Source organism: Novosphingobium sp. CCH12-A3, assembly GCF_001556015.1.
GTDB classification, from domain to species: domain Bacteria; phylum Pseudomonadota; class Alphaproteobacteria; order Sphingomonadales; family Sphingomonadaceae; genus Novosphingobium; species Novosphingobium subterraneum.
In genome coordinates this window covers 1-102,061 of record NZ_LSIA01000198.1, presented here as the reverse complement: position 1 = coordinate 102,061, position 102,061 = coordinate 1, and the positions used below count along the sequence as shown (strand labels likewise).

Annotated in this window: 82 protein-coding genes and 2 pseudogenes; 38 read left to right on the top strand and 46 right to left on the bottom strand. The window is 63.3% G+C overall.

Annotated elements, in window-relative coordinates:
* Positions 1 to 698 (top strand): annotated as a pseudogene (locus AX703_RS15215) (alkene reductase); the annotation flags it as partial.
* 11 nt (positions 699 to 709) lie between these two features.
* A complete protein-coding gene (locus AX703_RS15210) occupies positions 710 to 1,510 on the top strand; it encodes an SDR family NAD(P)-dependent oxidoreductase (protein ID WP_062345240.1) in 801 nt (266 codons plus the stop codon).
* A 58-nt stretch (positions 1,511 to 1,568) separates the two neighbouring features.
* Here AX703_RS15210 and AX703_RS15205 read toward each other — a convergent pair whose 3' ends face one another.
* Positions 1,569 to 1,760, bottom strand: coding sequence for a hypothetical protein (locus AX703_RS15205; RefSeq protein ID WP_062345238.1), 192 nt, complete (start codon positions 1,758 to 1,760; stop codon positions 1,569 to 1,571).
* A 272-nt stretch (positions 1,761 to 2,032) separates the two neighbouring features.
* On the opposite strand from AX703_RS15205, the gene AX703_RS15200 reads away from it, so the two are divergent.
* The 4 genes from AX703_RS15200 (at position 2,033) to AX703_RS15185 (ending at position 5,084) form a co-directional block, all read left to right on the top strand.
* The gene (locus tag AX703_RS15200) at positions 2,033 to 2,818 is read left to right on the top strand and encodes an SDR family NAD(P)-dependent oxidoreductase (RefSeq protein WP_082734623.1); all 786 of its coding nucleotides are present in this window, start codon (positions 2,033 to 2,035) and stop codon (positions 2,816 to 2,818) included.
* A gap of 11 nt (positions 2,819 to 2,829) precedes the next feature.
* Positions 2,830 to 4,002: an acyl-CoA dehydrogenase family protein gene (locus AX703_RS15195; RefSeq protein ID WP_062345236.1), complete on the top strand. Its 1,173-nt coding sequence runs from the start codon at positions 2,830 to 2,832 to the stop codon at positions 4,000 to 4,002.
* 78 nt (positions 4,003 to 4,080) lie between these two features.
* On the top strand, positions 4,081 to 4,572 hold the full coding sequence (locus AX703_RS15190) for an Lrp/AsnC family transcriptional regulator (protein WP_052242557.1): 492 nt from the start codon (positions 4,081 to 4,083) through the stop codon (positions 4,570 to 4,572).
* The gene (locus AX703_RS15185) at positions 4,569 to 5,084 is read left to right on the top strand and encodes an Lrp/AsnC family transcriptional regulator (protein WP_062345233.1); all 516 of its coding nucleotides are present in this window, start codon (positions 4,569 to 4,571) and stop codon (positions 5,082 to 5,084) included. Before AX703_RS15190 ends, AX703_RS15185 begins: the two co-directional genes overlap by 4 nt.
* 63 nt (positions 5,085 to 5,147) lie before the next feature.
* On the opposite strand, the gene AX703_RS15180 is transcribed toward AX703_RS15185, so the two are convergent.
* The 7 genes from AX703_RS15180 to AX703_RS15150 form a co-directional block, all read right to left on the bottom strand.
* Positions 5,148 to 6,653 (bottom strand): amidase, encoded by a 1,506-nt coding sequence (locus AX703_RS15180; RefSeq protein WP_082734622.1) that lies wholly within the window; start codon positions 6,651 to 6,653, stop codon positions 5,148 to 5,150.
* Entirely contained in the window at positions 6,650 to 7,723 is a 1,074-nt protein-coding gene (locus AX703_RS15175) for a Rieske 2Fe-2S domain-containing protein (protein ID WP_062345231.1), read from the bottom strand. The genes AX703_RS15180 and AX703_RS15175 overlap by 4 nt, the downstream gene beginning before the upstream one ends.
* Before the next feature lie 89 nt (positions 7,724 to 7,812).
* Positions 7,813 to 8,679 carry an amidohydrolase family protein gene (locus AX703_RS15170; protein ID WP_062345230.1) on the bottom strand — a complete coding sequence of 289 codons (867 nt, stop codon included), beginning with the start codon at positions 8,677 to 8,679 and terminating at the stop codon, positions 7,813 to 7,815.
* Between the two features lie 4 nt (positions 8,680 to 8,683).
* A complete protein-coding gene (locus AX703_RS15165) occupies positions 8,684 to 10,387 on the bottom strand; it encodes a class I adenylate-forming enzyme family protein (RefSeq protein ID WP_062345228.1) in 1,704 nt (567 codons plus the stop codon).
* Positions 10,388 to 10,532: 145 nt separating this feature from the next.
* Entirely contained in the window at positions 10,533 to 11,699 is a 1,167-nt protein-coding gene (locus AX703_RS15160) for a helix-turn-helix transcriptional regulator (RefSeq protein ID WP_062345226.1), read from the bottom strand.
* 39 nt (positions 11,700 to 11,738) lie between these two features.
* Complete coding sequence (locus tag AX703_RS15155; protein ID WP_039335975.1) at positions 11,739 to 12,902, bottom strand: LLM class flavin-dependent oxidoreductase; 1,164 nt, start codon at positions 12,900 to 12,902, stop codon at positions 11,739 to 11,741.
* Between the two features lie 324 nt (positions 12,903 to 13,226).
* Positions 13,227 to 16,691, bottom strand: coding sequence for an acyl-[ACP]--phospholipid O-acyltransferase (locus tag AX703_RS15150; RefSeq protein WP_231735559.1), 3,465 nt, complete (start codon positions 16,689 to 16,691; stop codon positions 13,227 to 13,229).
* 179 nt (positions 16,692 to 16,870) lie between these two features.
* Between AX703_RS15150 and AX703_RS15145 the strand changes: the two genes are divergently transcribed.
* Positions 16,871 to 17,476: a TetR/AcrR family transcriptional regulator gene (locus AX703_RS15145; protein ID WP_062345224.1), complete on the top strand. Its 606-nt coding sequence runs from the start codon at positions 16,871 to 16,873 to the stop codon at positions 17,474 to 17,476.
* 245 nt (positions 17,477 to 17,721) lie between these two features.
* Here AX703_RS15145 and AX703_RS15140 read toward each other — a convergent pair whose 3' ends face one another.
* The 26 genes and pseudogenes from AX703_RS15140 to AX703_RS15010 all read right to left on the bottom strand — a co-directional run bounded on the left by AX703_RS15140 (position 17,722) and on the right by AX703_RS15010 (position 46,626).
* Entirely contained in the window at positions 17,722 to 18,882 is a 1,161-nt protein-coding gene (locus AX703_RS15140) for a M20 aminoacylase family protein (RefSeq protein WP_039335971.1), read from the bottom strand.
* A complete protein-coding gene (locus AX703_RS15135) occupies positions 18,875 to 19,372 on the bottom strand; it encodes an Lrp/AsnC family transcriptional regulator (RefSeq protein ID WP_039335969.1) in 498 nt (165 codons plus the stop codon). The genes AX703_RS15140 and AX703_RS15135 overlap by 8 nt, the downstream gene beginning before the upstream one ends.
* A gap of 14 nt (positions 19,373 to 19,386) precedes the next feature.
* On the bottom strand, positions 19,387 to 20,787 hold the full coding sequence (locus AX703_RS15130) for an aspartate aminotransferase family protein (protein ID WP_039335967.1): 1,401 nt from the start codon (positions 20,785 to 20,787) through the stop codon (positions 19,387 to 19,389).
* Between the two features lie 172 nt (positions 20,788 to 20,959).
* Positions 20,960 to 22,162 carry a DUF1624 domain-containing protein gene (locus AX703_RS15125; protein ID WP_062345223.1) on the bottom strand — a complete coding sequence of 401 codons (1,203 nt, stop codon included), beginning with the start codon at positions 22,160 to 22,162 and terminating at the stop codon, positions 20,960 to 20,962.
* 50 nt (positions 22,163 to 22,212) lie between these two features.
* Positions 22,213 to 22,827, bottom strand: a complete 615-nt coding sequence (locus AX703_RS15120; protein WP_062345220.1) for a hypothetical protein — start codon at positions 22,825 to 22,827, stop codon at positions 22,213 to 22,215.
* On the bottom strand, positions 22,827 to 23,567 hold the full coding sequence (locus AX703_RS15115; protein WP_062345218.1) for a HupE/UreJ family protein: 741 nt from the start codon (positions 23,565 to 23,567) through the stop codon (positions 22,827 to 22,829). The genes AX703_RS15120 and AX703_RS15115 overlap by 1 nt, the downstream gene beginning before the upstream one ends.
* Positions 23,568 to 23,574: 7 nt before the next feature.
* Positions 23,575 to 23,958 (bottom strand): hypothetical protein, encoded by a 384-nt coding sequence (locus AX703_RS15110; RefSeq protein ID WP_062345216.1) that lies wholly within the window; start codon positions 23,956 to 23,958, stop codon positions 23,575 to 23,577.
* A 23-nt stretch (positions 23,959 to 23,981) separates the two neighbouring features.
* Entirely contained in the window at positions 23,982 to 24,734 is a 753-nt protein-coding gene (locus AX703_RS15105; RefSeq protein WP_039335958.1) for a DUF4198 domain-containing protein, read from the bottom strand.
* 168 nt (positions 24,735 to 24,902) lie between these two features.
* Positions 24,903 to 25,982 carry a tartrate dehydrogenase gene (locus AX703_RS15100; RefSeq protein WP_062345214.1) on the bottom strand — a complete coding sequence of 360 codons (1,080 nt, stop codon included), beginning with the start codon at positions 25,980 to 25,982 and terminating at the stop codon, positions 24,903 to 24,905.
* A 26-nt stretch (positions 25,983 to 26,008) separates the two neighbouring features.
* Positions 26,009 to 27,463: an NAD-dependent succinate-semialdehyde dehydrogenase gene (locus AX703_RS15095; RefSeq protein ID WP_062345212.1), complete on the bottom strand. Its 1,455-nt coding sequence runs from the start codon at positions 27,461 to 27,463 to the stop codon at positions 26,009 to 26,011.
* A gap of 2 nt (positions 27,464 to 27,465) precedes the next feature.
* Entirely contained in the window at positions 27,466 to 28,323 is an 858-nt protein-coding gene (locus AX703_RS15090) for a GNAT family N-acetyltransferase (protein WP_039335952.1), read from the bottom strand.
* A 143-nt stretch (positions 28,324 to 28,466) separates the two neighbouring features.
* On the bottom strand, positions 28,467 to 29,792 hold the full coding sequence (locus tag AX703_RS15085) for an FAD-binding oxidoreductase (RefSeq protein WP_062345210.1): 1,326 nt from the start codon (positions 29,790 to 29,792) through the stop codon (positions 28,467 to 28,469).
* 27 nt (positions 29,793 to 29,819) lie between these two features.
* Entirely contained in the window at positions 29,820 to 31,280 is a 1,461-nt protein-coding gene (locus tag AX703_RS15080; protein WP_062345208.1) for an aldehyde dehydrogenase family protein, read from the bottom strand.
* Entirely contained in the window at positions 31,277 to 32,557 is a 1,281-nt protein-coding gene (locus AX703_RS15075) for an FAD-binding oxidoreductase (protein ID WP_062345206.1), read from the bottom strand. Before AX703_RS15075 ends, AX703_RS15080 begins: the two co-directional genes overlap by 4 nt.
* Before the next feature lie 41 nt (positions 32,558 to 32,598).
* Entirely contained in the window at positions 32,599 to 33,780 is a 1,182-nt protein-coding gene (locus AX703_RS15070; protein ID WP_082734621.1) for an alanine racemase, read from the bottom strand.
* 19 nt (positions 33,781 to 33,799) lie between these two features.
* Entirely contained in the window at positions 33,800 to 34,657 is an 858-nt protein-coding gene (locus tag AX703_RS15065) for a GNAT family N-acetyltransferase (RefSeq protein WP_062345204.1), read from the bottom strand.
* Between the two features lie 175 nt (positions 34,658 to 34,832).
* The gene (locus AX703_RS15060) at positions 34,833 to 35,549 is read right to left on the bottom strand and encodes a cupin domain-containing protein (RefSeq protein WP_156135823.1); all 717 of its coding nucleotides are present in this window, start codon (positions 35,547 to 35,549) and stop codon (positions 34,833 to 34,835) included.
* Positions 35,546 to 36,472, bottom strand: coding sequence for an ornithine cyclodeaminase family protein (locus AX703_RS15055; protein ID WP_062345202.1), 927 nt, complete (start codon positions 36,470 to 36,472; stop codon positions 35,546 to 35,548). Before AX703_RS15055 ends, AX703_RS15060 begins: the two co-directional genes overlap by 4 nt.
* Complete coding sequence (locus tag AX703_RS15050) at positions 36,469 to 38,295, bottom strand: ABC transporter ATP-binding protein (protein WP_062345200.1); 1,827 nt, start codon at positions 38,293 to 38,295, stop codon at positions 36,469 to 36,471. Before AX703_RS15050 ends, AX703_RS15055 begins: the two co-directional genes overlap by 4 nt.
* Positions 38,292 to 39,113, bottom strand: a complete 822-nt coding sequence (locus AX703_RS15045; protein ID WP_039336042.1) for an ABC transporter permease — start codon at positions 39,111 to 39,113, stop codon at positions 38,292 to 38,294. Before AX703_RS15045 ends, AX703_RS15050 begins: the two co-directional genes overlap by 4 nt.
* A gap of 2 nt (positions 39,114 to 39,115) precedes the next feature.
* Positions 39,116 to 40,096 (bottom strand): ABC transporter permease, encoded by a 981-nt coding sequence (locus AX703_RS15040; RefSeq protein ID WP_052242552.1) that lies wholly within the window; start codon positions 40,094 to 40,096, stop codon positions 39,116 to 39,118.
* Positions 40,093 to 41,610, bottom strand: a complete 1,518-nt coding sequence (locus AX703_RS15035) for an ABC transporter substrate-binding protein (RefSeq protein WP_062345198.1) — start codon at positions 41,608 to 41,610, stop codon at positions 40,093 to 40,095. The genes AX703_RS15040 and AX703_RS15035 overlap by 4 nt, the downstream gene beginning before the upstream one ends.
* Positions 41,610 to 42,284: a haloacid dehalogenase type II gene (locus AX703_RS15030; RefSeq protein WP_039335937.1), complete on the bottom strand. Its 675-nt coding sequence runs from the start codon at positions 42,282 to 42,284 to the stop codon at positions 41,610 to 41,612. The genes AX703_RS15035 and AX703_RS15030 overlap by 1 nt, the downstream gene beginning before the upstream one ends.
* A gap of 168 nt (positions 42,285 to 42,452) precedes the next feature.
* A complete protein-coding gene (locus AX703_RS15025; RefSeq protein WP_062345250.1) occupies positions 42,453 to 43,382 on the bottom strand; it encodes a glyoxylate/hydroxypyruvate reductase A in 930 nt (309 codons plus the stop codon).
* Positions 43,379 to 44,349 (bottom strand): annotated as a pseudogene (locus AX703_RS15015) (PepSY-associated TM helix domain-containing protein). Before AX703_RS15015 ends, AX703_RS15025 begins: the two are co-directional and overlap by 4 nt.
* Before the next feature lie 93 nt (positions 44,350 to 44,442).
* Positions 44,443 to 46,626, bottom strand: coding sequence for a TonB-dependent siderophore receptor (locus AX703_RS15010; protein ID WP_369821028.1), 2,184 nt, complete (start codon positions 46,624 to 46,626; stop codon positions 44,443 to 44,445).
* A 405-nt stretch (positions 46,627 to 47,031) separates the two neighbouring features.
* Between AX703_RS15010 and AX703_RS15005 the strand changes: the two genes are divergently transcribed.
* The 6 genes from AX703_RS15005 (at position 47,032) to AX703_RS14980 (ending at position 54,134) form a co-directional block, all read left to right on the top strand.
* Positions 47,032 to 47,418, top strand: coding sequence for a hypothetical protein (locus AX703_RS15005; protein WP_197423735.1), 387 nt, complete (start codon positions 47,032 to 47,034; stop codon positions 47,416 to 47,418).
* A gap of 63 nt (positions 47,419 to 47,481) precedes the next feature.
* Positions 47,482 to 48,591 (top strand): efflux RND transporter periplasmic adaptor subunit, encoded by a 1,110-nt coding sequence (locus AX703_RS15000; protein ID WP_156452075.1) that lies wholly within the window; start codon positions 47,482 to 47,484, stop codon positions 48,589 to 48,591.
* A complete protein-coding gene (locus tag AX703_RS14995; protein ID WP_062345186.1) occupies positions 48,591 to 51,698 on the top strand; it encodes an efflux RND transporter permease subunit in 3,108 nt (1,035 codons plus the stop codon). Before AX703_RS15000 ends, AX703_RS14995 begins: the two co-directional genes overlap by 1 nt.
* The gene (locus AX703_RS14990; protein WP_062345184.1) at positions 51,695 to 52,957 is read left to right on the top strand and encodes a TolC family protein; all 1,263 of its coding nucleotides are present in this window, start codon (positions 51,695 to 51,697) and stop codon (positions 52,955 to 52,957) included. Before AX703_RS14995 ends, AX703_RS14990 begins: the two co-directional genes overlap by 4 nt.
* Before the next feature lie 185 nt (positions 52,958 to 53,142).
* On the top strand, positions 53,143 to 53,646 hold the full coding sequence (locus AX703_RS14985; protein WP_052242549.1) for an Lrp/AsnC family transcriptional regulator: 504 nt from the start codon (positions 53,143 to 53,145) through the stop codon (positions 53,644 to 53,646).
* Complete coding sequence (locus AX703_RS14980; protein ID WP_039335926.1) at positions 53,646 to 54,134, top strand: Lrp/AsnC family transcriptional regulator; 489 nt, start codon at positions 53,646 to 53,648, stop codon at positions 54,132 to 54,134. The genes AX703_RS14985 and AX703_RS14980 overlap by 1 nt, the downstream gene beginning before the upstream one ends.
* 98 nt (positions 54,135 to 54,232) lie before the next feature.
* Here the strand turns inward: AX703_RS14980 and AX703_RS14975 are convergent, their stop codons facing one another.
* The gene (locus AX703_RS14975) at positions 54,233 to 55,858 is read right to left on the bottom strand and encodes an AMP-binding protein (RefSeq protein ID WP_062345248.1); all 1,626 of its coding nucleotides are present in this window, start codon (positions 55,856 to 55,858) and stop codon (positions 54,233 to 54,235) included.
* Positions 55,859 to 56,004: 146 nt separating this feature from the next.
* Here AX703_RS14975 and AX703_RS14970 point away from each other — a divergent pair, with 146 nt between their 5' ends.
* From AX703_RS14970 to AX703_RS14960, 3 genes are read left to right on the top strand one after another with little or no spacing between them, the layout of a single operon-like run.
* Positions 56,005 to 57,183: an aromatic ring-hydroxylating dioxygenase subunit alpha gene (locus AX703_RS14970; RefSeq protein ID WP_062345182.1), complete on the top strand. Its 1,179-nt coding sequence runs from the start codon at positions 56,005 to 56,007 to the stop codon at positions 57,181 to 57,183.
* A 14-nt stretch (positions 57,184 to 57,197) separates the two neighbouring features.
* The gene (locus tag AX703_RS14965) at positions 57,198 to 57,989 is read left to right on the top strand and encodes a sugar phosphate isomerase/epimerase (protein ID WP_062345181.1); all 792 of its coding nucleotides are present in this window, start codon (positions 57,198 to 57,200) and stop codon (positions 57,987 to 57,989) included.
* Complete coding sequence (locus tag AX703_RS14960; RefSeq protein ID WP_062345179.1) at positions 57,986 to 58,333, top strand: EthD domain-containing protein; 348 nt, start codon at positions 57,986 to 57,988, stop codon at positions 58,331 to 58,333. The genes AX703_RS14965 and AX703_RS14960 overlap by 4 nt, the downstream gene beginning before the upstream one ends.
* On the opposite strand, the gene AX703_RS14955 is transcribed toward AX703_RS14960, so the two are convergent.
* The 5 genes from AX703_RS14955 to AX703_RS28405 form a co-directional block, all read right to left on the bottom strand.
* On the bottom strand, positions 58,334 to 59,251 hold the full coding sequence (locus tag AX703_RS14955; protein WP_062345177.1) for an NAD(P)/FAD-dependent oxidoreductase: 918 nt from the start codon (positions 59,249 to 59,251) through the stop codon (positions 58,334 to 58,336).
* 45 nt (positions 59,252 to 59,296) lie between these two features.
* Positions 59,297 to 59,731 carry a nuclear transport factor 2 family protein gene (locus AX703_RS14950; RefSeq protein WP_039336031.1) on the bottom strand — a complete coding sequence of 145 codons (435 nt, stop codon included), beginning with the start codon at positions 59,729 to 59,731 and terminating at the stop codon, positions 59,297 to 59,299.
* A gap of 11 nt (positions 59,732 to 59,742) precedes the next feature.
* Positions 59,743 to 60,429, bottom strand: coding sequence for an SDR family oxidoreductase (locus AX703_RS14945; RefSeq protein ID WP_062345175.1), 687 nt, complete (start codon positions 60,427 to 60,429; stop codon positions 59,743 to 59,745).
* Positions 60,430 to 60,490: 61 nt separating this feature from the next.
* Positions 60,491 to 61,165 carry a TetR/AcrR family transcriptional regulator gene (locus AX703_RS14940; RefSeq protein ID WP_039336028.1) on the bottom strand — a complete coding sequence of 225 codons (675 nt, stop codon included), beginning with the start codon at positions 61,163 to 61,165 and terminating at the stop codon, positions 60,491 to 60,493.
* A 13-nt stretch (positions 61,166 to 61,178) separates the two neighbouring features.
* The gene (locus tag AX703_RS28405; protein ID WP_052242548.1) at positions 61,179 to 61,364 is read right to left on the bottom strand and encodes a hypothetical protein; all 186 of its coding nucleotides are present in this window, start codon (positions 61,362 to 61,364) and stop codon (positions 61,179 to 61,181) included.
* On the opposite strand from AX703_RS28405, the gene AX703_RS14930 reads away from it, so the two are divergent.
* From AX703_RS14930 to AX703_RS14920, 3 genes are all read left to right on the top strand, one after another.
* Complete coding sequence (locus AX703_RS14930) at positions 61,363 to 63,699, top strand: TonB-dependent receptor (protein ID WP_062345174.1); 2,337 nt, start codon at positions 61,363 to 61,365, stop codon at positions 63,697 to 63,699. The two genes, AX703_RS28405 and AX703_RS14930, sit on opposite strands and share 2 nt — an antisense overlap.
* Positions 63,700 to 63,780: 81 nt before the next feature.
* Positions 63,781 to 64,533 (top strand): SDR family oxidoreductase, encoded by a 753-nt coding sequence (locus AX703_RS14925; RefSeq protein WP_039335915.1) that lies wholly within the window; start codon positions 63,781 to 63,783, stop codon positions 64,531 to 64,533.
* Between the two features lie 158 nt (positions 64,534 to 64,691).
* Complete coding sequence (locus tag AX703_RS14920) at positions 64,692 to 65,807, top strand: endo-1,4-beta-xylanase (protein ID WP_062345172.1); 1,116 nt, start codon at positions 64,692 to 64,694, stop codon at positions 65,805 to 65,807.
* Positions 65,808 to 65,846: 39 nt separating this feature from the next.
* Here the strand turns inward: AX703_RS14920 and AX703_RS14915 are convergent, their stop codons facing one another.
* Complete coding sequence (locus tag AX703_RS14915) at positions 65,847 to 67,649, bottom strand: IlvD/Edd family dehydratase (RefSeq protein WP_062345170.1); 1,803 nt, start codon at positions 67,647 to 67,649, stop codon at positions 65,847 to 65,849.
* A 27-nt stretch (positions 67,650 to 67,676) separates the two neighbouring features.
* Complete coding sequence (locus AX703_RS14910) at positions 67,677 to 68,807, bottom strand: aldose epimerase family protein (protein WP_062345246.1); 1,131 nt, start codon at positions 68,805 to 68,807, stop codon at positions 67,677 to 67,679.
* Positions 68,808 to 68,988: 181 nt separating this feature from the next.
* Between AX703_RS14910 and AX703_RS14905 the strand changes: the two genes are divergently transcribed.
* The 14 genes from AX703_RS14905 (at position 68,989) to AX703_RS14840 (ending at position 86,162) form a co-directional block, all read left to right on the top strand.
* The gene (locus tag AX703_RS14905; protein ID WP_062345168.1) at positions 68,989 to 70,278 is read left to right on the top strand and encodes a sugar MFS transporter; all 1,290 of its coding nucleotides are present in this window, start codon (positions 68,989 to 68,991) and stop codon (positions 70,276 to 70,278) included.
* A gap of 90 nt (positions 70,279 to 70,368) precedes the next feature.
* Entirely contained in the window at positions 70,369 to 71,895 is a 1,527-nt protein-coding gene (locus tag AX703_RS14900; protein ID WP_062345166.1) for an aldehyde dehydrogenase (NADP(+)), read from the top strand.
* Between the two features lie 22 nt (positions 71,896 to 71,917).
* A complete protein-coding gene (gene araD1, locus AX703_RS14895; RefSeq protein ID WP_062345164.1) occupies positions 71,918 to 72,919 on the top strand; it encodes an AraD1 family protein in 1,002 nt (333 codons plus the stop codon).
* Between the two features lie 4 nt (positions 72,920 to 72,923).
* Positions 72,924 to 73,850, top strand: coding sequence for a Gfo/Idh/MocA family protein (locus AX703_RS14890; RefSeq protein ID WP_062345161.1), 927 nt, complete (start codon positions 72,924 to 72,926; stop codon positions 73,848 to 73,850).
* Between the two features lie 2 nt (positions 73,851 to 73,852).
* The gene (locus AX703_RS14885; protein ID WP_062345160.1) at positions 73,853 to 74,761 is read left to right on the top strand and encodes a 2-dehydro-3-deoxygalactonokinase; all 909 of its coding nucleotides are present in this window, start codon (positions 73,853 to 73,855) and stop codon (positions 74,759 to 74,761) included.
* On the top strand, positions 74,758 to 75,387 hold the full coding sequence (locus tag AX703_RS14880; protein WP_062345158.1) for a 2-dehydro-3-deoxy-6-phosphogalactonate aldolase: 630 nt from the start codon (positions 74,758 to 74,760) through the stop codon (positions 75,385 to 75,387). The genes AX703_RS14885 and AX703_RS14880 overlap by 4 nt, the downstream gene beginning before the upstream one ends.
* A 147-nt stretch (positions 75,388 to 75,534) precedes the next feature.
* Positions 75,535 to 76,647, top strand: coding sequence for a glycoside hydrolase family 43 protein (locus AX703_RS14875; RefSeq protein WP_062345244.1), 1,113 nt, complete (start codon positions 75,535 to 75,537; stop codon positions 76,645 to 76,647).
* A gap of 6 nt (positions 76,648 to 76,653) precedes the next feature.
* Positions 76,654 to 78,102, top strand: coding sequence for a xylulokinase (gene xylB, locus AX703_RS14870; RefSeq protein WP_062345156.1), 1,449 nt, complete (start codon positions 76,654 to 76,656; stop codon positions 78,100 to 78,102).
* Positions 78,103 to 78,107: 5 nt separating this feature from the next.
* Positions 78,108 to 79,415, top strand: a complete 1,308-nt coding sequence (gene xylA / locus AX703_RS14865) for a xylose isomerase (RefSeq protein ID WP_062345154.1) — start codon at positions 78,108 to 78,110, stop codon at positions 79,413 to 79,415.
* A gap of 242 nt (positions 79,416 to 79,657) precedes the next feature.
* Positions 79,658 to 80,245, top strand: coding sequence for an acetylxylan esterase (locus AX703_RS14860; protein ID WP_231735556.1), 588 nt, complete (start codon positions 79,658 to 79,660; stop codon positions 80,243 to 80,245).
* A 10-nt stretch (positions 80,246 to 80,255) separates the two neighbouring features.
* Positions 80,256 to 81,704, top strand: a complete 1,449-nt coding sequence (locus tag AX703_RS14855; RefSeq protein WP_062345150.1) for a family 43 glycosylhydrolase — start codon at positions 80,256 to 80,258, stop codon at positions 81,702 to 81,704.
* Positions 81,705 to 81,808: 104 nt separating this feature from the next.
* Positions 81,809 to 82,549: a FadR/GntR family transcriptional regulator gene (locus AX703_RS14850; protein ID WP_062345148.1), complete on the top strand. Its 741-nt coding sequence runs from the start codon at positions 81,809 to 81,811 to the stop codon at positions 82,547 to 82,549.
* Positions 82,550 to 82,701: 152 nt separating this feature from the next.
* Positions 82,702 to 85,005, top strand: a complete 2,304-nt coding sequence (locus AX703_RS14845) for a glycoside hydrolase N-terminal domain-containing protein (protein ID WP_062345147.1) — start codon at positions 82,702 to 82,704, stop codon at positions 85,003 to 85,005.
* A gap of 71 nt (positions 85,006 to 85,076) precedes the next feature.
* Positions 85,077 to 86,162 carry an AI-2E family transporter gene (locus AX703_RS14840; protein WP_062345242.1) on the top strand — a complete coding sequence of 362 codons (1,086 nt, stop codon included), beginning with the start codon at positions 85,077 to 85,079 and terminating at the stop codon, positions 86,160 to 86,162.
* 3 nt (positions 86,163 to 86,165) lie between these two features.
* On the opposite strand, the gene AX703_RS14835 is transcribed toward AX703_RS14840, so the two are convergent.
* The 3 genes from AX703_RS14835 to AX703_RS14825 form a co-directional block, all read right to left on the bottom strand.
* Positions 86,166 to 88,754, bottom strand: a complete 2,589-nt coding sequence (locus AX703_RS14835; protein ID WP_062345145.1) for a glycoside hydrolase family 3 C-terminal domain-containing protein — start codon at positions 88,752 to 88,754, stop codon at positions 86,166 to 86,168.
* Positions 88,755 to 88,886: 132 nt separating this feature from the next.
* Positions 88,887 to 90,449, bottom strand: a complete 1,563-nt coding sequence (locus AX703_RS14830; RefSeq protein WP_062345143.1) for a tryptophan halogenase family protein — start codon at positions 90,447 to 90,449, stop codon at positions 88,887 to 88,889.
* 71 nt (positions 90,450 to 90,520) lie between these two features.
* Positions 90,521 to 93,424, bottom strand: a complete 2,904-nt coding sequence (locus tag AX703_RS14825; protein ID WP_062345141.1) for a TonB-dependent receptor — start codon at positions 93,422 to 93,424, stop codon at positions 90,521 to 90,523.
* A gap of 368 nt (positions 93,425 to 93,792) precedes the next feature.
* Here AX703_RS14825 and AX703_RS14820 point away from each other — a divergent pair, with 368 nt between their 5' ends.
* From AX703_RS14820 to AX703_RS14805, 4 genes are read left to right on the top strand one after another with little or no spacing between them, the layout of a single operon-like run.
* Positions 93,793 to 94,494: a SapC family protein gene (locus AX703_RS14820; RefSeq protein WP_062345139.1), complete on the top strand. Its 702-nt coding sequence runs from the start codon at positions 93,793 to 93,795 to the stop codon at positions 94,492 to 94,494.
* A 1-nt stretch (position 94,495) separates the two neighbouring features.
* The gene (locus tag AX703_RS14815; RefSeq protein ID WP_062345138.1) at positions 94,496 to 95,524 is read left to right on the top strand and encodes a cupin-like domain-containing protein; all 1,029 of its coding nucleotides are present in this window, start codon (positions 94,496 to 94,498) and stop codon (positions 95,522 to 95,524) included.
* 33 nt (positions 95,525 to 95,557) lie between these two features.
* Positions 95,558 to 96,631: an alpha/beta hydrolase family protein gene (locus tag AX703_RS14810; protein WP_062345136.1), complete on the top strand. Its 1,074-nt coding sequence runs from the start codon at positions 95,558 to 95,560 to the stop codon at positions 96,629 to 96,631.
* Positions 96,628 to 98,526: an NPCBM/NEW2 domain-containing protein gene (locus AX703_RS14805; RefSeq protein ID WP_062345134.1), complete on the top strand. Its 1,899-nt coding sequence runs from the start codon at positions 96,628 to 96,630 to the stop codon at positions 98,524 to 98,526. Before AX703_RS14810 ends, AX703_RS14805 begins: the two co-directional genes overlap by 4 nt.
* On the opposite strand, the gene AX703_RS14800 is transcribed toward AX703_RS14805, so the two are convergent.
* Positions 98,523 to 98,831: a hypothetical protein gene (locus AX703_RS14800; protein WP_062345132.1), complete on the bottom strand. Its 309-nt coding sequence runs from the start codon at positions 98,829 to 98,831 to the stop codon at positions 98,523 to 98,525. The two genes, AX703_RS14805 and AX703_RS14800, sit on opposite strands and share 4 nt — an antisense overlap.
* Before the next feature lie 735 nt (positions 98,832 to 99,566).
* Between AX703_RS14800 and AX703_RS14795 the strand changes: the two genes are divergently transcribed.
* The gene (locus tag AX703_RS14795) at positions 99,567 to 101,942 is read left to right on the top strand and encodes a TonB-dependent receptor (RefSeq protein ID WP_082734617.1); all 2,376 of its coding nucleotides are present in this window, start codon (positions 99,567 to 99,569) and stop codon (positions 101,940 to 101,942) included.
* The last annotated feature ends 119 nt before the right edge of the window (positions 101,943 to 102,061 follow it).

Below are 102,061 nucleotides of genomic sequence, written 5' to 3'. Positions count from 1 at the left end.
GCCCCGATCCAATCCCCGGCCCCGATGGCATCCCCGTCGCCACCGAAATGCCTCGCGCATTGGCAGCGCACGAGATTCCCGGCGTGATCGCCGAATATGTCGCAGCTGCGCGCAACGCCCGCGCCGCCGGCATCGACGCGGTCGAACTGCACTGTGCCTCCGGCTACCTGCCGATGCAGTTCCTCTCGTCCAATTCAAACCAGCGCAGCGACGCCTATGGCGGCAACGCAGAGAGCCGCGTCCGCTTCGTGGTGGAAACGCTCTCCGCAATTGCCGCCGCCATTGGCGCGGGCCGCGTCGGCTTCCGCATCTGCCCAGGCGTTACCTTCAACGGCATGGCCGACGCCGATCCAGCCGAGACCTATACGACCCTGCTGAAGGCTGTGGACGGCATGGGCCTCGCATATTGCCACCTGATCCACATTCACAACGCCGGGTTCGACAGCCTCGAACTCGTCCGCGCCAACTGGCGGGGCGCGGTGATCGAGAACTGCGGGCTCACGCTCGACAAGGCCAACGCGGTGATTGCGCAAGGCAAGGCCGAGGCCGTTTCATTCGGCTACGCCTATATCGCCAACCCCGATCTCGTGGAGCGCTTCCGTTCCGGCGCCCCGCTCGCGAAGGGGGACCGCGCCACATTCTACACCGGCCACGGCGACGATGCGCGCGGCTACACCGACTACCCGCGCGCGGGTTGAGCGAGGACACCATGAACAGACTTCAAGGCAAACGCGCCGTCGTCACCGGCGGAGCGCAGGGCATTGGCGCAGCCATTGCCCGACGTCTGGCGGATGAAGGCGCGCTGGTCGCCATTCTGGACCTTTCGACGCAGAAGGCTGGCGCAGTCCTGCCCGCTCCCCACATCGGCGTTGCCTGCGACGTGTCGGACACCGCCTCGGTGGACGCCGCCTTTGCGCAAGTGGCTGACCAGCTTGGCGGGATCGACATTCTCGTCAACAACGCCGGGATCGGAAGCGCGCCGGGCGATGGCATGGCCGAATTCTATGCAGGCCAGGCTGCCCGCGCGGGAGGCGATGAAACTGCCTTTGCCGACCAGACCCTCCACTGTGCTGACGAAGGCTGGTCAAAGGTCCTGTCCATCACGCTCGACGGCGCCTTCCGCTGCAGCCGCGCCGCAGTGCGGATGATGGCTTCACAAGGCGCAGGCGGTTCGATCATCAACATCGGCTCAACCGCTGCGCTCGCCGGCAATGGCCCGGTGCCCTATGTCACCGCCAAGGCCGCCGTCCTCGGCATGACACGCGCCATGGCGCGCGAGCTTGCCCCGCGCGGAGTTCGCGTCAACGCGGTCAACCCCGGTGCGACCGAGACTCCGATCTACGCGCCCCTGCCCGAAGAGGTGAAAGCCGCCGTCGCCGCGGATAGCGTAATGAAGCGCCTTGCGCGGCCAGAGGAAGTCGCAGGCGCAGTGGCTTATCTCGCCAGCGAGGATGCCAGCTTTGCCACCGGCAGCACGATAAATGTCAACGGTGGCGCCTGGTTCAGCTAAGCGAGGGCTGCCGACGCCTTCGAACCTGGTCAACGTGCAGCCGCGCCATTGATGAAATTCAGCGATAAGACGCGGATCTTTCGGCGCTATGCGCCACATTTTCCATGACAACGGTTGGCAGGATGACGATGCAGGCCAGGACGTTGATCACGACGGCCAGTTCGAATGCGATCAGTAACCGCTCATCCGCGGCGGTAAAGCCAGTCGGGCCGACCGCCTCGGGGCTCCGCGTCTTTCGCTTCAGGACCATGAGCCACCTACACGATTAGAGACATCAGGAGCGCCATTCTACGCAAGAAGCCATTGGTTTCCAAGGAAGATTTTAACTGACGGGATGCGTCTCGGCTTGTGTCGCCTCCTCTGCATGGTCAAAATTGACCAAAATGCCGCAAAGAGCGGTGGGTTGCGGCTAGAAAGGTCGATATACGAAATGATAAAGCTGTTATTTTGCGCATTAGGTTGACATTGGCGCGGCAACAGGTGCATTTGCGTTGAGATCAAGGAATCGGGAGAAGCAAAGCAATGGCTCATGACATGACCGGCAAGATTGCCGTGGTCACTGGCGGAAGCGATGGCATAGGGCTTGCCACCGCGAAGCTTCTCGCGGCGCGCGGGGCGACCGTGGTGATCTGCGCCCGCCGCGAGGACAAGCTTGAAGCTGCTCGGACCGAGATCGCGCAATTCGGGAAGGTCGAAGCCGTCAGACTCGATGTATCGGATGATGCCGCCTTCACCGCTCTGATCGAGGATGTTGCCGCACGACATGGACGGCTCGACATGCTCGTCAACAATGCCATGTCGGTGCACTACGCACCGATTTCGAAGCTGACCCTGGAACACTGGCGCAAGGATTTTGCAGTCAATGCCGATGCCGTGTTCGTCGGCACCAAGGCGGCAATGGCGGTGATGGCGAAGCAGGATATTGATGGTCGCCAGCGCGGCTCTATCGTCAACATCGCCTCCACCTGCGGGATCAAAGCGTTGGCCAACATGGCAAGCTATTCGGCCTCGAAGGCCGCACTGGTCCACTTCACCGCAGCTGCGGCGATGGAAGGTGCCCCGCTCGGCATCCGGATCAACTCCATCGTGCCGGGGCAGGTGCAGACCGCCGCGACGCAGGACTATGAAAGCCGCGCGCCTGATTTTGCGGCCGCAACCACCCGCGCCATCCCGATGCAGCGTGGCGGCGAACCCGACGAACTGGCCGAGGCGATCGTGTTCATGCTCTCCAGCGCAGCCAGCTACATCACCGGCACTGCCCTGCCCGTCGATGGCGGCAAAGCCGCACAGCTCTACATGCCGGGTTGAGGCGCAGCGACATGAAGCTTGGATTTTCCGCCGCCGACGAAGACTTCCGCGCCGAATGCGCCGAGTGGCTGCAGGGCCAGATGGCAGGCGAATTCCGCGATATCAGGGGCGTGACCCAGCTTACCGCCATGCCCGAACGGCGGCGCGAATGGGAGCAGCAGCTCGGCGAACACCGCTGGGGCTGCATCGGCTGGCCGACGCAATGGGGCGGGCGCGATGCTACGCTGGCGCAGCAGGTGATCTTCGCCGAGGAATATGCCCGCGCCGGGGTTCCGGGACGCATCAACCACATCGGAGTGGAGCTTGCCGGCCCCACCATCCTCACATTCGGGACCGACGAGCAGAAGCGCCGCTTTCTTCCGGATATCGCCGCCGGCAAGACCATCTTCTGCCAGGGCTTTTCCGAACCAAATGCCGGGTCGGACCTTGGCAGCGTGCGCACCAAGGGGCGCTTGGAAGATGGCGAATGGATCGTGGATGGCCAGAAGATATGGACCAGCCTTGCCCATATCTCCGACTGGATCTTCGTCGTCACCCGCACCGAAGAAGGATCGCAAGGGCCAAAGGGCCTGACCTTCCTGATGATGCCGCTGGATCAGCCGGGCATCGAGGTCCGTCCCATACGCCAGATCAATGGCGACGCCGAGTTCAACGAGACCTTCTTCACCGAAGCGCGCTGCCCTGCCGACAGCCTGATCGGCGCACCAGGAGATGGCTGGAAGATCGCCATGGGCCTGCTTGCGTTCGAGCGTGGCGTGTCCACGCTTGGCCAGCAGATGGGCTTCCGCAACGAACTGGACGAAATCATCGCCGCGGCCAAGGCCACCGGCAAGGACCGTGATCCGGTAATCCGCCAGCGCATCGCCAGCGCCGAAATCGGCCTGCGGCTGATGCGCTACGGCGCGCTGCGGATGCTTTCGAACAGCGATCATTCCAGCATCGACGGCGCTGCCCTCACCTATAAGATCCAGTGGGCATCATGGCGCCGCCGCCTTGGCGAACTGGCGATGGACGTACTGGGCCAGGCGGGCGAAGTGGCCGCCGGCGGATCTTACGAATGGGACGTCCTGCCCAACCTGTTCCTGTTCAGCCGCGCCGACACGATCTACGGCGGCACCAACCAGATCCAACGCAACCTGATTGCTGAACGCGGCCTTGGTCTTCCTCGCGAACCGCGCGGCTGATCGCCACGGCCCGCCCGCTTGCCCTTGCCCCGCTGCGTAGCGCGCTCTAGGCTACCTTACGCAAACGGGGGGAACGCCTTGTCTGAAGAAAAGCCGACACGCCGCGCCAAAGGTGCAACGCTTGACGATATCGACCTGCGCATCATCGAAGTGCTGCAGCGAGATGGACGCGCGCAATCCACGGTGATCGGCGAGGAACTGGGGCTGACCGGTAATCTGGTAGCGAACCGCATCCGGGCGATGGATGCCGCCGGGCTGATGCGCGTCGTTGCCCTGGCGGACTTTCGCGTCCACGGCTATCGTCTGCTTGCCCGCATCCGCCTTCAGGTGAGCGGCCGCGCCCCGCTCGAGGTTGCGCATGAACTGGCACAGCGCGAACATGTGCTGTCAGTACACCTTACCTCGGGCCGTTACCCGGTCAGCTGCCTCTATGCCTTCCACGCCGCGCGCGAGATGATCGAGGCCGCGCGCGACGTTTCGGCCGGGATCGCAGGCGTTGAGGACGTCGACGTCGAACTGCTTAACACCGTCTACCGCTACAACACCGCCGTTGGCCCCATCGCCGCATGATCGACCAGTTCCCGCAGACCGACGAGCTAGACCGACAGATCGCCGAAGCCTTGGCCGACGATGCGCGTCTTTCTTTCCGCAAGATTGCCGCAGACCTCGGCGTCACCGAAGGGACGGTGCGCGGGCGGGTCAAGCGGCTGCAGACCGCGGGGCTGCTCAAGCTCGTCCCCATCGTCGATATCGCGCGCGGACTGGACGCTACCAACGCCGGCCAACATATGATGTTCGTGACGGTGAAATGCGCCAGCGGCAAGCTCGATGCCGTGCGCGAAGGCCTGCTCGCCCTGCCCGAGGTCCGCGCGCTCTACGACGCCAACGCCGCGCTGCGGCTGATCGCCATCTGCGTCCTGCCCAGCCTTGAAGACGCAGCTGCCGTCACCAACCGGGTGCTGGCGCTGGAAGGCATCCGCGAAGCCGAAACCGAGCTGGTCCTCCAGACGGTAAAATACAATGCCGCCATCGGACCCATCGCCACAGTGGAGGACTTGCGCGGAATGGATGCGAGTGCCTAAGATCAGCCTTGATTCTTCGTCCCCCGGGCTTGACCCGGGTGGTCAGAAAAATGGCTTACATCTTCAGACCTTCGCTCGCCGCCCTGCCCACGGCGCGGCGCGTTCCACCTGCCCAGCCAGCTGGAAGAGCACCCCTTCTTCGCCAAAGCGGCCGGTGAACATGATGCCGATCGGCAGCCCATCTTGCGACATTGCCAGTGGCAGTGACATGCTCGGCTGGCCGGTGCCGTTATAGATGCCGGTGAACGCGGTGAACGTGCCGACCTCGCGGCCCCAGTCCATCAGCGAACGGCCGGTATCCAGGCCGATCCGGCCCAGCGGCACCGGCGGCGCCGACAGCGTAGGCGAAAGAATCACGTCCCAGCGTTCCATGAACTGCGCGATGGTGACAGCGGCGGCTTGATAGGCGTTGTTCCCGCGCGCAAAGTCCATGCCGGTGTAGCTCTTGCCCATCGCAATGAAATCGAGCGTGGTGCGCTCCAGCACGTCGGGGCCCAGTTCAATGCCCAGCGCCTTGGCCCGGTCCACGCAATCGGCCGCGACCGACGACGCCATCAGCGCAAAGCTGCTCGCCCCGATCGCCGCCATGTCGATCTTCGGCGCTGCCTCCTCGACATGGTGGCCAAGGCTTTCGAGCAGCCTGGCTGCCGCCTTCGTGGCCTCCACCACTTGCGGATCGACCGGCGCGCCAGAATACGGGCTGAGCATCAGCGCGATGCGTAACTTGCCCGGATCGCGCCCGACCTCCTGAAGGAACGGCCGTTCCGGCGTCGGTGCGCTATAGCGCGAGCCCGGCTCCACCCCGTGCGTCGCATCAAGGATCGCGGCGGAATCGCGCACCGTGCGGCTGACTGCGTGGTGGACCGACATGCCGCCCCAGCCTTCGGTCCTGAGCGGCCCCATCGGCACCCGGCCGCGCGAGGGCTTGAGGCCGAACAGCCCGCAGGCCGAAGCCGGAATGCGGATAGAACCGCCGCCGTCGGTGGCGTGCGCCGCCGGAATCACACCCGCCGCCACCGCTGCCGCCGCGCCGCCCGATGATCCCCCCGCGATCCGCTCCCGATTCCAGGGATTGCGCGTCGGCCCCATGAGCACGCTTTCGGTCGTGCCGGTCAGGCCGAACTCGGGCGTGGTCGTCTTGCCGAAAATCACGAATCCGGCGCGTTCGATGCGGCGCACCAGTTCGGAGGTCACGCTGGCGCGCTGGCCCTTGTAGAGGCGGCTGCCGTTCTCGGTGACTTCGCCGGCAATATAAGTGTTGAGGTCTTTCAGCAGCCACGGCACGCCGCTGAACGGCCCTTGCGGCAGGCCTGCCGCAATCGCCTTGCGGGCGTAGTCGTAGTGCTTCTGCGCCATGAAGTTCAGCTGCGGGTTCAGGGCCTCGGCCCGCGCAATCGCCGCTTCCAACAGCTCGCTGGCCGAAACCTTGCGCATTCTCACAAGCTCGGCAAGCCCGAGAGAATCGTGGGTATCGAGGACGTCGTTCATCGCGTGCGCATTCCCCGGCAGGCCGGCGGTTGCGGCAAGCGCAATTCCGCCGGCAAGGGCTTCCCGTCTGGTCGTCTTCACTTCACGTAGTACCGCGAATAGTACTTGCGGAATTGCGCGATCGGGCCGTCGCCTTCGCAGATCAGGGCATTGGGCTCAAACTTCTGGCGATCCCAGATCACCTTGTCCTGATCGAACTGCTTGCAGATGTCGCGGATGATGGCGCGGGCAACGCCGGCCCGCTCACCCTCGGCTTGAGCCCGGGGCTGGGTAAAGCAGAAGCGCACGTGGACATGGTCCAGTTCGACCGGGGTGATGCAGGCCACCAGCAGCGTCTCGGAAATGCCGGTAAAGCGCGTCCAGCTTTGCCCCGGACCCATCGTGTCATAGCTGATCTGGCCGTCGACCTCGCCCCACGGCGTACCCATCTTGGCCTTGACGTCGGCCCCGCGGCCCCATTCGCCCCAGCGCAGATCGCCCAGCGGCACGTTGGCGGTGCCGTGGATGTACTTGAAGTGGGCCACGTCCACGCCGTTCTCGGCCATGTTTTGGATCGAACCGTAGACGTTCCATTCGTAGATGTCGTAGTCGGTCCACTCAGGATCGGTTGCCTCGGGCAGGTGGACCACGTCGAAAAGCGGCGCGGCGTCCTCGGGATGATACCACACCCAGATCCAGCGGTTCGCCTCGGTGACATGCCAGGTCCGCGTACACTTGCGCTTCACCTGCGGCGGGATCGACTTCGAATAGGGGATTTCCTTCACGGTCCCCTCTTCCCCGTCATAGCGCCATGCATGGAACGGGCACTCGAGCAGGTTGCCATGAACCTTGCCGCCATGGCCCATGTGCGCGCCGAGATGCTTGCAATAGGCATCGAGGACGCGGACCTTGCCGTCGTCGCCACGCCACATCGCCAGGTCCTGCGAAAAATAGCGCAGCGGCTTAACCTCCCCCACGGCAAGGTTTGCCGAAAGGTCGATGGGATACCAGCCGAGCGGGAAGCCGATGTCGAGATTGCGTTCTGCTACCGAAGCACGGCCCGGTACCGGCGCGGTGCGCCAGTCGGTCAGGTCCTTGCCTTTCAGCTTCTCGAGGATCTGCCACACCGCCACTGGAGCGGTGCGGGCATCTGTTGCCACTGGATCCGCCATGGTTTCACTCCTGAATTGCCGGGGCGGGGGTTGTCTCCGCATGCCGGCGATCACTGGGGGGAGCAGACTTCCCGGCTCCCTGGGATTGCTTAGAGCCCGAACACCTTCATCGCGTTTTCGCGCAGGAACTTGGGCCACACCTCGTCCTTGAATGGCACGTTCTGCATGTCGGACATGATGCGATCGAGGCTGAGGCCCATCGGGAAGTAGCCGGCGTAGATCACCTTGTCGGCGCCACGCGTGTTGGCATAGTCGATGATCGCCTTGGGGTAGTGCTTGGGCGCAAAGGCGCTGGTCGAATAATAGAGGTTCGGCCATTTCAGCATCAGCTTCACCGCCAGCGCCTCCCACGGCTCGGCTCCGTGGCGCATGACCACCTTCAGTTCCGGGAAGAACCAGCAGACCTCGTCGAGATGCTCGACCTTCTGCGTCTCCATCGGGATGCGCGGGCCGGGAATGCCGACGTTCAACAGGATCGGCAGGCCCAGTTCCTCGCACGCGGAATAGATCGGCCACATATACTTGTGGTTGATCGCCACCTGCGGGAGCGTGCCCGAGGGGAACACCGAGACGGCGGAGAGGCCGACTTCGGCGTGGATGCGCTTGATCCGGCGGACTTCCTCGGTGCCGTTGTTCGGGTTGACCGGCAGGTCGAAGAAGAAGCGGTCGGGGTAGAGCTCCTTGGCGCGGTACGAGGTTTCGTTCTCGTTCCAGCCGACGAGCGCCTTCTCGACGTTGTGCTTGTCCATCTGCGCCACGGTCCAGGCGAGGTAATCGTCCTGCTTGCCCGACTGCGGGATGTCCTTGAACATGTACTGCGCGGGCATGGCGAACTGGCCCAGCGTCTGCTTGTCCTTGATCAGCGGGCGGAACGGCGCGAACCACTCGGCGCGGTCCTCGGCATCGGGAATGCCGAGCATGCAGTCGATGATGCCGATGTTGGTGGGCATGGCCATTTCGTTATTCTCCAGAGAGTTCCGGCCACAACTTGCGCAAGGCGATCTTGTCGACCTTGCCCAGCGCGTTGCGCGGCAGTGGCGTGGTAGTGACGGCGACCCGGGTGGGCGCCTTGTAGCGGGCAAGGCGGCTGGCGACCCATTCAATCACCCCCGCCTCGTCTATGTTCGGCGCGATGACCACGGCGACCAGCCGCTCGCCCAGCCGCTCGTCAGGCAGGCCGAAGGCAGCGCACTCGGTCAGGCCGGGGATCGTGCCCAGCACGCGCTCGACCTCGGCGCAGTAGATGTTCTCGCCGCCCGAGATGACCATGTCCTTCTTGCGGTCGACGATGACGACATAGCCATCGCTATCGACCATCCCGACATCGCCGGTGCGCAGCCAGCCATCCTCGGTCAGCACGGCAGCGGTCTCCTCCGGGCGGTTCCAGTAGCCCTGCATGACCTGCGCGCCGCGCACCACGATCTCGCCGGTCTCACCTTCGCCCAGCACCTGCCCGTCCGGCCCTTCAATGCGCACTTCCACCATGGCGAGCTTGCGCCCGGCCGCCGCCGGTCGCGCCATGAACTCCGGCCCCACAGCCTGCGCGATCGCGCCCGAGCACTCGGTCATGCCATAGCCGGTGCCGATCTGCGCATGTGGGCACAGCGCGTGGACTTCCTCGACGAGGTTGACCGGCAGCGCCTGTCCGCCACAGCCGATGTTGCGCAAGGATGAAAGGCTGGTCCCGTCGATCCGCGCGCGGTGGAGGATGTCCCACAGCATCGTCGGCACGGCGCTGAACATGCTGATCTGTTCAGCAGCAATCAGCCGCGCCGCTTCCTCGGCATCCCAGCGGCGCATGATCACCACCTTGCCCCCGCCCAGGAAGGGCGAAAGGAAGCCCGAGCCGAGCCCCGAAACGTGGAACAGCGGATAGACCAGCAGCGAGGCCTGCTGCGGCATCTGCGCCATCAGCGCCTCGGGCGTGGTGCCCATCTGCGCCGCCATGTTTCCCAGCACGATCATGCCCGACATCTGCGTCGACATCAGCCCGGTGATGACATTACGATGCGAAAGCACCGCGCCCTTGACCCGGCCCGTGGTGCCCGAGGTGAACAGGATCGCGCAGGGGTCGGTAGCCTTTGCCACACTGGCATCAGGACTGGTATCGGCAGTGCGGCGCGCCAGCTCGTCGGCGTTGCATGGCTTGGTCAGGTCGAGCACCCGGCCCTCGAACCCGGCCTCGCGGATCGCGGCAGTGCGCTCGCTGTCGGCCAGCACCACTGCCGGGTCGACATCCTCGAGCATCGCCAGCACTTCCGGGCCGGAGCCACGACTGTTGACCAGCACCGCCACCCCGCCCGCCTTCATCACGGCAAGGAACGCCACCAGCCATTCGGCGCGGTTGCGCATGGCAATGGCCACGCGGTCCCCGCGGGCAATGTGCAGGATCGGCACCAGCTGGTCGCGCCAGGAAAATACCTGATCGTAGGACATGCGCCGTTCGGCGCCCGCACTGTCGAAATCGACCACGCAAGTGCGGTCTCCAAACCGACGCGCGGATTCGATCAGAAGGTTGAGATCGGGCGGCGCGGCAATGAACTGGCGCAAGCCGTCACGCTCGCCGATCTCGAACGGCGATCCCGGCCCGGTCACACGCGCCACCACGGCATCGGCAGAGGCGACCTCCTGCGGGCGAGTGCTATCGCGCAACATGTCGGACATCGCTCTCCCAAACCTCGTATCGCCTTGTCTGCCTCCTATGTATCGCGCAATTTGCGTATTTCAAGCGTCTTTTATTTGCGCATATGCCTTTCAAGGCCACACATAAGAGCCGCCCCGCGCAAACTGGCGGAATTGCGCGAGTCGCCTATCCGCCGATGGAGGCCAGCAGCGCGACTAGCTGCGCCTGGCGATGCACCCCGGTCTTGGCAAAGACCGATCGCAGCTGCACTTTCGCCGTGTTGTGGGCGATTCCCAGTCGCCGCGCCGCCTCGACCAGGCTCAGCCCCTCGCCCAGCACTGCGGCGAGACGCGCCTCGGCCATGGTCAGGCCAAGCAGGTCGCGCAGCACCTGGGGATCATTGCCGTTCTCCAGGCCCTTTTCCGGCCCCGCCTGCCGGTGCGGGCGGGCAAGGAACAGCGCCAGCGCCCCGGCCCCGCCGTGGATCGCGTTCAGCTCTACCGGCCGCGCCGTTACCACCAGATCGCCCCGCCCTGGCCGCTCGATGCGGAAGCGGGTGAGTCCAAGCTCGCCCCCTTGCGCCAGCAGCTCGCCCACCAGCTTGTGCTGCGCCGCATCGGCAAGGACCAGCTCGTCGCCCCTCCGGCGCAAGCCTTCGTCCTGGGCCAACAGCGCCTCGGCCAGGGCGTTGCTGCTGACGATGCGCCGGTTGCGATCCAGCACCAGCAGCGCAAGGCCAAGCCCTTGCGCGGTGGCATGGAACATGCCGTGTTCGGCCCCGGCAAACTGCAGCTTCTCGAACAGCGAAACGGCAATACGCAAATGCTGCGCCAGCGCCTGCAGTCGCGCCCGCTCCTCCCGCGTGAAATCGGGCAGCGAATTGTGCCGGCTGATACGGAACCGCGCTTCATAGCGCCCCTCGTCCGGCCGCCCTCCCCTGCCTCCGGCCGAATGGCCGCCGCCAAAGTGCAGGTCGATCCCAAGCACCTGGTCGAACCCGCTGCTCGCCATCGCCTGGCGATAGGCGGCAAATGCGCTGTCGGGCAGCTGCGCCATGAACTCCGCATAGGATGTCACCACCCCGTCGCTCAGTCCCTGGAACGGGTCCTCGGCAAACAGCGTCTCGGTATAGGCTGCATCGAACGCCGCATCCGATCCCGGCGTGAGGAACGTCGCGGGCTGGCGCTTGCCCGGCGCGGTGATGATCAGCGTGGCAAAGCTCGCCTCCATCCACCGCGCCAGCGCTTCCAGAAACCCGCGCCACGGCTCCGCCTCCCCGTCCCCCACCGGGCCGACCCCGGCATAAAGCCGGGCCAGCAGATCCGAAAACCCTTCATCGACAGCGCCGCCCATCCACACAGCATAGGCGGCGCGCGCGCGGACTGACAGTGCTTATTCCGCCGCTTCCATCTCTCCCGCTTCGGCCACTTCAAGCGCCCTGAAGTGCGGGATCACCTTTTCGCCGATGTTGCGGATGGTTTCCATGATCACCTCGTGCGGGATGCCGCCCATCTGGAAGATGAAGAGGATCTCGTCGGCGCCGGCGTCCTTCAGCCGCTGGACATAGCGGATGCAATCGTCGGGCGTGCCATAGGCGTCCTGCGCCACGGTGTAGTTGGAAAGGTGCTCGTCCCCCACCGGGATCGCCTCTTCGGACAGGTAAGCGATGGTCGCCTGCTTGCCCTGCTCCAGCACCTTGGCGTGATCCTCTGCGTCGAGGTCCTCGTCGACGGAGGGCTTGGCTCCGCCTTGATACCAGTAGGCGATGGACTCGGCGAAGAAGCGCTGGCCGCGCAGGCCGATCTTGCGCGCCTTCTCGCGGTCATCCAGCACGGTAGCGGCGCAGAGCGCGGCAAGATGCTCGGTCGGGCGGAAGCCGACCTGATCCTCGGCCTTGCGGGTGCGGAAAGCCTCGCGATAGATCGCGTTCTTCTTGGCAATCTCGTCCGGCCCGGAAAAGCCCAGCACCAGCGCGCCGATGCCGCGGCTGCCGGCCGCCACCAGCGTGTTCTCGCGCGTGCAGGCCATGTACATCGGCGGATGAGGGTCCTGCCACGGGCTCGGGTGGATCGGACGCTTGGGGATCTTGATGTAGGTGCCGTCGTGCTCGATCTCGTCCTGCACCATGATCTTGGGGATCAGGTACATCGATTCATCGATCATCGGCTGCAGTTCGTTCAGGTCATAACCGAAGGTCCCGGCCTCCTGCTGCGTGCCGCCCTTGCCCACGCCGAAGTGCAGGCGCCCTTTCGAAAGAATGTCGAGCGTGGCGATGCGCTCGGCCACCTTGACCGGATGGTTCATCGCCGGCGGCAGGCAGACAACGCCGTGCCCGATGTGGATGCGGCTCGTCGCCCCGGCGATGAACGCCAGCACCGTCTCGGGAGCAGACATGTGCGCGTACTGCGTCAGCGCGGTATGCTCGACGCACCAGATGCAGTCGAAGCCCATCTCCTCGGCGAACTTGGCCTGCTCGACGATCTGGAGGAACACCGCGCGCTCGTTTTCGCGACTGGCATCCACCATCTGCGCTTCATAGATGATCGAGAATTTCATGGGGCATCTCTCCGGGCAGCCCGCGGCTCTTTGGCCTGTTCCTGGGCGTGTTGACGTTCCGGATCGAAAACTATCGCACCTGACACCATCGCGCATAACCCAATAGGGTTAGGCAGTTTTGTGCTTCCACGTTTCTCGGCTGGACAGACCCTGCCCAAGGGGGCCGCCGGATCGCACCAGAATAAAGGGCGGCGATGCAACCCGGGGATGTGCAGTCGCAGCACTGATACAGTTGCGCTGAGCTGGCCGGAGTGCCCCGCAACAGCGCAGCACTCCCTGCACCGGCCTCAAGCACATGAAATTCGGCCGACATACGCCTTGCGATCAGGCGTCGTCCGCGGTCGCGAATCCTTCTGTCATATCGTCCGGCTCGTTCGCCACAGGGTTACCAGGCACAAGCAGGGCCATGTCGCTCATGGTAACGTAGTCGAGCTTGCCGGTTCCCAGCACGGGCAGTGCTTCCACCACACGGATGTCACGCGGCACCATCAGTTCGGTCACGCCATTGGCCTTGGCCCAGCCTTGCAGCGCCTTGTGCTCTGCCGCAGTTGCAGTGGTGAAGAGCACGAGTTGTTCACCCTTCTTCGGATCTGGCCGGGTCACAACGGCATGGTCGAAACCGGGCCAGCACCTGGCTGCGTAGCCCTCGACAGCAGGGAGCGAGACCATCTCGCCGCCGATCTTGGCGAAACGCTTGGCCCGGCCACGAATGGTTATGAAGCCTGCCTCGTCAATGGTGACGATATCGCCGGTATCGTGCCAGCCTTCCAGTGGCGGCTGGAGCTTGCCCGGATCGGAGGCGAGATAGTATCCTGCCATGACGTTGGGGCCGCGAATGTAAAGGCGTCCGCCTTCCTCGATCCCGGGCACGGTTTCCAGGCGGGTTTCGATTGCGGGCAAGGCGCGGCCGACACTGCCCGCCATGAAATGCATCGGCGTGTTGACCGCGATGACCGGCGCCGCCTCAGTCGCGCCATAGCCCTCGAAAATGCGCAGGCCGAACTTGTCGGCATAGGTCCTTCGCGTCTCGTCACGCACTTTCTCGGCCCCGGCAAAGATATAGCGCAGTGAATAGAAATCGTAGCTGTGGGCCATGCGGGCATAGCCTGAAAGAAAGGTATCGGTGCCGAACATGATGGTGGCATTGGCGTCATAAGCCAGTGCCGGCACGATGCGATAGTGCAGCGGGCTCGGATAGAGGACCACCCGGATCCCGCTCAACAGAGGCAGCAACGTTCCCCCCGTCAGGCCGAAGGAGTGGAACACCGGCAGCGCATTCAGCACGATGTCCGAGGCGTTGAAATCGATGCGGGCAGCAAGCTGTCCGCAGTTCGACAGGAGGTTGCGGTGCGTCAGCACGACGCCTTTCGGTACGCCCTCCGAGCCGCTTGTGAAGAGAATGACCGCAGGTGCATCGGGCGAGATTCCCAGCTTGAGATGCCGGTGTTCGGCACTGCTCGCACCCAGCAGGGCGCGCAGCTTTTCGAATGTCCCGATGGTTGCGCCGATGTCTTCGAGCCACACGATGCGCAGCCCGTCAGCCTCGAGTGCTGCAACCACGTCATGCAATTTGGCCTGATCGACAAAGGCACGGGCGGTGACAACAGTACGGATGGCCGCGGTAGCGCATGCCGAACGCATGTTGGCCGCGCCGACGGTGAAATTGAGCATGGCCGGAACGCGACCGATAGCTTGCAATGCGAAGAAGGCTGCTATCGCGCCATTCACATTGGGCATCAGCAGGCCAACCGCCTCGCCCAGCGCCGTATCGCGGGCCAGTCGTTTGCCGAGCAGGGTAGTTGCGGCGAAGAGCTTGTCGTAGCTCATCGGTTCGCGCTTCACGTCCTCCACGACAAGTGCCTTGCCGCCATGGATGGCGCGAGCCTCGGCCAGAGCGCTGAACAAGGTGCGATCGGTGTCCGAGGTCGCGAACATCATCGTGCTCATCTCGTCGTAAAGCCGTCGTCCAGCAATCGCGCGACGCTGGCGCGCGGTCATTTCTCCTTCGATGGCGAAATGGCGCGGCGGCAGGACCGTAAGTGTGATCTTCGGGAACCAACGCAGGCGCACCTTGCCCTGCATCCTCGAGAACCGCGTATATTGTGGTCCGTCGAGGCGCACCGGAATGATTGGCGCTTCGGCCTTGTCGGCAACCATGCCAGGGCCATCGAACACTTTCATCAGTGCGCCGGTGCGGGTGATCCGGCCCTCCGGAAAGATCACCAGGGTTCGTCCCTCCTTCACTGCCTTGACCATCGCCTTGGCCGCCATCGGGTTGGTGGGATCGACCGGAAAGGCCCGGAACAGCTTCAGGAAAGGCTTGATCCAGACCGATCGCGCTATCTGGGTATTGACCGCGAAAGTGGGCTTCCCGGGCAGAAATGCCCCCAGCAGCACCCCATCAAGGAAGCTCACGTGGTTTACGACCACTACAGCACGTTCGCCCGCCCGGGGCATGTGTTCCATGCCAGAAACCTCCACGCGATAGAGTACGCGCAAGGTGAGACGGATCACGTCCTTGAACAGCGTCTCTGGCAGCAGCCAGACAGAGGCAAGCGCGACGAACAACGTGGCAAAGCCGAGAGCGCCGATCAGACCAGGTATGTCCACACCGGCGGCCAGCAAGCCCGTGATGGCAAGCACCGCGAGTACCGTGAGTCCGGCATTCACGACATTGTTGGCAGCGATGATCTGCGAGCGCTTGTCCTCGGGGCTGGCTACCTGAAGGATGGCATAGAGCGGAACGATGAACATTCCGCCGGAGACTGCGATCACTGCAAGATCAAAAAGAATATGCCAGGCGCCCGGCGTGCCGAGGAATTGCGGCACCGATGCTCCGGCGGTCCGCACCTCAAACCCGCTTGTGGCGATCCACAGATCGATCAGACCCGCGGCAAGGACAAGGGCCGAGATCGGCACGTAGCGGGCCGAGACCTCACCCTTCAGCAAACGATTCACGATCAGGGAGCCGACCGCAATGGCAACCGAGAAAACCACCAGAAACAGCGTCGCCACTTCCTGCCGTGCCGCCAGCGTACCCGAGACGAGCGGCGCGAACTCGCTCACCAGGACCGCGCCCGCAGCGAAGAACCAACTGATCCCGAGAATCGAAAGCCACACGCCGCGACCTTCACGGGCTGTGGCGAGAATGGCCCGGGTTCCACGACACAGGTTGCGATCGATCGCGTGGCCGTTGCCGCTTGGCGGAGCACCGGGCACGGCAAGGCTCATCACAAAGCCAAGCAGCGCAAATCCAAAGGCGGCAAGCCCCGCTTCCCAAGGAGGGATGACGCCCGCCAGCAACTGTCCGCCAAGAATTGCAAGGAAAGTGCCGCCCTCGATCAATCCGGTCCCGCCCATCACTTCGCCAGCATGGAGGTGCTGGGGCAGGATCGAATACTTGACCGGCCCGAACAGCGTCGAGTGCACTCCCATGAGGAACAGGCTGGCAAGAAGCAGCGGAAGGGACAGGTACCAGAAACCGGCTAGCGCTATGGCCATGATGGCGACTTCGGCAGCCTTGATCCAACGGATGAGGCGCGCCTTGTCCATCGCATCGGCAAGCTGTCCGGCGAGCGAGGAGAACAGAAAGTAGGGCAGGATGAACAGGCCCGTAGCCACTGCTGCCAGCAACTTTGCCTTTTCGGGATCGGTAGAAAGGATGCCGAAATTGGCGAGGAACAGCAGCGCGAACTTCAGGAGGTTGTCGTTGAAGGCACCGAGGAACTGGACCGAGAAGATCGGGCCGAAACGGCGCTTGGCAAGCAGGCTGAAATCGGGTGCGGACATCTGGAACCCTTTGCAATTCAAAGCTGCCAATACCGGAACAAGTGTTCCGGACGGGTTAAGGGCAGAAAGCCAGGCCAATCCAGACCCTCTCCCCTTCGCGACTCGCAGGTTAGCCGACAATTATACATTGTTCAATTAAAATAATGGACAGTGTTCAATTTATGCCTTAGCCATACGCCATGGGACGCAGATCGGATCATAGCCGCGACGAGTTGCGCGAAATCATCGTTGCCGCTGGGCATAGGCACATGGAGGAAGTGGGATTTGCACACTTCTCGGCGCGCGAAGTAGCCAAACGCATCGGCTATTCGATCGGCACGATCTACAACGTCTTTGGCAGCTACGACGCGCTGATCCTTGCCATCAACGGGCGAACCTTGGCGCTGTGGCGCGACCACCTTCGGCGGCGTCTGGCAGCCATGGGAGAACCGAGCCCGCCTCACGAAAGGCTCGCGGCAGCTATTACGGCCTATTTCGAATTTGCAAAAGGCCACCGACACGCTTGGGCGGCGATCTATGATTTCCGGCTGCCGGAAGACTGCACGCCTCCTCCAGAATACCAAGACGAAGTGCGCGCTATTTTCGACGTCGTCGTTCAGGAAGTGCGCGCCGCATTGACTCCCGACAGGAAGGATCTGGCGGAACACCTCACGCGCTCGCTGCTGGCGACTGTCCATGGACATTGCGTCTTTGCCATGAACGGAACCTTCACGATACTTGCCGAGCCATCGCCGGTCGATGCGGCCCTGCAACGTGTAAAGGACGCGGTCGGGATCACTCCTTGAACCGATACCCGTGACCAAGAGGCGGATGCAGAAACTGCAACTATGAAGTAGCCGTTCGCATTTGCCAAAGAATGAAAGCTACCGCATATGCGAGGTGCCTTTCAGGCATCCTCTCCCAAACTTTTCAAGGCTGGCCTTCGGGCCGGCCTTTTTTTGACCCAATCGCCATTCTGACAGATCCCGTGGGTAAAGCTCCCCGATCAGAAACGCGTGTGTGCTTCGGGCTTCCTGCAAGTGTCCGAATGCTACTTGAGCCAGTGCCGCGCCAGCGCAACATGCAACCGCACGCCGTTTTCAAGCACAGCATCGTTGAAATCGTACTGCGGATTATGAAGCGGAGCCGTGTGCTCATGGGTACTCTGCCCAAGCCAGATATAGGCTCCTGGGCGCTGCTGCAGCATGAAGGAGAAGTCTTCCGAAGTAGGTGCGGGCTCCGGGGCAAGTTCCGCCGTTCCAACGGTCGCGGCCACTTCAAGGACGTCGGCGGCAGCCTGGGCATCGTTGATCGTTGCCGGGTAGTAACGGTCGTAATCGAGCGCGCATTCAACCTCGAACGACGTTGCGATGCCCTCCAGCATCGCCCGCATTCGGTCTTCGATCCGATCCTGCACGGCCGGGTCGAACGTGCGGACAGTACCGGCCACCATGACTTCTGCTGGGATCACATTGTGCGCGTGGCCGCCATGAATCTGCGTGATTGAAAGCACGGCTGACGCATAAGGCGGCACGGCGCGACTGACGATGGTGTTGAGTTGCTGGACAAGGCTGGCCGCAGCAAGGATCGCATCAGGACTGTCCTGCGGTATCGCTGCGTGTCCGCCCTTGCCGGTCAGCGTGATCCGGAACTTGTCTGCCGCGCCCATGATTGCGCCGGGGCGCGTGCTGATCGTCCCGGCAGGAAGACCGGGCCAGTTGTGCAAGGCATAGACCCGATCGCAAGGAAAGCGGTCAAACAGCCCTTCCTCGATCATCACGCGCGCGCCGCCAAGCCCTTCCTCGGCAGGTTGGAAGATGAGGTGGAGCGTACCGGCAAAATCGGGATCGGCAGCCAGAACCCGGGCAGCGCCCAACAGCATGGCGACATGGCCGTCATGCCCGCAGCCGTGGAAGGAGCCGGGCGTCTTGCTGGCCCAGGGCAAGTTGGTCATTTCCTGAATCGGCAGGGCGTCCATGTCTGCCCGCAGGCCAAGTGTGCGCGATCCTTCGCGCCTGCCCTTCAGGACCCCGACAACTCCAGTCGTGCCGATGCCTTCATGCACTTCGATGCCAAGTGCGCGCAGCTCATCAGCAATGCGGCCTGCTGTCCGCTGCTCGCAAAACCCGAGTTCCGGATTGGCATGGATATCCCGACGCAGTGCGACGAGATCATTCAAAAGATCCGCTTGCAACTGAACCTGGTCAGCCATGCGTCTGTCCAAACAGGTTCTGGATCGGGAGTCTGTGCTTGATGAAGGGTGATTTGATCACGATGTAGCTGAAGTACTTCTCGATGCCGTAATCACTTTCGAGCATGCCTTCCATGATCGATTGATAGTGTGAAACACCGCGCGCCACGAACTTGAGCAGATAATCATAGCCGCCTGAAACGAGGTGGCATTCGACGATCTCGTCGAGCTTGGCAATGCGGCTTTCGAAACGGCTGAAATCGCCCTGGCGATGTTCGCTGAGCGTGACTTCGGTAAATACCGTGAGGTATTCACCCAGCTTGCTGAAATTCACGTGTGCGCCATAGCCCGTGATATATCCGGCCTTTTCCAGGCGCTTGACCCGCGTCAGGCAGGGGCTCGGCGAAAGGCCGACCGCATCGGCCAGTTCCACGTTGGTGATCCGGCCCTCCTGCTGGAGCTTGGCAAGGATCTTGAGGTCTATCCTGTCGAGCTTGGGTCCGGGCAGCATGGTTTGTTCCCCCGTCAGGCGTCTTGCAGCGCGACGACCGCGCGAATGTCGGGCTGCTCAAGCAGTTGGTCAAGCGACCGTTCTACCCGTTCGAAGATCATATCCATTTCGTCGAGCGAGCAGCATAGCGCCGGTGCAAAACCAATGACTGCATTGGCAAAACAGCGCACGATCACCCCATTGCCATAGGTCAGCTTCGACAGACTTCCGCCAATGTCGAGCGATGGATCGAAAATTGCCTTCGTCGCCTTGTTCGGGGTCAGTTCGATCGCACCCAACATCCCGCGATAGCGTACGTCGCCAACCAGTGGATGTGACCTGATCCGTTCCATGTGTTGCGCGAACCGCTCACCCGTCACGCGGCCATTTTCCAGCAGGCCGCCCTCACGATAAAGGCGCAGCACTTCCAGGCCCACCGCAGCGGCCACGGGGTGGCCAGAATACGTCTGGCCATGGCCGATCGGCAGCGCGGCAGGCGCTGCGTCGGCGATGGTCTGGTAGACGTGGTCGGCCATGAACATGGCGCCCATCGGTATGTATCCAGACGTCAAGCCCTTGGCCGTGGTCATGAAATCTGGAGAGACATCTTCATCCAGACAGGCAAACAACGGCCCGGTGCGGCCAAAGCCGGTGATGACCTCGTCCACCAGCATCAGGATGCCAAGTCGGGTACATGCTTCGCGAAGAGCCTTGAGCCAGCCCTTCGGGGGCACGATCACCCCGCCCGAACCCTGGATCGGTTCGCAGCAAAATGCCGCCACGTTGTCCGCCCCGAGTTCTGCCACCTTGGCCTCAAGCGCTGCGACTGTGGAAGCGATCACGGCCGCGTCATCGTCCCCTTGAGGATGACGATACTGATATGGCGAGGCGATATGGTGCTGCCATGGCCGTGGCAGATCGAAATTGCGGTGGAAGTTGCCCAGCGCGGTTAGCCCGGCGCCAAGGCTACTAGATCCATGATATCCCCATTCCAGCGCGATGAAATGTTTCTTGTCGGGCTTCCCGGCGGCATTCCAGTAATGGACGATGTAGCGGATCGCGCTGTCCACCGCGTCAGAGCCGCCCTGGGTGAAGAACACATGGTCCAAGCCATCGGGCGCGGCGGCAGTCAATTCCCCCGCAAGGCGGATGGCCGGTTCACTGGCAAAATGGAAATAGCCCGTGGCATAAGGCAGGCGGCGCATCTGCTCTGCCGCAACCTCGACGATCGAATCCTGACCATAGCCGACATTGACGCACCACAACCCGGCAAAGGCATCGAGCAACTGGTTGCCGTCCGCATCGGTCAACCACATGCCCTTGCCGGTTTCCAGCACGATGGCGCCATGCTGCTCGTGCCCCCTGAACGACGTGACCGAGTGGATCAGATGGTCGCGGTCGATATCGATGAGGGAACGGTTTGTTGGGTTGGTCATCGCGTTTCGTCCATTCCGTAGCATTCGCTGAAGGCTATGTCAGCGCCCCAAGCGGGTTTCGCCGAATGAGCAAGCAAATGATTATCGGCGTCCTTTTGACATGAAGGCGCGCGGCATATTCTGCCGCACGCCTCCTTTGCCCCGGCCTCGCAGGCCCGGCATGACGCAAAGCTCAGAAGTACTTGAGCCAGGTGATGTCACGGCGGCGGCGCTTCAGACGAGCGTACCACACGGTCGGCAGATAAAGTGGCACGATCATCGCCACGAACCACAGCAGCACCCAGTTGTAGTTGTCGAACATGTAGGCGGTGCCGTTGTTCGGACCCCAGATGGCAAGAGCACTGTGGTAGAGGATGCGAAGAACCGTGAGGTGCAGCAGATAGAAGAACATCGGTGCGCCGCCGAAGATCGCCAATGCCGCGACCAGGCGCGAGTCATTGATCTTCTCGAACAGCACGAGCAGCAGTGCCCCGCCTCCAAGCGTCGGCAGCAGGAACAGCAGCGACGGCGGATACTTCGTCATCGAGATGAAGCTGATGACCGTGCGAACCGGATCGCCTTCGACCACGAACCACGGCTTGTCGCCGTAGACGTTGAGCAGGCGCAGCAGCACAAACGCGGCGATCATGCCGAAGCCCAGCACCAGCAGGCGCTTTTGCCGGACTGCGGGCGCGACCTCTCCGGTGAACCAGGGCCCGATGCCGAAGCCGAGCAGGATCACGCCGAGCCATGCGAGGATCGGATAGGTTGTCTTGGCCACGAAGCCGAGCGGCAAGTCGAACGCGTCACGCTGGTGCAGCAGGGCCCAGACCGGGAACAGGGCATCGTCCTTGGTCAGCACGATCGGATCAAGCAGGTTGTGGAAGCATACGATGCCAAGGCCCAGCGCAATGATCGCCGGCCGTGGCAGGCGCATGAAGGCCGCCAGCAGGATCATGCATATGCCGATTGCCCAGATCACCTGAAGCCAGAACGTCGGCTGCGGTACGATCCCCCAATAGAGCGGCGAGAGATAGACCAGCTCGATCACGATCAGCAGAAAGCCACGCTTGAGAAGGTATTCAGTGGTCTCCTCGACCGTGTGATTGACGCTGAAAAGGTAGACGCCAAGCCCGGTCAGCGCGACGAAGATCGGCGCACAGAAACTTACCGCGAACCGGGCAAAACCGACGGCAGGGATGATGGTCAGTGCATTGATCGGGTCGGTCACCGGATAGTTGACGAACCACGTCTCACGCAGGTGATCGAGCAGCATCAGCACCATCACGAAACCGCGCAGCGCGTCGATGTTGGCCAGACGGGCATGGGCCGTGGCCTTTGTCCCTCCTGCTGCAACATTTATGCCCCCGGGAGGCAATGTCATACTGGTGGCCATGATCCCTGCCCTCTTTCCTTCTTGAATACCTTGCCCTGCCGCATCTTGCATCAGCCCTCTGGCAGGAACAGATCCTTGTAGAAGCCGGTAGTCCTTACCGTGACCGTGACCGGCGTTTCGCCCTTGTTGCGGAAGTACCAGCCATGCGTGCCGTCGAACGGCGCGGTAAAGCTGCCCTTGCCACCGGTCATCTGCTTCTCTTCCCAATAGCTGGTGAACTCGCCCTCGGCGGCGTTGACCTTTTCGCCATGCATATCGGCCTTCACCGGTCCGCCCTTGGCCGACCATTCGAAGACATAGCTTTGCCCAGCCTGCATGTGGGCTTTCACTTCCTGTCCACTGTGCGGCGCAAGCGTCAGCGTCATTTCGTCGCTGCGCATGTCGCCCTCGCGGACGATCGCGGCCTTGGTTGGGGTCGCCGGCCCAGAAACACGAGACTCGACCGGAGCCTCAGCCGGGGCGGGTGTCGCCTCCTCGCCGCCCGCCCCCATGCCGACGATTCCGGTCAGCCGACCAACGCCGGTCGGGTCGATGCCGTATTCCGCTGGCATCACGAACAGAACCAATATGGCAGCTGCAGCCAGCAACGCCCCGCCGGTTGCCTTGGCAAGCGTCGATGGCGGAACCTGGATCGAATTCACCGGATTTGCGATTTCGGCCTGCATCACATCGCTCCCGTCGAGCCTTGCGTGAAAAAGCCGGTGAGCTGGAAGCCCACCAGCACGAAGCCCGCGCACATCAGCGCGGCATTGGCGGCAATGGCACTGCGGCGAAAGCTGCTGGTGGACCGCCACAGGTTCATCGCGATCAGGATTGCTCCGAGTGCGGTGAACTGGCCCAGCTCAACGCCGATGTTGAAGCTGATCAGGTTCGGCACCAGCCCATCGGCGGAGAGGGTCAGGTCCTGCAGCTTCGTGGCGAGGCCGAAGCCGTGGAAAAACCCGAAGATCAGCACTGCCGCCTTGGGATTGGGCGCCCGCCCGAACAGTGTCCGGAACCCGTCGAGGTTGTCCAGCGCCTTGTAGACCACCGAAAGCCCGATGATCGCATCGACGATGTAGGGGTTGGCGCGGATGTCGAACAGGACGCCCAGCAGCAGCGTGGTGCTGTGGCCGATGGCAAACAGCGTCACATAAGTGCCCACGTCCTTCAGCCGGTAGAGGAAGAAGATAACGCCGACCAGGAACAGCAAGTGATCGTATCCCGTCACCATATGCTTGGCGCCGAGGTACATGTAGGGGCCGATGGCCATCCCCGATGCGCCTTCTATGAAGGCACGGTCGTCCTCGCCCACGCCATGGGCGTGCGCTGCCGACTTCAGGGCAAGAATGATGAAGAGGGCGATGGCCCACCCGGCCCATCGCAGCAGTCCTTGCGGAAGCGAAAGGGCAGTGGGGCGGACCATCACTGCTTCACTTAACCGTGAAGGAAGCGAGCGTCTTGGCTCCGCTGCCCTTGGCCGTGAGTGCGACCACCACCTTGGCACCAGCCGGGATCTTGAGCCCCGGTGCCGACATGCGGTTGCCGGCTTGCGCCGCAAGCGGCGTTTCCGCCTTGGCCCCCGCTGCCGTGACAATCAACTTGCCGGAAAAGCCCGTGGCCGCCAGCGGCTCGTCCTCTTCGGTGATGTAGATATCGACGCCCTTGGGTGCGCGGACCAGTTCGACAACGGTCTCACCGACCATTGTCACAACCCCGCCATGCAGCGGCTTCATGGAACCGTGGGCCTTGGCGGATACCGCGAAAGCGATCAGCGAAAGCCCGGCAAGGGCGGCGGTGATTCTTTTCATGTTCATTGCAATTCTCCCCGAGGCAGCGGTCATTCCGGCAGGTGTGGCAACACGAACGTGAGCGAGGCGCGGTGCTCCATTTGCTTGTACTTGGCCGGATTGTCCGAAGGTGCGACGAGGATACCGACGACCACGTTCAACCCCTGATTTCGCACCGGCAAAGTGACATAGCCCTGCGCGTCGGTCATCGACGGCTTCTGGTCGGGGTCATTCACGTAATCGTGCAGGATCGCCACGTTTGCGGCAGGCTTGCCTTCGAACATCGCCCGGAGGCGGATCGGCTGGCCCATCGCTTGCGGAATGGCATTGTCCGCCGGAATCAGTTGCAGCTTGTGGCCGGGGATGAGCGGCATGGGCTTCGATGGCAACTGGTTGATGTGGACGGCATACTTGAAATTATGCTCGCTCACCGTGGCATCCTTGACCTCGTCGAGGCCCTTGTTGTGCCAGGTGCCGGCGGCATCCTTGGACCACACGCCGTAGTCCATCACGGCTGCGACCACCGCCATCGGCTCATCACTGTCGACCACCGGGATCGCCCCCGCCGCGCGCAGCGATGCCGTTACCGGCAGGCCGTCGGCATCATAGCCGGTGACCGACGTGACCAGGGGCATGCGCTTTACCGCATCAAGATCGTCCGATCCGACGCCGTAGACCATGGCGAGCTGCTTGGCCCGCTGAGCGAACCAGATCGCGTGGGCGCTTGCGGTGCTCGAGGCGAAAGCCGCACCCACTGTCGCTACTGCGATGGCGGCTGAAATGTAAGGAGAAATCCTGCGCAAGATGGTGGCCTCCGGACTGACTGGCCGGGCGTTTCCGGCAAGACAAGCTTATGACTCGCTGTCGGCATTTTTGCCCGAAAGGCCATGGCTGTCGACATGATGGCCCGTGATCTTGCAGCTTTGCGGCAGAACTTGTCGCCTGCCGCAAAACCATCCACACCCTGTCCCTTATTGAAGCGCCTCGGCGATTGCCTTGCCGCATTCTTCCGTGCCTGCCGCTCCCTTGAGGTCTCGCGTGCGTGCCGCAGGCGTTGCCAGAACCTGTTCGATCGCCCGCATTATCGCGGTGGCGGCATCGGTCTCACCCAGATGCTCCAGCATCATCGCGGCGGACCAGATCTGGCCAACCGGGTTGGCTATGCCCTGCCCGGCAATGTCCGGCGCAGAGCCGTGTACCGGTTCGAACAGCGAAGGGTGCTTGCCCTCGGGATTGATGTTGGCCGAAGGCGCCACCCCGATCGTGCCGGTGCAGGCCGGGCCGAGATCGGAAAGGATGTCGCCAAACAGGTTGGAGCCGACCACCACGTCGAAGCGGTCCGGGTTCATCACGAACTGCGCGGTCAGGATGTCGATATGGTACTTGTCGTGAGAAACGTCGGGATACTCGGTTGCGATCGCTTCCACGCGCTGATCCCAATAGGGCATGGTAATGGCAATGCCGTTGGACTTGGTCGCGCTGGTCAGGTGCTTGCGCACACGCGTTTGGGCCAGATCGAAGGCATAGCGAAGCACGCGATCCACGCCGACGCGCGTCATGACGGTGTCCTGAATCACCAACTCGCGCTCGGTGCCGGGGAACATGATCCCGCCGACAGAAGAATACTCGCCCTCGGTGTTCTCGCGCACCACCCAGAAGTCGATGTCGCCCGGTTCGCGCCCGGCCAGCGGGCAGGGCACGCCCGGCATCAGCCGCACCGGCCGAAGGTTGATGTACTGGTCGTATTCGCGGCGAAACTGGATGATCGAGCCCCAGAGCGAAATGTGATCGGGCACGGTTTCAGGCCAGCCGACTGCGCCGAAGAAGATCGCGTCGGGCCGGCCGATTTCTTCCTTCCAGTTTTCCGGCATCATCCGGCCATGGCGCGCGTAATAGTCGCACGAGGAAAAGTCGTGCCACTTCTGCTCCAGCTCGAAGCCGTATAGCGACGCAGCCTTTTCCAGCACGCGCATGCCTTCGGGCATTACCTCGTTGCCGATACCGTCACCGGGGATCACCGCGATGGTGTGCTTGCGTGTATTGCTGCTCATGTAGTCCCCCTTGAGGCCGCGCAGATTCAGATCTTCAGGCCACCAATGTGGAAGGCCTTGGTTTCCAAGTACTCCTCGATGCCCAGTGTTCCGCCCTCGCGCCCAAGACCCGATTGCTTGACACCGCCAAAGGGAGCCATTTCCATTGCTATGGATCCGGTGTTCAGCGCGATCATGCCCGCCTCCAGCGCTTCAGCTACTCGGAATGCGCGATCTAGCCCGGATGTGTAGAAATAGCTGGCAAGCCCGTATTCGGTGTCGTTGGCCAACAGAATTGCCTCGTCCTCGGTTTCGAAGCGGAACAATGGAGCCACCGGGCCGAAGGTCTCTTCGCGTGCCAGTCGCATTCCGGTATTTGCCTCGCCGATGATCACCGGGCGGGCAAAGTTGCCGCCTTGTGCGCCCTTGCCCGAGAACAGGATCTTCCCGCCCTTGCCCAGGGCATCTTCGACATGCGCCGACACCTTATCGGTCGCCGCACGATTGATCAGGGGGCCGGTTGTCGCATCGGCATCCATGCCGTTGCCGACATTGAGCGCCTCGACGGCAGCGCCCAAGCGCGCGGCAAATTCATCATAGATCGGTGCGTGAACGAGAATGCGGTTGGCACAGACACAGGTCTGACCGGCGTTGCGGAACTTGCTTGCCATCGTGGCCTTGACCGCCAGATCGAGGTCGGCATCATCGAACACGATCAGCGGCGCATTGCCACCCAGCTCAAGGCTCAGCCGTTTGATCGTGTCCGCACTCTGCCGCATCAACAGCGAACCGACGCGCGTCGATCCGGTAAAGGACAGCTTGCGCACTACCGGGCTTGCCGTGATCGCCTCGCCGATCGCGCGCGGCATTCCGGTCAGCAGGTTGATCGTACCCTTGGGGAAGCCTGCCCGGATTGCCAGTTCGATCAGGGCAAGCGCGGTGAACGGCGTCATTTCCGATGGCTTGATCACCACCGGGCACCCTGCGGCCAGCGCCGGTGCGCACTTGCGGGTAATCATCGCGGCCGGGAAGTTCCATGGCGTGATGGCAGCTGAAACACCCACCGGCTCGCTCAGCACGATGATCCGGCGATCCCGTTCGGGCGAGGCGATGTTGCGCCCGCCCACGCGACGGCCTTCTTCGGCGAACCACTTGATGAAGGTTGCGGCATAGCGGATTTCGCCCTGCGCCTCGGCCAAGGGCTTGCCCTGCTCGGCCGTCATGATCCGGGCAAGGTCATCCAGATTTGCAAGGACCAGGCCGTGCCACGCCTCCAGCAGCGCGGCACGTTCGCCCGCCGTGCGCCGCCGCCAGTCGGCCCAGGAGGCCTGCGCTGCATCGATTGCCGCATTCGCCTCGGCAGCACCACAATCGGGCACGGTGCCGATTACTTCGCCAGTGGCCGGATTGGTCACCTCAAGCGCGGGAAGACCGGCAGAGATCCAGGCACCGTCGACGAGAGCAGCCTGCCGCAGCAGGGTGGGGTCCTTCAAGTTCAGCATGTTCAACCAAGCGCCTGTGCAGCAAGACCAAAGATAGCGACATTGTCGCCGGGAACCGGTGCGGGACCGAGTGCCATTCGCGTAACATGTCCCACCTCTGGCAGACCGACTTCTTCAAGCCAGGGACCAAGCCCAGTCACCTCCGGCACGTCGATTCGACAGAAACTGCCCGTCTGTGTCCCGAGCCAGTGGGCAATCAGGGCCTTTGCGCCTGTGGCATCCGGCGCAATCACCGGACCGATGAGCCAGCCGCGGCCAAACCTTCGCATCACGGCAAAACCGGTCTGCTCGTGTTCACGGCACAGCACCACCGCGCTGCCGTCGGCAAGAAGGGCGTCGAGCACGGCCTTTCGGTCCATGCCCGTGGCCGAGGAGTAGAGCGCGTCAAGCACCTGTGCATCGGCAACTCCCATCGGTCTCACCCGTTCGCCGGGGCGGAGCTGGACGAGAGGCTGTACCGGCGCGATGCCCTGATGCTGATGGACCTTGCCCATCGCGACGAAACCGAGCTTCGAGTAAAGCGGCAAGCCTTCGTCAGTGGCATTCAGGATCACCGTAACGCCGTCCAGCCGCTTCAGCATGGCACTTGCCAGTTCGCGGCCAAGCCCACGTCCCTGCTGCGCCCTCGCCACGATGATCACGCCGATCATCGCAAAGCTTTCCCCAAATCGCCACGCCATGATCGTGCCACACGGCTTCCCATCCACCTCGGCAACCAGTCCGCTGCCAATAGCCAGCAGTTTCTCGAGGTCTTCTTCGCGGTGCGGCCATTGTTGCTCGAAGCACAAATCGGCGACATCGTGAATATCGTCTGTGGTCATGTCTCGCAGCACGATCTGCGTCGCGTCCTGAACTTTCATCCGATACTCCCGCGAAAATCACCACATCAGTTCGACCTGGGCCGCCGATCATCGCCCGTTCTATCTGGCAGTTATCAAAACTAGCTGCCGCATTTGACGGGTATTTGGAATTTTATTGCGAAATCCGGAAAAACTTGCCGCGGCTAGAATTCCGAAACGTCAATCTCTGCACCGGGATCGAAGCGTGAAAGCCGATAAGGCCGCGGGTCGACGATAGGCTCTTGCCCCGTCGCGATGTCTGCCACCAGATGCCCCGCCCCCGGCCCGATCCCAAAGCCATGTCCACTGAAGCCGGCGGCGAGGATGAAGCCTGGAACCGCCGGTATCTCACCGATGACCGGCACGCCATCAGGGGTGCTGTCGACAAAGCCCGCCCATGTTCCAACGATGGGCGCCCGTGCGACTTCCGGGATGAGGCGCGACACGCGCTCCACTGTCAGGCGGATCGTCTTTGCATCCGGAGAGGGGTCGAGGATACGGCGCGCTTCCATCGGCGTCGGCCGATCCAGCGCCCACCGTGAAAGTGTCTCGTGTCCGGCGCGCAGGCCTTGCAGCCCCCCCGGGGAAACCTTTTTCCAGCGCTGCTTGAACATCGGAATGAACTGCTTCTGGAACTGCAGAAATTGCATCGTCGGATCGACCTTTGCCCGTCCGCTGTAGGCCAGCGCATGAGCGCCATCACCGCGCCGTGTGATCGACATTGAGTCCCCGTAGAATGCATCCGGCAGGCTCATGTCGCCTGTGCCAACGGCAAGGATCGACTGGCGCACCGTCGCCTGCGGGAAGCGCACGCCCAATTGGCGCATGAACGATGATGCCCACGCACCGCCGGCATGGATGACCAGCTTCGTGGCGATCGTGCCACGCTCGGTCACCACGCCGCTCACGGCCCCGCCGGTCGTCTCGATCCCGCGCGCCGCGCAGGCCTGATGCACCGTGCCGCCAAGCGCCATGATCGCCCGCGCCACAGCAGGGACCGCAAGACCGGGGTCCGCAATGCCGTCCATCTGCGAATGCACGCCGCCCTTCCAGACCTGCTTGGTGAAGCTCCCCTTCTCGGTAGCCTCCTGGCTGTTCAACATGCGCGTCTTCACGCCGATGGACCGGGCATAATCGCCCCACTTCGCCCACGTCGCAATTTCAGACTCGTCATTGCTGACATAGAACAGGCCGCAGCGCCGAAAACCCGTTTCCTCGCCGCTCTCGATCCCGAACTGCTCCCACAGGTCAAGCGCCTTGGTCGCCAGCGGTAACTCTCTCTCGTCGCGGTTCTGTTGGCGACACCAGCCCCAGTTGCGGCTCGATTGTTCCCCGCCGACGACCCCCTTTTCGATCAGCGCGACCTTGAGGCCACGCTTGGCCAGGTAATAGGCGGTAAAGCTACCGATCACGCCAGCTCCAATGACAACGACGTCGGCCTGACTGGGCAGTTCCGGAGTGGATTCGATGAACCTCAAGGGCGCGGGCATGTCATGCTTCTCCGATGATCGCGGATTTCATGCGAAACCAAGAATGGCCTTTACCTCGAGATATTCCTCGAAGCCGAAGAGCCCGTATTCGCGGCCGTTGCCGGACCGCTTGTAGCCGCCGAATGGAGCGTGAGGATCCCACGCCGGCGAGTTGATGTGGACTTGCCCCGTGCGGATGCGCAGAGCCACGCTGCGGGCCTGATCAAGGTCGGCACCGTGGACATGGCCGCCAAGGCCGTAGTCGGTGTCATTGGCGATCGCGACCGCCTCGTCGATGTTGTCGTAAGGGATGATGACCAGCACCGGCCCGAAGATTTCCTCCTGCGCGATGCGCATCCCACTGGAAACGTCGGAGAAGATTGTCGGCTGGACGAAGAGGCCGTGATCGAGCCCTTCCGGACTGCCAAGACCTCCGCATACCAGCCTCGCGCCCTCCTCGATGCCCACCGCGATCATCGTCTGAACGCGACGATGCTGCGCTGCATTAGCGATAGGACCAAGCGTCGTTGCATCCTCGGTCGGATCGCCCACGATGATGCCTTCGACCGTTCTGCGCGCAATTGCTTCGACTTGTGCCAGGGCTGAGCGCGGCACGATCATCCGCGTTGGCGCGCTGCACGATTGGCCGACGTTGCGGAATGCGGCCATCACACCCAACGGCACGACGCGCTCGAAATCGGCATCGGGCATCAGCACGTTGGGAGATTTGCCGCCCAGCTCCTGCGTCACTCGCTTGACCGTGGGGGCCGCACCTTGTGCCACCAATACGCCAGCGCGGTTCGATCCGGTAATCGAGATCATGTCGACATCCGGGTGCGCTGCCATGCCCGCGCCCGCTTCGCTGCCGGTTCCGTTAAGCAGGTTGAACACACCTGCAGGCGCGCCGGCATCATGCACGATCTGCGCAAACATGATCGCGCTCAACGGCGAAAGCTCGCTGGGTTTCAGCACCACCGTGCATCCCGCAGCCAGCGCTGGGGCAACCTTGGCGGTGATCTGGTAGAGCGGCCAGTTCCACGGCGTGATCAGCGCGGCAACGCCGATGGGTTCGCGCACGATGGCCGTCGTGCCGCGCATCGTCAGGAACTCGTAGTCCCTCAGCACCTCGATCGCGGCCTGCACATGGCCCAGCGCGAACGGTACATGCGATGCGCGGGCAAAGCTGATCGCCGCGCCCATCTCCGTCACCAGCACCTGTGCCAGCTCTTCGGCCCGTTCGGCCATCAGCGCGTGGACGCGTTCCAGTAGCGCGATTCGTGCTGCCACGGGGCTTTGCGAGAATGCGGCAAAGGCCCCCCGCGCCGCTGCCACCGCCCGATCGAGATCGGCCGCCGTGCCCGCCGCGACTTGCGCGATACAGTTGCCATTGGCGGGATTGATCACCGGCAGCCGTTCTGCGCCGGGCAGGTCGATCCACTCGCCGTCGATATAGGCCTTGCCCGTGAGCGGAAGCACCGCCTGCAGTGCGTCCTGCGCTGGATCGCTCATCCTACCATGTCCTTGTAGCGGTAGTAGGCGCCGACGAACGGCAGGAACCATGGCGTCCCGAAGTATCCCGGGATCGCTGGCCAATCGAAATCGCGCCACGGGTTCGCATCGGCCTTGCCGTCCAGCACCTCGGCCATGATCTTGCCCATGTACGTCGCCATGTGCGTGCCGTGGCCGCTGTACCCCATTGAATAGAACAGGCCGTCCCGCTCCCCGGCACGCGGCAGGCGGTCGCTGGTCATGTCCACCATCCCGCCCCAGCAGTAATCGATGCGCGCATCGGCCAGCTCGGGGAAGAAGTCCGCCATGGACCGCCGCAGGATCATTCCGCTCTTGGCATCAGCCGCCGGATCGCTGCGGCTCGAAAAGCGCGCCCGTCCGCCGAAGAGGATGCGGTTGTCCGGGGTCGTGCGGAAATAGCTGACGAAGTTGCGCGTATCGACCGTGTTGCGCCGACGCGGCGTCAGTCGGTCAAGCAGATCCACCGGCAAAGGCTCTGTCGCGATCAGATAGGCTCCGACCGGCACCAGGCGACGGCGAAACCAACCCAGCGGCCCAACACGTGACGTGCCAGTAGCCAACAACACCTGATTGGCAATCAGGCTGCCATGCGGCGTGGTGAGTTCATGGCTTGTGCCTGAAACGCGGCGCATCTTGAGCAAGGGGTTATGCTCGAAGATCGTACCGCCCCGCCGCACCACGGCTTCGGCCAGGCCCTGCCCGTACTCGCCCATGTGCATGTTGGCGCTCTTGCCGTAGAGCATGCCTCCGTAAAAGATGTCCGAACCGATTTCCGTTGGCAGGTCCTGCGGCATGACCAGGCTCGTCTCGGGATCGACATTACGCGCCAACAGATCCTGCGACCGCTTGATCTTCTCGAAATGCTCGGGCTTTGCCGCCAGCTTCAGCTTGCCGACGCGTCCGAAATGGCACTCGATGCCTTCCTCGGTCACGATCTGCTCCACCAGATCCACCCCGGCATCGAAGGCACGGTAAAGCATGTTCGCGCGATCCAGCCCGAACTTCTCGACCATGCCGCCATAGTCCTGGGCAAAGCCGTTGTTGCACATACCGCCGTTGCGGCCCGAAGCCGCGCTTGCAACGCGATCCGCCTCGAGGACGACGACTTTCGCCCCCTTCCTGGCCAGCGCAAGCGCGGCGGAAAGACCCGTGAAACCTGCGCCAATCACGGCAACATCGGCAGTGCCACTCGGCCCGCCCGGCGCGCCCGAGGCAAAGGGCTTCGCGCTATCGAGCCAGTAGGAGGTCATCTTCATGTCGTTCTCCACCCTCGCGGGCTCCGGAAAGGAAGGCGGCGTCACCAACCCCGCATGCGTGGCCAATTGCCGATGATTGCGCGACCCGTGCCATCGACCACGTTGTAGGCCTCGTGCTGCGCGCAAGTGGCGCAGGCGTGGTTGGGCAGCACCCGCACGCGCGAACCGATGGCCAGTTTCGGCAGAACGCCACCGCTGCCCGGGCGCACCTTGATGATGCCGTGCTCCTGGCTGGCGTCGTCCACGATCACGTCAGAAAACGGATTGCCGTCGATATCGCAGACCAGGCCATAACCCTGGTCCACCGGATGGCGCTGCGTCCCCCTGTCGCGCGAAAGGGCCATCCAGCCCCCGTCAGTCAGGATCCAACCCTTTTCCGGGCGATGGCCGATCACCGTCAGCAGCACCGATGCCGCAATGTCGTCCAGCGAACAGACGCCGATCCCGTGCATTACCAGATCGAAGAAGCTGAACACGCCCGCGCGCACCTCGGTCACGCCCGTAAGATCCTGCGCAAAATGCGCCGTCGGCGTGGAGCCGACGCTGACCACGGGCGAGGCATGGCCAGCAGCCCGCAGCATTTCCGCCGCCGCCACTGCTGCCGCCCGCTCGCCCTCGGCGGCTTCCGGCAAACCAGCGCCGCCGCGCGCATTGTAGGATTCTCCCGCGTGTGTCAGCACGCCTGCCAGTTCCACCCGGCCGTTCCGCAGTACGTCGGCAATAGCGACAAGATCAGGGTCGTCCGGCAGAACTCCCCCGCGATGTCCGTCGCAATCGATCTCGATCAGCACGGCCGGCATCGGCCCGCCATCTCCCGCCGCAGCAACCAGGGCTTGAGCCTGCTCCAGCGTATCGATCAGCACCGAAAGCCGCACGCCTTTGGTGACCAGCTTGCGAGCCCGCGCAATTCGGTCAAGGCTCAGGCCGACGGCATAAGTGATGTCGTCAAACCCACCTTCTGCAAAATACTCCGCCTCGGCCAACGTCGAAACGGTGATCGGCCCTGTTCCTTCCGGAAATAGCCTGCGCGCGACCTCGATCGACTTGCTCGTTTTCACGTGCGGTCGAAACCCGGTTCCAAGCTTTGCAAGATGCGCGCGCAGACGCGCGATATTGCGATCAACCTTGGTTACGTCGAGGATCAACGCCGGCGTCGCCACTGTTTCCAGCGAAACCGGAGTTGCCAATTCGGCGTCGAGGGCTGCAGCTTCGGTCATCAACATCCTGCCTGTAAGAATGGCTTCAGCCAAGCGACTGGTTCGAAAGCGCCACCAGCATTGTCCCCGGTGCAGAAACCGGCGGTGCGCCCAGCGCCATGATCGGCGCCCGATCCACCTGTGGCAGGCCGATCTTAACCAGCCACGGCGCAAGGCCGCTCACATCGGTCACGTCGATCCGCACGAAAACGCCTTCATAAGCCGAAGCGAGTACGGCAACCATGGCCTTGGCATCCTCGGCACTGGCAGCAACCACCGGACCAATCACCACCCCGCGTCCCCAGCGCCTGACGCAGCCATAGCCCGAGATCACGCCCGCGCGCTCGACGACCACCGCGTCTGCCACCTCAAGCAGGGCGTCGAGCAGGACGCGTCGGTCCATGCCCGATGCCGCCGCATCGACCGCACCAATCGCCTCGCGGTCACTTGGCGTTGCTGCCCGCACCGGTACCGCGGTGTCGATCGCAGGAACCTTGTCCAGCACAGCCTGGTGCTGGGTAATGAAGCCGCAACGGGCAAAGCCCAGCTTGGTGTAGAGCGGTTCGCCATCCTCGGTGGTGATCAGAGTGATCCGCCGTCCCGCCGCATCGGCCAGCAGTGCCGCCATCAGCCTCCCGCCAATCCCCTGCCGCTGCGCATCGGGTGAGACGATGATCATGCCGATCGTGGCGAAATCATCGCCATAGGGCCACCACAGCGCCGTTCCCAGCAACTGGCCCTCAGCTTCGACCGCATAACCACGACCCAGCTCGAAGGCAAATTGCCAGTCTTCTAGCCGGTACGGCCACTTGAGCGCCTGCGAGAGGCCCTGCGCCTCTACGAGATGGTCCGATCGCAGCGCAGTCACGCCGTTGCTGTCGCTCCCGACCCTGGCCCCCGACATCTGCAAGATACTCCTCCACACCAACCGCCGGCAGAAATTTAGCCTACGGCGCGCTGGCCAAGGTTAAAGCGGATTCGCGCTGGTAAAATGTTCCGAAAGCCGGAAATCTTCACGGCGGTCATGCGCAAGATGCCGTCAGGCGCGGTATAATATGCCGCCCCTGACGGCTCCAAAGTCAGCCAAGCGGGCGTTGCGTCGCAAAGACCTTCTTCACGTATTCCTCGCTCAACCATGCACAGCCATCACCGCGCACGAAGAGGCACACGTCGTCCTTGCCGAACGATACGCTGCCATTCCCGTCAGTGAATGTCACCGCCCCTTCCAACAGCAGCATCAGCTCCACCTGACGATAGGGGATCTGACGGCGGTGATAGGGCGTGGAATCCCAGGTTCCGGCGCAGAATTCGGCATTGGCCGAAACGTAGTCCGAAAAGCCCCGGCAGGTCGGCACCTCGCCCAGCAGGTTTTCGATTGCGGGCGGGTTGGAAGGATTGAGCGGCGCATTCTTGTCGATCATCACCGGCGTGGTGCGGTTCCCGGCGCGATCCGTCGGCGCCGAATAGACCACCGCAAGCATATCGTCCGACGCGGTCCAGCCAAAGCCGCAGCCGAACGGCAGCGCGCAGCAGTCGTCTGCTCCTAGTGACAGCGTCGCGTCCTCAGCGGCAACCTCAAGCGAGCCTTGCAGCACCAGCACGAACTCATCGGCCGGCAGCGTTGAAACCTGCCCTTTGCCCCGCAGTGCGAAGGCAGAAACCACCGCCTTGTCATCGGCAAAGGCCGGAGCGGCACGGCCTTCAAGCCAGTCAGCCGACGGTTTGGCCACGGGCGCATAGGCGCGAATATCCATCACCGCACCTACTGCGGTCTGTCCGGCTTCCATTGTCGTCATGCGTTTTCTCTTTCCCATGCGGTAATCAGGCTGCGGGCAATGGTCAGGTCCTGCAGGGCAATGCCCGAACTGTCGAACACCGTGATCTGATCAGGCGACGTTCGCCCCTCGGCGCGCCCCAGCAGTACATCGCCCAGCGCGGTGATCCGGCTGCGATCGCCGGTGAAGTGCTGCAGGTCGCCCATCACCACCGCCTGCGCTGGATAATCGCAGAACAGCGCAGCGCGTTCGAAGAGCGCGGGCGGCAGCTCCTGCTTGCCCGCCGCATCCGATCCCATGCTGGCAATGTGCGTACCGGGTCGGACCCATTCCGCCTCGAACAGTGGCGCACGGGCGGGCGTTGCCGTCACGATGATATCGGCCCGCTCGCAGGCGCCCTGGGCATCGGCAAGCGTTGCCTTGAGGCCCTCAGCCTCGAGCGCCGCCACGAATTCGCGCCCCTTGGCCTCATCTCTCGCCGCGACCAGAACTTGCGTGATCGGACGGATGCGGGAAATGGCCAGGCATTCGAACAGCGCCTGATTGCCAGCGCCAAATACGGCCAGCAGCGAAGCATCCGGCCGTGCCAGCACATCGGCGGCAACTGCATCGGCCGCCGCCGTGCGATAGGCATTGACCTTGCCCGCCTCGATGACCCACTCGACCCGCCCGATACTCTGGTCGAACAGCAGGATCACGGAGTTATGCCGGGGCAATCCGATCTCGGGGTTACCAGGCCAGAACGAGCCGACCTTCAGCCCCGCAAAGCTCCCGGTCGAGGCCGACTTGATCGAAAAGCGGTTGGTTGGGGCAGTGCCATGGGCAAGCACCGCTGGAAAGAGAACCGCGTCTTCGACGACCGCACACAGCGCTTCTCTCGCCGCGGCATAGGCCATCTCGTGCGTTACGAGCGCAGCAGACTCTTCTTCTGTGATGAACTTCAAGACTGGTTCCCGTCCATTTGCAGCTCGCGGCCTGCCAGATCGGGCTCTGTCCGGTGACACAGCACCACATTGCCTGCATCCATCACCCGCAGCGGCGGCGGACTGGTATCGCACCGCCCCGCAATCGCTACCGGGCAGCGCGGCAGGAACCGGCAAAGCCCGGCATCGCCTTCCGCCAGGCCCAACTGTGCCTTGCCCTTTTGCCCTACGCCCGAAAGCCAATCCGTCCGCAGTTCGGGCACCGAGGAAATCAGCAGGTCGGTATAGGGATGATAGGGCGGCGCATCGTAGGTTGCGCTCTGGCCGCTTTCCACGCGTGTGCCCTTGTAGAGCACGACGATCTCGTCACACAGTGCCTTCACCGTCGCAATATCGTGGCTGATGAACAGATAGGCCACGCCAAGATCGCGGCGCAATTCTGCCAGAAGTTCAAGGATCGCCTCGCGCACCACGGTATCCAGTGCCGAGGTCACCTCGTCGCACAGAATCACGTCCGGATTGGCCGCCAGCGCGCGCGCCAGGTTCACACGCTGCTTCTGACCGCCCGAAAGCTCGTCACAACGCCGCTCCGCCACCCCGGCCGGAAGCTTGATCAGATCGAGCAGTTCGGCCACGCGTGCCTTGGCAGCAAGGCCGCTCATGCCATGATAGAAACGCAGCACGCGTCCGAGGATCTCGCCTACTGAATGCGCCGGGTTCAGCGCAACGTCCGCATTCTGAAACACGATCTGGATGCGGCGCAATTCCTCGCGGCTTCGCGCGCCGAGCGAGGCCGCCAGCGGCTGACCATCCAGCACGACCTCGCCCGCCGTAGGAGCCAGAAGCCCCGCCACTACGCGCGCCACCGTCGATTTGCCCGAGCCTGATTCCCCAATCACTCCCACGGCGCCGCCGCGCGGTACGGTCAGGCTGACATCGCTGAGCACAGGATGCGCGGGGCGTCCCTGCCGGTCGACCGGGCCGTATCCTGCATGAATGCCGTTAATCGATAGCAATGGGGCAGACCCGGCCGCACTCGGTACGGAGGCTTTGACCACGGGCTTGGCCGCTGCCAGCAGTGTGCGAGTATAATCGTCGGCAGGCGTCTCAAGCACTGCTTGCACGGTGTTCTGCTCACGCACCGTCCCGCGATTGAGCACGAGCACGCGGTCCGCCATCTGCGCCACCACCGCCAGATCGTGCGAAACATAGACGCCGGTTGCGCCCTGTTCGCGCACCACCTTGCGGAAGGCCTGCAGCACTTCCACCTGCGTGGTAACGTCCAGCGCCGTCGTCGGCTCGTCAAAGATCACCAGATCGGGCCGCGTGATCAGCGCCATCGCCGCCATCAGGCGCTGCAGCTGCCCGCCTGAAAGTTCGTGGGGATAGCGGCTGCCGATGATCTGCGGATTGGGCAGCGCCAGCGCCTCGAACAACTCGACCGCGTGCCTGCGCGCATCGGCGTCCGATGCAGTGCCATGGATCAGCGCAGGCTCGATCACCTGCTCGATCACCCGACGCGAAGGATTGAACGCAGCCGCCGCGCTTTGCGCAACATAGGTAATGCGATGCCCGCGCTGCGCGGCCAGACTGCTGGCGCCTGCACCATCGAGCGCGGCATCGCCAACCTTGATCTGGCCGGAAATCCTCGCCCCGCCGCGGGCATAGCCCATCAGCGAAAGCGCAATCGTTGTCTTGCCCGAACCCGATTCCCCGATCAGCGCCAGCACCTCGCCGCGTTGGATGGCAAACGAGACGTCATCGACGATGCGCAAAGGATAGCCGTCTGCCGCACGGACAGTCACGCACAGGCCTTCCACCTTCACATGGGGCTGCATCGTCATTCGGCCTTCCCCTGCGTGGCGGCATCGATCAGCAGGTTTACTCCAACCGTCAGGCTGGCAATCGCCACGGCGGGCGCAATGATCGCCAGCGCTCCTTCGGCAAGGCCAGAAGTGTTCTCGCGCACCAAAGACCCCAGATCTGCATCAGGCGGCTGCAGCCCGAGGCCCAGGAAGCTGAGGCCAGACAGCAGCAGCACGATGAACACGAAGCGCAGGCCGATATCGGCAAACAGCGGCTTGATCATGTTCGGCAAGACTTCCACCAGCGCCAGGTGCAGCCGCCCTTCCCCCCGCGCCCGCGCCACTTCCACGTAATCGAGTTTCGCCAGCCCCACCGCCAGCGAGCGGGCAATGCGGAAATTGCCAGGCACGTAGGTTATGGCGATGATTGTCGTCAGCAGCACCAGCGAGGATCCGAACGCCGCCACCAGCACCAGCGCAAAGATCTTGCTGGGGATCGAGATCAGCGTGTCCATGGCGCGCGAAAGCAGTTCGTCCAGCCAGCGTGGCCCCACTGCTGCGGTCAAGGCCAAGCCTGTCCCGATACTGGCGGCAATAGCCACTGCGATCGCAGAAAGCCCGACGGTAAAGCGCGCGCCTGAAAGCAGACGGCTCAAGACGTCGCGCCCGAGGAAATCGCTGCCCAGCCAGTAGGCACTGCTCGACCCGGCAAAGACTTCCTGATTTACGAAGGAGCCCGGCGGATAGGGCGCAATCCATGGCCCGATCACAGCAACCACGATCCAGAACAGCACCAGTGCAAGCCCGATCTTGCCCGATAGCGGCAGGCGCCCTGCACGGCGAATGAGATTGGCCATGGTCATCCCTGTCGCAAACGTGGATTGGCGAGGATGGCAACCGTGTCGGCGATCAGCACCAGCAGCAGGTATGCCGCGCAGAAGATCATGGCGCAGGCCTGCAGCAGCGGCATGTCGCGCGATGTCACCGCATTGACCATCAGGCTGGCCAGCCCCGGGTAGCTGAAGATCGTCTCCACGATGATCGCCCCGCCGAAAAGGTAGGAAAGGCTCAGCGCCATCGCATTGGCAATCGGCCCCACTGCATTGGGCAGGACATGGCGCACGATCAGGCGCGCTTGCGAAACGCCCTTCAAGCGCGCCATTTCCACATAGGGTCGGTCCAGTTCGGCAATGATTGCCGCCCGGATCATTCGCCCCAGCTGAGCAATCACACCCACGCCCAGAACCATCACCGGCATGGCATAGGCACGCAGGAACTCGCCCAGTGTCGGGTCCTGCGGCACAATGGTGATCGACGGGAGCCACAGCAGCTTTACCGAAAACACCAGCACGGCAATCGTCGCCACCAGGAACTCCGGCAGGGCCACCATTGCCAGCGTCATGATGTTGAGCGCGCGATCCGTAGACCTTCCCCGCGTAACGGCGGACCAGATGCCGATCAGAAAGGCGAACGGCACCGAAAACACGGTCGTCAAGCCCGCCAAAGTCAACGTGTTGGGTAGCCTTTCGGAGATGATCTCGGCAACTGGCTTGTTGGCAACGATGCTATTGCCCGGATCGCCCACGGCGATGGCCCGCAGCCATTCGAAGTAGCGGACCACGGCCGGCCGATCGAGGCCCATCTCATGCCGCAAAGCCGCAATCTGTTCGGGCGTTGCGCCTTGCCCCAGCAATTCCTGCGCCGCATCGCCCGGCAGCAGGCCGCTGATCGTGAAGACCACCGCCGAAACCAGCAGCAGGGTGATGAATGCAAGGCCGATGCGCTTGGCCACCAAGCGGGCCGGACCACGCCAGGGAGAACCAGAAGCTGCGCCGCTCATGCTTCAAGCCACACGTGTTCGCCGAAAGAATAGCCCATCAGGCCACCCAGCGGGATTGGTTGAAGCCCGCGAATGCGTCGGTCATAGCCGTCGAGCAGGCTTATGAACACCGGAATGCCCAGCCCCCCGGTGCGATGGATCATCCATTGCATCTCGCCATAGATCGCCTTGCGCAGTGCCGGGTCGCGCGATTGCCGCGCCTCGATCAACAGCTTGTCGAACTTCGCATTCTTCCACCCCGCCTCGTTCTCCGTCGCCTTGGACTGGAAGAACAGGCTGAACTGGAGGTCGGTCGTTGGCCGCTGGTTGATGTTCCCGAAGGTCAACGGGTGTTTCATCCAGTGGGTTGACCAATACCCGTCACTTGGCACGCGATTGATTGCCAGATTGAGCCCGATCTGCGCGGCGTGCTCCTGAAGGATCGACCCCATGTCCACGGATTGCGTTGCCGCCGGCGAGACATAGACCGGCAGGCGAGTGCCCAAGAGGCCAGACCGCTTGAGCAGGAACTTCGCCTTGTGCGGGTCGAACGCGCGCTGCGGAATGTCAGCGTTGAAATAGGGATCCAGCGGCGAGATTGGCTGGTCGTTGGCAATCGTCGCAAAACCCCGGAACAGCGCCCGCTTGATCAGGTCCCGGTCCATCAGGTGCTTCATCGCCAGCACGAAATCGGGATGGCCGGTCACTGGATTGTCCTGCCGCATGACCAGATCGCTATAGAGCCCTGACTTGGTCTCCATCACCAGATGCGATGACGATGCCCGCACCCGCTTCACCGATCCCGGACTGACAGAGATGCACATCTGCACGTCGCCCGAAAGCAGAGCGTTTACCCGTGAAAGCTCGTCCGGAATCGCGATCAGCTCGATCTCGTCGAGATAGGGCTGCCCCGGCTTCCAGTAGTTGGGATTGCGCTGCACGATCGTGCGGATGCCCGGCGCGAAAGCCTTGAGCGCGAACGGCCCGGTACCATTTGCCTTGCTGAATTCCCGCCGGCCGTTCTCCACGATCACGAACTGAGGCTGCGCCAGAATGATGGGAAGGTCGGGATTTGGGCCGATCAGGCGCAATTCCACTTCGTGCGCATTCACCCGGCGCGCACTGGCGAACTGCTCCGCCACTGCCTTGACCTTCGATCCCACCGCCGGATCACGGTGACGCAGCAGCGAATGGACAACATCGCCAGCATCGAGCGACTTGCCGTTGTGGAACTGCACGCCGCGGCGCAGGCGGATGGTCCATGTCACATTGTCGGTGGATTCGATCGTTTCCGCCAGACCCGGCTTCACCGCGAGCCCGCGATCGTATTGCGTCAGTCCGCTATAGAGCAGGAACATGCGCATGTAGTCGCTGGAATTGCCCGCACGCGCCGGGTCCAGGGTATCGGAAGTCGATGCGACGATTCCGGCGACGCGAATCCGGCCGCCCCTGCGGGGTTTCCCGATCAGCCTGTCGGCAGGGGCCAGCGCGACCCCCGCAGCAAGGCTTCCCAGCAAGAGACGGCGCGAAAGCATCAGAGGCCGACGACCGCGGGAAGCGCGCCGATGTGCGGAATTTCCACATCGCGATAGTTGGCGTTCGAAGGCTCATGTCCGCGGCCGATAAACACCCGGCAGCCAAAGCCGAGGTCGGTCGCGGTATTCTGGTCATAGCGGAAGCTCGACGAGACATGCATGCCCACTTCCGGTCCCATGCCGAGCTGGTCGAACATGTACTCGAATGCCTGCATGCGCGGCTTGTAGGCCTGCGCGCTCTCGGCGGTGTAGACCTTGTAGAATGTCGCGCCGAGCTTTTCGACGTTCGACATGATCTGGCTGTTCATCGCGTTGGAAAGGATCACCAGCGGGATCTTGTCGCAGATCTTCGAAAGGCCACCAGGCACGTCATCGTGCGGCCCCCAGGTCGGCACCGCTTCATAAATCGCGGTCGCCTCGGCCAGGCGGAACTCCACACCCCACTTCTTCGAACAGCGCTCCAGCGAATTGGCTAGGACTTCGCTATAGGGCTTCCAAGGACCCAGCACCTCATCGAGCCGATAGGCTGCCCAGTCATTGCAGAATTCCGGCAGAGCCTCGGCGGCAATGCGGTCAGCATAGAGTGCCGTCGCCATCTCCGTCATGCGGAAGCGGGTCAGCGTGCCGTAGCAATCGAAGCTGATGAACTTGGGCGTGAAAACAGCTGTGGTCATGATCGAAACTCGTTTCCTGTTTCTGGCCCCGTTGACTCTTGAATTCTCGAGGGCCTTGTGACCGGGAAAGATGACCACCGATCAGGCAGAACTTGCACCCGTTCGTTCAAGCCGGGCAAGGCGCGCTGCACTGTTCTGATGGGATTCCGCAGCACGTCATGCCGCACTTCAATAGCCCCGCTTGCGGTCGACTTCGCCCAGCAGCGCATCACCCGCCAGCAACCGCTCAAGATTGTCGGCCAAGACGTTACCCGCCGTCTCGTGGCGCGTCTCCGCTGCCACGTGCGGCGTCAGGAAAATGGCGGGATGGCTATAGAATGCATGGCCCTCGGGCAGTGGCTCGGGGCTGGTCACGTCAAGCATGGCTGCGCGCAACTGCCCTTGGTCCAAGGCTTCGATCAGGTCTTCGGCAACCAGATGACCGCCCCGCCCGGCATTGATGACGGCACTACCCACCGGCATCTTGGCAAAGGTCTCACGGCACAGAATTCCGCGAGTCTCGTCCGTCAGTGGGAGCAGGCAAACGAGAATGTCCGCCTGCATCAGAAATGCATCCAGTTGCTCCGTGCCGGCAAAGCACTGCACGCCCCCGATGTCGCGCGCGGTCCTGCTCCAGCCCGACAACGGAAAGCCCAGCGGCTTGAACACGTCCAACGCCGCTCGCCCCAGTTCACCCAGGCCCATCACGCCGATCCGGCTTTCCGACGCCAGCCGCGTGTGCCGATAGGTCCAGCGCCCGGCCCGCTGTTCCGAAATGAAGAACGGCAGGTCGCGATGCAGGGCAAGGCAAGCCATCGCCACGTATTCTGCCATGCCGGTAATGATGCCCTGCTCCACCATTCGCACCACCCGCACCTGTGGTGGCAGCGCGTCGATAGGCAACTGGTCGATGCCAGCACCCACGCTGAACAGGATCTCGAGGTTGGGAAACTGCGCAATGAAGTCCGGGGGTGCATTCCAAGTGGCAATATACCGGACGGCTTGCGGATCGACGCTGTCCTTGCCCCAGTGCAGAAAGGGCATTTGCGGAACGCGCGAGGCCACGATCTCGCGCCACACCCGACCGCGTTGTTCCAGACCGTGATAGAGCAGTGTCACTTGCGCATTTTCCTTTGCCGCCACCACATCATGGGGCCGGTGATCGAAAGAGCCATGATTGCCAGTGCCTCCAGAAGAAGCATGAGCATTCCGAAAATTCCCCCGCTGTCGCCAGTATGCAAAGGCAGGACCTTCATCCACAGGGCCGGACTTTGCGCGGCGGGAACGACGTGCAGCAGCCTTGCGTCCGAAAGCCTGACCGAGACGGCATGAACTGCCAATGGCCCTTCTTCCGGCGCGCGGAAGTTCACGTCGATCCGGTCAGCGGCCGGAAAGCGCACGTCCCGTATTGCCGCCGCAGGATAGGCTCGCGTTGCCGATCCCATCCCCCATCGAGTTGCATCGGACTTGCCACAAAGGCCGTGGTTGCCACCGGCGCGGCGGGTGCCAAATCGGGAGCGGCAAGCAGCACGCCAGTCGCCGCGCTGAACAGCACCAGCAGCGATGCCAACACGCCCCCGCTGCGATGCCATTGCCGCAACCGCACGCGCGCGGGCATCTTCGGATTGATCTTCAGCGATGTCTTCCAGCGCCCGGCCGCAGGCCACCAGAACCCTAGCCCGGTCCCGGAGAGCAGCAGCAGTACGATGCCATTGAGCGCAACGACGGCAAGGCCGGCCGTGCCCGACATCAGCCGATAGTGCCACTGCAGGGCAGCCTCCAGCGGAAAAGCCCCGATTGCACCTTCACGCAGGATCACGCCCGATGCCGGCTCGATTGCGGCATAGTGCATGCTACCGTCGGCGGTGACCAATTGCGCCATTGCCGGCCCGCCAGGATATGCAGGCAGGTAAAGCCGCGTAAGATGCATGCCGGTACGGGCCGCGGCCGCTGCAAGCGCCGGAACCCCGAGCACCGGACCATCGGAGCCTTGCGGTTCCAGAACGTAGGCAAGCGGCTCCCGCAGCAACAGGATTGTGCCCGTCAGCGCCTGCAGGAAAATCAGCGGCGCGAACAGCAGGGCCATACGGCGATGCCAGGTCAGAAAGCCGCTACGCGCCATGGGAGCTTTGCCGAAAAAGTCGGGTTGCCGGAGCGGGGGCTCCGGCAACCCGGTTCATCAGAACGTGAAGGTAGCGCGCACGTTGAACGCCCGCGGCGCACCCGGCGCAATCCAGAACCGCGAGTAGGATGCGGTATAGAACTCCTTGTCGAACAGGTTGGTCACGTCTGCCGTGAGCTTGATGTTGTCAGCCGGTTCATAGCTCGCCATTGCGCGTGCGATGATGTAGCCGGGCAGTTCAAACGTCGTGCCGGTCTCGCCCAGCCGCTTGCCGACATAGTTTACGCCCGCGCCCAGCGTGAAGCGCTGCTCACCCAGTGTGAAACCCTTGTTCACGATCAGGTTCGCCGCGTGCTTGGGAATGTTGATCAGCCGGTCGCCCGGATTGATGGCCAGCCCGAAGTCCTTGTCTCCCGCCGCCGTGGTCCATTCGGCATCGAGGAAGGCATATGTGGCGATGATCGAGATATCGCCCGGAAGATTGGCATTGAAGTCCACCTCGACACCGCGCGAGCGGGCCGCACCGCCGGCAATGGAGAAGCCGGCATTTGCAGGGTTCGTATCGGCGGTCAGGATGTTGTTCTTCTTCATCGTGAAGGCGGCGATCGAGCCGCTCAGCGCACCGCCGGGTTCACCCAGTCGCAAGCCCACTTCATAGGACTTGCTCATTTCCGCCGGGAACGGTCGGCTGGCGGCGTCGACCCCGCTGTTCGGACGGAAGCCTTCGCCATAGCCCGCGAAGATCGAGAGATCGTCGTTGATCTCGTAGAGCGCACCGGCCGTCGGACTGAACTGCTTGATGTGGACGCGCACGGTGTTGGTGGCAGGATTCGTGTTGTTCCGGTTCAGCACGGTCTGGCGATAATTGTCGTAGCGACCGCCAACGCGCACCTTCAGTCTTTCACCAAGGTCGATCTGGTCCTGGAAGTAGACGCCCCAGGCCTTTTGCGTCTCATAGGTATTGGTCAGCGGCGTCGTGCCGAGAGCCAGCGTCTGACCATAGACCGGGTTGAAGATGTCGACCGCGTAGTTCGCCGCAGTGACCGGCGATCCTGCGACATAGTTGTTTGCAGGGCGACCGCGCAGCTGAAGCAGGTCGATCCGGAAGCGGTCCCAGTCCGCGCCCAGCAGTACGTGGTGTGTGATCCCGCCGGTGTAGAACTTGCCCGAGATTTCGCCGCGCACGACAAGATTGTCGGTGCTGTAATCGCGCGAACGGCGCTGGCGGGCGAGGAAATTGCCGGGCTTGCCCAGCGTCTGGCGGCGGTTGGTGCCGAGCGGATCGAGTTCTGCCTCGCTCGAGAAGCCCTTGAATTCCGTCTCGCGGTAGCCCAAGCCGGCAAGGAAGTACCAGTCGCCCCCCAGCTTCTGCTGGAACTGCACCTGATGCCCAAGCACATCGACCCGCATGTCGCCATCGCCCGGCTCACCGAAGAAGGTCGAGCGGTCAACCACGCCAAGCTTGTTGTTTACCGCGATCGTGCCGCGATCGAACGGCACCCGGTTGTGCATGAATTCCAGCTCGTAGGAGATACTGGTGTCCTTGCTCGGCGCGAACAGGATCGAAGGATTGGCTGTGTAGAGCGTCTGGTGAATGGTATCGCGGAAGCTGTCGCCGTCCTGCGCCGCGCCATTCAGGCGGATCGCAACAGTGTCGCTGAGTGAAAGATTGTAGTCCGCCTCGACACGGTAGGTGTTCCAGCTGCCACCCTGAACGGCAAAGGTGCCGAACGTGTCGCCGACCTTGGCCTTCTTGGTGGTGATGCTGATCGTGCCACCGGGTTCGCCGCGGCCGAAGACGGCGCCGTTGGGACCCTTCAGGATTTCGATCTTCTCGATGTTCGATGCATCGCGCGGGCCGCCATAACCGCGGCCGCCATTGAAGCCGTTGACGAGCACGCCGCCTGCGAAGTTCTCGTCACCCGCAAAGCCGCGAATGGCAAAGCCGTCGAACAGACCGCCGAAGTTGTTCTGGCGCGAAACGCCGCTCGACAGGTCGAGCGCGGCATCGAAGCGGGTGATGTTGAGGTTCTGCAGCGTCTTGGCGTCGATCACCTGCACGCTCTGCGGAATGGAGGCGAGCGGTACGTCGCCGCGGTACTGCTGCCGCTGGCCGATGACGACCATTTCCTCGGCAGGTGCCGCCTCTTCCTCTGCGGGGGCTGCGCTTTGCGCCCAGGCAGTGATCGGCATCGCTCCCATGGCAACGCCGGCAATCAGCGCGCCCTTTAATGCGGACATTTTCTTCATCGCAACTTCACCCCTCGTCTGTGATGCGTGTCTCCGATCCCGCCGCAACCATGTAACATTGTTACATCGCCTTCAAGCGAAACCGTCGGTTTGAACCGTCCTGCGTCTTTGTTCTTATCCGTCGAGCTTATGGGTCCGCAGACGAATCTTCCGTCGAAAGGGTGCGCGGCGACGAACGATTATTGTGAAAAAGGGATGACACCGGAGTCTTTGTGCCGTCGTGCCCGTTTCCAGTCGACGCAAGGCCCGCGCAGCGCGCCCTTTCGTCGTGCGGGGCATTCTCCGCTGCGCCGGCGCCCCCAATCGGTGATTTCTGCTGAAAGCGCTTTGCTTTCCGCTCAATCCGTTCGCCAACGGCCAATATAAGGTCTCCAGTGCATACGGGAGGAGCCGCTAGTGACCCGCGAATTGCCCAATCATTCGGTCGTTGCTATGGGCTGCGCAATGCGGGAACTGCTGATCAGACTTGCGATCGTTTTCTCGGTCCTTCTGGCCGGAATGCACTTCCCTGCCCATGGCTCGCAGAATGCTATCGATGGCGAAGTCGAGGCATATACCTGCATTGAGCATGGTGAAGGCGACACTGCTGTCAAGCATTCCGCCCAGCCCGATGATCAGGCAGGGGAAGCGGCCCACCATCATCACAGCCCGATGGTCATCGGCATGGACCTGAAAGCCGGGGCAAACGACCTTGCTCCAACGCCATCATTGCACTTCCCGGCCAGGGCAACAGCGTTGACTCCGCGCAAGACAGTCCCTCCGCTTGAGCCGCCATTGACCTGATCCCTTGTGCAGGGCGGTTCGTTCGCGAGCCGCCACGAACTTGCGTTCAGGAAAGGCATTGCAATGAATACCCGCAATTTGGTTGTGGGCGGCACCTTGGCCGTCCTCGTGGCTGCTGCAGGCGGTTACGCGCTGGTCAAAAACGGCACCGCACCGGCGCCTCAAGCCGAGCAGGCTTCCGCGCCCGTAGCGCCGATGGAACTGACCGACGCCCAGTTCGCCCGGCTCGGCATCAAGACGGCTGCCGCGCGCCTGAGCGGAGAAGTGCCCCTGGGTGCAGTTCCTGGCGTCATCACGCTTCCCCCCGAAAGCCGGGTGGCCGTGACAGCCGCCCTGCCCGGCGCGATCCGGCAGGTCTTCGTGATCGAGGGACAGGAAGTGCGCCGCGGACAGCCGCTGGCAACAATGGTCAGCCGCGACGCGATGGAACTGGGCGGGTCGCGCAGCCGCGCATCGTCGCGCGTGTCGCTGGCAAGGGCGAACCTCGCCCGCACCGAAGCCCTCTTCAAGGAAGGCGTGATTGCCGGCGCGCGCGTGCAGGAAGCGCGGGCCGAACTTGCTCAGGCGCAGTCGGAAGCGGGTGAGGCCTCGCGTATCCTGGCAGCCTCCGGCGCCAGCGGCAGCGGCATGGTAACCTTGCGCGCGCCGATTTCAGGCCGCGTGTCCAAGGTCGGCGTGCAGACCGGTGGGCCGGTCGACGGCATGACCGCGCCTTTCGTGATCGACGCGGCAAATGCGTACCAGCTCGATCTGCAGTTGCCAGAGAGGCTGGCCGCGAATGTCCGCCCCGGCATGACCGTAGCCCTGCCCGGCATCGCCACAGGCCGCATTCTGTCGGTCGGCTCCAGCATCGATCCCGCAACGCGAAGCGTGGTTGCCAAGGCAACCATTGGCGGCGCGCAAGGGCTGATCGCCGGCAAGTCGGTAATGGTCACCATCGGTGCGGGCAGCAGCGGCGAAGTGGTGAGCGTCCCTTCCGCTGCATTGACCCGCATTGCCGAAAAGGACGTGGTCTTCGTCCGCTCCGGCAATCGCTTCGCGCTGCGCGAGGTTCGCCTTGGCGGCAGCGGCAATGGCGAGACTGCGATCTTGGCGGGCCTGAAGCCCGGCGAGGTGGTGGCAACCAGCGCAATCCCCGAACTCAAGATGCTGCTGGGCGGCGGGGGTGAGTGATGCTGAGACGCCTTGTTGAATGGTCGCTGGGGGCACGGCTTGCCGTGCTTGGCCTCGCGCTGGCGCTGGCGATTTTCGGAGGCTGGTCGTTCCAGAACCTGCCGATTGACGCATTCCCCGATATCTCGACCACGCAGGTCAAGATCATCATGAAGGCTCCGGGGATGACGCCGGAGGAGGTCGAAAGCCGCGTCATCACCCCTATCGAGATGGAGATGCTGGGCATCCCCAACCAGGAGATCCTGCGCTCGGCCGCCAAGTACGGCATTGCCGACATCACCATCGACTTCTCCGACAGTACCGACATCTACTGGGCGCGCACCCAGGTCGCCGAACGTCTCAACAACGTCATGGCCGATCTGCCCTCGTCAGTGGAAGGCGGCCTCGCGCCGATCTCGACGCCGCTGTCCGACGTCTACATGTTCACCATCGAAGGTCCGCAATCGCTGGCGGAAAAGCGCCGCGTGCTCGATTGGGTCATCCGCCCTGCCCTGCGCACGGTGCCCGGCGTGGCTGACGTGAACTCGCTCGGTGGCCATGCCGAGACGTTCGAGGTTCGGCCCGATCCCGGCGCCCTCGCGGCGGCAGGCCTGACCTATCACGATCTCCAGACCGCGATCGAAAGCGGCAACCGCAATGATGGCGCCGGCAGGCTGGCCAATGGCGAAAGCACGCTGATCGTGCGCTCGGTGGGCGCCATCCAGACCGCCGATGACCTTCGCGCCATCGTCATCCGCAGCCAGGCCGGCACTGTCCTGCGCCTTGGCGACGTGGCGACGGTAACCACCGGAAGCCTGACCCGCTATGGCGCCGTGACCAAGAACGGCACGGGCGAGGCGGTCCAAGGGCTCGTCATCGCCCTGCGCGGCGCCGATGCCAGCAAGGTCGTCGAAAACGTCAAGACGCGCATGACCGAAATCGAAAGCGGTCTGCCCCAGGGCATGACAATCGACGTGTTCTACGATCGGTCCGAACTGGTCGGCCACGCTGTCTCGACCGTGGAGAAGGCCCTGATCGAGGCGAGCGTGCTTGTCGTCCTGCTGCTGTTCCTGTTTCTCGGCAACGTCCGCGCCTCGCTGATCGTGGCGGCAGCCCTGCCCATGGCAACGCTGATCACCTTCATCCTGATGCGCTGGCTGGGCATGTCGGCCAACCTGATGAGCCTTGGCGGCCTTGCCATTGCCATCGGCATGCTGGTCGATGGCGCGGTGGTCGTGGTCGAAAACGTGGTCGATCGCTTTGCCCATCCGCACCACGGCTCGACCAGCAAGCTCCATCAGGTTCTTGTCGCCACCAGCGAAGTGGCAACCCCGGTTGCCTCGGGCATGGCGATCATTGCGCTGGTTTTCCTGCCGCTGCTCACGCTGCAAGGATTGGAGGGCAAGCTGTTCGGCCCGGTGGCGATGACGATCGTGCTGGCACTGGCCGGCGCCCTGGTCCTGTCGCTCACGCTGATCCCGGTCCTGTCCTACTTCGGCCTGAAGCAGGATGGAGGCCACGACGACCCATGGCTGATGCGCCAGTTGAATCCCCGCTATCATTCGGCCCTGCAATGGGCGTTCGAAAACCGGACGCGCGTTTACGCCATGGCCGGCGGGTCGCTGCTGGCAGCGGCGGTTGCCTATGGCTTCATCGGCAAGACCTTCATGCCGACGATGGACGAAGGCGCGGTGCTGATGCAGCTGGAAAAGCAGCCAAGCATCGGGCTGGACCACACCATCGCGGGAGACCTCAGGGCCCAGAAGCTGATCATGTCGAAGGTGCCCGAGGTGCAGGACATCATCGCCCGTGTCGGTGCTGATGAACTCGGCCTGGACCCGATGTCGCTCAACGATACCGATACCTTCATGCGCCTGAAGCCGCGCGAGGAATGGCGCGAGCAGGACAAGGAATGGCTGATCGAGCAGATTCGCCTCGCCATGGAGGAAATGCCCGGCGTCGAAGCATCGTTCACCCAGCCCATCGAGATGCGCGTTTCGGAAATGCTTACCGGCGTGCGGGGCGATCTGGCGCTCAAGATCTTCGGGCCCGACCTTGAAACCCTCGGTCAGATTGCCGCCAAGGCACAGGATCGGCTGCGCAGGATCGGTGGCGTTACCGAGGTCAAGACCCTGGCGGACGACAAGGTCGATTACCTCCAGATCGATATTGACCGCCTGGCTGCGGGCCGTGCCGGAATGCCGGTAGCCGAACTGCAGGACGTGCTGCGCGCCCAGCTCGAAGGGACCGACGCTGGCGTGGTTGCGCAAAGCCATCGGCGCGTGCCCATCGTGATAAAGGGCGATCCGGCCAATGCCGGGAGCCTCGATGTCTTTGCGAACCAGTTGATCCGCAGTCCCGACGGCACGCTGCTGCGCGTAGGTGATGTGGCCCGCGTCCATCAGGTCGAAGGCCCGGTCAAGCTCGACCACGAGAACGGATCGCGCTTTGCGGTGGTGCAGGCTTTCGTTTCGGGGCGGGATCTCGTCGGTTTCGTCGACGAGGCCAAGGCCGACATTGCCGCCAATATCCAGCTGCCGCCCGGATATCGCCTGGAATGGGGCGGTCAGTTCGAGAACCAGCAGCGCGCCTCAGCCCGGCTCGGCGTAGTCCTGCCGATTGCCTTGCTGCTGATCTTCGGCGTGCTGTTCTGGACCTTGCGCTCGATCAGGGCCTCACTGCTGATCATCGCGATGATTCCCTTCGCAGTCGTGGGCGGGATCGTGACGCTGGCGGTGTCGGGCGAGTATCTCTCGGTGCCCGCCTCGGTCGGGTTCATCGCCCTGCTCGGCATCGCCGTGCTCAACGGGCTCGTCATGGTCACGTATTTCCGCCAGTTGCGCGATCAGGGACTGACCTTGGAGCGAGCCGTCCGCCAGGGTGCAGAGCGTCGTCTCCGCCCGGTGCTGATGACCGCCGCGATCACCGCCTTCGGCCTCGTGCCGCTGCTGTTTGCCAGTGGTCCGGGCTCGGAGATCCAGCGGCCGCTGGCGATCGTCGTGATTGGCGGTCTCTTCACCTCGACGCTGCTCACCCTGTTCCTCCTGCCGATGCTCTATGAGCGGTTCGGCGAAAATTCCGCCGAGCGCGCTGCGCTCGATGGCGGGATGGAAGGCGCTTCAGCATGAAGTACAATCTTGTTCTTGCATGGCCGCTGCTGATGGCGGCCCCGCTCCTTGCCCAGACCAGCGACCAGTCGCTCCCCGGCCTCTCCGATTCCGCCGTCGTGGAGGCGATCGAGGCCCACCCCCGGTCTCGCGCGGCCGATGCCAGGGTTGAAGCTGCACGGCAGGAGGCGAACGCGCTGCGTGCCACCCAGAACGAGTTCACGGTGTCCGGCGATGTCAGCCGGCGCACCATCCAGGACGAAGGGCGCTACGCTGAATACACCGTTTCGCTGGAACGTCCGATCCGCCTGCCGGGCAAGTCCGCGCTTGACCGCAAGGCCGGCGCTCTCGGTGTCCGCGTTGCCGAACTGCGCGCCGAAGACGCCCGCCACCAGCTGGCGCTGCAACTGAACGAGCTGTGGTGGGATTGGGTCGCGGCAGCTGCCGAGGCCAGCACGCTGGCCCAGACGCAACAGACGCTGGAGCGCGCCTATCGGGCAGTGGACAGCCAGGTGCGCGTGCAGGATGCTGCGCAAGTGGATGCCGACCGGGCCATGGCCGAGGCCGCCATGAACCGCGCCGGGCTGGATGCGGCGCTTTCCGGGGCAGGAATTGCGCGCGAAAGGCTGGTCGCCCAGTTCCCGCAACTGGCCTTGCCTGCCGAAGCGCCACCGTTGTCCAAGCCGGGGCTGCCACCTGAGGAACTTGCCCGCCTGCGCGAAGCCGTCATGACCTGCAATCATGAACTCCCCGCGGCATTAGCCGAATCCGAGCGGCTCGCCGCCCTGGCTGAGCGCAGCCGTCGCAACCGCATCGCCGATCCGACTATCGGCGCGCAGTTCTTCAGCGAACGGGGCGGACTGGAACGTGGCGCCGGAATCGTGTTTTCGATGCCGATCGGCGGCCGCTACCGCGCAGCGCTCTCCGATCAGGCCGCAGCCGAGGCGCAAGTCGCTGTTGCCGAGGCCGCCAGCGCCCGTTTCGACGTGATCGAGATGGCCACCACGGACTACTCGGCAGCGCTCGGGACGGTGCAGGCATGGAAGGCGACAGCGGCGGCCGCAGCCAGCAGCAGGCGTGCGGCCGACCGGCTGGAGGCCGGCAATCGCCTCGGTCACGTCGATCTCGCCGATCTGCTTCTCGCCGAGCGTCAGGCAAAGGATGCAGCTCTGGCCGAAACCCAGGCACGGGCCGCAGCGCTGCGGGCCGAGACGAAATTGCGCATCGATGCCCATCATCTCTGGCTCGATTGCAGCCACGAACAGGGCGAACAGGAATGATCCAGTAGTTGTCGGATTTTCGTTTCACCGTTTTGACTTGCGTGTGTCGAAAGCGGGACGTCAGGCTGACAACTTACGGAAAAGTGCGTTAACTGCGCGCTTGACCAGCAGTTTGAGGTTGACGGTCGTGGTGTTGCTGCGCAAACCGCAAGGTCTGCCGTCACGGCACCATGGCACGGGGACCGATGAGCCAGATTTTCAGTTTCGACGCGACCGACCAGGCGATCATCCGCGAATTGCGGGCGAACGGGCGGGCCAACAACCAGCAGATCGCCGAAGTCCTCGGGCTTACGGCGACGACGGTGTCAACCCGCATCCGCCGCATGGAAGATGCCAACCAATTGCGCGTTGTCGCTGTGTCGGACTTCACCGCCCACGGTTTCAACGTCCTGCTGCGCATCTCGGTCGAGGTTGACGGCCGCCCGGCGTCAGAGGTCGCGCAGGAACTGGGCGCCCTGCCCGAAGTGGTCGCTGCGCACATGGTGACCGGTCGCTACGACATCGACATGCTCGTCGCCCTGCACGATTTCGACGACCTTTCGGAATTCCTGCTCGACAAGCTTTCCACCGTGCGCGGCATCCGCACGCTGACGCCACACATCGTGGTCGACATCATCAAGTACCAGTTCGACGTCGCTCCGATCGAGGGCCGCCCCGGCGAGAGCCGCGGCAATGGAGGGAACGCCTGATGGCCGCGGTTCAGCTTGACGCACTTGACCGCCAGCTGGTCGACATGCTGGCGCTCGACGCACGCATCTCCAACCGCAAGATCGCGGCAGAACTCGGCGTTACCGAAGGCACCGTGCGCGGGCGCATCAAGCGGCTGCAGCAGGACGGCCTGATCGCCTTTACCGCGATCACCGGGTTCGAAATGGGCAAGCTCGCCCGTCTCGCTTTCATCAACGTCCAGGCCGATGTCGACCGTGTCCGCGAAGTGGCACAGATCATCGCCGAGGTGCCGGGCGTCAACGCGGTGCTGATCACCATGGGCCAGTTCAACATCACCGCGATGAGCCTGATCGACGAATTGGACGAACTGGTCGAACTGGCCTCCGACAAGATTCTGTCCATCGACGGCGTCCACCACGTGGAAACCTCGATTGCGGTCAAGACGGTCAAGTACAACGCCCGCATGGCCAAGATCACCAAGCCGGAAGTGGTCCCCGACGACGATTGAGAGCCGCAGCGCTCACGACATCAAGAACCGATTTGGCGATTGTTTCCCCGGGGAAACACGCTGAAGTGGTTCTTCGATGTAGGCGAGAAGCTGGTCGATCAGCCCTCCAATAAGGCTGCTCGCACCATCGCCCGCAGCATGTCCTTGCGTACCTTGCCGCTGGCCGTACGCGGGAAATCGCTGACGAATTCGAACCGCTCGGGGATCTTCTGACGGGCAAGGCCCGATGCGGAAACGTGTGCCACCAGGTCCCCGCTGTCAGCCTCGCCTGCAAGGATGACATAGGCGCAAACGCCTTCGCCAAGGCGCTCGTGCGGCATGGCAACGATCGCCGCTTCCTTCACCGCAGGGTGCGTGTGCAGCACGTCCTCGATTTCCTTGGCCGAGATGTTCTCGCCACCGCGAATGATGAGCTCCTTCTTGCGACCCGTGATCGTGACTGCGCCAGAATCGTCCAGCACGCCAAGGTCGCCGGTGCGGAAGAAGCCGTCCGGCGTGATCGCCTCGGCGGTCTGTGCTGCGTCGGCGTATCCCATCATCATGCCAGGGCCACGTGCAAGGATCTCGCCTTCTACTCCGCGCGGCAAGGCGTGGTCCTCGTGGTCGACAATGCGGACTTCGTAGTCCACCACTTCACCGTCGGTAGTGGCGGCAAGACTTTCGTCGCGGGGCCAACCGAATGTCACCAGCGGCACTTCGGATGCACCGAACACGCGGAATGCCCTGCAGTTCTCGAAGGCAGCGTTGGCCGCCGGGATGAGGTCTGCCGGCACGGCCGCGCCACCGCATGCGAAAAAGCGAAAGCTCGGTAGCCCCGTGCCGGCAGCCCGCGCAGCCGCCGCCAGTTCCACCAGAAACGGTGTTGCCGCCACTGTGCCGACAAGATCGTGCTGCTCTATCAGGGCGAGCGCCTCGTCGGCGTTCCAGGCTTCCATCAGGACGGAGCGAATTCCGCAGATGAATGGCGCTTCGAGGCCGTTGGCGTAACCGGATACATGCGTTACCGGCGAGGGCATCAGCGTCGCCTCACCTTCCGCCAGGCCCCAATGCCGCCCGCTGGCAGCGACGATATGGGCCAGCGTGCAGTGGCTATGCAACACGCCCTTGGGGCGCCCGGTGGTGCCCGATGTATAGAGCACCATCTTCACGCCCAGCGGGTCAACCTCAGGGGCATCGAAGGGCACGCCGCGCCCGGCGGCCACCAGCGCCGCAAAATCGTCAGGCCCGTCACCGCGTACTGTGAAGACATGCGCAAGATCGGGGAGAGATTCCTGGCAGCGTCGCGCCATCGCCGCATAGTCGACCTTGCGCCACACCTCCGGCACGAAGATCGCGCGGGCACGGCAATCGCCGAGCATCATCGTCACTTCGGCGTCACGGTAGATCGGCACGATCGGATTGACGACAAGGCCTGAAAGCGCCGCCGCCAGATTGATCACGGCTGCTTCGCGCCAGTTGGGCACCTGAAACGCAACCACGTCTCCGCTGCGCAGCCCGCGATCCTGCATCGAGGCAGACAGTGCCTCGGCCTCGGCCAGCACCTGTGCGAAGGTGTACTGCCCTTCCCCATCGATGAAGCACACGAAGTCCGGCGTCGCCGCGGCCCGCTCACGGGCAAGGTCTGCCAGCGTCTTGCGCTGCCATGCCTGCCCTTGCGCAAATTCGCGCTGATGCGGTGCAGGAATCGGCAACCAGTCCCAGGGTTTTGCAGTGTTCTCGTTCATGCCCTGCTTGTTCCAAGCGCCCGAGCGCTTCAGCAATTGGCGAAAAGGTGAGTAACCTAGCCCCTGTCACAGCTTTCGCACCGCACCGGTGCACGGCATGGTCGCAAGCAACATTGGCTACAAGGCCACGGAGAGGCAATACCCAGATGGACCGTATCGAGCGCATCGGACAAGTCGCTGAAATCATGCGCGACTATGTCGAGAACAAGAAGACCTTCCTGACCGACAGCACCAAGCGCGTGCCGGTGCGCAGCTACACTGATCCGGACCAGTGGAAGGCGGAAATGGAGCTGGTGTTCAAGCGCGTGCCGCTGATGCTTGCCTTCACCGCCGAAATGCCCAACCCCGGCGATTACAAGGCGATGGATGCCGTCGGCATGCCGGTGCTGATCAATCGCGACAAGACCGGCAAGGTCCGCGCCTTCCTGAATGTCTGCTCGCATCGCGGCGCTCCGGTGGCGAACGAAGGCCACGGCAATTGCCCGCGCTTCACTTGCAAGTACCACGGCTGGACCTTCGGCCAGGACGGCAAGCTGATCGGCATTTCCGAAGCATCGAAGTTCGGCGAGGTCCGCAAGGCGGAACTGGGCCTGCGCGAGCTGCCGTGTCAGGAAAAGGCGGGCATGATCTTTGTCGTGCTCACCCCCAACGCACCGATCGATGTTGATGCGTTCTATCGTGGTTTCCTCGAGGATTTCGAAGCGCTCGAGTTCGACAAGTGGACCTACATGGGCAGCCGCGTGATCGAGGGCGCCAACTGGAAGATCGCCTATGACGGCTATCTTGAAGGGTATCACTTTGCCTCGCTCCACCCCGAAACGATCTTCCCGCGCACGCCATCGAACTGCATGCACTACGAAGGCTTCGGCCCGCACCAGCGCATCGGCTTCCCGCACCACAAGATCGCTGATGCCCTGAAGGACATCCCGCGCGAGGAGTGGGGCACGCAGGAGAACAACGGTTTCGATTTCGTCCGTATCATGTTCCCCAACGTCTCGGCCTTCATCGCGCCAGAGATCACCCAGGTCGCCCAGCTCTTCCCCGGACCGACGCCGGGCGAGAACCGCACCGTGCTCAACTACCTGCGCCGCGAACCGATCCGCGACGAGGAGGACCGCGCAAACGTCGAAGCGGCGATGAACTTCTTCCGCGACGTCACCTATACGGAAGACTACCTCATCGGCCTCGAGATCCAGAAGGGCCTCGAAACCGGCGCGCATGACGAGCTGGTGTTCGGTCGCAACGAGCGCGGCAACCAGTACTTCCACGAATGGCTGGACTGGTATCTGCAGGACGATCCGGACCTCCCCGAACCGCAGATGTGAGGGGGCGCGGGCCCATGAACCCGATCTCCCTGGCGTCCGGTGTCGTACCCGAATTCGGCCCTGTGGACACAATCGAAGCGGCCCGGGCCGGCGGTTTCGACATGGTCGGGCTCTGGGTGGACCCAGGAGAGTGGACACCGGCACACACCCGCGATGCACGCGCCGCGCTCGCGGCTACCGGCCTTCCGCTGCTCGATGTGGAGGTGATCTGGCTCAAGCCAGATTCAGCGATGGACGATCACCGCAAGGTGATCGACGTCGGCGCGGAACTGGGCGCGCGCAACGTCCTGTGCGTCTCGTCCGACCCGGACCATGGCCGTACCGCCGCGCGCCTGTTCGATCTGTGCCGCCATGCCGAGGGCTCCGGCATTCGCGTTGCATTGGAGTTCGGGATTTTTACCGAAGTCAAGGATTTGCAGCACGCGCTCGGCATTCTTGACCGGATCGACCATCCCCTCAAGGCACTTCTGATCGACCCGATCCACGTCGATCGCTCGGGCTCCTCGATCCCTGAAATCGCCAAGGTTGATCCCGTCCTGCTGCCCTATGCGCAGTTCTGCGATGCGCCTGCCGAGCGCCCCGATCCCTCGGACTTCGGCGCCGTCATCCGCGATGCGATCGACCTGCGCGAACAGTGCGGTGAAGGCGCCTTGCCACTTGCTGCGCTCTATCACGCGCTGCCACCTGGCATTCCGCTTGCCGTCGAACTGCGCTCCGAAGCCTTGCGAGATGCCTTCCCGCACCCTGCCCTGCGTGCGGCAGCCGTGGCCGAAGCTACCCGGAGCTGGCTGGAGGCCCACGCGTGACGGTCACTGTGCTCACCCTGCTCAAGCGCCGCGAAGGCATGAGCAAGGCCGACTTCATCGCCTATTACGAAAGCCGCCACCGCCTGATCGGCGAAAAGGTGCTGCAGGGGTGGGCCACGCGCTACCAGCGCAACCATCTTCACCCGCTCGACGGCTTGGACCAACCCCATGATTTCGACGTCGTGCTGGAAATCGACTTCCCGGACCAGCAGACTTGCGACGCCTGCTTCGCCGCAATGGCCGATCCCGCGATCATGGGCGAAATCGTCGCGGACGAGGAACGTCTGTTCGACCGCAGCCGCATGCGGACCTATCGCGTCGAGGTTCGCGCGTCCTCGCTCTGATCAACGCAGGATCGGCTTCAACCGGGCAAGGTCGTTGCGGATGGTGGTGGCGGCAACGCCCGCCTGCCCCATCGCATGGCTGATCTGGTCCAAACCACGCGTCACGTCCCCAGCCGCATAGAGGCCCTCAACGCTGGTGCGCTGGTGCGCATCGATCTCGATGCATCCTTCCGCGTTTGCCTTTGCCCCAAGATCAAGGGCGAGGTCTGAGCGGATCAGCGAACCCAGCGCCGGATAGACGGTGTCAAACGCCAGTTCTCCATCGGGCGTTGGCACGACGATCGTTTCGCCGGTGATGCGCAAGGGGTGGCATGGTCCATTGACCAGCTTCACCCCGGCGCCTTCAAGCGCTCTACGGTGGCTCTCTTCGATGCCATGCTCACCTTCGGGCGCGATCAGCGTCACGTTCCGCGAAAAGCCCCGCAGGAACAGCGCTTCGTTGTGGCCATGTTCGCCCGTGCCGATCACGCCGATGCGCTTGTCGCTCGCCTCGTATCCGTCGCATATGGGGCAATAGCGCAAAAGCCCGCGCTGCAGTGCCTCGTCATGAACCTCCGGTGCCATTGGCGGCTGATTGTTCACGACGCCTGTCGCCAGCAGAACCGTGCGCGCCTTCAGATCCCGTTCGCCCGCCGTCGCCACGAACAGCGCATCGGCACGCGCCAGCCTTTCGACCAGCGCGGCTTCGACCGCGACGCCGAATTCGGCCGCCTGATCCCGCATCAGCCGGAGCAACGCCTTGCCTTCAATCCCGCCGGGGTATCCAGCGTGATTGTGCGTGCGAGGGATCAGCGCGGCACGGCTGTGGCCGGCATCGACCAACGCCACGCGCAAGTGGAACCGGGCGAGGTAGATCGCGGCAGTAAGGCCCGCAGGCCCTGCACCGACAATCAGGCAATCAAGTGCTGGAGTGTCCATCCCCGCCCAAACCCGTCAGGGCCGGGCGGTTCCGAAAAAGCGCAGTCAATCGGCAAAGACCGTGCGATAAGATCGGCGCGTAAACTTCCAGAGCCCGTCGATCCGCTTCAACTCGTCATCGTAGCGCCCCGTTGCGCGGACGCGCTTGCCGGAGGCCGGATCGTCGAAAATCTCGATGGTGTAGGCCACTGCCCGCGCCGCATCGCCATCAACCTCGATGGAACCGGGCTGCATGAAGTAGACCATCGGCTTCGAGCAGTTGTCGAGACCATAGTGCTTCATCGATTCCGTCCATCCGGCAACGATGGCGGCCTTGCCCGAAAAACCGCCGAGGTCGGGATATTCGGGCAGTTCCCAATAGGCGTCCTCGGCCCAGATCGAGCCCCACAATTCGGGGTCGAGCGTCATTACCCCATGGGCATGGGTGTCCATCAATTCACGGATCGCCATGCGATCCTCAAGCGGTCCTGAAAAAGGCATCATCCTGCTCCTTACCAGGGGTGGGTCTCACCGTTCCACTTGAGGAAATCGCCCGAACGCTCGAGCGTCCATTCGCGGGTGATCTTGCGGATGCCCTCGGCACTCTCGACCGGGGTGATGTCTGCGCCTTCCCCGCCCATGTCCGTCTGCACCCAGCCCGGATGAATGATGCCGACGATCACGCCACGATCCTTGAGGTCGATGGCGACTGATCGCATCAGACGATTAAGCCCTGCCTTGGCCGCGACATAGGAATAGTAGCCGCCATAGGGCCAGGTCGATGCGGCCAGCTGGCTGGAGAAGTTGATGACTTTCGCGCCCTCGCCCATACGGGGGAGAAACGCCTGCAACACGCGCAGCGGGCCCTGCACCATGATGCGGAAGACCTCGTCCCATTCGGCCCAATCGGAGCTTTCCAGTTCCGCAGGCCCCGAACCGCTGATGCCGGCAACGTTGTAGAGCACGTCGATCGCCTCGCCTGCCGTTTCGGCGGCGCCAGCCTTGACCGAGGCATCGTCGGCCACGTCGAAACGGTGGACGGTCAGGCGTCCGTCCGATCCTGCGACGAGATCGGCGAGCGCGCCTGCGCTTTCAGGGTTGCGCACAAGCGCGATCACCCGGTCGCCCGCCGCAACATGCTGGCGAGTCAGTTCCAGGCCGATTCCGCGCCCGGCACCTGTTATTGCCACGGTCGTCATGCTTTCGTCTCCCACTACAGTCTTGTTGCGGCCGAATCCGGCAGTCTTGCCGGATTTCGAATCAGTTCAGCGGGTCATACAGGCTGCGGATGCTGGCGATGGTCAGCTTCAGCACCTTCTCGATCCGCTCAGGCCCCATGACCGGTCGCTGCAACAGCAGGCCGGAATGGACGGCGATGGCGAAATCGCTGCCCAGCTTCATCGCTTCCCACTGGTCCTGCCACTGCGGGAACGATTCGATCATCTCGGCGATCCATACCTCGTCGTAACGCTGCGCCGCAGGAGCGAACGCGGCATTGAGCTCGGCATCCGTGCGGGCGGCAACGGCCAGTTCGAGATAGGCTGCATATTCGCGCGTCTGCACGCTGCGCCAATGTGCTTCGGTAGCGAGATCGATCAGCAGCGCATCGCGGCTTTGGGCCATGGCGGCTATATAATCATCCAAAAACAGGCGCATGCGCTGGTAAAAGATGTGTTCGACCACCGCCGCGACGAGATCCATGCGCGTGGCGAAGTGATGATGCATCGCCCCGCGCGAAACCTGCGCGCGCTCCGCCACCTGGGCGGTCGTCAGGCCCTGATAGCCACCTTCGACCAGGCAATCGACGGCCGCCTCGAGCATCTTCAGTCGCGTCTGCGCCGACTTGCGTTGCTGCCAGCGCACCGGCTCGCCCTCGCCCAGCGAGGTCGGCCGCATCGCGGCAAGCATGCGCTTCTGCATCGTGGAGCCAGCCATCGTCATTGTCCTGTCATGCCCGGGTTTGCCGCGCAAGACCGCCTGACAAAACGGCCAGTTTAATCCGACGGGCGACGGAGAGCATAAAACCGGCAGACGCGCCGGTTATACCGAATCGCGCTGACAGGAGCGGCGACACGGCCATGCCGGCGCCTTTGGGAGGGATCGAGATCATGACAACACGGAACAGGCCTTTCATGACGAGCAGCCTTGCGGCTCTCGCCATTGCCACGCTGCCCGCCGCAGTCCAGGCACAGGACGCGCAGTCGCCTCAGGCGCAAGCCGATGAAGCCCCGGCAGGAGGCCTCGGCGAAATCGTCGTCACTGCCCAGAAGAAGGCCGAGAGCATCCAGTCCGTGCCGATTTCCATTGCTGCTGTCGGCAGCGAGACGCTCGCGGCCTACAATGTCACGACGCTGCAGGCACTTCAGGGCTCGGTCCCCAACGTCCAGATCGACAACTTCGCCAATACCCCCAACAATGCGGTGTTCACCATCCGCGGCATCGGCGTGATCGAGCCCGACCCTTATGCCGGCAACACCGTGTCCATCGTGGTCGACGGCGTGCCGCAGTTCTTCTCCATGGGTGCGCTCCTCGATACCTACGACACCAACCGCGTCGAGATCCTGCGTGGGCCGCAGGGCACGCTGTTCGGCGCCAACACCACCGGCGGTGTTGTCAACGTGGTGACCAACCAGCCTACCGGTGAATTCGGCGGCTATGTTCGCGGCACCTATGGCAACTGGAACCGCTTCGACATCAACGCTTCGGTCGAGGCACCGCTCGCCAAGGATCTCGTCAGCGTCAAGGTTTCGGGCATCCACACGCAGCGCGATGGCTGGACCACCAACGTCTGGAACGGCGAGGACATGGGCCGCAAGAATGTCGATGCGGTGCGCGGCCAGCTCTACATCACGCCCAGCCCGGACCTGAAGATCACGCTGCAGGGCGAATATGTGGAAGCCCGCAACGGCGCGCCGATCGTCGTGAATGGCGGTCTGCCGGGAGAAGGCAACTACGTACCCGAAGGCACGTTCTGGAACGGCGCCAAGCTGCCGATGTACCGCAGCCCCTGCGCGGTCCCCAACCAGCCCTGCAACGCGCCGGACAAGTACTTCTCGGGCAACAACGAAGTGCCCGATCAATCGGACATGACGACGAAGTTCTTCATCGGCACGATCCAGTACGACAATACGCCGCTGGGCGATATCACGGCGATCACCGGCTACAAGAACTTCACCCTGTTCGAGTACACCGACCAGGACGGCACGGCGAAGACCAACAACGCCACCCGCCGCCGCACCCGTGGCTGGCAGTTCAGCCAGGAACTGCGCAGCGCGTTCTCGGCTGGTGACAGCTTCAACGCTGTGGCGGGTCTGTTCTACCTGAAGACTCACTACAACCACTACCAGATGTATCATCTGGACTTCGCCCTGCCCGGCCTCGTCCAGTTCAACCAGCAGTTCCAGGGCACCGAATCCTTCTCGGCCTTCCTGCAAACCTACACCCAGATCACCGATCAGCTGAAGTTTTCGGCAGGTATCCGCTACACCCACGACGAGGTCGATGCGCGCTCCACCCTCGATTACGGCGTCGGCGCTCCGGCGCTGACTTCGGACAACTTTGCCGTGATTCCCACCATCGTTGTCGGCGGGCAGACCGTGCAGCAGGGCCGCGACCTGCGCAACGATCCGCACGACATCGACGTTGGCGGCAAGAAGGGTTGGAGCAACGTCGGCTGGAAGATCGGTCTGGATTATGAAGTCGGCCAGAACCAGCTGATCTACGCGAGCTGGGCGCGCGGCTTCAAATCGGGCGGGTTCACCGGCCGCATCGGCGTGGCCGCTGACGGTGACACGCCGTACAACCCGGAGAAGGTGGACACCTTTGAAGTGGGCCTCAAGGCCGACTTCCTCGACCGTCGCCTCCGCACCAACTTCGCGGCGTTCTATACCAACTATCGCGACATGCAGGTGGCGCAGATCTACTTCGATCCGGCGACCAACGTGCAGGGCAACCGCATCCTCAATGCGGCCAAGTCCGAGATCAAGGGCTTCGAACTCGAAGTCCAGGCCATCCCGGTCGAGGGCCTGACCCTGCGCGGCTCGCTCGCCTACCTTGACACCAAGTACAAGAGCTTCCTGTATTATGATCCGGTGGCGGCGAAGTTCATCGACCTCAAGGGCTTTGCGCTGCAGAATGCGCCGAAGTGGGCCTCGACCCTGGGCGCCAATTTCACCCACGAGTTTGCCGGCGGGTCGAGCGTCATGGCCGACGTCAGCTGGATGTATACCGGGCAGAAGTTCTATACCGCCGTGGTCAACACCCCCCGCTCCTCGATCCAGCCGACCTATTACGTAGACGCCCTGCTGACCTATTACGGCCCGGACAAGCGCTACTCGATCGGCCTGTGGGGCAAGAACCTTTTCGACAAGCGCTATATCTCCACGGTCTACGACAGCCCCGGATACATGGGTCTCGTTGGCTATGCCCCGCCCCGCCAATTCGGCGTGACGGTCGGCTACAACTTCTGACCTGACGGAATCCTCCCTGGCCCCGGTCGTTCCACACAGACGACCGGGGCACTTTTTGTTTGCAGACACGAAGGACAGACAATGGCCAATGGCAAGATGGAAGGCCGCGTGGCGATCATCACGGGCGGCGCATCGGGGCTCGGCGCGGAAGATGCCCGCCTGCTCGCCCGCGAAGGCGCAAGGGTTGTCATCACCGACATGCAGGAAGACCTGGGCCGGGCAACCGCCGCGGAAATCCCGGGTTGTGTCTTCATGCAGCATGACGTGCGAGACGAAGGCCGATGGCACGAGGTCATCGCTGAAACCCTGCGCCTGTTCGGCAGGCTCGATACGCTGGTCAACAATGCAGGGCTCGTGCGGTTCGGTACGATCGAGGACCTGCCCTACCCGGATTTCCGTCTTCAGACCGAGGTCATGCTGGGAGGCACATTCCTGGGATGCCAGGCGGCGATCCCGCACATGAGCAAGGACGGTGCCGGTTCCATCATCAACATGGCGTCGATCGGCGGGATCAAGGGCATCAGCGCCATCCCCGCCTACGCCGGAGCAAAGGCCGGGATCATCGGCATGACCCGCTCGATCGCGGTCCACTGCCGCGAGCAGGGCTATCGCATCCGCTGCAACTCGATCGCGCCGGGCGGCATCGTCACGCCGATGACCGCACAGGCACTGGCCGAACTCCCGGCCGACAACGCCGGTCTGGAACAGGCAAACAACCACGGAATGGGTCAGCCCATCGATATCGCCAACATGGTGCTGTATCTGGCGTGCGACGATGGCCGCCACATCACCGGCACCAACATCGTCATCGACAATGGCGAGACGATGGGCTGATCGTTGTGAGGGGGCGTGGGCAGAGGCATGTCTCCCCCACCCCCGCCGACTGATACAGAAGTCCTTTCCAAGCAATTCTGGTAGCGCTATCGTCTGAGTAATCAGGCGGAAGAGTCTGGAGCAACCGGGAAAGGAAATACGTGAAAAGATCGAGCACCATGACTCGAAGGCAAGGCCTTGGCATCATTGCTGGCGGCGTTGCCATGCTCTCACGGCCGGTGGTCGGCCTGGCGGCGACGCCACCGCTATCCCTGTCCGCTCTGGCCGCCGCAAAGGGCATGCGGTTTGGCTCGGCCGTCGCCGGTGGTGGTGGCGGATCCTGGAGAAATCCCGCGCTTGCTGATTTGCTCAGGCGCGAATGCGCGATTGTGGTCGCCGAAAATGAGATGAAGTGGCAGGCCATCAGACCCTCACCCACTTCATTCGATTTTGCGGCGTTTGACGGGATTGCGGCCTTCGCTGCGCAGAACCAGATGAAGTTGCGCGGCCACACGCTGCTTTGGCATCGACCGAAGTGGATGCCGCGCTGGCTGGAAAGCCATGATTTCGGTTCGCGGCCCGCAACCGCCGCAGCGGCAATGATGGCCAATCACGTAGAGACTGTCTGCGCCCGCTATCAGGGCCGGATCGTATCCTACGACGTGGTCAATGAAACCGTGCTGCCCGAGGATGGATCGCTGGCCGAGACAGCGCTTTCGAAGGCCATGGGCGGGACCGAGGCGCTGGTCGACCTTGCGTTTCGCACGGCGCGCAAGGCTGCTCCGGGCGTCGAGCTGGTCTATAACGATTACATGAGCTGGGAGCCTGGCAACGCCCTCCACCGCAAGGGTGTGCTACGATTGCTGGAAGGCTTTCGCAGGCGCGGCACTCCGGTCGATGCGCTGGGCGTGCAATCGCATCTCATCGCACCCTTGCCCGATGCCGCCCACCGCCGGGAATGGCAGCGTTTCGTGGATGACGTGGTGGCGATGGACTACAAGCTCGTCATAACGGAGTTCGACGTGCGCGATCGCGACCTGCCTGTCGACATCCCCAGCCGGGACCGCACAGTGGCCGACACGACCAAGGCCTATTTCGAGATGATGCTCGATTATCCGCAGCTGAAGGACGTGCTCGCGTGGGGCCTGGTCGATGCCTACTCATGGCTGCAGGGCTTCGAGCCGCGTGCGGACAAGGCCGAGGCGCGCGGGTCCCTGTTTGATTCCGCGTTCAAGGCAAAACCGGTGCATGCTGCCTTGGCCCAGGCTTTCAGCGCCGCCAGACCCCGGGCCTGAACTGTTCACAGCCGGGGGACATTGCCCCCGGCCATTCACTCAATGGTTATCCCGAGGCAAGCCCATCGTCTGGGCAATGCGCTGGTACTTCTCTGCGCCTTCGAGAATGGCGCCTGCGGAAAGCTGACCAACGCGTTCGCGCTGGATCTCTTGCCACGGCGTTTGCGAAGGCGGATAGGCATAGCCACCTGCCGCCTCAAGGGCTGCTCGGCGCGCTGCCAGTTCTTCATCGGAGACCAGCATGTTGGCGGTGCCCTTGCGCAAGTCGATCCGCACGCGATCGCCGGTCTTGAGTATGGCAAGGCCACCCATTGCCGCCGCTTCCGGGCTGGCGTTGAGGATCGAAGGGCTGCCGCTGGTGCCTGACTGGCGGCCATCGCCGATGCAGGGCAGCGCGGTAACACCTGCGCTTATGAGATAGGAAGGGGCCCGCATGTTGACCACTTCGGCCGCGCCGGGATAGCCAATCGGCCCGGCCCCGCGCATGAACAGCAGCGTTTCAGGCGTGATACCCGTCGCAGGATCATCGATGCGCGCATGATAGTCCTCCGGGCCATCGAACACGACCGCCGGGCCTTCGAAGGCATCGGGATCGTCCGGGTTCGACAGGTAGCGCGCCCGGAATTCGTTGCTGATCACGCTGGTCTTCATGATCGCGGAATCGAAGAGGTTGCCCGAGAGCACGATGAAGCCGGCATCCTTGACCAGAGGCTGGTCGTAAGGACGGATCACCTTCTCATCCTCGATCACCGCATTACGGCAATTCTCGCCCATGGTCTTGCCGTTCACGGTCATCGCGTTTTCGGCGATGAGGCCCTGTGCGATAAGCTGGCCCACCACCGCCGGCACGCCACCAGCGCGATAGTAGTCCTCGCCGAGGTACTCGCCGGCAGGCTGCAGGTTGACCAGCAACGGCACCTTGTGGCCGAGGCGCTGCCAGTCGGTCAGCGGCAGGTCCACTCCGACGTGACGCGCTATGGCGGCCAGATGGATCGGTGCATTGGTCGACCCGCCGATCGCCGAATTGACGACGATGGCGTTGTGAAACGCATCGAGCGTCATGATGTCCGAAGGCTTGAGGTCCTCGTGCACCATGTCGACGATGCGCTTGCCGGTGCGCCAGGCGCACTCCTGCCGGTCACGATAAGGCGCAGGAATGGCGGCCGAGCCCGGCAGCATCATGCCCAGCGCTTCGGCAAGGCTGTTCATGGTCGTAGCCGTGCCCATCGTGTTGCAATAGCCGGTCGACGGTGCCGAACTGGCGACGAGCTTGATGAAGCCCTCCTCGTCGAGTTCGCCCTTGGCCATCAGTTCACGGCCCTTCCACACGATCGTGCCCGATCCGGTGCGTTCGCCCTTGAACCAGCCGTTGAGCATCGGGCCGACCGACAGCGCGATGGCTGGAATGTTCACGGTGGCCGCCGCCATCAGCAGCGCGGGCGTGGTCTTGTCGCAACCAGTGGTCAGCACCACGCCGTCGATCGGATAGCCGTAAAGCGCTTCGACCAGGCCGATGTAGGCAAGGTTTCGGTCAAGCCCTGCCGTGGGGCGCTTGCCGGTTTCCTGGATAGGATGCACCGGAATCTCCAGCGCAATGCCGCCCGCCTCGCGAATCCCTTCGCGCACGCGCTCCGCCAGCACGATATGGTGACGGTTGCACGGCGAAAGATCGCTGCCCGTCTGCGCAATCCCGATGATCGGCTTGCCCGAACGCAGCTCCTCAAGGCTCAGCCCGAAGTTGAGATAGCGCTCAAGGTAGAGCGAGGTCATGTCGATATTGTCGGGATTGTCGAACCACGCGCGCGAGCGGAGCTTCGGGGCCTTTGGAGAGGATTCGGTCATTGCAGCTTTCAGCTATTCGAGTGGAGTTCAGCGCCGCTTCGGCGCGACGCTGACGCGGTAGATCATGGCGTGGCGATAGGGCTTGCCCGGATCGACACGTGTGGACACGAACTTGGCCTGGTTGGGGGCATCCGGAAACTTCTGCGGTTCAAGCGCGATCCCGTCTCCCATGCGGTAGACATGGCCCTGCTTGCCGAGCACCGTCCCATCAAGGAAATTACCGGTGTAGAACTGCACGCCGGGTTCGGTCGTCAGCACTTCGAGCACGCGGCCAGAAGCAGGGTCTTCCAGCCTTGCGGCAAGCTGCGGCGTCGCGGTAACGCCCTTGTCGAGCGCGAAGTTGTGGTCATAGCCGCGACCGATGGCGATCTGGTCGTCCCGTCCATCGCGCAAGCCGTTGGCAATGCGCTTGGGCCGACTGAAGTCGAACACCGTGCCCGCCACCTTGCGAAGCTCGCCGGTGGGGATCAGGGTGGCATCGACAGGGGTGTAGGTTGACGCCGGGATCATCAGCCGGTTGCCCATGGCACCCATCGGCGCCCCCTCCCCGGCCATGTTGAACAGCGCGTGGTTCGTCATGTTGACGATCGTCGGCTTGTCGGTCGCCGCTTCGAAGGTGATGCCAAGATTCCCGCGCTCGTCCAGCGTATAGGTCACCTTGGTATCGAGCTTGCCGGGATAGCCTTCCTCGCCATCGGCGCTGACGTAGGAGAGCACCACGCTCGCCACCGGGCCCGACTTGATCGAGACCACCTTCCAGTTGCGCTTGTCAAAGCCCTTCACGCCGCCGTGCAGCGAATTGCCGAGGTTGTTCTGGGCGAGCTGATAAGCCTTGCCATCAAGCGTGAAACGCCCCTTGGCGATGCGGTTGGCATAGCGGCCCACCGTCACGCCGAAGAAATTGGGCTTGGCCTCATAGGTCTGCACATCATCATAACCCAGCACGATGTCGGCCACCTTTCCATCGCGCGAGGGCGCCATCAGCGACTGCAGCGTGGCGCCATAGGTCAGCACGCGGGCGGAAACGCCATTGGCAGCCTTCAACGTGATTGCGAAAGCCTCGGTGCCGTCGGCCAGCCTGCCTGCGCTTTCCTGCTTCGCTTCGGCCGCGCTGACCGACTGGGCCAGCAGGGCAACCGGTGCTGCCAGTGCCAGCATCAGCAGGGTGCCGTTGTTCGGCTTTCCCGCAATCCTCATCCTCTCGATCCTTTCGGAGACATGCATTGTCCTTGCGCCATTGACGGCAAGCGTTCGCGGATATAGTCCGACAAATAGAATTTGCGCAAGACGGTAAGCGTACCGCATCGCGCACCGGGCAAGAGAGAGGAAGCGCAAGTCCATGCCGCCAGTGGCTTCACCCCAGGGAAATACCGCGATCGAAGGCGATTCCAACGTGCGCTACGGCCCTGCGCTGACCCTTCTGGCCAGCCTGTTCTTCATGTGGGGGTTCATTACGGTCATCAACAACACGCTGCTGCCACACCTGCGCAGCGTGTTCGACCTGAACTATACGCAGACAACATTGATCGAATCGGTGTGGTTCATCGCGTACTTCGTTGCCTCGATCCCCTCGGCAAAGCTGATCGAGAAGATCGGTTACCAGAAGTCGCTGGTGATCGGGCTGCTGGTGATGGCAGCAGGCGCGCTGGGCATGATGCTGGCGGCTTCGATCCCGTCCTATGGGGTAACCCTGGCGATGCTGTTCGTGATCGCCAGCGGCATTACGCTGCTGCAGGTTGCCGCCAATCCATATGTCGCCGTGGTCGGCAGGCCGGAGACCGCGTCATCACGCCTGAACCTGGTGCAGGCGATGAATTCTGCCGGAACGATGCTTGCGCCGATGTTCGGCGCATACCTGATCCTCGGTCGCTCAAAGGGCGGCACGGCCACGTCCGATGTCGTACTGACACAGGCCGAGCGGCTGGCCGATGCGCAATCGGTGATCCTGCCTTATGGCCTCGTTGCCGTCGTTCTCATCGTTCTTGCCGCGATCATTGGCCGGTTCCCGCTCCCAGCCATGGGCAGCGCAACCCAGCGACTTGCGCCCGAGGAACGGGCAAAGCTTTCGCTGTGGAAGCACCGCAATCTCGTCTTCGGCATTCCGGCAATCTTCATCTACCTGATCGCCGAAATCGGTGTGGCGAACCTCTTCGTGAACTTCGTCAGCCAGCCGGAGATCGCCAACCTGACGCATGAGAAGGCCGGCCAGTATCTCACCTTCCTGTGGGGCGGCATGATGGTCGGGCGCTTCTTGGGCTCGGCCATCATGCAGAAGGTGGACGCAGGCCTGGTGCTTGCCGCATTCTCGGTTGGCGCCTTCGTGGTCATGCTCGTCACCGTCTTCACCACTGGCCCTGCCGCGATGTGGGCGCTGATCCTTGTCGGCCTGTTCCACTCGATCATGTTCCCGACGATCTTCACGCTCGGCATCAAGGGGCTGGGGCCCTTGACCGAGGAGGGTTCAGGCCTGCTGATCATGGCCATCGCCGGTGGCGCACTGGTCGTCGTGCAGGGGTGGCTGGCCGATGCCTATGGTCTGCAGACCTCTTTCCTGCTGACGGCTGCGTGCGAATTGTATGTGCTGTTCTATGCACTGTGGGGTTCAAAGACCACTGCCGATCCTGCCTGACGCATAGCTATGAACGCCCTTCCGCCGGATCGCACATGGTTGCGCTCCGGCCATTCTGATAATATGTCAGACTAAATCAGGAGATTTTCGATGACAGAATTCCGCTCCGTGGTAGCCGCCACGGGTGAGCCGACCGGTCCTGCCTTTGCGGTGCATGGCCCCGCTGAAGTCGATGCCGCCTGCGCCGCAGCTGCCGCCGCGTTCGACGTCTACCGCGCCACCAGCCGCGAAGAGCGCGCTGCCTTCCTCGAATCCATTGCATCAGAGATCCTCGCCATCGGCGATGATCTGATCGAAGCAGCAATGAGCGAGTCCGGCCTTCCCCGTGCGCGCCTCGAAGGCGAACGGGGCCGCACCGTGGGCCAGCTACGCCTGTTTGCAGACGTTGTCCGCAAGGGCGCCTGGCAGCAGTTGCGCATCGATCCGGCCCTGCCCGATCGTCAGCCCCTGCCCCGTCCGGACATCCGCCTGCGCATGATCCCGGTGGGGCCGGTCGCCGTGTTCGGCGCATCAAACTTCCCGCTCGCCTTTTCGACGGCTGGAGGGGACACCGCCTCGGCGCTGGCGGCAGGCTGCCCGGTCGTGGTCAAGGGACACCCTGCCCATCCCCGCACTGGCGAACTGGTCGCGGGGGCGATAGCCCGTGCAGTTGCTGCCTGTGGCCTGCCGGCCGGCGTGTTCGGCCATCTCGTGGGTCCGTCGAACGAACTTGGCGCGGCGCTTGTGCAGGATCCGCGCATTGCCGCAGTCGGCTTCACCGGCTCGCGCAGCGGCGGCCTTGCGCTCGTCCGGCTTGCCCAAGGCCGTGACGTGCCGATCCCGGTCTACGCCGAGATGTCGAGCATCAACCCGGTGCTGCTCCTGCCCGAAGCGCTGAAGGCGCGGGGGGGGGCGCTCGGCACGGCGTTCGTCGGCTCGCTCACCATGGGTGCGGGCCAGTTCTGCACCAATCCCGGCCTTGTGCTGGCCATCGAAGGCGAAGGCCTCGAAGCGTTTGTTGCCGCTGCCACCGAAGCCGTCAGGGCCGCGACTGCCCAGACGATGCTGACGGGCGGCATCTGCAAGGCTTATCAGTCGGGCGTCGCTGCGCTTGAAGCCGCACCCGGCGTAGAAAAGCTGGCCGAGGGCGTTGCCGGCGACGCAATGCAGGGCCATGCCGCGCTGTTTCGCACCACTGCGCACGCATTCCTCGCCGACAAGGCTCTGGGCCACGAGGTTTTCGGCCCCTCTTCGGTCGTCGTCGTGTGCAGGGACGAGGTAGAACTCGCCACAGTCCTTGCCGGGCTCGAAGGCCAGCTGACGGCCACGCTCCACATGGACGCCGCTGATGAAGCGCTCGCCGCGCGGTTGATGCCGGTGCTTGAACTGAAGGCCGGGCGCATCCTTGCCAATGGCTGGCCGACCGGCGTCGAAGTATGCCACGCCATGGTCCATGGCGGCCCCTTCCCGGCAACCTCCGACCCGCGCACCACGTCGGTCGGCAGCCTCGCGATCGACCGCTTCCTGCGCCCCGTCAGCTACCAGAACCTGGCCGCCGATCTGTTGCCGCGCGAACTGCGTGATGATGCGCGTGGCGACGGTGCGCCGCGCCTGATTGACGGCACGTTGACGCTCTGAGCGCCTGACAGGAGATCCCATCATGTCCCTCCGCCTCCTGCAGCACCGTGCCAGCGATGGAACGCGCAGTGTCATCCTGGCCAATGGCGCGGCCGCGCATGTCCTCGAAGGAGTTGCCCGCACCACGGACCTCGCCCGCCGCGCCATCGCCGCCGGAACGTCGCTGGTGCAGGAGGCGAAAGCCTGTCCGGTTGGCCCGTCAATAGATCTTGCGGCAGAGTTCGAAGCAGGCCGCTTCCTCGCGCCGATCGACCACGAAGATCCGGCGCATCTGGCCCTGACCGGCACAGGCCTTACCCACCTCGGCTCGGCCGAAGGGCGCGACAAGATGCATCGGGAGGCTGCAGCGGCTGCCCATCAGACCGATTCCATGCGCATGTTCCTCGAAGGGCTCGAAGGCGGCAAGCCGAGCGATGGCCGGGTCGGCCAGCAGCCGGAATGGTTCTACAAGGGCGATGGCAGCCAGCTGGTCGGACCCGGCGAACCGCTGGAGATGCCGGCATTCGCGCAGGACGGCGGCGAGGAACCGGAACTGGCTGGCATCTACCTGATCGGCCCGGACGGCACCCCGTTCAGGCTCGGCTTCGCGCTTGCCAACGAGTTTTCGGACCACGTCACCGAACGCCACAATTACCTGTGGTTGGCGCATTCCAAGCTGCGCCGGGCCGCACTGGGCCCTGAACTGCTGATCGGCGAGGCCCCCACCGACGTTCGCGGCACCAGCCGCATACTGCGCGATGGCGTGGTGCAGTGGGAAAAGCCTTTCCTCACTGGCGAGGACAACATGAGCCACAGCCTCGCCAACCTGGAGCACCACCACTTCAAGTATGAGTTGTTCCGGCGCCCCGGCGATGTGCATGTCCACTTCTTTGGCACCGCTACACTCTCATTCAGCGATGCAGTACGCACGCAAGCGGGCGACGTGTTCGAGATCGAGGCGGCGCCGTTTGCACTGCCGTGCCGCAATCCGCTGACGCAGACGGCAGGCGATGCTTCCGCGCCGCTCAAGGTGCAGGTACTCTAAAGGCATGGACCCGATCAGGATCGCCGTTATCGGCGTGGGCAAGATCGCCCGCGACCAGCACTTGCCCGCTATCGCTGGCAATGGCGCGTTCGGACTTGCCGCGACGGTCAGCCCGCATGACCCCGGCGTAGATGGCGTGCCCCATTTCGCCAGTCTGGACGAGTTGCTTGCGAGCGGTCCGGCCGTCGACGCCGTCGCGCTGTGCACCCCGCCACAGGTACGCTACGATCTGGCCAGCACCGCGCTTGCGCGCGGCGTCCACGTCTTTCTCGAAAAGCCACCGGGCGCGACGCTGGCTGAAGTCGCCGCGCTGGAAGCGCAGGCAGACAAGGTCGGCGCCACGCTGTTCGCTGCCTGGCATTCGCGCTTTGCCGCCGGGGTTGCTCCAGCCCGAGCCTGGCTGGCCGAACGGCGCATCGACAATGTCGAGATCATTTGGCGTGAGGACGTGCGGGTGTGGCATCCGGGACAGGCGTGGATCTGGGAGCCGGGCGGCCTGGGTGTCTTCGACCCCGGAATCAACGCATTGTCGATCGCAACCCGCATCCTGCCCCGGCCGATCTTCCTGCAGTCCGGGACACTCGAAATCCCCTCCAACCGCGCCGCCCCCATCGCTGCCGACCTGAGCTTCCGCGATAGCACCGGCGCGTCAGTCCACATGGACCTCGACTGGCGGCAGACCGGCCCGCAAAGCTGGGACATCGTGGTGGAAACCGATGCCGGCACGCTCAAGCTGTCAAGCGGCGGCGCGGTACTGACGCTACCTTCGGGCACGAGCCATGACGAGGATCACGAGTATCCCGGCCTCTACGCCCGCTTCGCCACGCTGATCCGCACCGGCCGCAGCGACGTCGATGTAACCCCGCTGCGCCTCGTTGCCGACGCCTTCCTGCGCGCGACGCGGGTCAGCGTCGAACCGTTCGAGGATTGACCATGCCTGGCCCGGTGCGACGCGTTATCGGCGACTGGGGCAGCACCCGCTTGCGCCTGTTCCTCGTGGAGGACGGCGAGACGACCGCACGCTTGGATGGCCCCGGCGTGACCCAGCTGGTGGAACCGGCGGAGCGAACGCTGGCTCGCCTGCTCTCGGTCTGGCTGGCAGACGGTCCGATCAAGGCGATCACGCTGTGCGGCATGGTCGGGTCTCCCGCAGGCCTCGCCGTTGCTCCTTATGCGCCCTGCCCGGTCGATGCGGGGGGCTGGCACCATGCCCGCACCCGGCTGCGCGTGCTGGGCCACGATGTCGAGATCCTGCCCGGTCTCTCCTGCCGGACCGGCGATGGCGTGCCCGAGGTTATGCGCGGCGAGGAAACGCAGGTCTTCGGCGCAATGGCGCTGAATCCTGTCCATCGCGATGGCGATCATCTCTTCGCCCTTCCCGGCACCCACGGCAAATGGGTCAGCACCAGCGACGGCACCATCACCGGCTTCCGTACGGCTCCCACCGGCGAGGTTTTTGCCGCGATTACGGGCCAAACCTCCCTGACCGGCCCGGACGCGCCCGGCGAGGGCAGCTTTGAGGATGGCTTCGGACGCGGGCTTTCCCGTTCGGCCGAAGCATTGCCGGGTGCTCTGTTCGAAGCTCGCGCGGCGCGCCTGCTCGATGGCCGCTCGCGCGATTGGGCCAAGGGCTATCTCTCGGGCGTGCTGATTGGGGCAGAGGTGGCGCAGTTCGGCAGAGGCGCGCGGAACGTGACATTGATCGGCGATCCCGCACTTGCCGCGCTTTATGCGACCGCGCTTGCACACCACGGCGGTTCATCGCAACTGGTCGACGGCGAACGCGCCGTCGTGGCCGGACTTGCCCAAGCCATAACACTTGCTGAAAGTCTGCGCCCGTGAAGGTCGAAGAAGTCCTCGCCGAAGGCGTTCCGCCCATCGTCGCCATCCTGCGCGGCATCCGCACCGAGGAAGCGGTGGACATCGCTACTTCTCTGGTCGAGGCGGGTGTGCGCCTGATCGAAGTGCCCTTCAACTCCCCCGATCCGTGCGGGTCGATCAGGGCCATGGTGAAAGCGCTGGGTGACCGCGCCGCCTTTGGCGGCGGCACGGTAACCAGCACGGATCTTGCCGAACAGCTCGCGGCGGCCGGCGGCACGTTCATGGTCTCGCCCAATACGGACGCCGCGGTCATTGCCCGGTCGCTCGAACTCGGCATGGACGTCCTTCCAGGGTTCCTGACGCCCACCGAAGCCTTCGCGGCACTTGGCGCAGGCGCGCGGGACCTCAAGCTCTTTCCCGGCTCCGTCCTGGGCAGCAGCTATATCAAGGCCTTTCGGGAGGTCCTGCCGGCAGAAGCGCGCATATGGGCGGTCGGTGGCGTCGGCGTGGCCAATGTCGCAGAGTTCCGCGCGGCCGGGGTGTACGGGATCGGTGTCGGGGGCAGCCTCTACCGGCCCGGCGACGATGCGGCGACCGTGGCTGCGCGCGCAGCGTTCCTAGTGGCAGCCTGGAAGGCGGCTTCCTGATTTCTGCTTGAAGCAGTGCTTGCCAAGCGTTCACCTCGACGCTAATTAGAATGCATATTTCAGATTGCCGTCAGGTTTAGGTAGCGCTATCATCGCCGCAGCAATTACGCGAAAGGCCGGAAAACCGGCCTGCAAGGGGATGTCATGATGAAGGCGAGAATCACCACTGCTGCCCTGTGCCTGACCAGCGCGCTTGCGCTCGTCGCCTGCTCGAAGGCCGCGAACGAAGCACAGCCCGCAAATGGTGGGGCACCTGCAAGCGCCTTCCGTGATCAACCTCTGGTCAACGAGATCTACACCGCTGACCCTTCCGCCCACGTCTTTGACGGCAAGATCTACATCTACCCCTCGCACGACATCGAAACGCCGACGCCTGACGACGATCTGGGCAACCAGTACGCCATGCGCGACTACCGCGTCTTGAGCATGGACAAGGTTGGCGGCAAGGTCACCGTCGGTCCTGTCGCGCTTGACGTAAAGGACGTGCCTTGGGCCTCACAGCAGATGTGGGCGCCCGATGCGGCCCACAAGGACGGTACCTACTACCTGTACTTCCCGGCGCGCGACAAATCGAAGGACAAGAACGGACTCGGCGCGTTCCGCATCGGCGTCGCCACGTCGAAGAGCCCGATGGGCCCATTCGTGGCCGAAAAGGACCCCATTCCCGGATCGTTCTCGATGGACCCCGCGGTGTTCACCGACGACGACGGCACTGCCTACATGTACTTCGGCGGCATCTGGGGTGGGCAGCTTCAGCGTTGGGCCACGGGCAAGTATGATCCAAACGGCTCCGACACCGATCTCATGAAGGATGACCAGCCCGCGCTGTCCGGCAAGGTCGTCAAGATGAACCCCGACATGAAGACTTTCGCGGAGAGCCCTCGCGACGCGGTGATCCTGGGCGAAGATGGCAAGCCGGTACTGGGAGGCGACCACGAGCGCCGCTTCTTCGAAGCCTCCTGGGTCTTCAAGAAGGATGGCAAATACTACTACACCTACTCGACCGGCGACACGCACTTCCTCAACTATGCCATCGGCACCAGTCCGTATGGACCGTTCAAGTACGCCGGCCACATCCTCAAGCCCGTGCAGGGCTGGACCACGCACCACTCGATCATCCAGCACGATGGCAAGTGGTGGCTGTTCTACGCCGACACGCAGCTCTCCAACAAGAACCACCTGCGCAACGTCAAGGTGACCGAGCTGACCTTCAACCCCGATGGCTCGATCCAGACGATCGATCCCATGAAAGCGAAGTAAACCCCAATGTTCCTCGGCATCGATGTCGGCACCAGTTGCGTAAAGGCGGTCGTTACCGCCGAAACCGGGGAGGTCCTGGCGCAGAGCAGCTCGGACCTTACTGTTTCCCGGCCTCACCCGTTGTGGTCCGAACAGGCCCCTGCTGACTGGGTGGACGCAGCGCACAAGGCGGTGCTTGGCCTCGATGCCGCCTTGCGCAAGGGCGTGCGCGGCATCGGCCTTGCGGGGCAGATGCACGGCGCAACCCTGCTGGGCTCGGACGACAAGCCGCTGCGCCCTGCCATCCTGTGGAACGACGGCCGCAGCTTTGCCGAATGTGCGGAGATCGAGGCCGCCGAACCTCGCGCTCGCGAGATCACCGGCAACATCGCCATGCCTGGTTTCACGGCTCCCAAGCTGGCGTGGGTCCGCAATCACGAACCGGACGTTTTCGCCGCCACGCGGACGGTCCTGCTGCCCAAGGACTACGTCCGGCTCGCCTTGACCGGTGAAAAGGCAAGCGACATGTCCGACAGCGCCGGCACTCTCTGGCTCGACGTCGCCAAGCGCGCCTGGTCTCCGGAAATGCTCGCCGCCACCGGCCTTGACGAAAGCCACATGCCGCGCCTTCATGAAGGGCCTGACATGACGGGCGTGCTGCGCGAAGATGTTGCCAGGGCCTGGGGAATGGACCGCGTGCCGGTGGTCGCAGGCGCTGGAGACAATGCCGCGGGCGCATTGGGCGTCGGCGTGCTGTCAGACGGGCAAGGCATGCTTTCGCTGGGTACATCGGGCGTGATCTTCGTGGCCAATGCGGCATTCCGGCCCAACCCGGCCGAGGCCGTCCACGCCTTCTGCCACGCCTTGCCGGGCGTGTGGCACCAGATGAGCGTGCACCTGTCCGCCGCCTCGTGCATCGACTGGGCAGCCAAGGCCTGCAACGTGCCGGGCCCTGCGGAGTTCTTCGCCCTTGCCGAACAGTCCGGCGCCGCCTGCGGGCCTGAGCTATTCCTGCCATACCTCTCCGGCGAGCGCACTCCGCACAACGATCCGCACATTCGCGCGGCGTTCCTCGGCCTCGGTAACGAAAGCACCACCGGACGCATGGCCGCCGCCGTGCTTGAGGGCGTGGCCTTTGCCCATGCCGACGGGATCGATGCCCTGCGCAACGCCGGTACGCAGATCGACGAGTTGTGCGTGATCGGCGGCGGCTCCCGCTCGGCGCACTGGGGGCGCATCCTGTCGAGCGTCCTCGGCGTGCGGCTCGTCTATCTCCACGGTGGCGAAGTCGGCCCGGCGCTGGGCGGCGCCCGTCTCGCGCAGATCGCCGTGACCAAGGCTTCCGCCGCCGAAGTCTGCACCCGCCCGCCGGTTCGTGCCGTGATCGAGCCTGATCTCGCCCTCGCCGCATCATTAGCGCCCAAGCGCGCCCGTTTCCGCGCAGCCTATGCCGCGCTCGCCCCGATCAAGGAGTAACTTGTATGTCCGCAGCCTATTTCGACGAATTCGCGACCGTCCGCTACGAGGGTCCTGACAGCACCAGTGATCTTGCCTATCGCTTCTACGACAAGGACCGCATGGTCTTCGGCAAGCGCATGGAAGACTACCTGCGCTTTGCCGTGTGCATGTGGCACACCTTCTGCTGGCCCGGCAGCGACGTGTTTGGCGCTGGCACGTTCGATCGCCCCTGGCTCAACGGTCCGCAGGACGAAAGCGCCGCCCGCGCCAAGCGTGAAGCCGCTCTCGCCTTTGTCGAGAAGCTCGACCTGCCGTTTTACTGCTTCCACGATGTCGACGTGATGGCACCGGCCGAGAGCATCGGCGAATTCCGCGCCAGCTTCGCTCGCGCCGTCGATCACCTCGAAGAGCTGCAGGCCAGGCACGGCCGCAAGCTGCTGTGGGGAACGGCCAACCTGTTCGGCCACCCGCGCTACCTTGCCGGCGCCGCCACCAGCCCTCGCCCGGAAGTCTATGCGTGGGGTGCCAGCCAGGTGCGGGATGCTCTTGAAGCGACCCATCGTCTCGGCGGCTCGAACTATGTTTTGTGGGGCGGGCGTGAAGGTTACGACACGATCCTCAACACCGATCTCAAGATCGAGCAGGAAAACTTCGGTCGCTTCCTCAGCCTCGTGGTCGAACACAAGCACAAGATCGGCTTCAAGGGCACGATCCTGATCGAACCCAAGCCGCACGAGCCAACCAAGCACCAGTACGACTTCGATACCCAGACCGTGTACGGCTTCCTCAAGCGCTTCGGCCTCGAAAACGAAGTCAAGGTCAACATCGAGGCCAACCACGCAACGCTTTCGGGCCATACTTTCGAGCATGAAATCGCCATGGCCGGCGCGCTCGGGGTGTTCGGTTCGATCGACGCCAACCGCGGCGACCCGCAGAATGGATGGGACACCGACCAGTTCCCCAACTCGGTCGAGGAACTGACGCTGGCCTGCATCGAGATCGAGCGCGCTGGTGGTTTCACCGACGGCGGCTTCAACTTCGATGCCAAGGTCCGCCGCCAATCGGTTGATGCAGTTGATCTTTTCCACGGCCACATCGGCGGCGTCGATGTCATTGCAAAGGCCCTGCTGCGTGCCGAGGCGATCATCGCCGATGGTCGCATCGATGCCTTCCGCGCCGAACGCTACGCCGGTTGGAACGGAGAACTGGGGGCAACCATCCGCAAGTCAAGCCTCGCTGAAATCGCGGACCTCGCCGTGGCGCAGGATCTCAAGCCGGCCCCGGTCTCGGGCCGTCAGGAATGGCTGGAGAACATGCTCAACCGGTTCTGATCAAACTGGTCTGAGTAAAAGCAGAAGCCCGCGGCACGAATGCGAGTGCCGTGGGCTTTTTTACGCCTTCGACGTTGATAATTATCGTTGAAACCTCATCTTCTTTAACTCATACAATTGTATGAATATGAGAGGATGACATGATTCGGACCTCCGCCTTTCTTGCGGCGGTGGGCGCAGTACTTTGCGCGTCTGCCACACCCGCAATTTCACAACCGGCCCCTTCGCTCGCCCCATACTTCGTGCCAGCCACAACCGGCAGCACGTCGGTTGACGAAGATGGCTTCATTCGCCGCTGGCTGCTGCTTGAGCCGATCACAAAGCCCAATCGCACCAACCAGCTCTTTACCAGCGACTACGTGCGCAAGGCCTTTGCTGAAGACCGACCCGCAGGTCTCGACCGCAAGCTGCCCAGTGAAGGCCAGACCGTTTCGCACAAGGGCGCTGCCCTCACCTGGCATGCGCTCGACGCCACGCAATGGGACGCCAAGCTGTTCTACTTCGCGGCCGCCTACGGCAAGCCGACTTACGGCGTAATCTTCTGGACAACGACGGTGATCGACGCGCCACGCGATATGCCCCAAGCTCGTCTCGCAGTCGGCTCCAACTCCGCCTCGATGTGGTGGCTGAACGGGAAGGAAGCCGCGGCCTTGTTCGGCGACCGTCGCATGGTCATGGACGATGTCGTCTCGCCCGCGCTCGGTTTGAAAAAGGGTCGTAACGTGCTGCACGGCGCGGTCATCAACGGCCCCGGCCTGTCCGATTTCGCGGTCCGATTCGTCGACGACAAGGGACAGCCGATCCGCGATCTCAAAGTTACCCTGCGCTGAAAGGCCTGCGATGAACACCAAGCTCCTCGCCGCCGCAGCTCTCGCCGGCATTGCCGCCCCGCTTCTCGCGCAGAGCAACCCCGTCGCGCAGATGGAGGGCGAGCCTTACATCCATGATCCCTCGACAATTGCGCATTCAGATGGTCGCTTCTACACCTTCGGCACCGGCAAGGGCGGCCTGGTGTCGTCTGACGGCTGGACCTGGAAAAGCGGACCGGTTCGCCCCGGCGGCGGCGTAGCGCCCGACGTGATCAAGCTGGGGGATCGCTACTACGTGGCCTGGGCGGTCGGCGGCGGCGGCATGAATGGCGGCCACAAGAGCGACGTGAAGATCATGTGGACGAAGTCGCTCGATCCCGCGTCCAGGGATTTCGGTTTCCACGAGGTCGGCACCGTGGCTTCGAGCGATGGCTTCGAGAACAACGATGCAATCGACCCGGCCTTCCTGCTCGCCGAAGGGCGCCTTTGGCTCAGCTACGGCACCTACTTCGGCGCGATCCGGATGGTCGAACTTGATCCAAAAACTGCCGAACGCCTGCCCGGCAACCAGCCCGTCGATATCGCGATCGACATGGAGGCAACCGCACTGCTCCATCGCGATGGCTGGTACTATCTGCTCGGCACCCATGGCACCTGCTGCGACGGGCCCAACTCGACCTACAATATCCGCGTCGGCCGTTCGAGGAGCCCGCTAGGCCCTTATGTCGACAACTTCGGCGTGCCCCTGCTCAAGGGTGGCGGCAAGCTGGTCTGGGGATCGAACGGCCGGGGTCGCGGCGCTGGCCATTTCGGCCTGGTTGAGCTCGGCGATGGCGTGGAAAAGTTCTCGTTCCACTACGAAGCCGATATGGACCGCTCCGCGCGCAGCGTTCTCGCAATCCTGCCGCTGACCTGGAAGAACGGTTGGCCAGTGGGACAGGAAAACCTGCGCCCCGGCACTTACGAGATCCAGTCCGAGCGCGGCGGCGCGCTGCAATTGGCGGTGGACGAAGTGCGCTTGCCCTGGTCGTGGACCGGTTTCGGCCCGCCCAAGGAGCCGGTCAAGCCCGTGCCGGACCAGACTCTGGAGCAGAGCCAGGCCGTGTGGCCCAAGGGCACGATCGCGGTCGACATGGGTACGTACCAGGTCCGTCCCAACCAGCATTGGACAGTCGAACCTGCGACCGGTGCCGGGGGCTGGTTCGGCGCGCCGTATATGAAGATCGTCATCGCCGGAACGAACCGCGCTCTTGCCGCCACGCCGTCGGGAGATGTCGTGACAGTGCCGGAATACACCGGCGCACCCGAACAGCTCTGGCGGATCGACATGCTGCCGGATGGCACCTATCGAATCGTCCCGAAGACCACGCCCGATCCCATGAAGCCCCTGGCCTTGGCCGCTGTCGGGGCCAGCACGCCGCGGCTCGTCCGCTTCGACACGGCGTCCGAGGCCGGCAAATGGACCTTCCGTAGGCCATGACGGCAAAGGACTGACAGTTCGATAAGGGTGACCCCCGACCATCGAACTGCTGGACTTTGCCGAAATTGCGCCCAAATAGGGCACAGGGGCGCAAGGAGCTGAAAGTGTCGCGAAGCAAGGAACAGGGCGGGGACGCGATCGACAGGTCTGACAAATCTTTACGCCTACACGGCAGCATCGCGCGCGATATAGGTATTGCCATTGTCACCGGTAAATACGCCCCCGGCCACGTGCTGACGAGCGAGGTCGATTTTGCCGAGCGCAACCACATTTCGCGCACCGCCTATCGCGAGGCAATCCGTATCCTCGCCGCCAAGGGCCTGGTCGAAAGCCGCCCGAAGGCAGGCACCAAGATCACCGATCCGTCGCGCTGGCACATCCTCGATCCCGACGTTCTTGCCTGGACCTTCGAGGGCGAACCCAGCCAGGCCGCGATTGACGACCTGTTCGAGCTGCGACTGATCATCGAACCGGCGGCCGCCGAAATTGCTGCCACCCGCCGGACCGGTGCGCAACTCGCGCAGATGGGCCACGCGCTCGAGGAAATGGCCAAGCACACGCTGGCTTCACCGCTCGGTCAGGCCGCGGACCAATCGTTCCACACCACGCTGCTGAAGGCGACTGGCAACATGGCGCTGATCTCGTTGGCCAGCACCATCTCGGCCGCGGTGCGATGGACCACGATCTACAAGCAGCGCAAGCGCAAGCTGCCGCGCGATCCCTTGCCAGATCACCGCGTGCTGTTCGATGCCGTGGCCGATGGCGATGGCCCTGCCGCCCGTGCTGCCATGCAGAAACTGATCGAACTGGCACTTGCCGATATCGATCCGCCGGCGCGCGCCTGAGGTATAACCGTCTGCGGCTTTTCGCTGGACAGCCCAGTATTTAGTCATACTTATTATCCGGCGGCGTTACGCTGCCGGATATGGCTCTTGCACGCCGATCCGCGATCCAGAAAACACCATCGCACGATGGTCATCGGACTACGGGAAGCGGGATGCCAATCACACGCAGGCAGGCAATCGCAGCGGGTGCTGCTGCTGCTGGACAGGGAATTGTCGGACTTCCTGCCAAGGCTGCGCCCCCCCGGCAGGATGTGCTGTGGTATCGCCAGCCTGCCTCGATCTGGACCGAAGCCCTTCCGGTGGGCAACGGCAGGCTCGGAGCAATGGTCTTCGGCGGCACCACGTCAGAACGGATCCAGCTGAACGAAGACACGCTGTGGAGCGGCGGCCCTTATGATCCGTTGAACCCGAAGGCTGGTCCTCAAGCGGTGGAGCACATCCGCAAGCTGATCGCGCAGCGCCGCTTTGCCGAAGCGGAAGCCCTCGCCAACGACTGCCTGATCGCACGGCCTGTCTCGCAGATGTCCTATCAGACCTTCGGCGATCTCTTCATCGACATGGACCTTCCCGGCACGCCAAGGACCTATCGCCGCGAACTTGATCTCGACACAGCCATCGCCACAACCCACTTCGCCACCTCCACCGGCACCATAACGCGCGCGGTACTGGCAAGCCCCGTCGATCAGGTCATCGCCATCCACCTCTCGGCCAGTCACGGCGTCACGCTGAATTTGGCCGTTCGTTTTGACACGCCGCAAGACGCGACGGTCCGCGCCGCCGGCAATGCAATCCACGCAGAGGGCCGCAATCGGGCAGATCACGGCATCCCCGCCGGCCTGGGCCTCGCCGCAAGGATCACCGCCAGCGCCCAAGGCGGAAGCGTCCGGACGGAAGGCGCCACGTTGGTCGTCAGTGGGGCCTCGCACGCGACCATCCTCGTCGCGCTCGCGACCAGCCACGCAGGCGATCCTGTCGCCACCGTCACCCGCCAGATCGCCAATGCCAGCGCCCGGCCATGGGTGGCCTTGCGCGATGCTCACATCGCCGAGCATCGCCGCCTCTATCGCCGCGCAGCGCTTCACCTCGGCCCGGCCAGCCCCCTGCCTACCGACGAGCGCATCAAAGCCAATGTCGAAAGCGACGAACCCGCCCTCGCCGCGCTCTATTTTGCCTATGCCCGCTACCTGATGATCTGCTGCTCGCGCCCCGGCACACAGCCCGCGAACCTGCAGGGCATCTGGAACGAGAGCACCAAGCCGCCGTGGGGATCGAAGTACACGATCAATATCAACACCCAGATGAACTACTGGCTGGCGGATCCTGCAAACCTCGGCGAATGCGCCGAGCCGCTGCTGCGCATGGTCCGCGAACTTGCGGTCAGCGGGGCGAAGACCGCCCGCGCCATTTATGGGGCAAGGGGCTGGGTTGCTTACCACAACACCGATCTCTGGCGCGCCTCCAGCCCGATCGATGGTGCCGCATGGGGCATGTGGCCGATGGGCGGCGCATGGCTCTGCAACGCGCTGTGGGACCGCTGGGACTATGGCCGTGACCGGGCATGGCTGGCCGCAATCTACCCCCTCATGCGCGGCGCGGCAGAGTTCTTTCTCGAGACCCTGCAGCCCTCGTCCCAGGGCCTGATCACCTCCCCCTCGATCTCGCCCGAGAACCGCCACCCGTTTGGCGCTTCGGTCTGCGCCGGCCCAGCGATGGACCGCCAGATCCTGCGAGACCTGTTCGATCGCACCGCAGCTGCCGCCACCGTTCTGGACCGCGACGCCGATTTCGCCGAGCAGCTGCGTCACGCCCGCTCCGCCCTCGCGCCTGACCGCATCGGCAAAGCCGGGCAGCTGCAGGAATGGCTCGAAGACTGGGACGAAGCTGCGCCCGAACAGGACCATCGCCACGTCTCGCACCTCTATGCGCTCTATCCCGGCCACCAGATCAACCCGGACGGCACGCCAGAACTGACCAGGGCAGCGCGCGTCTCCCTCGACCGACGCGGTGATGAATCAACCGGATGGGCCACCGCCTGGCGGATCGCCCTGTGGGCGCGGCTGCGGGATGGCGAGCGGGCGCACAAGATCCTGCGCAGCCTGCTGTCGCCCGCGCGCACTTATCCCAACATGTTCGACGCGCATCCGCCCTTCCAGATCGACGGGAACTTCGGCGGCAGCACCGCAATAATCGAAATGCTGATGCAAAGCCGGGGCAGTTCGCTTCATCTCCTTCCGGCGCTTCCCCGGGCCTGGCCTTCTGGCAGTGCCCGGGGGCTGATTGCGCGAGGCGGGGTGGCAGTCGATCTTGCGTGGACGGAAGGACAACTCGTTCGGGCCGTGCTGCAACCGATGGAAAGTGGCACGGTCGAGGTGCGCCTGGGCGAAATCCGCCGCACCATGACTCTCTCTGCCGGGCGTCTTGTCACGCTGAAGGGCTCCACCCTGGCGATAAGCTGAAACCGCTTGCGAACCCATGCGTTGCGCTGGCACTTGGGTGCATGCGGGTTCGGCCGCAGGATGGGGGAATGATGCTGGAGCGTAGCAAGATCGAAAAGGGCGGATTCGTCCTGTTTCTGGTACTTGTCACCGTCGGGTTGACGCTTGTCGTATCGCATTTTCTTGGCGCGATGCTGTGGGCCGCGCTGGCCGCGATCATGTTTCATTCGCTGAACGAGCGCCTGCTCGAACGGTGGCCGGAAAGGCGCAGCCGCGCCGCTGCCATGACGCTGCTGATCATCACCTTCGCGGTGATTATCCCTGCCATGCTGATCGGAACGATGGTGGTGGAACAAGCTTCCGGCGTATTCGCGCAACTGCGCACCGGTGAGCTGAATTTCTCCGCCTATTTCAAACAAGTACACGACGCTCTTCCGGTTCGGCTTCAGGACCTGCTCGGCAATGCCGGTTTTGGTACGTTCGAGACCGCGCAGAGCCGTATTTCCGAAGCCCTCGGCAACAGCGCCAGCGCAATCACGCAGCGCGCACTGGCCTTTGGCTCAAATGCAGCATCCTTCCTTCTTGCTTTTGCTGTAGGCCTTTACGTCACGTTCTTCATGCTGCGTGATGGATATGTCCTGGGTCCGCAGATTGTCCGCGCCCTGCCTCTTGCGGATTCGATCGCCGCCCAGATCGTCGAGCGGTTCGTCGCCGTGGTTCGCGCCACGATCAAGGGGTCGGTGCTTGTCGCCCTGGCACAGGGCGCACTTGGTGCGATCACTTTCGCAATAGTCGGTCTGCCCGCCTCACTGCTCTGGGGTGCGCTCATGGCCATTGCCGCACTGCTACCCGCGATCGGCCCGGCCATCGTCTGGGGCCCGGTCGCGATCTACCTTTTCGCCACCGGTGCCATCTGGCAGGGCGCGGTCGTGATCGGATCGGGCGTCATGGTCATCGGCCTTGCCGACAACGTCCTGCGTCCGATGCTGGTCGGCCGCGATACCGGCATCCCCGATTGGCTGGTTCTGGTGACAACGCTGGGCGGGATCGAGTTGCTAGGCCTTTCCGGCATCGTTGTCGGCCCGGTGGTCGGGGCCCTGTTCCTCACCGGCTGGCAGATCCTGACCGAACAGAGACTGGCGCTTCACCCTGCCGAGATACAAGACGAAGCGCCGTGATCTTCACTTCGGCAGATCGACCACGCGGTCCACGCTGAATGTCGTCTCGGTCCCCGGCAGTCCACTGTCGGGCTGGCCCCCGCCCAGGTTGAGGCGATAAGTCCCCGCAAAAACCTGCCTCACCCCATCCGGGCGCACGGCGGAAAGGTCACGCGGCGAAAGCTCCAGCGTCACCGCCTTGCTCTCGCCCGGCTTCAGGGAAACCCGCTGAATCCCGCGCAGCGCCACGCGCGGGGCACCGGGCTGATCGGGGAAGCGCAGGTAGGCCTGCACCACTTCCTCGCCTTCGCGCGCGCCGGTGTTGGTCACCTGCGTCGTCACGCGAATGCCATTGGCCGTGCTGCCGCCAACCGGATCGACCTTCGCAGGGCCATAGCCGAATGTCGTGTAGCTCAGGCCATAGCCAAAGCCATAAACCGGCTTGCCGGTGAAGTAGCGATAAGTCCGCCCCTTCATCGAATAATCGGTGAATGCCGGCAGGTCCGCCGTGTCCTTGTAGAACGTCAGCGGCAGACGTCCGGACGGATTGGTCTTGCCTGTCAGCACATTGGCCACGGCAAGCCCCCCGGCCTGACCTGGATACCACGCCTCTACCAGTGCATCGGCATTGTCCCTGGCCCATGACAGGTTGATCGGGCTGCCGTTCATCGCCACGACGACGAGCGGCTTGCCGAGCGTGCGCGCCCGGATCAGCAGTTCGCGCTGATCCATCGGCAGTTCCAGACTGGTCTTGTCACCGCCGTCGAAGCCCTCGATCTTGAGCGGCATTTCCTCGCCTTCAAGGTCCGCCGTCAGGCCGACCACGGCGACCAGCACATCGGCCTCGGCCGCGCCGCGCGCCAGATCGCCCCAGGGGTCCTTGCTGATGCGCTTCCAGAACAAGCCCGGCCCCGCCGCGCCGCCTCCTTCGATATCGAAGTGCAGCGGATAGCGCTCGCCCTTCTTCAGTTCGACCTCGACGTACTTTGGCGGCTCACCCCACAGCGAGTAGTGATCGGAGGTGATCACGGGCTTCCCGCCGATCTCGATTGCGCCCTTCACCGCGGTCACGCCCATCTTGTACAGGCCGCTTTCCGGCGCCACGAAGAAGCCGTCCCACACCACCTTGTGCGCCGGGCTCACCTCTTTCAGCTGCATCGCGCTGCTTTTCAGGTTGGTCTCGATCCGCGTGACCACCGGCTTTGCGGTGAACGTCCGTTCGCCGCGCGGCTTGTCGGGATCCACCGCGTTATAATAGACTGCCTTCAGCCCCGGCTTTCCGTCAGGCGTCAGGAAGTTGCCATCCGTCACCAGATCGCCGTCGACGATCGACGGCGAGAACGGCACGTAGTTGACCTGCGCTCCAGGCATCGCCCGGCGCAAGCCCTCGACAACCGAGATTGGCGGCGCGGAATTGGCGGAGGAGTAATTGCCCCGCAGCACCCGCGTCGCATCGCCCAGGGGTCCGATCACTGCCACCCGCGCGCCGGCCTTCAGCGGCAGCACGCCCGTGTTCTTGAGCAGGACCAGGCTCTTCTCGGCAGACTTGAGCGAAAGGTCCCAACCTGCCTGCGTGCCCACTGCGCTCACCGGCGTGGCATTGGGCTTGCGCGCGCTCATCCCGCCCAGGTCGCCATTGCGATAGCGTGCCGAGAACAGCCGCACCAAAACGTGGTCAAGGTCGCCTTCGGTCAGGTAGCCCGCCTTCAGTGCCGCCTTGTAGCGGTCGGCCAGCCCCTTGGCCTCACCGATGGTGCCGGTGTGGCATTCGTTGTCGACGCCCGCCAGCAGGCCTATCGCCACGCCCGAGGCAGCATCGGGCGCATACTTGTGGCGATCATAGATATCGACCACCGCATCGCAGTCCGAAACGACATAGCCTTTGAAGCCCCACGCCCCGCGCAGCCTGTCCTTTAGCAAGAGGTCGCTCGCGCAGGCCGGCTGCCCGTCAACGCGGTTGTAGGCGCACATGATCGATCCGGCCTTGCCCTCGACGATCGCGGCGCGGAACGCGGGCAGATAGGTGTCTTCCAGATCGTGGCGCGAAACCATGATGTTGTCGGTATGCCGGGTCGGTTCGGGCCCTGAATGCACCGCAAAGTGCTTGGGGCTGGCGATCACGTCGGGCAGATCCGGGTTCGGCCCCTGGATGCCCTTCACGTAAGCGACGCCCAGTTGCGCCGTCAGGTACGGGTCCTCGCCATAGGTCTCCTGCCCACGGCCCCAGCGCGGATCGCGGAAGATGTTGATGTTGGGCGCCCAGGTGTCGAGCCCGGTGCCGATCTTGCCGAGATGCCCGGTCTGCCGAGCCAGCGTGTGCAGGCCCTGCAGTTCGGTGCTGATCACCCGTGCCACGTCATGGATCAATGGCGGGTCGAACGTGGCAGCAAGCCCGATGGATTGCGGGAAGTTCGTGGTCGGGACGGCACCGCCCGCGCCATGCAGGCTCTCGGTCCACCAGTTGTAGGCCGGCACGCCAAGGCGCGGGATAGCCGGCGCGACATTCAGCAATTGCTCCACCTTCTCGTCGGTGGTCATCTTCGCCACCAGCGCTGAAGCCAGCCGGTCCGCCTCGGCCCGCGGATCAACCTCCTGCGCGTTGGCGGTGGACATAGTTAGCGTTACCACGCTGACGGACCCAAGCAGCAGTCGCGCGAGGCCGCGCGTTGGCAATGAACTGGCGATCACGATTTTCCTCTCAAGTATCCCGTGCCGATGCGACCCGGCAGGGCTGGTCGTTGCGGATCAGACTGGCTGCAATCCGTATTTCACGATGCGGTCGATCAGGTCGCGATGCTTGGGCAGTCCACTCAGCATTCGCGCAGTGACGTCGGCATTCTCTGCCCGCGCCCGCCGCGCCTCACGCACTTCCGGTTCGAGCGTCCGCGCGGAGACCTCGGTTCGGAAACCCATTCCATAGAGCACGTACTGATAGGATGCCGAAGGGAACACCTCGTCCACCCGGTCAAACTCCTCGTGCATGTAGGGCCCCTGATACTGCCACAGCGCCATCAGCTCCTGCAGCCTCTCGGGAATGGAGGCCGGGTCCATGTTGTCCCGCCAGAACGTCGTATCGCGTCGCTGGCTCAAGACGTAATGCAGCTTGAGAAAGTCGATGATCCGGCCCCAGCGGTACAGCGTCTTCTCGTTGTAGCGCCGCGCCACCACGTCCATAACCTCGCGCACCGGGGGCATCTGGTCTGCGATCATCTTGGCCGAAAGCTCGATCAGCACGATGGCGGAGGCTTCCAGTGGCTCGAGGAACCCTGCCGCCAGCCCCACGGCAACGCAATTGTTCTTCCAGAACAGTTCGCGGTGGCCCGAACGGATATCGATCTTGCGCACCGCAAGACCTTCCGCCGCCGGGCCCACATAAGCGCGCAGTTCCGCCTCGGCATCCTCGCGGCTGATATGGCGGCTTGAATAGACGTGCCCAACACCCCGTCGCGTCGGCAAACCGATGTCCCAGATCCACCCCGCCGATTGCGCGGTCGAGATCGTGTGCGTTGCCACCGGCGCATCAGGGGCGGGGTATGGCACCTGCATGGCGAGCGCGGTGTCGCAGAAGAGCACGTCGTTGCAGTCCTTGAAGCCGACGCCGAGCGTCTGCCCGAGCAGCAGGCTGCGCGTGCCGGTGCAGTCGATGAACAGATCGCCGCTGATTTCGCCTGCCTGCTCGGTCGCGATCGCGCGAATGTCGCCGCTTTCGTCCTGAAGCACTTGGCGCATGTCTGCCAGCACGTGGCGCACGCCCAGCTTTTTGGTGCAGTGGCGCTGCATGAACGGGGCGAACTTGCCGGCATCGAGATGGTAGGCGTAATTCGCCTGCCCCTCGTACTCGGCATTGACCATCGACTTGGGCGCCAGGTTCTCGTCGCAGAGCCGCCCTTGCGGACATACCGCGTCACAGAAGGTCTCGCCGTTGTCGCCACCCTCGTTCAGCGTGCCCGCCAGCCAATGCGGCGCAAGGTTCAGCTGCCCGAAGCGCTGCGGCAGGACCAATGGATGATAATAGGCGTCGTCCTCGGCGCCGGTGGTCCACTTCGCAAACAGCGCGCCTTGCTTGAAGGCGGCATCGCATTCGCGGAAAAAATCGGTTTCGGAAATGCCCACGCTCTTGAGCGTCGAGCGCAGCGTAGGCCAGGTCCCCTCGCCCACGCCGATGATCGGCACGTTGGGGCTTTCCACCAAGGTGACGGAGAAGTCGTGTCCGATCCGGGCCTTGTGCTTTGCGGCAATGATCGCTGCGGTCAGCCACCCGGCCGTTCCGCCACCGATAATCACGACATCGCGCACTGCACGAACCATCCGCGCACCTCTCCGTCCTGCTTTTGCAGCAGTGCCGGGGCACGAAGCGCCGGCACCACCATCACGTCTTGTCAGTAGTTGAAACGTGCGCCGAAGACAAAGCGGCGACCGTAGTTGAACGTGTCGAGCGACATGTTCGAAAAGCGACCATAGGTGCTGTAGTTCGAGTTGTTGAGGTTGGTGCCCTCGACAAAGACCGACAGCTCCTTGGTCACCTGGTAGCTTGCGCTGGCATCGATCTGGAACTGACGGTTCACGTTGACCGGTTCCGCACCGAAGGTGCCGCCCTGCTGCTGGCCAAGGCCAAGCAGGTACTTGTCGCGCCAGTTACCGGCAACGCGCACTTCCAGACCGTTCTTGTCATAGAACGCCACGAGGTTCGCGGAGTTGGCAAGGCCGGTGATGGCAAAGGCCGAACCCGAGATGTCCGCCGTGTTGAAGGTTCGGTTGGTATTGACCAGCGTGGCATTGGCGTTGAACCCGAAACCGCTATCGCCGAAGACCTGCTGCCAGGCGATTTCGACGCCGCGCACCACGCCGTCCGGACCGTTGACCTTGCTGTTCACCTGGAACTGCGCGGGCTGGTTCGTGAACGGATCGACCACACCGTTGATCGTCTGGGTGCTGACGCCGCCGACGATGAAGTTCGAGATGAACTTCATGAAGCCGTTGACCGCGAAGTACGAGTTGGAACCGTAGTACCACTCGACACCGAGATCGAGGTTGTCGGCAAGGTAGGGCTTGAGGCCGGCGTTGCCGCCCGACGCCGCAAGGCTGCCCTTGCGCAGCGTGCCGAGGTTGATCGTCGGACGCAGATCGCCCAGAGCAGGGCGCGTCAGCGTGCGCGAAGCGTCGAAGCGCAGGATCAGGTTCGGCTTGACCTCCAGCTTCACGTCCAGGCTCGGCAGGACGTAGTTGTAGGAAATGCTGCGCTCGATCAGCTGCTGCGGCGTGTAGCTACCTACCTGGATCAGCGTTGGGTCGGTCGGCACGGTAATCAGGTTCACCGGGTTGCGTCCGATCGCGCCCGAAGTCAGTTTGGTATACTCGTCACGCACGCCCGCGCTGACCTTGAACGGCATGTCCCCGATCTCGCTCTCGAAGTTGATGCGCAGATAGGCCGCAAACGTCTGCTCCTTGACGTTCAGCACGCTGTCCGGGTTGAACGCAGGCGCAGTGGTGCCGCGTCCGGTCGCCTCGAGCACCCGGTACACCGCCACCGGATCGTACTTGATGATCGCAGGAGCTAGGTTGCCCTGGTAGCCAGGGATGAAGTTGTTGGTGCTGATGATGCCCTGATAGACGCTGTCCGGCAGCGGTGCGACGGCGCCGGTGCGGCCAGACGGAGCGCCGTAACCACCGTAGCGGAAGAACGTGCCGTTCACGAACGGGCTTTCGCCTTCCTGGTGATACTTGTTCTCCTGATAGCTGCCGCCGAAGTGGACCTTCAGGTTGTCGCCGTCCCACTTGCCGCCGATCTTCACCTGCTTGACGAGGTTGGTGAAGTAGTTGGGGAAGCCCGCGATCACGTGGCTGCCGATCAGCGACTTGTCGGTAAAGCGCGAAACGTCGCCACCCGGCCCCACGTCGTGGATGCTGGGCAGATAATTGTTGCTCGGCCCGCCGATCGTCACTCCGGTATTTGCGCCGAGGATAGTCGAGTAATTGGTACAGGAGGTCGGCGCGGTGGTCGGGCCAGCACCTGCCGGATAGGTACAGCCGGTCGACAGGAACGACCCGTTCGGATCGACGTTGGTGCCGCCGTAACCGATGTCCATCGCGTTCTGGTAGCCGTTGCGGCCGGGATTGAGGACTGAGCGCGAGAGCGATGCGTCGAAGTCGAAGCTCAGCTCGTCGGTCGCATCCCACTTCAGGTTGCCGCCGAACATGTAGGTCTGGTTGATCGTCCGCGCCAGGCTGGCGTTGAAGTCCATCGGCGTGCCGAACTGGTTGAAATCAACCACCGTGCCGTTGCTGTCCTGCTTCACATTGCGCAAGTCGTCACCGTTGAACCATGCGCCGTAGCCATAGGTCGCAGTGTTCAGCGTCTGGCGGGTGAAGTTGCCGTCCAGCGTCAGCAGCACATCGTCACCGGCCTGCCACTGATAGGCAAGACGGCCGTCGATGCGCTCGTCCTTTGTGGTAATCTGGTTGGCGCCAACCTGCTGCGGGAACCAGCCCAGCACGTTCTTCTTGGCAGGCGTGAAGTCGTTGGTCTGGCAGGCGGCCTGCGCCTGGCACTGGTAGAAGTAGTTGCCGATCCACCCCGGGATGAAGACCTGGTTGGCCTCGGTATCGACGCGGCGATAGGCGGCATAGGCCAGAATGCCCATGGTGTCGTCGGCAAAACGCGTGCTCGCGAGGGCCGCGCCCGAAGGCGTGACCTTGCCGCTGCGGTCCTGAACGGCCCCGGAAGCCTTGACCGCAAACTTGCTGTCTGCGCTGTCGAAGGGCTTGGGCAGGGCAACATTGATCGTCGCACCGATGGCGCTGGCACCCAGTTCGACGTCGGGAGTCTTGTAGACCGAGATGTTCGAGACGAAGTCCGAGCCGATCGTCGTGAAGTCAACCGCACGGCTGCCCGAAGCGGTCGAAAGGCGACGGCCATCGAACTGCGTGTCGTTGAAGTCACCGCCAAAGCCGCGCACGGTCACGCCATTGGCTTCACCGCGGGCGCCAGAACGCTGGATCGAGATGCCGGGCAAGCGCTGCAGTGCGTCAGCCACGTTGGCATCGGGGAACTTGCCGATGTCTTCGGCCGAAATCGCATCCACCACGCCCGAAGCCGTGCGCTTGATCTCCATGTTGCGCTGGAGCGAGCCACGAATGCCGGTGACGATGATTTCAGCGTTGCTCGGTTCGTCGTTCATGACCGAGCTTTGCGCTTCCTGCGCCGCAACCGGCATCGCCATGGCAAGCGCGATTGCGCCTGCTGCACTTCCGATAAGGAAGCGTGAATTGATGGACGTCCTCATACCCTCTCCACTGCTATTCTGACGGCCCCCCCGCCCGGGAAGGTGATCTGCATCCGGCTGCCCCACACGACAGGACCGGCAGCCATGACGAAGCACGCGCAATCGGAGAAGCATCACGCAGACGAACTGCGGTTTCCCTTCAGCCTCTCAACCCTGCAGGCGCTCTGTCAGCGTCACCTTGCGAGACGGGTGTAACTGATCTAGGTAGCGCTATCAATACCAAATTGTCTGCGCAATGACGCCATGGTTGGATAGTGTTGCAACAAGGCCGCGGATGGCGTTAGATCAGCCATGTTAGCGCGCACATGAAGTATCGGGCATAACCGCAATAAGCTGCCTGAAAAACAGGGAAAGACGGGAGAGGACGAATGGCTGAGCAACTCGAGATCCTGAACAGCGAGGTCCATCGCAACCTGGCCATGCACCCTCTTGCTGGCGCGCATCCGCACATGGTGCAGATCTCGCTGCCCGAAGTCGAAGCGGCCGCATCCTGCTGTCCGGTCATGCTGGCCAAGTCCCCCGAAACAGGGCGATTCGCCATCGTCGCGTTGTTCGGATTCTCGCCCGACGAAGTCCTCGTGGAGGGTGCAGGCACTGGAAACGCTGCGTTTCTTCCGCTCGACCTGCAACGGCAGGGATTTTTTGCCTCTGACGAGAACATTGCCGTCGATCTTGCTCATCCCCGCTTCGCGCCCGGAGGCACAATTCCCCTGTTCGATGCCATGGGCGGCCCGACCGACGAGATGCGTCTCGTCCAGCGCGCCATCGGCACCTTGATGGGCAATGCGGCAAGGACGGAAAAATTCATCGCCGATATCGTCGAGGCGCGGCTTGTCGAACCGGTGGACATCTCCCTGAAGTTCGACGATGGCCAGACCGTCGCCCTGAATGGCCTCTACACGGTCAGCGGCGATGCGCTTGCAGATCTCGATGATACTAGAATCATCAGACTATTTAGAGACAGCTCCCTGGCTGCTGCATTGGCGATCCGCGCGTCGCTGCGCCAGATCGGCCAGCTTGCCCGCAGGCGGAATGAACGTCTCGCCATGCCTGCCAGCGGCTGGGCATGACATGACCGGACAGGCCCGGCCAGAACTGACAGAAATCTCGAAAGACCACACCGCGCTGGTCAGCGCGGAGGCGTTTCGCGTTCAAGTTATTGAAACGGGTCGGCCCGCGGTCATCAGGGGCCTCGGCGCGGCTTTGCCAGCGACACGGGCCGCAAGCGCAGAGCCAGGCGCAGTGCTCGACTATATGCTTGGATTTGCGAACGATCGCCGACCACAAGTCTTCCAGAGCGATCCGGTCAACGCGGGCCGCTATTTCTATTCGGACGATCTTTTCGGCTTCAACTTCACGCGCAGCGAAATGGCGCTCAGCGATGCCTTCCACGCGATGCTGGCCCACGCGGCCGATCCCTCGGCGCCGACGACCTATGTCGGTTCGCTTGTCGCGCCCGCCTATCTTCCCGGCTTTGCCGAGGCCAATCATATTGCCATCGTGCCCCGATCTGTCGAACCACGCCTGTGGATCGGCAATCCGTCCACCGCTGCGGCTCACTACGATGCTTATGAAAATCTGGCCTGCGTGATCGCCGGAGAGCGCACGTTCACGCTCTACCCGCCTGATGCCATTGGCGATCTCTACGTTGGTCCGATCGACAATACGATGGCCGGCCAACCCGCGAGCCTCGCCGCCGGCAATCCGGACCCAGCGCGCTTCCCCCGCTTCGAAAAGGCCCGCGCCCGTGCCATCGCCGTTACCCTGCAGCCGGGCGATGCCCTCTTCCTGCCCAAGTTGTGGTGGCACCAGGTTGAAGCCAAGGCCCCAATCAACGTCATGCTCAACTACTGGTGGGACGCCACTGCCACCGGGCCTGACGCGCCCTCGCTGTCGATGCTCCATGCCATGATCGCCATAGCCGAACGCCCAGAGGCAGAGCGCATGGCCTTCCGCGCCTTCTTTGATCACTACGTCTTCCGCACCGAAGGCCACCCCCTTGCCCATTTGCCCGAAGACCAGCGCGGCGTCCTCGGCAATCTCAAGGCCAATTACGGCCAGATCCGCGCCATGCTCCTCCGCGCACTGCGCGGCAGCTGACAACAACCAGAACCAACCTCGGGAGATTGACCAATGCGCCTTTTGCCTATGCTGGCCCTCTCAGCCCTCACGATGGGAGCGCTACCTTCAAGCGCATTCGCGCAAGTGCAGACGCCTGCCCCCGCTGCCATTGCTGGCGCACCCAAGACCACGGTCCAGAAGATCTCTGTTCACGCCACGGCCCTCGAAGGCGCGCTTGAAGGCGATAGCGCCGATCGTGACGTCTTCGTCGTCCTGCCGCCCAGCTACGCGAAGAACCCGAAAGGCCGCTATCCGGTGGTCTATGCGCTCCATGGCTACTCCATCGGCGCGCAGCAATGGATGGGCGAGATCCACGTGCCGCAGGTGATCGAAGGCGGCATGGCCCAAGGTGCGCGCGAGATGATCTACGTCTTCCCCGACAGCAAGACCGTGCACAACGGCTCGATGTATTCCTCGTCTGTCACCACCGGCGATTTCGAGACCTTCATCGCCCGCGATCTTGTGACCTACATCGACAGCCACTTTCGCACCCTGCCCACGCGCGAAAGCCGCGGTCTCGTCGGCCATTCGATGGGCGGTTACGGCGCCACGCGCATCGGCATGAAGCATGCCGACGTGTTCGGCGCGCTCTACCTGATGAGCCCGTGCTGCCTCTCCGCGCGCGGCCTGTTTGGCGTCACGCCCGAGGCAATGAAGGCCTATGCCGCGATGAAGAGCCCGGCCGACTCGGCCAGCCTGCAATGGGCACAGCGCGGCACCCTGGCGGCTGCCGCCGCCTGGTCACCCAACCCGAAGAACCCGCCGCTCTATCTCGACCTGCCGTTGACCGCCGACGGCAAGACCCGCGATGACGTCATGGCGAAATGGGCCGCCAACGCCCCGCTCTCCTTTGTGGACCAGTACATCCCGAACATGCGCCGCTACGCTGCGATTGCCATGGACGTGGGGGACAAGGACGGCCTCAAGACCGATACCGAAACCCTGCACAAGGTGCTCGAAACCTACGGCATCGCCAACAGCTTCACGCTGTACGAAGGCGATCACACCAATCGCGTCGCCTTCCGCTTCCAGGATCAGGTCGTGCCGTTCTTCAGCCAGCACCTCGCGTTTGGAGCAACGAAGTGAAGCGCCTCGCTGTCGCCGCCCTGCTCGCAGCAACCACCCTCGCATCCTCGGCCAACGCCGCCGACAAGCCGCTCGAGGCCCGTGGCACCTGGAGCGTAACGACGCGTGGCTCCGCCCCGCTGCCGCCGATGGGCTGGAACAGCTGGAACGCCTTCGGCACCGACATCGACGAGGAAAAGGTCATCGCCTCGGCGCAACTGATCGTTGATTCCGGGCTCGCCGCCAAGGGCTACCGCTACGTCAACATCGACGATGGATGGTGGGCGAAGCGGCGGCAGGCTGATGGCCGTGTGCTGATCCGCACCGACAACTTCCCCTCGGCCCGAACGGCTGATGGCAACACCAGCTTCCGCCCTTTCACCGACCGGCTTCACGCCATGGGCCTGAAAGCCGGCATCTACAGCGAGATCGGCCGAAACAGCTGCGGCCAGATCTACGGCGATCCCACCGGCCCCGGCCAGCCCGCGGGCACCATGGCCGAACGCGAGATCGGCCTCTACGGCCACATCGATCAGGACATCGCGCTCTATTTCGGCGAATGGAACTTTGACTATATCAAGGTCGACGGCTGCGGCATCCGCGCGCTCGCCGCTGACAGCCCGCAGGTCAAATCCGGCCGGCTGCGCGCGCTGGATCCGCTGATCGACTACGACACCATCCCGCGCACTAATATCCCCGCAGTGAAGGGCCTGTTCGATCAGGTGGGCCAGGCGCTGTCGCGCAACAAGCCTGGCAACAATTTCGTCCTGTCGATCTGCCTGTGGGGTTCGGCCGACGTCCGCTCATGGGCGCGTACCCTCGGCAACCTTTCGCGGACCAGCGAGGACATCTCCCCCAATTGGGAGCGGATGCTGCACAATCTCGATTCCGCCTCCCGGCGTGAACTTTACGCCAAGCCCAACAGCTGGAACGATCCCGACATGCTGTTCATCGGCAGCGGCGAGTTCGACGATGCGCACCTCACCGAGGCGCGTTCGCACATGTCGCTGTGGGCGATGCTCAACGCACCTCTGATCATCGGCTTCGATCTACGCAAGGCCTCGCCAGCGATGATGGGCGTGCTCGGCAATGCGCAGGTCATCGCGCTCAATCAGGACGCGGCCGCGCATCAGGCCGTGCTGGCCTATGATGGCGACAGCGTTCAGATCTTCACCAAGACGCTGGCCGACGGCACCAAGGCTGTCGCCCTGTTCAACCGCACCGGCAGCCCGATCGACGTGAAGCTCATCGCGTCGCACCTCAAATACCGCGCCGATCAACCGATCACCCTGACTGACCTGTGGGACGGCGACACGAAATCCTTCACCAATGAAATGCCGGTCCATCTCGAACGCCACCAGACCCTGCTGTTCAAGGCCCGCGGCACGCGCGAGCACGCGCAAGGCCTTTACCTGTCCGAGCAACCCGGCAACGTGAACCCGGCGGTCGACGGTATCGTGCATCCCATGGCCGACCCGATGGTCTATCGCGGCCTTCTGCCCTGGCGCTCGACCAAGGCCGATGGCGAACATCCCGTTTATGGCGGTTGGGGCGGTGCGCGGGCAGATGCGACCCCCTTCGCCCAGACTCCGAAGATCGCGGGCAAGACCTATCACAGCGCCATCGGCACCCTCGCCAACTCTCGCCTCGAAGTCCGCAACACCGGCTTCTCGACCTTCACCACCCTCGCCGGGATAGACGACTCCGTCGCCGACCCCACCGCTCGCGTCCGCTTCTCGGTCCACGCCGATGGCAAGCTGCTGAAGCAGACCGGGTGGATGAAGCCCGGCGACGCGCCTGCCGCCATTGCCGTGCCGGTCAAGGGCGCGAAGATCGTGGAACTGGTCGCCGAAGGAAACCGCCCGGAGATGCAAAATGTGGCGGTCGACTGGGCCGAAGCGGCGCTCGACCGCTAGGCTCGCCGCCGCAAAAGGCGCCAGACCCGCATCACGCCCAGCACCACCAGCGCCCAGAAGCCAAGATCCGCAAGGAACGGACCGGGCCGGAAGTCATCCTCCGGCCCGATCTGGTGCGGCACGGAAGTGGCCGTGCTGTCCGCCAGAAACGGCGCGGGCCACCCCGCCACCTCGCGCGGCAACCAGTTCTGCTCGATCGGCCCCTCGAACCCATACATCGCCCGTTCGTCGGACGCGGGGTGGATCAGCGCGCTTGCGCAGGTGAGGAGCAAAGCGGAGGCGGCAACGAGGATCGATCTGAGCATCACAGCCAAAACGCGGCAGCAAACGCAAAGTGCCGCCCCCAGCGGACGGTCTACGTTCCGCTGTTCAGGACCGCGTTTCTGGTGGCAAGGTTTTCAGCCAGAATAATTGGTTCGGCGCCAAACGGCAGTGATCTCCAGCCTCTCGGCAAGGACCGCTCTGGCAACTTCGTACTGTCTGAAAACGGTTTCGCCGGACATTCGCCTCATCGTGCTGACTTCGGCGGGCAACGTTGATCTTGAGACACCCTCCGGTCCTTTTTGATGAGGTCCTGACTTTTTCGGATGTCGGATCATCGCCTGCTGACATTCGTTGGATGAACCTTGGCAAGGCGTCTCCTGCCGCGCCAGCATAGCCCAGATCTATACCCGCATAGGGAATCATTTCTTTTTTTGAGGGATAACTTTCGGCATCTCGGCGCCTTGACTGGGTCAGGTGGGAGAACCGCAGCGATGTGCCGGAAAAGACGATCGCTCGACGGGAAGGTCTCAGGCCGTGTCCACGACTTCGACACGAGAGGTGTCCTTCTGGCGCAGCGATAGTTTCGGCCCCGATTGGACCACAGCTCAACGTTGGGCCGAATTGGCAGCACGAGACGTCTTCATCTGAAATACTTGTCATTCACGATGAAGCCCTCTGCGAATAGGCATCGAACTCGAAGTCAAGAGACATCTATTCTTCATCACATCGATGATCGAGAGAGAATATTCCGATAATCCAGTTTCAGGGAGATAAAGATGAATAAATACAGATTGGTGGCGCTGGCGGCGTCGACTGCGGTTGCATCATATTCATGGTCAGCGAACGCCCAGGATACAACTGAAGGCGCCGGCACCGATGCTAATGCCAACGTTTTTGGGGACATCGTCGTGACAGCCTCGCGACGGGCAGAGCGCTTGCAGGAAGTGCCGTTGGCCGTGTCAGCACTGGGAGCTGAACAGATCGCCAAGGGAGGATTCCAGCGCCTGCCCGACTTGCAGTATCAGGTTTCTGGCCTTCAGTTTGGCAGTTCCCCGAACGACAGTGGTTTCCGTCTGCGTGGCGTTGGCTCGGCAGGCGGTTTCGCCTCGTCGTCCGAACAGAATGTCGGTACCGTCGTCGACAACGTCGTGATCCCCTTCGGCAATCCGCTCAACAGCCTGGGGGATCTCGAGCGGGTGGAAGTGCTCAAGGGCCCGCAGGGTACCCAGTTCGGCAAGAACGCTTCTTCCGGCGTCATCAACATCACGACGGCCAAGCCCCGGTTCGACAGGGTCTCGGGCAAGGCGTACGCATCGTACGGTGAATTGAACGAGGTCAACGCCAACGCCTCGGTCAACCTGCCATTGTCGAGCAATGCCGCTATGTCGGTGTTCGGCTTCTACCGTCGGAATGATGGCTTCCTCGAGAACGTCCTGCGCGATGAAATGTGGGGTGGTGAACGCAGCTATGGCGCGCGCGCCAAGCTGCTTTGGGAGCCGTCCGAAGATCTCAGCGTCTACGTGATCGGCGACTATTCCAAAATCAATCGTACAGGGCCGGGGCAACTCTGGACGCTTAACTCCCTGCCAAACAGCGCCAAGCCGGGAACCGGCTTTAATCCGCTGATGGCATTACGCTTCGCCAATCTGTCAACCTTGGGCGTCACGCCGGGCTTCGAGAACGGCAAATCGGTTGAAGACTATCCAGGGTACAGCTCGGAGCAGAACTTCGGAGCCTCGATCGAAATCAACAAGGAGCTGGGGAGCGGCTATAACCTTACGTCCGTCACCGCCTACCGTGGTCTCAACGAAGGTCCGCAGGCATTTGCCATCGATGGCAGCAGCTTGCCGATCTTCAGGGCCCAGCCAACCGGTGTCGATCAGACTTTCTTCAGCCAGGAACTGCGCCTGTCCTCGCCCAAGGGCTCGCAGCTCGAGTTTACCGGTGGCTTCTACGCATCGGTTCGCAAGGTAGGCGACGCTAACGACTTCAATCGCGCCCAATTGCGCCCGGCCTTCCCGTTCACACCGATTGCTCTTGGACCGACGCTGAGTGCCACACCGATCATCAATATCTCGGCAGGGCAGAGTAACACCCAGACAAAGTCTGATTCTTACGCCGGATTTATTGACGGCAAGTTCCACGTGAGCGAGCAGTTCGCCCTTCTCGGCGGTTTCCGCGTCCAGAATGACAAGGTCAAATCGTCGTCGTTCTCGATCGTCGACCCGGCCGTCGCACCCGCAACGGTCGATTTCTCGACAACGCCGCCAGGATTCGTTGTCCCCTATGCACCCCGTGCACTGCAAACGGGCAGCGTGTCGAAGACAGGATGGTCAGGGCGAGTCGGTGCCGAATACAAGCTGGCGCCTGATGTCATGGTGTTCGCGACCGTTGCCCGTGGTTACCTGGGACCAACCGTGACGTTCTCCGGGCTCACGGGTGCAAAGTCCAGCGTCAATCCCCAGACGGTCCGCGACGTGACAGTTGGGCTCAAGAGCCAGCTGTTCAATCGGACAGTCACCTTCAATGCCAACATGTTCTTCGATCAATACAAGAACCTCCAAACCTCGGTCTTCAACGGAACCGAGTTCCTGACGGAGAACGCCGGTGGTTTCCGCGCGAATGGCTTTGAAGTGGATGCAGCTTGGCGCGTCAGCCCCGAGTTCAGCCTGAATGGAGGCTTCACTTATTCGGACACCAAGTTTACCGATTACGTCACGGCCTGCCCAAGTGTCGTCAGGGCCGGCTACACGTGCTTCACCCAGAACGGAACCAGTCTGATCCAGGCGAAAGGCGAGCCCTTGTCCGGAGCACCGAAATACAGCGCTACGTTGGGGGCAAATGTCACCCTGCCAATCAGCGATAGCCTGCAGTTCGATTGGGCAGCAAACGGGTACTATCGAAGCAGGGTTCAATATGACGTGGCAAGCGCGATTGCTTCCCAGCCAAGATTCGTGACCATCGGTCTCAATGCCGGCATCGGTCACCCGGACGGGAATTGGCGCCTCGGCGTGTTCGCCCGCAACCTGCTGGACAAGCGCTTCCATGCATCAGTGATCGGATTGCCCTTTGCAGATGCAGGCGGCGCCGTGAACTGGTTGACGCGTGAAGGGCGTCGCACCTTGGGGGCAAGCCTGGAAGCTAAGTTCTGACAGGCTACAGGTCCCGCCTTGCTGCCTCGCTTTCTAGGTTAGCGAGGCGGGACGCCTTGCAACTGCTAAGAGCCCGATCCGAAACTAAGTTGAGTGGTATCAGTGGGTTAGCTTGACGA

What these genes read in the sequence shown, in the direction of transcription:
- AX703_RS15210 (WP_062345240.1), top strand. Translation starts at nt 710, where the DNA reads ATGAACAGACTTCAAGGCAAACGCGCCGTCGTCACCGGCGGAGCGCAG.
- AX703_RS15205 (WP_062345238.1), bottom strand. Translation starts at nt 1,760, where the DNA reads ATGGTCCTGAAGCGAAAGACGCGGAGCCCCGAGGCGGTCGGCCCGACT.
- AX703_RS15200 (WP_082734623.1), top strand. Translation starts at nt 2,033, where the DNA reads ATGGCTCATGACATGACCGGCAAGATTGCCGTGGTCACTGGCGGAAGC.
- AX703_RS15195 (WP_062345236.1), top strand. Translation starts at nt 2,830, where the DNA reads ATGAAGCTTGGATTTTCCGCCGCCGACGAAGACTTCCGCGCCGAATGC.
- AX703_RS15185 (WP_062345233.1), top strand. Translation starts at nt 4,569, where the DNA reads ATGATCGACCAGTTCCCGCAGACCGACGAGCTAGACCGACAGATCGCC.
- AX703_RS15175 (WP_062345231.1), bottom strand. Translation starts at nt 7,723, where the DNA reads ATGGCGGATCCAGTGGCAACAGATGCCCGCACCGCTCCAGTGGCGGTG.
- AX703_RS15170 (WP_062345230.1), bottom strand. Translation starts at nt 8,679, where the DNA reads ATGGCCATGCCCACCAACATCGGCATCATCGACTGCATGCTCGGCATT.
- AX703_RS15165 (WP_062345228.1), bottom strand. Translation starts at nt 10,387, where the DNA reads ATGTCCGACATGTTGCGCGATAGCACTCGCCCGCAGGAGGTCGCCTCT.
- AX703_RS15160 (WP_062345226.1), bottom strand. Translation starts at nt 11,699, where the DNA reads ATGGGCGGCGCTGTCGATGAAGGGTTTTCGGATCTGCTGGCCCGGCTT.
- AX703_RS15155 (WP_039335975.1), bottom strand. Translation starts at nt 12,902, where the DNA reads ATGAAATTCTCGATCATCTATGAAGCGCAGATGGTGGATGCCAGTCGC.
- AX703_RS15150 (WP_231735559.1), bottom strand. Translation starts at nt 16,691, where the DNA reads ATGTCCGCACCCGATTTCAGCCTGCTTGCCAAGCGCCGTTTCGGCCCG.
- AX703_RS15145 (WP_062345224.1), top strand. Translation starts at nt 16,871, where the DNA reads ATGGGACGCAGATCGGATCATAGCCGCGACGAGTTGCGCGAAATCATC.
- AX703_RS15140 (WP_039335971.1), bottom strand. Translation starts at nt 18,882, where the DNA reads ATGGCTGACCAGGTTCAGTTGCAAGCGGATCTTTTGAATGATCTCGTC.
- AX703_RS15135 (WP_039335969.1), bottom strand. Translation starts at nt 19,372, where the DNA reads ATGCTGCCCGGACCCAAGCTCGACAGGATAGACCTCAAGATCCTTGCC.
- AX703_RS15130 (WP_039335967.1), bottom strand. Translation starts at nt 20,787, where the DNA reads ATGACCAACCCAACAAACCGTTCCCTCATCGATATCGACCGCGACCAT.
- AX703_RS15125 (WP_062345223.1), bottom strand. Translation starts at nt 22,162, where the DNA reads ATGGCCACCAGTATGACATTGCCTCCCGGGGGCATAAATGTTGCAGCA.
- AX703_RS15120 (WP_062345220.1), bottom strand. Translation starts at nt 22,827, where the DNA reads ATGCAGGCCGAAATCGCAAATCCGGTGAATTCGATCCAGGTTCCGCCA.
- AX703_RS15115 (WP_062345218.1), bottom strand. Translation starts at nt 23,567, where the DNA reads ATGGTCCGCCCCACTGCCCTTTCGCTTCCGCAAGGACTGCTGCGATGG.
- AX703_RS15110 (WP_062345216.1), bottom strand. Translation starts at nt 23,958, where the DNA reads ATGAACATGAAAAGAATCACCGCCGCCCTTGCCGGGCTTTCGCTGATC.
- AX703_RS15100 (WP_062345214.1), bottom strand. Translation starts at nt 25,982, where the DNA reads ATGAGCAGCAATACACGCAAGCACACCATCGCGGTGATCCCCGGTGAC.
- AX703_RS15095 (WP_062345212.1), bottom strand. Translation starts at nt 27,463, where the DNA reads ATGCTGAACTTGAAGGACCCCACCCTGCTGCGGCAGGCTGCTCTCGTC.
- AX703_RS15090 (WP_039335952.1), bottom strand. Translation starts at nt 28,323, where the DNA reads ATGAAAGTTCAGGACGCGACGCAGATCGTGCTGCGAGACATGACCACA.
- AX703_RS15085 (WP_062345210.1), bottom strand. Translation starts at nt 29,792, where the DNA reads ATGCCCGCGCCCTTGAGGTTCATCGAATCCACTCCGGAACTGCCCAGT.
- AX703_RS15080 (WP_062345208.1), bottom strand. Translation starts at nt 31,280, where the DNA reads ATGAGCGATCCAGCGCAGGACGCACTGCAGGCGGTGCTTCCGCTCACG.
- AX703_RS15075 (WP_062345206.1), bottom strand. Translation starts at nt 32,557, where the DNA reads ATGAAGATGACCTCCTACTGGCTCGATAGCGCGAAGCCCTTTGCCTCG.
- AX703_RS15070 (WP_082734621.1), bottom strand. Translation starts at nt 33,780, where the DNA reads ATGTTGATGACCGAAGCTGCAGCCCTCGACGCCGAATTGGCAACTCCG.
- AX703_RS15065 (WP_062345204.1), bottom strand. Translation starts at nt 34,657, where the DNA reads ATGTCGGGGGCCAGGGTCGGGAGCGACAGCAACGGCGTGACTGCGCTG.
- AX703_RS15060 (WP_156135823.1), bottom strand. Translation starts at nt 35,549, where the DNA reads ATGACGACAATGGAAGCCGGACAGACCGCAGTAGGTGCGGTGATGGAT.
- AX703_RS15050 (WP_062345200.1), bottom strand. Translation starts at nt 38,295, where the DNA reads ATGACGATGCAGCCCCATGTGAAGGTGGAAGGCCTGTGCGTGACTGTC.
- AX703_RS15045 (WP_039336042.1), bottom strand. Translation starts at nt 39,113, where the DNA reads ATGGCCAATCTCATTCGCCGTGCAGGGCGCCTGCCGCTATCGGGCAAG.
- AX703_RS15040 (WP_052242552.1), bottom strand. Translation starts at nt 40,096, where the DNA reads ATGAGCGGCGCAGCTTCTGGTTCTCCCTGGCGTGGTCCGGCCCGCTTG.
- AX703_RS15035 (WP_062345198.1), bottom strand. Translation starts at nt 41,610, where the DNA reads ATGCTTTCGCGCCGTCTCTTGCTGGGAAGCCTTGCTGCGGGGGTCGCG.
- AX703_RS15030 (WP_039335937.1), bottom strand. Translation starts at nt 42,284, where the DNA reads ATGACCACAGCTGTTTTCACGCCCAAGTTCATCAGCTTCGATTGCTAC.
- AX703_RS15010 (WP_369821028.1), bottom strand. Translation starts at nt 46,626, where the DNA reads ATGTCCGCATTAAAGGGCGCGCTGATTGCCGGCGTTGCCATGGGAGCG.
- AX703_RS15000 (WP_156452075.1), top strand. Translation starts at nt 47,482, where the DNA reads ATGAATACCCGCAATTTGGTTGTGGGCGGCACCTTGGCCGTCCTCGTG.
- AX703_RS14995 (WP_062345186.1), top strand. Translation starts at nt 48,591, where the DNA reads ATGCTGAGACGCCTTGTTGAATGGTCGCTGGGGGCACGGCTTGCCGTG.
- AX703_RS14990 (WP_062345184.1), top strand. Translation starts at nt 51,695, where the DNA reads ATGAAGTACAATCTTGTTCTTGCATGGCCGCTGCTGATGGCGGCCCCG.
- AX703_RS14985 (WP_052242549.1), top strand. Translation starts at nt 53,143, where the DNA reads ATGAGCCAGATTTTCAGTTTCGACGCGACCGACCAGGCGATCATCCGC.
- AX703_RS14980 (WP_039335926.1), top strand. Translation starts at nt 53,646, where the DNA reads ATGGCCGCGGTTCAGCTTGACGCACTTGACCGCCAGCTGGTCGACATG.
- AX703_RS14975 (WP_062345248.1), bottom strand. Translation starts at nt 55,858, where the DNA reads ATGAACGAGAACACTGCAAAACCCTGGGACTGGTTGCCGATTCCTGCA.
- AX703_RS14970 (WP_062345182.1), top strand. Translation starts at nt 56,005, where the DNA reads ATGGACCGTATCGAGCGCATCGGACAAGTCGCTGAAATCATGCGCGAC.
- AX703_RS14965 (WP_062345181.1), top strand. Translation starts at nt 57,198, where the DNA reads ATGAACCCGATCTCCCTGGCGTCCGGTGTCGTACCCGAATTCGGCCCT.
- AX703_RS14955 (WP_062345177.1), bottom strand. Translation starts at nt 59,251, where the DNA reads ATGGACACTCCAGCACTTGATTGCCTGATTGTCGGTGCAGGGCCTGCG.
- AX703_RS14950 (WP_039336031.1), bottom strand. Translation starts at nt 59,731, where the DNA reads ATGCCTTTTTCAGGACCGCTTGAGGATCGCATGGCGATCCGTGAATTG.
- AX703_RS14945 (WP_062345175.1), bottom strand. Translation starts at nt 60,429, where the DNA reads ATGACGACCGTGGCAATAACAGGTGCCGGGCGCGGAATCGGCCTGGAA.
- AX703_RS14940 (WP_039336028.1), bottom strand. Translation starts at nt 61,165, where the DNA reads ATGGCTGGCTCCACGATGCAGAAGCGCATGCTTGCCGCGATGCGGCCG.
- AX703_RS14930 (WP_062345174.1), top strand. Translation starts at nt 61,363, where the DNA reads ATGACGAGCAGCCTTGCGGCTCTCGCCATTGCCACGCTGCCCGCCGCA.
- AX703_RS28405 (WP_052242548.1), bottom strand. Translation starts at nt 61,364, where the DNA reads ATGAAAGGCCTGTTCCGTGTTGTCATGATCTCGATCCCTCCCAAAGGC.
- AX703_RS14925 (WP_039335915.1), top strand. Translation starts at nt 63,781, where the DNA reads ATGGCCAATGGCAAGATGGAAGGCCGCGTGGCGATCATCACGGGCGGC.
- AX703_RS14920 (WP_062345172.1), top strand. Translation starts at nt 64,692, where the DNA reads ATGACTCGAAGGCAAGGCCTTGGCATCATTGCTGGCGGCGTTGCCATG.
- AX703_RS14915 (WP_062345170.1), bottom strand. Translation starts at nt 67,649, where the DNA reads ATGACCGAATCCTCTCCAAAGGCCCCGAAGCTCCGCTCGCGCGCGTGG.
- AX703_RS14910 (WP_062345246.1), bottom strand. Translation starts at nt 68,807, where the DNA reads ATGCTGGCACTGGCAGCACCGGTTGCCCTGCTGGCCCAGTCGGTCAGC.
- AX703_RS14905 (WP_062345168.1), top strand. Translation starts at nt 68,989, where the DNA reads ATGCCGCCAGTGGCTTCACCCCAGGGAAATACCGCGATCGAAGGCGAT.
- AX703_RS14900 (WP_062345166.1), top strand. Translation starts at nt 70,369, where the DNA reads ATGACAGAATTCCGCTCCGTGGTAGCCGCCACGGGTGAGCCGACCGGT.
- araD1 (WP_062345164.1), top strand. Translation starts at nt 71,918, where the DNA reads ATGTCCCTCCGCCTCCTGCAGCACCGTGCCAGCGATGGAACGCGCAGT.
- AX703_RS14890 (WP_062345161.1), top strand. Translation starts at nt 72,924, where the DNA reads ATGGACCCGATCAGGATCGCCGTTATCGGCGTGGGCAAGATCGCCCGC.
- AX703_RS14885 (WP_062345160.1), top strand. Translation starts at nt 73,853, where the DNA reads ATGCCTGGCCCGGTGCGACGCGTTATCGGCGACTGGGGCAGCACCCGC.
- AX703_RS14875 (WP_062345244.1), top strand. Translation starts at nt 75,535, where the DNA reads ATGAAGGCGAGAATCACCACTGCTGCCCTGTGCCTGACCAGCGCGCTT.
- xylB (WP_062345156.1), top strand. Translation starts at nt 76,654, where the DNA reads ATGTTCCTCGGCATCGATGTCGGCACCAGTTGCGTAAAGGCGGTCGTT.
- xylA (WP_062345154.1), top strand. Translation starts at nt 78,108, where the DNA reads ATGTCCGCAGCCTATTTCGACGAATTCGCGACCGTCCGCTACGAGGGT.
- AX703_RS14855 (WP_062345150.1), top strand. Translation starts at nt 80,256, where the DNA reads ATGAACACCAAGCTCCTCGCCGCCGCAGCTCTCGCCGGCATTGCCGCC.
- AX703_RS14845 (WP_062345147.1), top strand. Translation starts at nt 82,702, where the DNA reads ATGCCAATCACACGCAGGCAGGCAATCGCAGCGGGTGCTGCTGCTGCT.
- AX703_RS14840 (WP_062345242.1), top strand. Translation starts at nt 85,077, where the DNA reads ATGCTGGAGCGTAGCAAGATCGAAAAGGGCGGATTCGTCCTGTTTCTG.
- AX703_RS14835 (WP_062345145.1), bottom strand. Translation starts at nt 88,754, where the DNA reads ATGTCCACCGCCAACGCGCAGGAGGTTGATCCGCGGGCCGAGGCGGAC.
- AX703_RS14830 (WP_062345143.1), bottom strand. Translation starts at nt 90,449, where the DNA reads ATGGTTCGTGCAGTGCGCGATGTCGTGATTATCGGTGGCGGAACGGCC.
- AX703_RS14825 (WP_062345141.1), bottom strand. Translation starts at nt 93,424, where the DNA reads ATGAGGACGTCCATCAATTCACGCTTCCTTATCGGAAGTGCAGCAGGC.
- AX703_RS14820 (WP_062345139.1), top strand. Translation starts at nt 93,793, where the DNA reads ATGGCTGAGCAACTCGAGATCCTGAACAGCGAGGTCCATCGCAACCTG.
- AX703_RS14815 (WP_062345138.1), top strand. Translation starts at nt 94,496, where the DNA reads ATGACCGGACAGGCCCGGCCAGAACTGACAGAAATCTCGAAAGACCAC.
- AX703_RS14810 (WP_062345136.1), top strand. Translation starts at nt 95,558, where the DNA reads ATGCGCCTTTTGCCTATGCTGGCCCTCTCAGCCCTCACGATGGGAGCG.
- AX703_RS14800 (WP_062345132.1), bottom strand. Translation starts at nt 98,831, where the DNA reads ATGCTCAGATCGATCCTCGTTGCCGCCTCCGCTTTGCTCCTCACCTGC.
- AX703_RS14795 (WP_082734617.1), top strand. Translation starts at nt 99,567, where the DNA reads ATGAATAAATACAGATTGGTGGCGCTGGCGGCGTCGACTGCGGTTGCA.